109 protein-coding genes and 7 pseudogenes (1 of these 116 cut by a window edge) are annotated in these 113,891 nt (G+C 76.4%); 40 read left to right on the forward strand and 76 right to left on the reverse strand.

From position 1 onward, the window contains the following. Positions 1–48 precede the first annotated feature (48 nt). From F1641_RS08350 to F1641_RS08360, 3 genes are read right to left on the reverse strand one after another with little or no spacing between them, the layout of a single operon-like run. Positions 49–1,113, reverse strand: coding sequence for a polyprenyl synthetase family protein (locus tag F1641_RS08350; RefSeq protein WP_309225477.1), 1,065 nt, complete (start codon positions 1,111–1,113; stop codon positions 49–51). 14 nt (positions 1,114–1,127) lie between these two features. After that, the gene (locus F1641_RS08355; protein ID WP_194904384.1) at positions 1,128–2,432 is read right to left on the reverse strand and encodes a geranylgeranyl reductase family protein; all 1,305 of its coding nucleotides are present in this window, start codon (positions 2,430–2,432) and stop codon (positions 1,128–1,130) included. Then, positions 2,429–3,127 (reverse strand): demethylmenaquinone methyltransferase, encoded by a 699-nt coding sequence (locus tag F1641_RS08360; protein ID WP_194904386.1) that lies wholly within the window; start codon positions 3,125–3,127, stop codon positions 2,429–2,431. The genes F1641_RS08355 and F1641_RS08360 overlap by 4 nt, the downstream gene beginning before the upstream one ends. Before the next feature lie 96 nt (positions 3,128–3,223). Here F1641_RS08360 and F1641_RS08365 point away from each other — a divergent pair, with 96 nt between their 5' ends. Together F1641_RS08365 and F1641_RS08370 are read left to right on the forward strand one after the other, a co-directional pair. Further along, entirely contained in the window at positions 3,224–4,534 is a 1,311-nt protein-coding gene (locus tag F1641_RS08365; RefSeq protein WP_194904388.1) for an aldehyde dehydrogenase family protein, read from the forward strand. A gap of 102 nt (positions 4,535–4,636) precedes the next feature. Continuing rightward, the gene (locus tag F1641_RS08370) at positions 4,637–6,037 is read left to right on the forward strand and encodes an isochorismate synthase MenF (protein ID WP_194904390.1); all 1,401 of its coding nucleotides are present in this window, start codon (positions 4,637–4,639) and stop codon (positions 6,035–6,037) included. Between the two features lie 38 nt (positions 6,038–6,075). Here the strand turns inward: F1641_RS08370 and menD are convergent, their stop codons facing one another. Next, complete coding sequence (gene menD, locus F1641_RS08375) at positions 6,076–7,812, reverse strand: 2-succinyl-5-enolpyruvyl-6-hydroxy-3-cyclohexene-1-carboxylic-acid synthase (RefSeq protein ID WP_206690775.1); 1,737 nt, start codon at positions 7,810–7,812, stop codon at positions 6,076–6,078. A gap of 59 nt (positions 7,813–7,871) precedes the next feature. Next, on the reverse strand, positions 7,872–8,987 hold the full coding sequence (locus F1641_RS08380) for an o-succinylbenzoate synthase (RefSeq protein WP_194904392.1): 1,116 nt from the start codon (positions 8,985–8,987) through the stop codon (positions 7,872–7,874). 103 nt (positions 8,988–9,090) lie between these two features. Here F1641_RS08380 and F1641_RS08385 point away from each other — a divergent pair, with 103 nt between their 5' ends. Next, positions 9,091–9,816: a DUF6518 family protein gene (locus tag F1641_RS08385; RefSeq protein WP_194904394.1), complete on the forward strand. Its 726-nt coding sequence runs from the start codon at positions 9,091–9,093 to the stop codon at positions 9,814–9,816. A gap of 28 nt (positions 9,817–9,844) precedes the next feature. On the opposite strand, the gene F1641_RS08390 is transcribed toward F1641_RS08385, so the two are convergent. Then, on the reverse strand, positions 9,845–10,717 hold the full coding sequence (locus tag F1641_RS08390; RefSeq protein ID WP_194904395.1) for an SDR family NAD(P)-dependent oxidoreductase: 873 nt from the start codon (positions 10,715–10,717) through the stop codon (positions 9,845–9,847). A gap of 57 nt (positions 10,718–10,774) precedes the next feature. Here F1641_RS08390 and F1641_RS08395 point away from each other — a divergent pair, with 57 nt between their 5' ends. From F1641_RS08395 to F1641_RS08435, 9 genes and pseudogenes are all read left to right on the forward strand, one after another. Further along, positions 10,775–11,869, forward strand: coding sequence for an AbrB family transcriptional regulator (locus tag F1641_RS08395; protein WP_206690776.1), 1,095 nt, complete (start codon positions 10,775–10,777; stop codon positions 11,867–11,869). A 143-nt stretch (positions 11,870–12,012) separates the two neighbouring features. Beyond that, positions 12,013–12,396: pseudogene (locus tag F1641_RS08400) on the forward strand (DUF6264 family protein); the annotation flags it as partial. A 28-nt stretch (positions 12,397–12,424) separates the two neighbouring features. Further along, positions 12,425–13,393 carry a 1,4-dihydroxy-2-naphthoyl-CoA synthase gene (locus F1641_RS08405; RefSeq protein WP_194904399.1) on the forward strand — a complete coding sequence of 323 codons (969 nt, stop codon included), beginning with the start codon at positions 12,425–12,427 and terminating at the stop codon, positions 13,391–13,393. A gap of 7 nt (positions 13,394–13,400) precedes the next feature. Further along, the gene (locus F1641_RS08410) at positions 13,401–14,369 is read left to right on the forward strand and encodes an acyl-CoA dehydrogenase family protein (protein ID WP_194904401.1); all 969 of its coding nucleotides are present in this window, start codon (positions 13,401–13,403) and stop codon (positions 14,367–14,369) included. 230 nt (positions 14,370–14,599) lie between these two features. After that, positions 14,600–15,334: a hemolysin III family protein gene (locus F1641_RS08415; RefSeq protein WP_194904402.1), complete on the forward strand. Its 735-nt coding sequence runs from the start codon at positions 14,600–14,602 to the stop codon at positions 15,332–15,334. A 132-nt stretch (positions 15,335–15,466) separates the two neighbouring features. Further along, positions 15,467–16,147 carry a hemolysin III family protein gene (locus F1641_RS08420; protein WP_206690777.1) on the forward strand — a complete coding sequence of 227 codons (681 nt, stop codon included), beginning with the start codon at positions 15,467–15,469 and terminating at the stop codon, positions 16,145–16,147. 131 nt (positions 16,148–16,278) lie between these two features. Then, positions 16,279–18,476, forward strand: a pseudogene (locus F1641_RS08425) (carbon starvation CstA family protein). Further along, complete coding sequence (locus tag F1641_RS08430; protein ID WP_194904404.1) at positions 18,473–18,661, forward strand: YbdD/YjiX family protein; 189 nt, start codon at positions 18,473–18,475, stop codon at positions 18,659–18,661. The pseudogene F1641_RS08425 and the gene F1641_RS08430 overlap by 4 nt, the downstream one beginning before the upstream one ends. Positions 18,662–18,851: 190 nt before the next feature. Beyond that, positions 18,852–19,631, forward strand: a complete 780-nt coding sequence (locus F1641_RS08435; protein ID WP_194904406.1) for an NAD(P)-dependent oxidoreductase — start codon at positions 18,852–18,854, stop codon at positions 19,629–19,631. A 19-nt stretch (positions 19,632–19,650) separates the two neighbouring features. Here the strand turns inward: F1641_RS08435 and F1641_RS23785 are convergent. The 3 genes and pseudogenes from F1641_RS23785 to F1641_RS08450 form a co-directional block, all read right to left on the reverse strand. Then, a pseudogene (locus F1641_RS23785) lies at positions 19,651–20,768 on the reverse strand (sulfate/molybdate ABC transporter ATP-binding protein). Beyond that, positions 20,765–21,569: pseudogene (locus F1641_RS23065) on the reverse strand (ABC transporter permease). Before F1641_RS23065 ends, F1641_RS23785 begins: the two co-directional pseudogenes overlap by 4 nt. Before the next feature lie 25 nt (positions 21,570–21,594). Continuing rightward, positions 21,595–22,020, reverse strand: coding sequence for a helix-turn-helix transcriptional regulator (locus F1641_RS08450; protein ID WP_309225480.1), 426 nt, complete (start codon positions 22,018–22,020; stop codon positions 21,595–21,597). A gap of 172 nt (positions 22,021–22,192) precedes the next feature. Between F1641_RS08450 and F1641_RS08455 the strand changes: the two genes are divergently transcribed. Then, positions 22,193–22,675 carry a MarR family winged helix-turn-helix transcriptional regulator gene (locus F1641_RS08455; RefSeq protein ID WP_194904410.1) on the forward strand — a complete coding sequence of 161 codons (483 nt, stop codon included), beginning with the start codon at positions 22,193–22,195 and terminating at the stop codon, positions 22,673–22,675. Next, a complete protein-coding gene (locus F1641_RS08460) occupies positions 22,672–24,447 on the forward strand; it encodes an MDR family MFS transporter (protein WP_206690778.1) in 1,776 nt (591 codons plus the stop codon). The genes F1641_RS08455 and F1641_RS08460 overlap by 4 nt, the downstream gene beginning before the upstream one ends. Before the next feature lie 112 nt (positions 24,448–24,559). On the opposite strand, the gene F1641_RS08465 is transcribed toward F1641_RS08460, so the two are convergent. The 3 genes from F1641_RS08465 to F1641_RS08475 are packed head-to-tail and all read right to left on the reverse strand — an operon-like array spanning position 24,560 to position 25,889. Continuing rightward, a complete protein-coding gene (locus tag F1641_RS08465; RefSeq protein WP_194904413.1) occupies positions 24,560–24,709 on the reverse strand; it encodes a hypothetical protein in 150 nt (49 codons plus the stop codon). Beyond that, positions 24,706–24,987: a hypothetical protein gene (locus F1641_RS08470; protein ID WP_194904415.1), complete on the reverse strand. Its 282-nt coding sequence runs from the start codon at positions 24,985–24,987 to the stop codon at positions 24,706–24,708. The genes F1641_RS08465 and F1641_RS08470 overlap by 4 nt, the downstream gene beginning before the upstream one ends. Beyond that, on the reverse strand, positions 24,984–25,889 hold the full coding sequence (locus F1641_RS08475) for a class II glutamine amidotransferase (protein WP_194904417.1): 906 nt from the start codon (positions 25,887–25,889) through the stop codon (positions 24,984–24,986). Before F1641_RS08475 ends, F1641_RS08470 begins: the two co-directional genes overlap by 4 nt. An 87-nt stretch (positions 25,890–25,976) precedes the next feature. Here F1641_RS08475 and F1641_RS08480 point away from each other — a divergent pair, with 87 nt between their 5' ends. Then, the gene (locus F1641_RS08480) at positions 25,977–26,450 is read left to right on the forward strand and encodes a VOC family protein (RefSeq protein ID WP_206690779.1); all 474 of its coding nucleotides are present in this window, start codon (positions 25,977–25,979) and stop codon (positions 26,448–26,450) included. 84 nt (positions 26,451–26,534) lie between these two features. On the opposite strand, the gene F1641_RS23070 is transcribed toward F1641_RS08480, so the two are convergent. The 5 genes from F1641_RS23070 to F1641_RS08505 form a co-directional block, all read right to left on the reverse strand. Further along, on the reverse strand, positions 26,535–28,283 hold the full coding sequence (locus F1641_RS23070) for a glycoside hydrolase family 13 protein (RefSeq protein ID WP_194904419.1): 1,749 nt from the start codon (positions 28,281–28,283) through the stop codon (positions 26,535–26,537). A gap of 118 nt (positions 28,284–28,401) precedes the next feature. Next, positions 28,402–29,436: a LacI family DNA-binding transcriptional regulator gene (locus tag F1641_RS08490; RefSeq protein ID WP_194904421.1), complete on the reverse strand. Its 1,035-nt coding sequence runs from the start codon at positions 29,434–29,436 to the stop codon at positions 28,402–28,404. 60 nt (positions 29,437–29,496) lie between these two features. Next, entirely contained in the window at positions 29,497–29,994 is a 498-nt protein-coding gene (locus F1641_RS08495; protein ID WP_194904423.1) for a DUF1992 domain-containing protein, read from the reverse strand. A gap of 23 nt (positions 29,995–30,017) precedes the next feature. After that, positions 30,018–30,299: a DUF6343 family protein gene (locus F1641_RS23075; RefSeq protein ID WP_194904425.1), complete on the reverse strand. Its 282-nt coding sequence runs from the start codon at positions 30,297–30,299 to the stop codon at positions 30,018–30,020. Between the two features lie 80 nt (positions 30,300–30,379). After that, positions 30,380–30,799, reverse strand: coding sequence for a hypothetical protein (locus tag F1641_RS08505; RefSeq protein ID WP_194904427.1), 420 nt, complete (start codon positions 30,797–30,799; stop codon positions 30,380–30,382). A gap of 122 nt (positions 30,800–30,921) precedes the next feature. On the opposite strand from F1641_RS08505, the gene F1641_RS08510 reads away from it, so the two are divergent. Continuing rightward, complete coding sequence (locus F1641_RS08510; RefSeq protein ID WP_194904430.1) at positions 30,922–31,884, forward strand: exopolyphosphatase; 963 nt, start codon at positions 30,922–30,924, stop codon at positions 31,882–31,884. Here the strand turns inward: F1641_RS08510 and F1641_RS08515 are convergent. Continuing rightward, positions 31,861–32,805 (reverse strand): DMT family transporter, encoded by a 945-nt coding sequence (locus F1641_RS08515; RefSeq protein ID WP_194904432.1) that lies wholly within the window; start codon positions 32,803–32,805, stop codon positions 31,861–31,863. The two genes, F1641_RS08510 and F1641_RS08515, sit on opposite strands and share 24 nt — an antisense overlap. A gap of 74 nt (positions 32,806–32,879) precedes the next feature. Here F1641_RS08515 and menE point away from each other — a divergent pair, with 74 nt between their 5' ends. From menE to F1641_RS08530, 3 genes are all read left to right on the forward strand, one after another. Then, positions 32,880–34,058 carry an o-succinylbenzoate--CoA ligase gene (gene menE, locus F1641_RS08520; RefSeq protein WP_206690935.1) on the forward strand — a complete coding sequence of 393 codons (1,179 nt, stop codon included), beginning with the start codon at positions 32,880–32,882 and terminating at the stop codon, positions 34,056–34,058. A 311-nt stretch (positions 34,059–34,369) separates the two neighbouring features. Further along, the gene (locus F1641_RS08525; RefSeq protein WP_206690780.1) at positions 34,370–35,131 is read left to right on the forward strand and encodes a class I SAM-dependent methyltransferase; all 762 of its coding nucleotides are present in this window, start codon (positions 34,370–34,372) and stop codon (positions 35,129–35,131) included. Positions 35,132–35,147: 16 nt separating this feature from the next. Then, the gene (locus F1641_RS08530) at positions 35,148–36,029 is read left to right on the forward strand and encodes a 1,4-dihydroxy-2-naphthoate polyprenyltransferase (RefSeq protein ID WP_194904434.1); all 882 of its coding nucleotides are present in this window, start codon (positions 35,148–35,150) and stop codon (positions 36,027–36,029) included. 30 nt (positions 36,030–36,059) lie between these two features. On the opposite strand, the gene F1641_RS08535 is transcribed toward F1641_RS08530, so the two are convergent. Further along, the gene (locus tag F1641_RS08535) at positions 36,060–36,368 is read right to left on the reverse strand and encodes a DUF4229 domain-containing protein (protein WP_194904436.1); all 309 of its coding nucleotides are present in this window, start codon (positions 36,366–36,368) and stop codon (positions 36,060–36,062) included. A gap of 46 nt (positions 36,369–36,414) precedes the next feature. On the opposite strand from F1641_RS08535, the gene F1641_RS08540 reads away from it, so the two are divergent. Beyond that, complete coding sequence (locus F1641_RS08540) at positions 36,415–36,693, forward strand: PLD nuclease N-terminal domain-containing protein (RefSeq protein WP_194905024.1); 279 nt, start codon at positions 36,415–36,417, stop codon at positions 36,691–36,693. Positions 36,694–36,732: 39 nt separating this feature from the next. On the opposite strand, the gene ccsB is transcribed toward F1641_RS08540, so the two are convergent. The 7 genes and pseudogenes from ccsB to hemL all read right to left on the reverse strand — a co-directional run bounded on the left by ccsB (position 36,733) and on the right by hemL (position 43,999). Next, complete coding sequence (gene ccsB / locus F1641_RS08545) at positions 36,733–37,755, reverse strand: c-type cytochrome biogenesis protein CcsB (protein WP_309225482.1); 1,023 nt, start codon at positions 37,753–37,755, stop codon at positions 36,733–36,735. Then, positions 37,752–39,456 (reverse strand): annotated as a pseudogene (locus F1641_RS08550) (cytochrome c biogenesis protein ResB). Before F1641_RS08550 ends, ccsB begins: the two are co-directional and overlap by 4 nt. 1 nt (position 39,457) lies before the next feature. Further along, positions 39,458–40,194, reverse strand: a pseudogene (locus F1641_RS08555) (cytochrome c biogenesis CcdA family protein). An 11-nt stretch (positions 40,195–40,205) separates the two neighbouring features. Further along, positions 40,206–40,364 carry a hypothetical protein gene (locus tag F1641_RS19780; protein ID WP_206690782.1) on the reverse strand — a complete coding sequence of 53 codons (159 nt, stop codon included), beginning with the start codon at positions 40,362–40,364 and terminating at the stop codon, positions 40,206–40,208. Positions 40,365–40,818: 454 nt separating this feature from the next. Continuing rightward, positions 40,819–41,466, reverse strand: coding sequence for a histidine phosphatase family protein (locus F1641_RS08565; protein ID WP_194904439.1), 648 nt, complete (start codon positions 41,464–41,466; stop codon positions 40,819–40,821). Between the two features lie 98 nt (positions 41,467–41,564). Next, entirely contained in the window at positions 41,565–42,470 is a 906-nt protein-coding gene (locus F1641_RS08570; protein ID WP_194904441.1) for a transglutaminase family protein, read from the reverse strand. Beyond that, positions 42,470–43,999, reverse strand: a complete 1,530-nt coding sequence (hemL, locus tag F1641_RS08575; RefSeq protein ID WP_194904443.1) for a glutamate-1-semialdehyde 2,1-aminomutase — start codon at positions 43,997–43,999, stop codon at positions 42,470–42,472. Before hemL ends, F1641_RS08570 begins: the two co-directional genes overlap by 1 nt. A 91-nt stretch (positions 44,000–44,090) precedes the next feature. On the opposite strand from hemL, the gene F1641_RS08580 reads away from it, so the two are divergent. Then, positions 44,091–44,795: a hypothetical protein gene (locus F1641_RS08580; RefSeq protein WP_194904445.1), complete on the forward strand. Its 705-nt coding sequence runs from the start codon at positions 44,091–44,093 to the stop codon at positions 44,793–44,795. Positions 44,796–44,815: 20 nt separating this feature from the next. Here the strand turns inward: F1641_RS08580 and F1641_RS08585 are convergent, their stop codons facing one another. The 4 genes and pseudogenes from F1641_RS08585 to F1641_RS23085 all read right to left on the reverse strand — a co-directional run. Further along, the gene (locus F1641_RS08585; RefSeq protein WP_194904447.1) at positions 44,816–45,244 is read right to left on the reverse strand and encodes a hypothetical protein; all 429 of its coding nucleotides are present in this window, start codon (positions 45,242–45,244) and stop codon (positions 44,816–44,818) included. Positions 45,245–45,282: 38 nt separating this feature from the next. Continuing rightward, positions 45,283–46,356, reverse strand: coding sequence for an SDR family oxidoreductase (locus F1641_RS08590; protein ID WP_194904449.1), 1,074 nt, complete (start codon positions 46,354–46,356; stop codon positions 45,283–45,285). A 65-nt stretch (positions 46,357–46,421) separates the two neighbouring features. Continuing rightward, positions 46,422–47,429 (reverse strand): methyl-accepting chemotaxis protein, encoded by a 1,008-nt coding sequence (locus tag F1641_RS08595; RefSeq protein WP_309225483.1) that lies wholly within the window; start codon positions 47,427–47,429, stop codon positions 46,422–46,424. 145 nt (positions 47,430–47,574) lie between these two features. After that, a pseudogene (locus tag F1641_RS23085) lies at positions 47,575–48,036 on the reverse strand (GAF domain-containing protein); the annotation flags it as partial. A gap of 103 nt (positions 48,037–48,139) precedes the next feature. Between F1641_RS23085 and F1641_RS08605 the strand changes: the two are divergent. Next, positions 48,140–49,252: a VIT1/CCC1 family protein gene (locus F1641_RS08605; protein WP_206690783.1), complete on the forward strand. Its 1,113-nt coding sequence runs from the start codon at positions 48,140–48,142 to the stop codon at positions 49,250–49,252. An 80-nt stretch (positions 49,253–49,332) separates the two neighbouring features. On the opposite strand, the gene F1641_RS23090 is transcribed toward F1641_RS08605, so the two are convergent. Next, positions 49,333–49,860: a MarR family transcriptional regulator gene (locus tag F1641_RS23090; protein ID WP_206690784.1), complete on the reverse strand. Its 528-nt coding sequence runs from the start codon at positions 49,858–49,860 to the stop codon at positions 49,333–49,335. A gap of 40 nt (positions 49,861–49,900) precedes the next feature. On the opposite strand from F1641_RS23090, the gene F1641_RS08615 reads away from it, so the two are divergent. After that, positions 49,901–50,452, forward strand: a complete 552-nt coding sequence (locus F1641_RS08615; protein ID WP_194904455.1) for a YceI family protein — start codon at positions 49,901–49,903, stop codon at positions 50,450–50,452. Between the two features lie 107 nt (positions 50,453–50,559). Here the strand turns inward: F1641_RS08615 and F1641_RS08620 are convergent, their stop codons facing one another. Further along, positions 50,560–51,057: a nitroreductase/quinone reductase family protein gene (locus tag F1641_RS08620; protein WP_194904457.1), complete on the reverse strand. Its 498-nt coding sequence runs from the start codon at positions 51,055–51,057 to the stop codon at positions 50,560–50,562. 90 nt (positions 51,058–51,147) lie between these two features. On the opposite strand from F1641_RS08620, the gene F1641_RS08625 reads away from it, so the two are divergent. Together F1641_RS08625 and F1641_RS08630 are read left to right on the forward strand one after the other, a co-directional pair. Beyond that, positions 51,148–51,846 (forward strand): TetR/AcrR family transcriptional regulator, encoded by a 699-nt coding sequence (locus F1641_RS08625; protein ID WP_194904459.1) that lies wholly within the window; start codon positions 51,148–51,150, stop codon positions 51,844–51,846. Positions 51,847–51,958: 112 nt separating this feature from the next. Next, entirely contained in the window at positions 51,959–52,798 is an 840-nt protein-coding gene (locus F1641_RS08630) for a M15 family metallopeptidase (protein ID WP_194904461.1), read from the forward strand. Between the two features lie 53 nt (positions 52,799–52,851). Here the strand turns inward: F1641_RS08630 and F1641_RS08635 are convergent, their stop codons facing one another. From F1641_RS08635 to F1641_RS08700, 14 genes are all read right to left on the reverse strand, one after another. Then, the gene (locus tag F1641_RS08635) at positions 52,852–53,322 is read right to left on the reverse strand and encodes an Hsp20/alpha crystallin family protein (RefSeq protein ID WP_194905031.1); all 471 of its coding nucleotides are present in this window, start codon (positions 53,320–53,322) and stop codon (positions 52,852–52,854) included. Positions 53,323–53,455: 133 nt separating this feature from the next. Further along, positions 53,456–54,436, reverse strand: a complete 981-nt coding sequence (hemB, locus tag F1641_RS08640; protein ID WP_194904463.1) for a porphobilinogen synthase — start codon at positions 54,434–54,436, stop codon at positions 53,456–53,458. Further along, positions 54,437–56,203, reverse strand: coding sequence for a uroporphyrinogen-III synthase (locus tag F1641_RS23095; protein ID WP_309225484.1), 1,767 nt, complete (start codon positions 56,201–56,203; stop codon positions 54,437–54,439). After that, positions 56,200–57,258, reverse strand: a complete 1,059-nt coding sequence (hemC, locus tag F1641_RS08650) for a hydroxymethylbilane synthase (RefSeq protein ID WP_309225485.1) — start codon at positions 57,256–57,258, stop codon at positions 56,200–56,202. The genes F1641_RS23095 and hemC overlap by 4 nt, the downstream gene beginning before the upstream one ends. Beyond that, a complete protein-coding gene (locus F1641_RS08655) occupies positions 57,255–58,763 on the reverse strand; it encodes a glutamyl-tRNA reductase (protein WP_194904465.1) in 1,509 nt (502 codons plus the stop codon). Before F1641_RS08655 ends, hemC begins: the two co-directional genes overlap by 4 nt. Further along, a complete protein-coding gene (locus tag F1641_RS08660) occupies positions 58,760–59,497 on the reverse strand; it encodes a redox-sensing transcriptional repressor Rex (protein WP_309225486.1) in 738 nt (245 codons plus the stop codon). The genes F1641_RS08655 and F1641_RS08660 overlap by 4 nt, the downstream gene beginning before the upstream one ends. Before the next feature lie 154 nt (positions 59,498–59,651). After that, a complete protein-coding gene (locus F1641_RS08665; RefSeq protein WP_194905038.1) occupies positions 59,652–59,894 on the reverse strand; it encodes a glutaredoxin family protein in 243 nt (80 codons plus the stop codon). A gap of 91 nt (positions 59,895–59,985) precedes the next feature. Continuing rightward, positions 59,986–60,084, reverse strand: a complete 99-nt coding sequence (locus F1641_RS08670; RefSeq protein ID WP_003792170.1) for a 30S ribosomal protein bS22 — start codon at positions 60,082–60,084, stop codon at positions 59,986–59,988. Between the two features lie 104 nt (positions 60,085–60,188). Continuing rightward, positions 60,189–60,395, reverse strand: a complete 207-nt coding sequence (locus tag F1641_RS08675) for a helix-turn-helix domain-containing protein (RefSeq protein ID WP_139710215.1) — start codon at positions 60,393–60,395, stop codon at positions 60,189–60,191. 269 nt (positions 60,396–60,664) lie between these two features. Continuing rightward, positions 60,665–61,846: an acetoin utilization protein AcuC gene (locus F1641_RS08680; RefSeq protein WP_309225487.1), complete on the reverse strand. Its 1,182-nt coding sequence runs from the start codon at positions 61,844–61,846 to the stop codon at positions 60,665–60,667. Between the two features lie 27 nt (positions 61,847–61,873). Further along, a complete protein-coding gene (locus tag F1641_RS08685) occupies positions 61,874–62,665 on the reverse strand; it encodes a sugar phosphate isomerase/epimerase (protein WP_309225488.1) in 792 nt (263 codons plus the stop codon). Positions 62,666–62,899: 234 nt separating this feature from the next. Further along, a complete protein-coding gene (gene araA / locus F1641_RS08690) occupies positions 62,900–64,429 on the reverse strand; it encodes an L-arabinose isomerase (protein WP_194904467.1) in 1,530 nt (509 codons plus the stop codon). Between the two features lie 59 nt (positions 64,430–64,488). Continuing rightward, a complete protein-coding gene (locus tag F1641_RS08695; protein ID WP_194904469.1) occupies positions 64,489–65,184 on the reverse strand; it encodes an L-ribulose-5-phosphate 4-epimerase in 696 nt (231 codons plus the stop codon). A 129-nt stretch (positions 65,185–65,313) separates the two neighbouring features. Then, positions 65,314–66,543, reverse strand: coding sequence for a LacI family DNA-binding transcriptional regulator (locus tag F1641_RS08700; RefSeq protein WP_219729519.1), 1,230 nt, complete (start codon positions 66,541–66,543; stop codon positions 65,314–65,316). On the opposite strand from F1641_RS08700, the gene F1641_RS08705 reads away from it, so the two are divergent. From F1641_RS08705 to F1641_RS08720, 4 genes are all read left to right on the forward strand, one after another. After that, positions 66,542–66,922, forward strand: a complete 381-nt coding sequence (locus F1641_RS08705; RefSeq protein WP_194904470.1) for a hypothetical protein — start codon at positions 66,542–66,544, stop codon at positions 66,920–66,922. The genes F1641_RS08700 and F1641_RS08705 overlap by 2 nt on opposite strands. Positions 66,923–67,018: 96 nt before the next feature. Beyond that, positions 67,019–68,452, forward strand: a complete 1,434-nt coding sequence (radA, locus tag F1641_RS08710) for a DNA repair protein RadA (protein ID WP_309225489.1) — start codon at positions 67,019–67,021, stop codon at positions 68,450–68,452. Between the two features lie 94 nt (positions 68,453–68,546). Continuing rightward, entirely contained in the window at positions 68,547–69,638 is a 1,092-nt protein-coding gene (disA, locus tag F1641_RS08715) for a DNA integrity scanning diadenylate cyclase DisA (RefSeq protein ID WP_309225490.1), read from the forward strand. 61 nt (positions 69,639–69,699) lie between these two features. Then, complete coding sequence (locus tag F1641_RS08720; protein ID WP_206690786.1) at positions 69,700–71,529, forward strand: alkaline phosphatase D family protein; 1,830 nt, start codon at positions 69,700–69,702, stop codon at positions 71,527–71,529. A gap of 88 nt (positions 71,530–71,617) precedes the next feature. Here the strand turns inward: F1641_RS08720 and mmsB are convergent, their stop codons facing one another. From mmsB to chvE, 3 genes are all read right to left on the reverse strand, one after another. After that, positions 71,618–72,838, reverse strand: coding sequence for a multiple monosaccharide ABC transporter permease (gene mmsB / locus F1641_RS08725; RefSeq protein ID WP_194904475.1), 1,221 nt, complete (start codon positions 72,836–72,838; stop codon positions 71,618–71,620). After that, entirely contained in the window at positions 72,835–74,478 is a 1,644-nt protein-coding gene (gene mmsA / locus F1641_RS08730; RefSeq protein WP_194905049.1) for a multiple monosaccharide ABC transporter ATP-binding protein, read from the reverse strand. The genes mmsB and mmsA overlap by 4 nt, the downstream gene beginning before the upstream one ends. Positions 74,479–74,662: 184 nt before the next feature. Next, positions 74,663–75,814: a multiple monosaccharide ABC transporter substrate-binding protein gene (gene chvE, locus F1641_RS08735; protein WP_194904477.1), complete on the reverse strand. Its 1,152-nt coding sequence runs from the start codon at positions 75,812–75,814 to the stop codon at positions 74,663–74,665. Positions 75,815–76,153: 339 nt separating this feature from the next. Here chvE and F1641_RS08740 point away from each other — a divergent pair, with 339 nt between their 5' ends. Next, positions 76,154–77,083, forward strand: a complete 930-nt coding sequence (locus F1641_RS08740) for an A/G-specific adenine glycosylase (RefSeq protein ID WP_309225492.1) — start codon at positions 76,154–76,156, stop codon at positions 77,081–77,083. A 4-nt stretch (positions 77,084–77,087) separates the two neighbouring features. On the opposite strand, the gene F1641_RS08745 is transcribed toward F1641_RS08740, so the two are convergent. The 7 genes from F1641_RS08745 to F1641_RS08775 form a co-directional block, all read right to left on the reverse strand. Further along, positions 77,088–77,624, reverse strand: coding sequence for an amino-acid N-acetyltransferase (locus F1641_RS08745; protein ID WP_194904478.1), 537 nt, complete (start codon positions 77,622–77,624; stop codon positions 77,088–77,090). Between the two features lie 105 nt (positions 77,625–77,729). Further along, positions 77,730–80,279, reverse strand: coding sequence for an ATP-dependent Clp protease ATP-binding subunit (locus F1641_RS08750; RefSeq protein WP_194904480.1), 2,550 nt, complete (start codon positions 80,277–80,279; stop codon positions 77,730–77,732). A gap of 255 nt (positions 80,280–80,534) precedes the next feature. Continuing rightward, complete coding sequence (locus F1641_RS08755) at positions 80,535–80,849, reverse strand: Lsr2 family protein (protein ID WP_194904481.1); 315 nt, start codon at positions 80,847–80,849, stop codon at positions 80,535–80,537. Beyond that, complete coding sequence (locus F1641_RS08760) at positions 80,849–81,025, reverse strand: hypothetical protein (protein ID WP_194905145.1); 177 nt, start codon at positions 81,023–81,025, stop codon at positions 80,849–80,851. The genes F1641_RS08755 and F1641_RS08760 overlap by 1 nt, the downstream gene beginning before the upstream one ends. Before the next feature lie 40 nt (positions 81,026–81,065). Continuing rightward, complete coding sequence (lysS, locus tag F1641_RS08765; RefSeq protein WP_194905053.1) at positions 81,066–82,565, reverse strand: lysine--tRNA ligase; 1,500 nt, start codon at positions 82,563–82,565, stop codon at positions 81,066–81,068. A 52-nt stretch (positions 82,566–82,617) separates the two neighbouring features. Further along, positions 82,618–83,496 carry a pantoate--beta-alanine ligase gene (panC, locus tag F1641_RS08770; protein WP_194904483.1) on the reverse strand — a complete coding sequence of 293 codons (879 nt, stop codon included), beginning with the start codon at positions 83,494–83,496 and terminating at the stop codon, positions 82,618–82,620. After that, positions 83,493–84,482, reverse strand: a complete 990-nt coding sequence (locus F1641_RS08775; protein ID WP_309225494.1) for a DUF2520 domain-containing protein — start codon at positions 84,480–84,482, stop codon at positions 83,493–83,495. The genes panC and F1641_RS08775 overlap by 4 nt, the downstream gene beginning before the upstream one ends. A gap of 67 nt (positions 84,483–84,549) precedes the next feature. Here F1641_RS08775 and F1641_RS08780 point away from each other — a divergent pair, with 67 nt between their 5' ends. Then, on the forward strand, positions 84,550–85,296 hold the full coding sequence (locus F1641_RS08780) for a methyltransferase domain-containing protein (RefSeq protein ID WP_194904484.1): 747 nt from the start codon (positions 84,550–84,552) through the stop codon (positions 85,294–85,296). 10 nt (positions 85,297–85,306) lie between these two features. Here the strand turns inward: F1641_RS08780 and F1641_RS08785 are convergent, their stop codons facing one another. From F1641_RS08785 to F1641_RS08810, 6 genes are all read right to left on the reverse strand, one after another. Further along, positions 85,307–86,770, reverse strand: a complete 1,464-nt coding sequence (locus F1641_RS08785) for a PH domain-containing protein (RefSeq protein WP_194904486.1) — start codon at positions 86,768–86,770, stop codon at positions 85,307–85,309. Next, positions 86,767–87,252, reverse strand: coding sequence for a PH domain-containing protein (locus tag F1641_RS23100; RefSeq protein WP_309225495.1), 486 nt, complete (start codon positions 87,250–87,252; stop codon positions 86,767–86,769). The genes F1641_RS08785 and F1641_RS23100 overlap by 4 nt, the downstream gene beginning before the upstream one ends. A 131-nt stretch (positions 87,253–87,383) precedes the next feature. Then, positions 87,384–88,070 (reverse strand): hypothetical protein, encoded by a 687-nt coding sequence (locus F1641_RS08795; protein WP_194904489.1) that lies wholly within the window; start codon positions 88,068–88,070, stop codon positions 87,384–87,386. Between the two features lie 246 nt (positions 88,071–88,316). Next, the gene (locus F1641_RS08800; protein WP_194905059.1) at positions 88,317–89,282 is read right to left on the reverse strand and encodes an ABC transporter substrate-binding protein; all 966 of its coding nucleotides are present in this window, start codon (positions 89,280–89,282) and stop codon (positions 88,317–88,319) included. Between the two features lie 146 nt (positions 89,283–89,428). Beyond that, on the reverse strand, positions 89,429–90,181 hold the full coding sequence (locus F1641_RS08805) for an ABC transporter permease (RefSeq protein WP_194904491.1): 753 nt from the start codon (positions 90,179–90,181) through the stop codon (positions 89,429–89,431). Positions 90,182–90,194: 13 nt separating this feature from the next. Beyond that, positions 90,195–90,872: an ABC transporter permease gene (locus tag F1641_RS08810; RefSeq protein ID WP_206690788.1), complete on the reverse strand. Its 678-nt coding sequence runs from the start codon at positions 90,870–90,872 to the stop codon at positions 90,195–90,197. Positions 90,873–90,935: 63 nt separating this feature from the next. Between F1641_RS08810 and F1641_RS08815 the strand changes: the two genes are divergently transcribed. Then, entirely contained in the window at positions 90,936–92,069 is a 1,134-nt protein-coding gene (locus tag F1641_RS08815; RefSeq protein WP_194904493.1) for an ATP-binding cassette domain-containing protein, read from the forward strand. Here F1641_RS08815 and F1641_RS08820 read toward each other — a convergent pair. The 9 genes from F1641_RS08820 to dacB form a co-directional block, all read right to left on the reverse strand. Further along, positions 92,015–92,527 (reverse strand): DUF3180 domain-containing protein, encoded by a 513-nt coding sequence (locus F1641_RS08820; RefSeq protein ID WP_194904495.1) that lies wholly within the window; start codon positions 92,525–92,527, stop codon positions 92,015–92,017. The genes F1641_RS08815 and F1641_RS08820 overlap by 55 nt on opposite strands. Then, a complete protein-coding gene (gene folK, locus F1641_RS08825) occupies positions 92,524–93,543 on the reverse strand; it encodes a 2-amino-4-hydroxy-6-hydroxymethyldihydropteridine diphosphokinase (protein WP_194904498.1) in 1,020 nt (339 codons plus the stop codon). Before folK ends, F1641_RS08820 begins: the two co-directional genes overlap by 4 nt. Beyond that, a complete protein-coding gene (gene folP, locus F1641_RS08830) occupies positions 93,540–94,346 on the reverse strand; it encodes a dihydropteroate synthase (RefSeq protein ID WP_309225497.1) in 807 nt (268 codons plus the stop codon). The genes folK and folP overlap by 4 nt, the downstream gene beginning before the upstream one ends. A 17-nt stretch (positions 94,347–94,363) precedes the next feature. After that, on the reverse strand, positions 94,364–94,990 hold the full coding sequence (folE, locus tag F1641_RS08835; RefSeq protein WP_309225498.1) for a GTP cyclohydrolase I FolE: 627 nt from the start codon (positions 94,988–94,990) through the stop codon (positions 94,364–94,366). Positions 94,991–94,992: 2 nt separating this feature from the next. Further along, the gene (gene ftsH / locus F1641_RS08840; RefSeq protein ID WP_194904500.1) at positions 94,993–97,050 is read right to left on the reverse strand and encodes an ATP-dependent zinc metalloprotease FtsH; all 2,058 of its coding nucleotides are present in this window, start codon (positions 97,048–97,050) and stop codon (positions 94,993–94,995) included. 177 nt (positions 97,051–97,227) lie between these two features. Beyond that, on the reverse strand, positions 97,228–97,782 hold the full coding sequence (hpt, locus tag F1641_RS08845; protein WP_194904502.1) for a hypoxanthine phosphoribosyltransferase: 555 nt from the start codon (positions 97,780–97,782) through the stop codon (positions 97,228–97,230). Further along, complete coding sequence (gene tilS, locus F1641_RS08850) at positions 97,772–98,872, reverse strand: tRNA lysidine(34) synthetase TilS (RefSeq protein WP_194904505.1); 1,101 nt, start codon at positions 98,870–98,872, stop codon at positions 97,772–97,774. The genes hpt and tilS overlap by 11 nt, the downstream gene beginning before the upstream one ends. A 19-nt stretch (positions 98,873–98,891) precedes the next feature. Further along, complete coding sequence (locus F1641_RS08855) at positions 98,892–99,995, reverse strand: zinc-dependent metalloprotease (protein ID WP_206690789.1); 1,104 nt, start codon at positions 99,993–99,995, stop codon at positions 98,892–98,894. Positions 99,996–100,090: 95 nt separating this feature from the next. Beyond that, positions 100,091–101,674 (reverse strand): D-alanyl-D-alanine carboxypeptidase/D-alanyl-D-alanine-endopeptidase, encoded by a 1,584-nt coding sequence (dacB, locus tag F1641_RS08860; RefSeq protein ID WP_206690790.1) that lies wholly within the window; start codon positions 101,672–101,674, stop codon positions 100,091–100,093. A gap of 131 nt (positions 101,675–101,805) precedes the next feature. Here dacB and F1641_RS08865 point away from each other — a divergent pair, with 131 nt between their 5' ends. Further along, complete coding sequence (locus F1641_RS08865; RefSeq protein ID WP_194904507.1) at positions 101,806–102,354, forward strand: inorganic diphosphatase; 549 nt, start codon at positions 101,806–101,808, stop codon at positions 102,352–102,354. Positions 102,355–102,384: 30 nt separating this feature from the next. On the opposite strand, the gene F1641_RS08870 is transcribed toward F1641_RS08865, so the two are convergent. The 3 genes from F1641_RS08870 to F1641_RS08880 form a co-directional block, all read right to left on the reverse strand. Beyond that, complete coding sequence (locus tag F1641_RS08870; protein WP_206690791.1) at positions 102,385–103,092, reverse strand: HAD family phosphatase; 708 nt, start codon at positions 103,090–103,092, stop codon at positions 102,385–102,387. Positions 103,093–103,127: 35 nt separating this feature from the next. Beyond that, complete coding sequence (locus F1641_RS23105) at positions 103,128–104,519, reverse strand: C40 family peptidase (RefSeq protein WP_194904509.1); 1,392 nt, start codon at positions 104,517–104,519, stop codon at positions 103,128–103,130. A 93-nt stretch (positions 104,520–104,612) separates the two neighbouring features. After that, entirely contained in the window at positions 104,613–105,089 is a 477-nt protein-coding gene (locus F1641_RS08880) for a MarR family winged helix-turn-helix transcriptional regulator (protein ID WP_194904511.1), read from the reverse strand. Positions 105,090–105,152: 63 nt separating this feature from the next. Between F1641_RS08880 and F1641_RS08885 the strand changes: the two genes are divergently transcribed. Both F1641_RS08885 and F1641_RS23110 read left to right on the forward strand, forming a co-directional pair. Beyond that, positions 105,153–106,676, forward strand: a complete 1,524-nt coding sequence (locus tag F1641_RS08885) for a YcaO-like family protein (protein WP_194904513.1) — start codon at positions 105,153–105,155, stop codon at positions 106,674–106,676. A 72-nt stretch (positions 106,677–106,748) separates the two neighbouring features. Then, on the forward strand, positions 106,749–107,705 hold the full coding sequence (locus tag F1641_RS23110; protein WP_194904514.1) for a siderophore-interacting protein: 957 nt from the start codon (positions 106,749–106,751) through the stop codon (positions 107,703–107,705). A 42-nt stretch (positions 107,706–107,747) separates the two neighbouring features. Here F1641_RS23110 and F1641_RS08895 read toward each other — a convergent pair whose 3' ends face one another. After that, a complete protein-coding gene (locus F1641_RS08895) occupies positions 107,748–108,674 on the reverse strand; it encodes an NAD(P)-dependent oxidoreductase (RefSeq protein ID WP_194904516.1) in 927 nt (308 codons plus the stop codon). Then, positions 108,671–109,609, reverse strand: coding sequence for a sugar phosphate isomerase/epimerase (locus F1641_RS08900; RefSeq protein ID WP_194904519.1), 939 nt, complete (start codon positions 109,607–109,609; stop codon positions 108,671–108,673). Before F1641_RS08900 ends, F1641_RS08895 begins: the two co-directional genes overlap by 4 nt. A 214-nt stretch (positions 109,610–109,823) precedes the next feature. Between F1641_RS08900 and F1641_RS08905 the strand changes: the two genes are divergently transcribed. The 5 genes in view from F1641_RS08905 to F1641_RS08920 are tightly spaced (each overlapping or abutting the next) and all read left to right on the forward strand, a layout consistent with a single transcriptional unit that may run on beyond the window. After that, positions 109,824–110,825: an SMP-30/gluconolactonase/LRE family protein gene (locus tag F1641_RS08905; protein WP_309225499.1), complete on the forward strand. Its 1,002-nt coding sequence runs from the start codon at positions 109,824–109,826 to the stop codon at positions 110,823–110,825. Beyond that, on the forward strand, positions 110,822–111,625 hold the full coding sequence (locus tag F1641_RS08910; RefSeq protein ID WP_194904521.1) for an IclR family transcriptional regulator: 804 nt from the start codon (positions 110,822–110,824) through the stop codon (positions 111,623–111,625). Before F1641_RS08905 ends, F1641_RS08910 begins: the two co-directional genes overlap by 4 nt. Next, on the forward strand, positions 111,622–112,593 hold the full coding sequence (locus F1641_RS19785; protein WP_206690792.1) for an ATP-binding cassette domain-containing protein: 972 nt from the start codon (positions 111,622–111,624) through the stop codon (positions 112,591–112,593). The genes F1641_RS08910 and F1641_RS19785 overlap by 4 nt, the downstream gene beginning before the upstream one ends. After that, complete coding sequence (locus tag F1641_RS19790; RefSeq protein ID WP_206690793.1) at positions 112,590–113,123, forward strand: ATP-binding cassette domain-containing protein; 534 nt, start codon at positions 112,590–112,592, stop codon at positions 113,121–113,123. The genes F1641_RS19785 and F1641_RS19790 overlap by 4 nt, the downstream gene beginning before the upstream one ends. After that, on the forward strand, positions 113,120–113,891 hold the 5' portion of the coding sequence (locus F1641_RS08920) for an ABC transporter permease (RefSeq protein WP_194904523.1). 401 nt of this gene lie beyond the right edge of the window; 772 of the gene's 1,173 nt are visible here — the first part of the coding sequence; the start codon lies at positions 113,120–113,122; the stop codon falls past the right edge of the window. Before F1641_RS19790 ends, F1641_RS08920 begins: the two co-directional genes overlap by 4 nt.

A 113,891-nucleotide genomic window follows, 5' to 3' on the forward strand; every position in this document is an offset into this window, starting at 1 on the left:
CTCCCCTACCCCCTCAGCAGGGCGTCACCCCGCGGGGGACGCCGGGCGTCAGCGGTCGCGCTCGGTGGTGCTGCGCGCGAACGCCGCGAGGGCGTCGCGCACGTGCCCGGCGGGCAGGCCGTCGAGCACCTCGACGGCGGACGCGGCCCACTCGCGGGCGCTCTCGCGGGCCGTCGCCGCGTACGGGGAGGCCGCGAGGGCGTCGACGGCGGTGGCGAGGGCCTCGTCACCGGAGAGGTCGGCGTCGAGCAGCTCGACCAGGGCGGCGGCCTCGGCGTCGCCTCCGGCGGAGGCGCGGCGGGCGAGCAGCACCGGGAGCGTGGGGACGCCCTCGCGCAGGTCGGTGCCGGCGGCCTTGCCGGTGCGGGCGACGGCGTCCTCGCCGGAGCGGGAGAGGTCGAGCACGTCGTCGGCGAGCTGGAAGGCGACGCCGACGCGCTCGCCGTACAGCCGCATGACCTCGACGACGTCGGCCGGGGCGCCGGAGAACTGCGCGCCGAACTGGCCGGCGAGCGCGATCAGCGAGCCGGTCTTGTCGGAGAGGACCTGCAGGTGGTGCGCCACCGGGTCCTCGTCGGGGCGGGGCCCGACGGTCTCGTGCATCTGGCCGAGGCACAGGCGCTCGAAGGTCTCGGCCTGCAGCCGCACCGCGAGGGGCCCGAGCTCGGCCACCAGGCGGGAGGCGCGGGCGAAGAGGAGGTCACCGGTGAGGATGGCGACGTCGTTGCCCCACTTGGCCTGCGCCGACGGGGCGCCGCGGCGCAGCGGGGCGTCGTCCATGACGTCGTCGTGGTAGAGGCTCGCGAGGTGCACCAGCTCGACGGCGACGGCGGCGGTCAGCACGCCCGGGTCGTCGGGGTCGCCCAGGTGGGCGGCGAGCAGCGCGAGCATCGGGCGCACCCGCTTGCCGCCGGCCTCCACCAGGTGCCGGGAGGCGGCGTCGGCGAGGGCGTCGGTGTGCCTCACGGCCTCGCGCAGCTGGGCCTCGACGCCGTCCAGACCGTCGAGGACGCGGGCGGTCAGCGCCTCGTCGACGTCGGGGACGGCGGCGGTGCCGCGCGCCCGGGGGCTCGCAGGCCCCGGGGGCGCGGGGACGAGCGCTCCCGTGACCACGGGGCCAGCGTAGGTCACCGCCCGACCGGGGCCAGGCGCGACAGCAGGGTGACCACGCGGTCGGCCGCATCACCGCCGGTCGGCTCCGCCAGGTTCGCGAGGAGCTTGACCACGAGGTGCATCGCTCGGCGGCGCGGCAGGCCCAGGCGCACGGCCGCCGACAGCACCTGCGGGTGGGCGATGAGCTTGGCGAAGGTGCGGCCCAGGGTGAAGTACCCGCCGAGCTCGGCGTAGAGGGCGCGCGGGTACGCCTCGAGGGCCGCCGCGCGGGCGGCGTCACCGCGGTCGCGGCCCTGCTGCAGGGCGGTGACCACGACGTCGGCGGCGAGGCGCCCGGAGTGCAGCGCGTACTCGATGCCCTCGCCGTTGAAGGGGTTGACCATGCCGCCGGCGTCGCCCAGCAGGAGCACGCCGTGCTTCGCGTGGGGCGTGCGGTTGAAGCCCATGGGCAGCGCGGCGCTCTTCACCGGCCCCTCCTGGTGGGCCTCGTCGAGGGTCCACTCCGCGGGGGTGGTGGCGAGCCACTGGCGCAGCACGGCCTTGAGGTCGACCGGCTGGCTGGCGTCGATGACGCCCAGCCCGACGTTGGCGCGGCCGTCACCGAGGCCGAAGATCCAGCCGTAGCCGGGCAGCAGCGGCGAGCGGCGGGGCTCGCCCGACCACAGCTCCAGCCAGCTCTCCATCCACGGCTCGTGGCTGCGGGGCGTGCGGAAGTAGGCCCGCGCGGCGACGCCGAGGGGCCGGTCGGTGCGGCGCTCGACGCCGAGGGCCACCGCGGTGCGGCTGGAGACGCCGTCGGCGGCGAGCACCACGGGAGCGCTGTGCACCACCTCGGGCCCGGTCGCCCGGCCGCGCTCGTCGACGGGCCTGGCGCGCACCCCGGTGACCAGGCCGGTGGTCCCGTCGAGCACGGGGGCGACGGCGGCCGTGCGCTCCAGCAGGCGCGCCCCGGCGGCGCCGGCCCGGCGGGCGAGCAGCTCGTCGAAGTCGCCGCGGGTGCGCACCAGCCCGTGGTCGGGGAAGGAGGCGAGCCGGGGCCAGGGGATGTCGTAGCTGCGGCCGCCGCCGACCAGGCGCAGGCCGCGGGTGCGCGCCCAGCCGTCCTGCTCGGCGTCGGTCAGGCCGAGGTGGGCGAGCTCGCGGACCGCGCGGGGCGTCAGCCCGTCGCCGCAGACCTTGTCGCGGGGGAACGACGACCTCTCCAGCAGCACGACGTCGAGCCCGGCGGCCGCCAGGTGCGCCGCGGCCGAGCTGCCGGCCGGGCCGGCGCCCACGACGACGACGTCGGCGCGCTCCCCGCCGCCCGCGCTCGTGCTCACGAGGTGGGGCGGACGGCGCGGTGCAGCGCCACGATGCCGCCGGTGAGGTCCTTCCAGGCGGTGCCGGTCCACCCGGCGTCCTGGACCCAGCGGGCCAGGCCGGCCTGGTCGGGCCAGGCGCGGATCGACTCGGCGAGGTAGACGTACGCCTCGGGGTTGGAGGCGGTGCGCCGCGCTACCGCGGGCAGCGCGCGCATCAGGTACTCGGTGTAGACCGTGCGGAACGGCGCCCACGTCGGGTGGGAGAACTCGCACACCACCAGGCGTCCGCCCGGGCGGGTCACCCGGAGCACCTCCGCGAGCGCCGCCTGCGGCTCCACCACGTTGCGCAGGCCGAAGCTGATGGTCACCGCGTCGAAGGCGGCGTCCGCGAAGGGCAGGCGGGTGGCGTCACCGGCGACGAAGGGCAGGTCGGGGCGGCGGCGGGCGCCGACGGCGAGCATGCCGCGGGAGAAGTCGCACGCGACGGCGCGGGCGCCGAGGTCGGCGAACGGCTCGGTGGAGGTGCCGGTGCCGGCGGCGAGGTCGAGGACCTTCTCGCCGGGGCGCAGGTCGAGGGCGCGGACCACCGCGCGCCGCCACCCGCGGTCCTGGCGGAGGCTGAGGATGGTGTTGGTGCGGTCGTAGCGGCTGGCGACGCCGTCGAACATGGCGGCGACCTGCTGGGGTGCCTTGGCGAGGTCGGCGCGAGTCACCCGACCATGGTCCCCCATCGGCTCCCGTGCGGCGCCCCACCCGCCTCCCGGCCGTGATCACCGCCGCGGGAGGGCGGCGTCGTAGGCTCTGGCGCCGTGAGCAGCGCCACGTCGTCCTCCAGCTCCACCGCCGCCGCCGCTGTGCGGGAGGCCGCGCAGCGCGCCGCCGGAGCCGCCGCCGCGCTGCGGATGGCCCCGGACTCCCAGGTGAGCGAGGCGCTGGCCGCCGCGGCCGAGCGCGTGGCCGTCGCGGCCGACGCGGTGCTCGCGGCCAACGCCGACGACGTGGCCGCCGCCGAGGCGTCGGGGACGAGCGCGGGGCTGCTCGACAGGCTCCGCCTCGACCCGGCCCGCCTGGAGGCCGCGGCCCAGCAGCTGCGGGAGATCGCCGCGCTGCCCGCGCAGCCGCGCATGGTGTTCGTCCGCGACCTGCCGGGCGAGGGCGTCCACGGCGGCCAGGTGTGGGAGCGCCGCGTGCCGGTCGGTGTCATCGGCGCCACCTACGAGGCGCGGCCCGCGGTGACCGTCGACGTCGCCGGGCAGGTGCTGCGCGCCCGCAGCGCCGCCGTGCTGCGCACCGGGTCGGCGGCCCTGCGCACGTCCAGCGTGCTGGTCGACGAGGTGCTCGCCCCGGCGCTCGCCGCCGCGGGGCTGCCCGACGGCTCCGTGCAGCTGGTCCGCCAGCCCGGCCACGACGCCGCCGAGGCGCTGGTGGCCCAGCCCGACCTGGTCCCCCTCGTCATCGTGCGCGGCTCCGGGGAGACCACCCGCCACCTGTCGCGCCTCGGCGCCGCGGCCGGGACGCGGGTGCTCGCCCACGCCGACGGCGGCGGGGTGCTCTACGCCGACCTCGCGGCCGACCTCGACAGGTTCCGCGACCTGCTGCGCGCCGGCGTCGACAGGCTCGGGGTCTGCAACCGGCTGAACCTGCTGCTCGTGCACGCCGCCCGCTGGGAGGAGCTGAGCCAGGTGGCCGTAGAGGTGCTCTCCGAGGCGGGCGTCGAGGCGCAGCTGCCCCCGCACGCCCAGCGGCTCGGGCACGAGTGGGCCCTGGACTCCGGCAACGAGGCCCGCGTGACCGTGGCGCCGGTGGCCGGCGCCGTCGAGGCCGCCGGGCTCGCTGGCGCGCAGACCAGCGGCATCGCCGCCACCGTCGTCACCGAGGACGCCGGCACGGCCGCGGAGTTCCTCGGCTCGTGGGGCGGCACCGGCGGCTTCTGGAACACCACCACCCGCCTGCTCGACGGCTACAAGCTGCTCGGCGTCCCCGAGACGGGCATCAGCGTCGACTCCGTGCCCGGGCCCCGCGGCCCGGTCACCGGGGCCGACCTGGTGCTGCGGCAGTTCGTGGTGCTCCCCGCGGGCACCGCGGAGGCCGACGGCGTCGAGGCCTCCCTGCGCGGGTGACCCGCCGCTGACGGACCGCCGGTGCGCCGTGTGGTGGACGTCATCACGTCCGGCGCCCGCTGCGGGGGTCGCTCCGCCGGGAGGCGCCTAGCCTGGACGGCGATGACCACGACCGTCGGCCGCCCCGGCCGCCCGCCCGCGCCGCGCCCCTCCGGGCCGGCCGCCGAGCGCGCCCTCTCCGCGGGTGCGCGGCTGCGCTGGCGGACCACCCGCCTGAGCGACCCGGGCCCGCTCCTGGAGCTGCTCACCCGGACCGCCCCCGCGAGCACCGGCCCCGGCGGGCCGCTGGCGTGGGTGCGGCGGGGCGAGGGCATCGTCGGGTGGGGCGAGGCGGCACGCGTCGAGGCCTCTGGCGAGCACCGCTTCGCGACGGCGGGCGCCGCCTGGCGCGACCTGCTGCTGGGCGCTCCCGTGGTCGACGAGGTGCGCCAGCCGGGCACGGGCCCGGTGGCCTTCACCTCCCTGTCCTTCGACGGCGGCTCCGCGGCGGGCGGGGTGCTCGTCGTGCCCGAGGTGCTGGTCGGGCGCCGGGGCTGCACCTGGTGGGTCACCACCGCGACCCCGGTGGACGAGCCCGCGGCGGCGCCCGCGGACGTGCTCGCCTCCGCCCTCGGCGGGGCCGCCGACGAGCACGACGCCCTCAGCGGCCTGGGCGGCCCCGGTGCCGTCCGCTACTCCGACGGCGCGCTGAGCGGCCCGGCGTGGGCCACCGCGGTCGCCCGGGCGGTGGAGCGCATCCAGGCCGGTGAGCTCGAGAAGGTCGTGCTCGCGCGCGACCTGGTCGCCGAGACCGAGCACGCCGTCGACCCGCGCTGGCTGCTCGGCAGGCTCGCCGAGGCCTACCCCTCGTGCTGGTCGTTCGCCGTCGACGGCCTGGTCGGCGCCACCCCCGAGCTGCTGGTGCGCCGCGAGCGCGGCCTGGTGCACTCCCGGGTGCTGGCCGGCACCATCCGCCGCACGGGCGACGAGGAGCGCGACGCGGCGCTCGCGGGCTCGCTGGCGCGCTCGGGCAAGGACCTGGAGGAGCACGAGTACGCCGTGCGCTCGGTGGTCTCGGCGCTGGCACCCCACTGCCGGACGACGACGGCGCCCGACGCGCCGTTCGTGCTCCACCTGCCGAACGTGATGCACCTGGCCTCGGACGTCACCGGCGTCCTCGACGACGGCCGCCCCGGCGGCGCCCCCGGGGTGCTCGAGCTCGCGGCGGCGCTGCACCCGACGGCGGCGGTGTGCGGCACCCCCACCCCCGCCGCGGCGGCGCTGATCGCCGAGCTGGAGCAGATGGACCGCGACCGGTACTCCGGCCCCGTGGGCTGGGTGGACGCCGACGGCGACGGCGAGGTGGGCCTCGCGCTGCGCTGCGCCCGGATCGACCCCGACGACAGCCGCCGCGTGCGGCTGTTCGCCGGGTGCGGGGTGGTCGCCGGGTCCGACCCGGTGGCCGAGCTGGCGGAGTCCGACGCGAAGCTCGTGCCGGTCCGCGACGCCCTCGGCAGCGCCTGAGGCCCGGCCCCCAGGCGGTTCCAGGCGTTCCAGGCGGTTCAGCCGCTCCGGCGCACGGCCTCCGACACGGCTCCGCGGACCCGGGCGTGGAGCGCGCGCAGGTCCGCGCGGTCGGCGCGCACCACGAGCACCTCGCGGCCCCGCACCGGCGCCGCCAGGGCCGCGCGGAGGTCGTCGAGGCCCTCGACCCGGCGCGCGCTGACGCCCAGGGCGGCGGCGAGGGCCACCAGGTCGCGGCCGTGGGGCGTCCCGAAGAGGCGCTCGAAGACGGCGGCCCGGTCGGGAGCGCCCGGGTCGCCGTGCTCCAGGCCGGTGAAGATGCCGCCGCCGTCGTCGTCCACGACCACCACGCGCAGGTCGGGCTCCGGCTCCCCGGGGGGCAGCAGCAGGCCGTTGGCGTCGTGCAGCAGCGCCAGGTCGCCGACCAGCACCGTCGCGGGCGCCCCCGCCGCGAGCGCGGCTCCGGTGGCCGTGGACAGCGTGCCGTCGATGCCGGACAGGCCGCGGCCGGCGAGCACCCGCGGGCCCCCCGGGGTGCCGGTCCAGGGGGCGGCGGCGAGGTCGAGGTCGCGGACGGCGTTGGAGGCGGCCGTCACGAGCAGCTCTCCCGGGCGCCGTCCCAGCGCGGCGGCGACCTCGCGCGCGACGAGCGGGCCGGTCAGCCGTCCGGAGCCCGCTGCGGCGTCGAGCTCGGCGTCGAGGGCCTCCTGGGCCGCGGCTCCGGCGCGCTGCCAGGCGGTGAGGCAGGCGGCGTCACCCCGGCTGCCGGTCAGGAGCTGCTCGGTGCCGGCCGTCGGTGGCACGACCACCCGGCGTGCGCCCCGGGTGGGGTCGGGGCCGGGGTCGTCCGCGTGGGCGACGAGGTGCACCAGCGCGACGTCGCCGCGCGCGAGGAGCGCCGTGACGGGGCGGCTGAGGGTGGGGCGCCCGACGGCGACGACCCTCTCGACAGCGCCGCCGAGGTCCGGCTCGCCGAGCAGCAGGCGGTAGGGGCCGACGGCGTTCGGGCCGCCGCGGGCGCCGGAGCTCGGCTCGGCCAGCAGGGGCCAGCCCCGGCGCTCGGCGAGGGCGCGCGCGAGAGCACCCAGGTGGGCGGGTGCGTCGCCCACGACGACGACCGTGCGCGCCTCCCCCTCCACCGCACCCTCCGCGGAGGGTGCGGAAGGGGCGGAGGGAGCGCGAGGACCGGGGGCGGGGTCCCAGGGGGCGTCGGGGACCAGGGGGTCGGCGAGCGCCAGGTCGCCCTGCACGGGGCCGGGACGCGCGTCGCGGTCGCCGCGGGCCGTGGCCACCAGGTCGGCCACGCCCGCGCGCCAGGTGGCCTCGACGCGGGCCAGCAGCTCGCCCTCGCGGGGCACCGGCAGGTCGAGGGCCAGCCGCGCCGCGGCGCCGAACAGGCCCGCCTGCAGGGCCGTGGTCTGGTTGGCCCACGTGCCGCGCACCGCGTGGGGCCGGTCGGCCGAGAGCACCACCAGGGGCACGCCCGACTCCGCCGCCTCGAGCACCGCCGGGTGGAGGTTCGCGACCGCCGTCCCCGAGGTGGTGACGACGGCGGCCGGAGCGCCCCCGCCGCGGGACAGGCCCAGGGCGGTGAAGCCCGCGGCCCGCTCGTCGTGGCGCACGTGGAGGCGGACCAGGCCCGCGGCGTCGGCGGCGTGGAGCGCGTACGCCAGCGGCGCCGACCGGGAGCCGGGGCAGAGCACCACCTCCCGGACCCCCGACGCCGCGAGCTGCTGGACCACCGCGCGCGCGAGCGCCGTCGACGGGTTCACCACCGGCCCATCATGGGCGGCCGACCGCCCGCCGACACCACCGCCGGAGGGGAGGGGACGGCTCAGGGCAGGAGGGCGTGGCAGCGCCGCAGGCGGTCCAGCCACCACCGGCGGCGCTCGGGCGGAGCGGCGTGGCGGTCCAGCAGCTCGGGGTCGGGCTCCACCGCGCCCACCGGCAGCGACCCGTCCTCCAGCGGCCGGGGCGCGGCGACGTCGACGGCGAGGAGCGACCCGGTGCCGAGCCCCGCGGCGAGCGGCTCCCCCGCCCCCGGCCACCCCGAGGGCAGCGCGGAGGTCGGAGCAGCGGGGAGGGCAGCGGGGAGGGCAGCGGCGGCGGCGAGCCCGGCGCCGATGCCGACGGCGGTGTCGAGGGCGCTCGAGAGGACCACCGGCACGCCGTGCTCCTCGCGCAGCTGCGCCGCCAGCGCCAGGACGGCGCGGACCCCGCCCATCGGCGGGACCTTGAGGACGGCGACGTCGGCGGCGCCGGCCCGCACCACCGCGAGGGGGTCCTCGGCGCGGCGGATGCTCTCGTCGGCGGCCACCGGCACCTCCACCCCGGCGGCGCGCAGGCGGCGGCGCAGCTCGACGAGCTCGGGCACCGAGGCGCAGGGCTGCTCGGCGTACTGCAGCGGCCCGCCGGCCGCGAGGGCCTCCAGCGCGGCGGCGGCCTCGTCGACGGACCAGCCGCCGTTGGCGTCGACGCGCACCGCGGTGCCCGTCCCGGTGCCGGCCCCCCGGGCCGCGAGGACCTCGCGGACGGCGGCGACGCGGGCGACGTCGTCGCGGAGCTGCTGACCGGGCTCGGCGACCTTGACCTTGGCGGTGGTGCAGCCCGGGAAGCGCGCGAGCACCTCGGGCACCCGCTCGGCGGGGACGGCGGGGACCGTCGCGTTGACGGCGACCCGGGGCCGCAGCGGCGCGGGCCAGCCGCGCCACGCCGCCTCGACGCCGGCCGCCAGCCACGTCGCGGCGACGGCGTCGTCGTACTCGGCGAAGGGCGAGAACTCCCCCCACCCGGCGGGGCCGCGCAGCAGGAGGGCCTCGCGCACGTCGAGCCCCCGGAACCTCACGCGCAGCGGGAGGGCCACCACGGCGACGCCGTCGAGGAGCTCGTCGAGGGCCGGAGCGCCGTCGCACGGGTGCCGGTCCGAGCGCCGTTCGGCGGAGGCGTCCACCCCCGGAACGCTCGCAGACTCATCCCCCGGGCTGACGGGCGGGGCACCAGGTCGGTGCGCCGGGCTGACGACGCCCGACCCGCGGCGCCGTCACGCTCTCGTCATGAGCGCGGTGGCAGCCCCGAACCCCTCGGCCCGGACCGCAGGGGCGCCGTCGTCCCGCGGGGACCGGCCCGCACCGGGTCGGGCGGCGCGGTCCGGGGTCGCGGTGGCGGCGGTCGTCGCGGCGGGCGCAGCCGCCCTGCTGCTGGGCGCCGCCACCGAGGTGGGCCAGGGCGTGCTGCCCACGGCGTGGGGACCGCTGGCCGGCTCGGTGGCGGCCTGGGCGGTGATCCCCGCACTGCTGGCCGGGGTGGTGGTCTCCGCCACCGGGTGGCGCGGCCGGCGCGCGGAGGGCCTCGGGGCGGTCAGCGGGCTGGTCGCGACCGAGGCCCTGGTGGCGGGCTACTACGGGTGGGCCGCCCTCGTGAGCGGCACCCCGCACGCGGTGGCGTCGGTGGCCGTGTGGGCGGGGGCGGGCGTGGTGAGCGGCGCGCTGGTGGGGGCTTGCGCCGCGGCGGTGGCCGCCGGCAGCGGGCACGTCCGCGGCGCGGCGCTGGGGCTGCTGGGCGCGCTGGTGCTCGCCGACGGCCTGCGCTCGGTGCTCCTGTTCCCCTGGCAGGCCGCGGGCGGGTGGCTGTTCGTGGTCTCGGGGGTGCTGGTCGCGACGCTGCTGCCGCGACGCGGCGAGCGGACGGCGGCCGGGCTGGTGCTCGTCTGCTCCCTCGCCCTGGGCGCCGGCGGCTACGCCGTCCTCGATGCGGTGGTGACGCTGGCCGGCTCGCGCTGAGCGCCGGCCCGGGCCCCGTCGCAGCGCCTCAGGCGGGCACGCCGACCATCGCCGCGGAGCGCTCCCACAGGCCCCGCGCGAGCTCGACGTCGTCGGCCTGCCGGCTCGGGCGGCCGATGACGAACCTGTCGAGGTAGGCGCCGTCGACGGTCTCCGGGTCGGGCCGGGTGGCGAGCGCCAGCAGCGGCGCGGCGCCCTCCTCGGAGGTGATGGTCAGCAGGCGGCTCAGCGGGGGCCGGTAGAGCACCCGCACCACGGGCGTGTCGGCGCCGAAGGCGGTCCCCACCACACCGGGGTGGAAGCACGACGCCGTGGCCGTGCCCTCCAGGCGCCGCGACAGCTCGCGGGTGAACAGGACGTTCATCAGCTTCGTGGTGCCGTAGACCCGGAAGCCCCGGTAGCGGCCGACAGCGCTGTCGAGGTCGCCGAGGTCCACCCTCCCGAAGGAGTTCGCGCGGCTCGACGTCGTGATGACCCGCGCGCCCGGCGTCGCCTCGACGCGCTCGCGCAGCAGGGCCGTGAGCAGGAACGTCGACAGGTGGTTCACCTGGAGCGTCTTCTCGTGGCCGTCCTCGGTGACCACCCGGTCGGGGAAGGTGCCGCCGGCGTTGTTGGCCAGCACGTCGATGCGGTCGCAGCGCTCGAGCACCTCGGCGGCGGCGCGGCGGACGTCGGCGAAGCTGGTGAAGTCGGCCAGGACGGGCTCCACGCCGAGCTCGGCCGCCAGCGCCCCGGTGCGCCGCGGGTCGCGGCCGAGCGGGACGACGGTGGCCCCCGCCGCGGCGAACCGGCGGGCGGCGGCGGCGCCGATGCCCGAGCTGGCGCCGGAGACGACGACGGTCCGCCCCTCCAGGCGGGGCAGCGCGGAGGCGTGGCCGGGGGTCTGCGGGGCGCTCGTCATGACCCCAGCATCGGTGCGCCGGCCACCGGAGGCGACCCGCCCGCCTAGCCTGGAGCGGTGGGGTGGCTGGTGGTCGCCGTGGCGACCGCCGCGCTCGCAGCGGGGATGGCGCGCCTCGGCGTGCCGTCGGCGGCCCTGTTCGCCGCGGTGCTCGCCGGGCTCGTGGTCGCTCTCGCCGGCTGGCCGCGCACGCGGCTGCGGCGGGGGGAGCGCCTGGAGCTGCCCGCGCCGGCCTCGAAGGGCGGGCAGGCGGTGCTCGGCGTGCTGTCCGGCGCCCTGCTGCAGCCGGCGACGCTCGCCGAGCTGGCCGGGGCGTGGGCGCCCGTCCTCGCAGCCGTGGTGGCGACCCTGCTGGTCAGCGTGCTCGCGGGACTGCTGCTGGGGCTGTGCCGCGACGTCGACGCCGCCACGGGCTCCTTCGCCATGGTGGCCGGGGGCGCGTCGGGGCTGACGGCCATCGCCGGGGAGCTGGGAGCGGACCAGCGCGTCGTCGCGGTGGTCCAGTACCTGCGGGTGCTGCTCATCCTGCTGGCCATGCCGGTCGTCGCGGTGCTGCTGGGCGGGGGTCCAGGAGGAACCGGCGCGGCGACCGCAGGGGGCGGAGTCGCCCTGACGGCGAGCGCGGCGCCGTGGTGGGCCGACGTCCTCTTCACCGGCGCCGTCGCCGCCGCGGGGATCTGGCTGGCGCGGCTGGCGAGGCTGCCCGCCGGGCCGCTGCTCGGGCCGATGGTCCTGGCGGCCGCAGCCTCCGCCACCGGCCTGACGCAGGGCGCCACGGTGCCCGCTCCGGTGCTGCAGGTGGCGTTCGCGCTGATCGGCCTGCAGGTGGGCCTGTCCTTCACGCGGTCCAACCTCCGCACCGTCGGGCGGGTGCTGCCGACGGCGCTGGTGCTGATCGTGCTGGTCATCGCGGCGACGGCGGCCGTGGGCGTGCCGCTGCTGCGCCTGGCCGGCGCCTCGACCCTGGACGCCTACCTGGCCACCACGCCGGGCGGGCTCTACGCGGTGGTGGCGACCTCGGCGGACAGCGGCGGTGACACCACGCTGGTGCTGGCCGTCCAGGTGCTGCGCCTGCTCGTGATGCTGCTGCTGGCTCCGCTGATCGGCGCGGCGCTGGGACGGCGGGGCCGGGGAGGACGGCGCGGCACCTGACCCCCGCACGGGGGCGCGCACCGGGCGCGCCACCGGGTGCGCCACGGGGTGCGCCACGGGGTGCGCCACGGGGTGCGCCACGGGGTGCGCCACGGGGTGCGCCACGGGGTGCGCGGCGCTGACGGACGGCGCCCCGGGAGCCCTACCCTGCGGGCATGGCGATCTCCGCGGAGCCGCAGCGGCAGCAGCAGCGCTCGACGCCGGACCTCGTGGTCACCGTGCTGCTGCTCCTCGTCGGCGCGCTCGCGGCGGCGGCCGCCGTCCCCCTGGGCGCGGTGCTCACGACGGCCGCCGGCGGGTGCGGGGTGCAGGGACCCTGCAGCACCCTCGGGCTGACGGCGGGGGTCGGCCTCGCGGCGCTCGGGCCGAGCGCCGGCGTCCTCGGGTTCGGCGCCTGGGCGGTGGTGCGGCTGGTCCGCGGGCGGCGCGCCTGGTGGGTGGCGCTGGTGGCCCTCCTGTCCGCGCCCGCCCTGTGGTTCCTGGGCGCCTTCGTCCTCTGGGTGGGCGTGGGCGGCCTCTCGGCCTGATGCCGGGCGGTGCTGCTAGGGTGGGCCGGTGAGCGCGCTGCCCGGGGTGTCCGAGACCTTCGACCCCGCCGCGTGGCGCGAGGTCCCCGGGTTCGAGGGCCTCACCGACGTCACCTACCACCGCTGCGTGCTGCCGGGGGCCGCCGGCGGCACCGTGCGGATCGCCTTCGACAGGCCGCAGGTGCGCAACGCCTTCCGCCCGCACACCGTCGACGAGCTGCACCGCGCCCTCGACCACGCCCGCCGCACCGCCGACGTCGGCTGCGTGCTGCTGACCGGCAACGGGCCCAGCGCCAAGGACGGCGGGTGGGCGTTCTGCTCCGGCGGCGACCAGCGCATCCGCGGGCGCTCGGGGTACCAGTACGCGGCCGGCGGAGACGGGGGCGGCCCGACGGCCGACGAGACGGCGGCCGGCGTCGACGCGCGGCGCACCGCCGCCGAGGGCGGTCGCCTGCACGTGCTCGAGGTGCAGCGGCTGATCCGCACCATGCCCAAGGTGGTCGTCGCCGTCGTCCCCGGGTGGGCGGCCGGCGGGGGGCACAGCCTGCACGTGGTGTGCGACCTCACGGTGGCCAGCCGCGAGCACGCGCGCTTCAAGCAGACCGACGCCGACGTCGGCAGCTTCGACGCCGGGTACGGCTCCGCCTACCTGGCCCGGATGGTCGGGCAGAAGCGGGCGCGCGAGATCTTCTTCCTCGGCCGGGAGTACTCGGCGCAGGACATGGCCGACATGGGCGCGGTGAACGTCGTCGCCGACCACGCCGACCTCGAGTGCGAGGCGCTGCGGGTGGCCGCCGAGGTGTGCGGCAAGAGCCCCACGGCCCAGCGGATGCTGAAGTTCGCCTTCAACCTGGTGGACGACGGCCTCATGGGGCAGCAGGTGTTCGCCGGCGAGGCGACGCGCCTGGCGTACATGACCGACGAGGCCGTGGAGGGCCGCGACTCCTTCCTGGAGAAGCGCGAGCCCGACTGGTCGCCCTTCCCCTACTACTTCTGAGGTCCCCGTGAGCAGCACCCAGACCGCACGACGGGTGGCCGAGGAGCTGCTCGCGCCGCAGGCCGCCAGCACGGAGGCCGCGGGAGCGGTGCCGCGGTCGCACCTCGACGCGCTCGCGGCGGCCGGACTGGGGCGGACCGGGGGCGCGGACGCGCTCGCCGTGCTCGAGGAGCTGGCCGCGGGAGACCTGGCCACGGCCTTCGTGTGGGTCCAGCGGATCGGGGTGGTCCGGTGGCTGGAGCAGGCGGGCCCGGCGTGGGCGAGCACCCTGGAGGACCTGCGCGCCGGCCGCCTGCACGCGGGCATCGCCCTGCAGGCGGCGCTGCGCCCCGGGCCCGCCGCCGTCGTGGCGCGCCGGGACGACGACGGCGCGTTCGTGCTCGACGGCACCGTCCCCTGGGTCACCGGGTGGGGGCTGCTCGACGCCGTCCTGCTCACGGCCCGCGACGGCGAGGACGTCTTCTTCCTCCTGCTCGACGCGCGCCCCGACCAGGAGGGACCGACGCTGCGCGGGGAGCCCCTCGACCTCGTCGGCGTCCCCGCCAGCCGCACCGTCGAGCTGCACCTGGCCGGGCACCGGGTGCCCGCGGACCGGCTCGTGGCCACCGGCCGGCACGCCGCGCTGCTCGCCGGCGACGCCGCGGGGCTGCGCACCAACGGCTCCCTCGCGCTCGGGCTGGTGCTGCGGTGCGTGCGGGCGCTGGAGGGCTCCCCCGCGGCGGACGCGCTGGGGGCCCAGCTCGACGCGGCCCGCGAGCGCCTCGACGCCGCGGGGCCGGCGGAGCTGCCGGCGGCGCGCGCCGCGGCGGTGGAGCTGGCGTGGAGGGCCGCGGGGGCGCTCGCGACCGCGACGGGGAGCAGCGCCGTCATCGCGGGCGGGCTGGCGGAGCGAACGGTGCGGGAGGCGCTCTTCCTGCTGGTCTTCGGGTCGCGGCCGGCCATCAAGGCAGCGCTGGTGGCCTTCCTCGCCCGCTGAGCCCCCCTCCTCGCCCAGCCCCACCGCAGCCGAGCGCCTCGTTGCGGTTCCCACCCCCTCCAGAACCGCAGCCGAGCGCCTGACTGCGGTTCCCACCCCCTCCAGAACCGCAGCCGAGCGCCTGGCTGCGGGTCGGGTGGCCGAGGGGCACCGACCTCTCGCGGGGAGGTCACCCGGCGTCCACCTCGGCGTCGTCAGGGGGGCGGCTGGCGCCGGTAGACCGGAGCCTCGTGAGCACGACCACCACGGCTGCCGCGCCCCTGCCCCGCCAGCGCGCCCGCGCCCGCGCCCGCCGCGGCGACGTCCTGGAGCTGGTGCCCGCTCCGGCCGCCAGGCCGGCGCTGAGGGGGTGGCTGCACGCCGGGTTCGCGCCCGTCGTCGCCGTCGCCGGCCTGGTGCTGCTGGACCGCGCCGACACCCGGCTGGAGGCGGGGGCGGTCGGCGTCTACGCCGCGGTGAGCCTCGTGCTCTTCACCACCAGCGCGCTGTACCACCGGCGCGCGTGGGGCGAGGCGGGGCTGCGCCGCATGAAGCAGCTCGACCACGGCAACATCCCGCTGGTGGTCGCCGCGAGCGCGACCCCGCTGCTGCTGCTCGGGGTGCCCGGCGGCCTCGGGGTCGTGCTGCTGGCGGCGCTGTGGACCGCTGCGCTGATGCTGGCGGCGTCGCGGTGGGTGTGGCCGGACTGCCCCCGGCGCCTGCACACCGCGGCGACGGCGGCGCTCGGCTGGGCGGTGGTGCCGGTGCTGCCGCTGCTGCTCGCCAGCGGGGCGGTGGTGGACGCCGGGCTCGTGGTCGCGCTCGTGGCGGCGAGCGGTGCGCTGCTGACAGCGGGCGCCGTCGTCTACGCGACGCGGTGGCCGGAGCCGTGGCCGCGCCTGGCGGGCCACCACGAGGTCTTCCACGCCCTGACGGTGGCGGCGTGGCCGCTGCACGCGGCGGCCGTCTGGCTGCTCTGCGCCTGACCACCCGGCCGACCACCCGGCCGACCACCCGGCCGACCACCCAGGCCCTTGCCAGCCCCGTCGGGTAGCACGGAGCATGGCGGAGGTGACGACGTCGGACCCCGCAGGTGACGACAGGACGGAGGTGGCGCGGTGAGCGCGACCCAGCCGGTGCCCTCGAGGGTGCAGCTGCCCTCCCCGGCGGTGCTGAAGCCCCTGATGCGCGGCTGGCTCCACGCCGGAGCCGTGCCGCTGGTGCTGGCGGCCGGCATCGTCCTCGTGTGCCTGGCGCGCGGCGCCACCGCGGTCACGGGCGTGGCGATCTTCGCGGGCACGAGCACGCTGCTCTTCGCCACCAGCGCCGTCTACCACCGGTTCCGGTGGTCGGACCGGGCGCGGCTGTGGCTGATGCGCGCCGACCACGGCAACATCCCGCTGGTCATCGCCGGCTCGATGACGCCCGTGGCGCTGCTGGGACTCACCGGCGGCTGGCGCGTCGGGGTGCTCGCCACCGTGTGGACGGCGGCGCTGATGGCCGTGGCGTTCCGCTGGCTGTGGCCGCGGTGCCCCCGCGCGCTGCACACGAGCATCTCGCTGGTGCTCGGCTGGGCGCTGCTGCCGGCGCTGCCGGTGCTGCTCGACCACGGCGGCGTCGCGGTGTTCGCGCTCGTGCTCGCGGGCGGCGCCCTCTACACGGTGGGCGGTGTCGTCTACGGGCTGAAGCGCCCGGACCCGTGGCCGCGGACGTTCGGCTTCCACGAGGTCTTCCACGCGCTGACGCTGCTGGCGTGGCCCGCGCACTACGTCGCGATCAGCCTGCTCGCCTACCGCTGACACGCCCGGGAGGGCCCCCGCGCGGGCGTCCTCCGCCCGAGCGACGTAGCCTCCTCAGCGATCTCTCAGGCGACCGCGAGGAGGCGGCTGTGGCCACCACGACGACGACGTCAGGGCCGGGTGGGAGCGAGCTGCCCCAGACCGCCCCACCCCGCTCCAGGGCGGGCCAGGTGGCGCTGTGGACGGGCGTGTCCCTGGTCGGCGCGGCCTGCTGGACGGTGCTCGCGCTCTCGCGCGGGGAGTCCGTCAGCGCGCTGTGGATCCTCTTCGCGGCGCTGTGCTCGTACGCCATCGCCTACCGCTTCTACTCGCGCTTCATCACCTACCGGGTGCTGCGCGCCGACGACCGCCGCGCCACCCCCGCGGAGCGGCTCGAGAACGGCACCGACTACGAGGTCACCGACCGGCGGGTGCTCTTCGGGCACCACTTCGCCGCCATCGCGGGGGCAGGGCCGCTGGTCGGGCCGGTGCTCGCGGCGCAGATGGGGTACCTGCCGGGGACCATCTGGATCGTCGTCGGCGTGATCTTCGCCGGAGCGGTGCAGGACCTGGTGGTCCTGTTCTTCTCGATGCGGCGCAACGGCAAGAGCCTCGGGCAGATGGTCCGGGACGAGATCGGCGTGGTCGGCGGGATCGCGGCGCTCGTCGCCGTCTTCGCCATCATGATCATCATCCTGGCGGTGCTGGCGCTGATCGTGGTGAACGCGCTGGCGGAGTCTCCGTGGGGTGTCTTCTCCATCGCGCTGACCGTGCCGATCGCCCTGTTCATGGGCGTCTACCTGCGCTTCCTGCGACCCGGGCGGGTGCTGGAGACCACCGCCATCGGCGTCGTCCTGCTGCTCGCGGCCATCATCGGCGGCGGCTACGTGGAGCAGCTCGGCCTGGCGGAGTCGCTGACGCTGAGCAAGGAGACCCTGGTCGTCGCGCTGGTGGTCTACGGCTTCGTGGCGTCGGTCCTGCCGGTGTGGCTGCTGCTGACCCCGCGCGACTACCTGTCGACGTTCATGAAGGTCGGCGTCATCGTGCTGCTGGCCGCGGCGCTGCTGCTGGCGCGGCCGGTGCTCGAGAACGACGCCGTCACCAGCTTCGCCCGGGAGGGGAACGGGCCCGTCTTCGCCGGGTCGCTGTTCCCGTTCGTGTTCATCACCATCGCCTGCGGCGCGCTGTCGGGCTTCCACGCCCTCATCTCCTCGGGCACCACGCCCAAGATGGTGGCCAAGGAGCGGCAGGTCCGCTTCATCGGGTACGGCGGCATGCTGATGGAGAGCTTCGTCGCCATCAGCGCGCTCATCGCCGCGTCGGTGATCGACCAGGGGCTGTACTACGCCATGAACGCGCCCGCGGGCGCCACGGGCGGCTCGCCGGAGACGGCCGCGGCGTACGTGAGCGGGCTGGGCTTCGCCACCTCGCCCGACGCGCTGGCGGGTGCTGCGGCCGCCATCCAGGAGCCGAGCATCATCAGCCGCACCGGCGGGGCGCCGACGCTGGCGATGGGCATCTCGCAGATCTTCCACGAGGCGTTCGGTGGCAACCTGCAGGCGTTCTGGTACCACTTCGCGATCATGTTCGAGGCGCTGTTCATCCTCACCGCCGTCGACGCCGGCACCCGTGTGGGCCGGTTCATGCTGCAGGACACGATCGGCAACGTCTGGCCGAGGTTCGGCGACCTCACGTGGCGCACCGGGACGTACCTCGCGAGCGCCGTCGTCGTCGGCGCGTGGGGTACTTCCTCTACACCGGCGTCACCGACCCGCTCGGCGGCATCAACCAGCTGTTCCCGCTGTTCGGCATCGCCAACCAGCTGCTCGCGGCCATCGCGCTGACGCTGTGCACCACGCTGCTCATCAAGCACGGCAGGGCGAGGTACGCGTGGGTGACCGGCGTGCCGCTGGCGTGGGACCTCGTGGTGACGATGGCCGCCAGCTGGCAGAAGGTCTTCTCCTCCAACCCGGCCATCGGCTACTTCGCGCAGGCGTCTCGCTACCGGGAGGCGCTGGCCGCCGGGGAGGTGCTGGCGCCCGCCAAGGACGCCGCCCAGATGCAGCAGGTGGTCACCAACTCCACGACCAACGGCGTGCTGCAGTCGCTGTTCGCGGTGCTCGTGCTCGTGGTGGCGGCCAACGCGGCGCTGGTGGTGGTCCGGGCGCTCAGGGCCGGGTCGCTGCCCACCACCGAGGTCCCCTTCGAGGAGTCGCGGCTGGTCGAGCCCGCGGGGATGCTCGCGACGCCCGCCGAGAAGGAGGCGCTGCGCCAGCACGCAGCGGCCGGCGGACGGGCCTCCGGCGGTCACGGTGGCCGCGGGAGCGCGCACGGCGGCGGGCACGGGTGAGCACGGGGCTCGGGTCGCTGGTCTCCGGGGTGCGCTGGTACCTGCGGGAGATCGGCGGCACCGCCCGCTGGGAGGCCTACCTGGAGCACTGCCGCGAGCACGGCCACGAGCCGCTGAGCCGCGGGGCGTTCGAGCGGGCCCGCACCGACGCCAAGGCCGCCACGCCCGGCGCCCGCTGCTGCTGACCGCACGACCCGCTGCCCCCCCGGATCGCAACCAGGCGCTCGACTGCGACTCCCGCGGGGTGGGAACCGCAACCAGGCGCTCGACTGCGACTCCCACGGGGGTGGGAACCACAACCAGGCGCTCGACTGCGACTCCCGTGGGGGTGGGGCGGGCAGGGCGACGACGACGGGTGCTCGCTAGCGTCGGCGGATGCCCTCATCGCGCGTGGACGGTCCCCTCGTCGTCGTCACGGGGGCCGCGGGACGCATCGGACGCACCACGGCCCCGCTCCTCCCGGCGTCGTGGCGGCTGCGCTTGACGGACCTGCGCGCGGGCGAGCTGCCGGGCAGCGGCCTGCCGGTGGCGGCCCTGGACGTCACCGACGAGGGGGCGTGCCGGGCGGCGTTCGAGGGTGCTGACGCCGTCGTCCACCTCGCCGGGGTGCCCGACCCGCACGCCACCTGGGACCAGCTGCTGCCCGCCAACGTGGTCGGCACGCACGCGGTCGCGGCGGCCGCAGCTGCGGCGGGCGTGCGGAGGCTGGTGGTGGCGAGCAGCCTGCAGGCGGTCTCGGCCCCTCCGTCCGAGCACCAGGTGCGCAGCGAGGACCCCCCGCGGCCCGCCAACCTCTACGGCGCCACCAAGGGGTGGGCCGAGCTGGTCGGCTCGTGGGTCGCGGCCACGAGCTCGACGTCGGTCGTGGCGCTGCGCATCGGCTTCTTCCAGGAGCAGGGCCCGCCGTGGGAGGGCGCGACCCCCCGCGACAAGGCGGCGTGGCTGTCGGTGCGCGACGCCGCCGAGCTGCTGCGCGCGTCCGTGGAGGCGGAGCTGCGCGAGGTCGACGGCGCTCCGGTGGGCCACGGGGCGGGCTTCGTGGTGGCCAACGGCACGTCAGCCGGCCGGTACCGCAAGGCCGACCCCTCCACCACGCAGCGCGTGCTCGGCTACCGCCCGCTCGACGACGCCTGGGCTGGCGAGCCGCTCCCCTGACCCGGCGGGTGGTCGCCGGTCACGCCCCGGCGGAGCGCCGGGCGGGGTGGACGGCCACCTCGGCGGCCTTGACCGCGAACCAGACCCGCGCGCCGGGCACGAGGTCGAGGTCGGCGGCGGAGGCGGCGGTGACGTCCGCCGCGAGCGCGGGGCCACCGGCGGCCGGCGCCTCGGCGCGCACCCTCACGAGCGGACCCCGCGGCTCGACGGCGGCGACGACGACGGGCAGGGCCACCCGGGGGCTGCTGCGGCCCGCGGCCGGGGGCTCGCGGTGCACCGCGACGGCGGCCGGGGAGAAGACCGCGACCGCGGGGGCACCCGGGACGCAGGCGGGGTCGAGCACGCCGGCGAGCAGCGACCCGTCGGTCGTGCGCAGGCCACCCGGGTCGGCGGTGCCGCCGACGAGGTCGAGCCCGGCGAGCCGGGCCGCGAAGGCGCTGCGGGGGCTGGCGAGCACCTCGCGGACCGGACCCTCCTCGACCACGCGGCCCGCCTCCAGGACGACGGCGCGGTCGGCGAGGGCGAGCGCGTCGAGCGGGTCGTGCGTGACGAGCAGGGCCGGCGGGGAGCCCGGCGCGGCCAGGACGCGGCGCAGCAGCTGGCGCACCTCGGGGGCCGCGGTGACGTCGAGCGCGGCCATCGGCTCGTCGAGCAGCAGGGCCCGGGGGGAGGTCGCGAGGGCTCGCGCCACGGCCACCCGCTGGGCCTGGCCGCCGCTGAGCTGCGCGGGGCGGCGGTCGGCGAGGTGCGCCGCGTCGGCCCGCTCCAGCCACCCAGCGCCGCCGTCCGCGCCGCACGCCGTCCGCCCCCGGCGGCCCGCACACCGAAGGCGACGTTCTCCGCGGCGGTGAGGTGCGGGAAGAGCAGGGGCTCCTGCGCCAGCAGCGCCGTGCCCCGCCGGTGGGGCGCGACGTCGGCGTCGGGCTCGTCCGCACCGGCGCCCGCGCTCAGGAGCACCGCGCCGTCGAGCTCGACCCTGCCGCGGTCGGGGCGCAGCAGTCCGGCGGCGACCGCGAGCAGCGTCGACTTGCCCGCGCCGTTGGGGCCGAGCAGGGCCACGACCTCCCCGGGTGCCACCCTGACCTCGGCGTCCAGGCCCCGCGCGTCGACGGTCGCCCGCACCAGCAGGCCGGTCACGGGGCGTCCCCGGAGGTGGTGCGACCGCGGGCGACCACGATGACGACGACGGCGACCACCACCAGCACGAGCGAGAGCGCCACCGCGGCGCGGGCGTCGGACTCGCGCTGGAGGTAGACCTCCAGCGGCAGGGTGCGGGTGACGCCCTGCAGGCTGCCGGCGAAGGTGAGCGTGGCCCCGAACTCCCCCAGCGCCCGGGGCGAACGACAGCACCGCGCCGGAGACCAGCCCCGGCAGCACCAGCGGCAGGGTGACGCGGCGCAGCACGGTCGACGGGGCGGCGCCCAGGGTGGCCGCGACCTGCTCGTACCGGGTGCCGCGGGCGCGCAGCGCCCCCTCGAGGGAGAGCACGAGGAAGGGCATCGCCACGAACGTCTGGGCGATGACGACGGCGGCGGTGGAGAACGCGAGCCGCAGGCCGAGCACCTCGAGCGAGGAGCCCAGCAGCCCCTGGCGCCCGAAGGTGTAGAGCAGGGCGATGCCCCCGACCACGGGCGGGAGAACGAGCGGCACCAGCACCAGCGAGCGCAGCAGCCGCAGCCCCGGGAACGAGCACCGGGCCAGGACCAGGGCCAGCGGCACCCCGAGCAGCAGGCACAGGGCGGTGCTGGCGGAGGCGGTCAGCAGCGACAGGCGCAGCGCGGCGAGCGACGCCTCGGAGGTGACCAGCGACCCGAAGGACGGCCAGTCGACGCGCGCCACGACGGCCACCAGGGGCAGGACGACGAAGGCCGCGCCGAGGGCCGCGGGGGCGAAGGCCCACGCGGGCAGGCCGGTCCGACCCGAGCGGTGTCGCCTCACGCGGCTCGGCGGTGCGCCGCGGCGGTCACGAGGCGCCGGCGGGGGTCTCGACGATGACCGTGGTCGCCTTGACCACCGCGACGGCCATCCGGCCGGGCTCCAGCCCGAGCTCGCGGGCCGCCTCGGAGCTCATGAGCGAGGTGACCCGGTGCGGCCCGCACTGGAGCTCCACCTGGGCCATGACGCCGTCGGCCACCACGGAGGTCACCAGGCCGACGAAGCGGTTGCGGGCTGAGCGCGCGACGCCGGAGGGGTCGCCGGCGGGGCGTCCCGCGTGGGTGCGCGCGAAGGCGGCGAGCTCCGCACCGGGCACCGCGAGGCGACCCGCCGGACCGCGGTGGGCGGGCAGGGCGCCCGAGTCGACCCAGCGGCGCACGGTGTCGTCGCTGACACCGAGCAGCTCGGCGGCCTCGCGGGCCGAGTAGGTAGGGGGCTCGGCCGCTGGGCTCACGGGCACACCGTACGCCGCACGTGCGGCACCGACCGTCGCTCTGCGCCGCGGCTGCGGCATCCCGCCGAGAGATCCCCGAGCGGCGCATGCACCACCGCCGACGGGGAATGAAGTTGCCTGCTGCAAGCATTACACCTACGGTTGCTTCAACGAACTTGTAGAGGAGGTTCCCGTGGCCAGTCCCCACGCCTGCGCAGCGCTGGTCGACCAGTTCCCGCACCTGGCGCGCAGCAAGCGGGCGCTCGTCGGGTCGCACCCCGGCGCCGCCACGGCCACCCTGGCCACCGTCGTCGCCGTCGGCCCCGCCCGCGTCAGCGAGGTGGCCGAGCACATGGGCCTGGACCTGTCCACGGTCAGCCGCCAGGTGGCGCACCTGCGCCGCGACGGGCTCGTCGAGGCCACCCCCGACGCCTCCGACGGCCGCTCGCAGCGCCTCTCGGCCACCCCCGCCGGCATCGCCCTGCTCCGCGCCGAGCGCCGCCGCCTGGTCGACGCCGTCGCCACGCGGCTCACGGCGTGGGACGACGACGACCTGGGCGCCCTCACCCGCCTGCTGGACCGCCTGGCCGAGGACCTCGCCCGGACGTCCCCCCACACCGCACAGACCGCCCCCGCACAGCCCGCCCCCGCGACGCAGACCCCGAGGTACGCATGACCACCACCGCTCCGCGCCCCGCGGCAGCAGCGCTGCCCGAAGCCACCCACCCCGCCATGACGCACCGGCAGATCCTCGAGGCCCTGTCGGGGCTGCTGCTGGGCATGTTCGTGGCGATCCTCAGCTCGACCGTCGTGTCCAACGCGCTGCCGGTGATCATCCCGGCGCTCGGCGGCGGTGAGTCGGGCTACACCTGGGTGGTGGTGGCCGCCCTGCTGGCCACGACGGTCTCGACCCCGATCTGGGGCAAGCTGGCCGACACCTTCTCCAAGAAGGTGCTGGTCCAGAGCTCGCTGGTCATCTTCGTCATCGCCTCGGTCGTCGCCGGGCTCTCCGTCAACGTGCCGATGCTCATCGCCGCCCGCGTGGGCCAGGGCCTGGGCGCCGGCGGCCTCACCGCGCTGGCGCAGATCGTGCTGGCCACGATGATCGCCCCCCGCGAGCGCGGCCGGTACTCCGGCTACCTCGGGGCGACCTTCGCCCTGGCGACGGTCGGCGGCCCGCTGATCGGCGGCGTCATCACCGAGCACCTGTCGTGGCACTACACGTTCTTCGTGGGCGTGCCGTTCGCCGTCGCCGCGTTCGTCGTCATCCAGAAGACGCTCGACCTGCCGGTGGTCAAGCGGAAGGTCCACATCGACTACTGGGGCGCCACGCTCCTGACCGCCGGCGTCTCGTCGCTGCTGATCTGGGTCTCGCTGGCGGGCAAGAACTTCGACTGGATGTCGTGGCAGACGTTCGCTCTGGTGGGCGGCGGCATCGCGCTGCTGGTCGCGCTGGTGCTCGTGGAGCGCCGCGCTCGGGACGCCATCATCCCGCTGCACCTGTTCCGCTCCTCGACCACGGTGCTCGCCTCGGTCGCGAGCCTCTTCGTCGGCATCGCGATGTTCGGCGCCACGATCTTCCTGGCGCAGTACTTCCAGCTGGCCCGCGGCGACTCCCCCACGGTCGCCGGCCTGCGCACCCTGCCGATGATCGCCGGCCTGTTCCTCTCCTCCACCGTCATCGGCCAGCTGGTCACCCGCACCGGCCGGTGGAAGCGGTGGATCGTCACCGGCGGCGTGCTGCTGACCGCGGGCCTCGGCCTCATGGGGACCGTCGCCTGGAACACCGACTACTGGGTGGTCGGCATCTACATGGCGCTGGTCGGCCTGGGCGTCGGCATGATGATGCAGAACCTCGTGCTCGCCGTGCAGAACGTCACCGCCCCGCAGGACATGGGCACGGCCAGCTCGTTCGTGGCCTTCACCCGCTCCCTCGGCGGCTCCATCGGCGTCTCGGTGCTGGGCGCGGTGCTCGGCCACCGGGTCACGGCCTACCTGACCTCCAGCCTCACCGAGGCGGGTGTCGACCCCTCGCAGCTCGGCTCGGCCGCCGGCGGCGGCGTGCCGGTGCTGGCGGAGATCCCCGAGCCGGTGCGCTCGCTGGTCCAGGCCGCCTACGGCGACGGGATCGCCGACATCTTCTTGGTGGCCGCGCCGTTCGCCCTGCTGTCGCTGCTGTTCGTGCTGTTCTTCAAGGAGACGGCGCTGCGGACGAGCAACGACGCCCCCGCCAGCACCGGCGCGCAGGCCGCCTCCCCGGTCGGCGCTGCGGTCATCGGGACGGACGCCCCGGTGCAGGACGCCGCTGACGACGCGCAGGCGGTGGAGGACGACGGCGACGCCGTCCACCACGGCCGGCACGCGGCGCCGGTGGAGCCGGCCACCGGTGACGCCGACCACCTCGGGCGGCACACCGACCGGCGGGTCGCCCAGGACGCCCACCGCTGACCCGCTCCCGAGACGCCGCTGGACCGCACCCTCCGCGGAGGGTGCGGTCCAGCGGCGTCTCAGGAGCCCACTCTGCAGGGAGCAGGCGCTCGAGAGTGGGCTCGAGGAGGGGTCAGGCGCGCGGGTCGGTGGGGTCCGAGGGCTCGGCGCGGAGCACGTCGGCGATCTCGTCCTCGGGGCGGGGCGGCACCGTCTCGTCGTCCTCCAGGACCTGCAGCTCGGGCTCGGGGCTGCCGGGCAGGTCGTCGTGCGGCGCGCTCACCGGGAGCCGCCCGGGGTGTCGTAGGAGGAGTGGGGGCGGGCGCCGGGGTTCTCCGGGCCCGTGTCGCCGGGGACGGCCTGCGCGGCGTCGTCCTCGCTGATGGTGACGCCCGCCAGCGGGTCGCCCGCGGCGGTGCCGTCGGCGTCGCCCTCGCCGCGCTGGTCCATGACCGGCGGCGGGACGGAGGCGCCGGTGGCCCGGGCGGTGCCGTTGCTGCGGTCGGCGATGGCCGACTGCGTCTCCGGGTTGTCCGCCGGGGCGATCTCGTTCTCGCTCATGTCCTGACCATGGCGCGATCGGCCCGGTCGTGCGACTCGTGGCGCTCCTGGCCGGGCGGGGTCGCGGGGAGCGGCGCGGACCGCGGCGCGGGGGCCGCGGCCCCGGCCGTGACGGGCACGACGCGCTCGGCGAGCGTGCGCAGGTCGACGGCGACGACGGTGCCCGGCGCGAGGGGCTCCCACCCGTCGGTGCGCAGCCCCGAGGAGGAGAACACGACGGTGCCGTCGGGCGAGCGCCGCCGCCACAGCTGGTAGTAGCCCGTGCGGTGGCCGGTGGGCAGCTCGTGCTCGGCCAGGCCGCTGGCGTCGAAGTCCTCGTGCGGCACGCGGGCCCCGGCGCTGGCCTGGACGACCACCAGCTCGCGGGGGGTCAGCAGCACGGCGTTGAGGCTCGAGCTCGGGAACAGGGGCGCCAGCTGCGCCACCACGGAGGCGGCTCCGGCGGCGAGGTCGCCCAGCTGGACCGCGCGGTGGCGCACCAGCGCGGCGTAGCGCTCGCTGTCGGTGCTGCCGCGCAGGCGGTGCCGCGCCGCGTCGGGGAGCAGTCCCTCCAGCAGCGCGACGGGCTTGACGGCGCCGTTGTGCGCGAAGGCCGTCCCCGCGTCGAGGAAGGGGTGGGTGTTCTCGGGGGCCACCGGCATGCCGGAGCTGGCCAGGCGCAGGTGCACCAGGCCCGCGCGCGCGGGGGTCGCGGTGGTCAGCGCCGCCAGCGCCGGGTCCTCGTAGCCGCTGCGGGGACTGCGCTGGGTGCGGACCGGCGCGCCGCCCCCGGTGGTCCAGGCGGCGCCCCACCCGTCGTCGTGCAGCCGCGCCATGGCGCAGAAGGTGGCCATCTGGACCGCGCCGACGGCGTCGGCCAGGGAGCGCGCGTCCGGAGCGGCGAACCCGAGGAGCCTGCACATCCCGACCACGGTAGGCAGTACCACGACCGTTCCGGGTGCGACACGGCGGACCACCGATGAGTCCGGTCCCCCCGCGCCGTCCTCCCCGTGACGGACCCGGCTCACGGGCCGCTCGACCAGCAGACCCCGGAGGACCTCGTGGCCCACACCCTGAACCCGTACCTGAACTTCCGCGGCACGGCCCGCGAGGCCATGGAGTTCTACGCCTCCACCTTCGGCGGGGAGCTGGTGCTGACCACCTTCGAGCAGGGCGGCATGCCGATCGAGGGCGAGGAGGCCGGCTGGGTGATGCACGGCCAGCTGACCCTGCCGAACGGCATGGTGCTCATGGGCTCGGACACCCCCACCTCGATGCCGTTCGACGAGGTCAAGGGCTTCGCGGTGGCGCTCACCGGCGACGACGGGGAGCTGCTGCTGGGCTGGTACCGGGCGCTGGCCGCCACCGGCCACGAGGACGTGCCGCTCGCCGAGGCGCCGTGGGGTGACTGGTTCGGCCAGTGCAAGGACCGCTGGGGCACCCCGTGGATGGTCAACGCCGCCCCCTCCGCACCCACCCCCTGACCGTGATCATGGACTTCCGGAACAGTGCCTGGAGCACTGTTCCACAAGTCCACGATCACGCCGGGGTCGGGGTCGGGGGCGGGGTCAGCGGCGCAGCCAGACCGCCGTGTCGGTGGGCAGCAGCCGGTCGCCGTCGCCGTCGTCCAGGGGGCCGCTGGCCAGCAGCACCTCGGCACCGGCGGGCAGCGCCACCGGCTGCGTGGAGAGGTTGACCCAGCAGGCGAAGCCCGGCTCGCGGGTGAGCGCGAGCACGCCGTCGCCGCCGTCCACCCACTCCATCGCGCCGTCGCCCAGGGCCTCCAGCGAGCGGCGCAGCGACAGCGCCGAGCGGTAGAGCTCGAGCGTCGAGGTCGGGTCGCCGTCCTGGTCGGCCACGGTCAGGCCCGCGAAGGACGCCGGCTGCGGCAGCCACGGCTGCCCCGTCGGCGCCGCGCCGTCGGGGCGCTCGCTGAAGCCGAAGGGCGCCTCGGCGCCCGACCAGGGCAGCGGCACGCGGCAGCCGTCGCGGCCCCGGCGCTGGCCGCCGGACTGGAACCACACCGGGTCCTGCAGGGACTCCTCGGGCAGGTCCTCCACCTCGGGCAGGCCGAGCTCGGCGCCCTGGTAGACGTACGCGCCACCGGGCAGCGCCAGCATGAGCAGCGCCGCGGCGCGGGCGCGACGGAGGCCCACCTCGAGGTCGGCGGGACGGCCGGTGAAGTCCTCCTCGCCGCCCAGCTGCGGACGGTCCTGCTCGCGGGCGTACCGGGAGACCTCGCGGTAGACGTCGTGGTTGCTCAGCACCCAGGTGGGCGGGGCGCCGACGGCGCGGTGCGCGGCGAGCGTCCTGTCGATGACGTCGCGCAGCTCCGGCTCGCGCCACGCCGAGACGAGGAAGTCGAAGTTGAACGCCGTGTGCAGCTCGTCGGGGCGCAGGTACAGGCCCAGGCGCACCGGGTCGCCGGTCCACGCCTCGGCCACGAAGACCTTGGGGTCGTCGTAGGAGTCGGCGATGGCGCGCCAGCGGCGGTAGACCTCGTGGACGTCGTCGCGGTCGAGGAACGGGTGGTCACCGGCACCGAAGGGGCGGTGGGGGTTCGCGATCTCGCCGGTGTCGGGCAGGTCGGCGTGCTTGGTGAGGCCGTGGGCCACGTCGATGCGGAACCCGTCGACCCCGCGGTCGAACCAGAACCGCAGGACGTCGTCGTACTCCGCCCGGACGTCCTCGCTGGTCCAGTCGACGTCGGGCTGCTTGGTGTTGAACAGGTGCAGGTACCACTGGCCGGGCTGCCCGGCGGGGTGGGCGTCGTCACCGACGGCCTCGACCGCGCGCGTCCAGGCGGGGCCGCCGAAGTGGCTGGTCCAGTCGTTGGGGGGCAGCTCTCCGGCCTCGCCGCGGCCGTCGCGGAAGATGAAGCGGGCGCGCTCCGGGGAGCCCGGGGCGCTGGCGAGGGCCGCCTGGAACCACACGTGCTCGTCGGAGAGGTGGTTCGGGACGACGTCGAGGATGACGCGCATCCCGAGGCCGTGCGCCTCGGCGATCATCGCCGTGGCCTGCTCGAGGTCTCCGAACAGCGGCTCGACGGCGCGGTAGTCGGCAACGTCGTAGCCGGAGTCGGCCAGGGGCGAGGGGTACCAGGGGTTGATCCAGATCGCGTCGACGCCGAGGGAGGCCAGGTGGGGCAGGCGCGCGCGCAGGCCGGTGACGTCGCCGGTGCCGTCACCGTCGCCGTCGGCGAAGGAGCGGATGTAGACCTGGTAGACGACGGCCTCGCGCCACCAGGGCGTGGCGAGGCGGGACGCGGCGCGCTGCGCGCCGGTGGTCGCGGTCGGGGTGGTGGCCGTGAGGGTCACGGGGTGCTCCGGGAGTGACGTGGGTGTGCGGGGCCGGGGTCTGGCGGGGTCTGGCGGGTGCCGGTGAGCGGGTCGCCGGGTGCTGCGCCGCCGATGCTAGATCGATCCACCACGCGTGTCACGCGCATCCGCACGACTGCCGCACCACGAGCCGCGGCGGCACCGCCAGCTCCAGCGCTGCTTCGCCCCCGGACGGCTCCCGCAGCCGGTGGACCAGCCCCTCCGCGGCGGTGCGGCCCAGCTGCTCGCCGTGGGTGGAGACCGTCGTCAGCGGCGGCTCGTAGAGGGCGGCGGCGGGGATGTCGTCGTACCCGGTCACCGGCAGCGCGCCAGGCCGGCCCGCCTCGCGCAGCGCCCTCAGCAGGCCCGTCGCGTGGACGTCGCTGAAGCAGACGGCGCCGTCGGGGGCGCGGCCCCCGTCGTCGTCCTGGGACAGCGGGCCGGCCAGCGCCTCCCGGCCGAGGCGCAGGCCCGTCGGGTCGTCATGGAGCCACCCCAGCGCCGCGACGACCTGCGCCCCCTGCACACCCGCGACGGCGTCGTGGACGCCGGCCTCGCGCAGCCGGGCGCTGGCGACGTCGTGCGACGCCCCGACCAGCACCAGCCGCCGGCACCCGTGGACCTCCAGCAGGTGCTCGGCGGCCAGCCGGCCCCCGAGCCGGTCGTCGGGGGCGACGGTCCACGTGCGGGCCCCGTCGACGGGCTGGGTGAGCAGCACGTGCTCGAGGCCCCAGGCCCGCAGCTCGTCGACCAGCGAGGCCGGTGTGCCCGCGACCGGCGCGAGCACGAGGCCGGCCACGCGGTGCTCGCGCAGCAGCCCGAGCAGCTCGGCCTGCTGGGCCAGGTCGTGCGCGGCGTTCGCGAGCAGCGGCAGGTACCCCTCCTCGCGCAGCGCCGCCTGCACACCGACGAGGGCCTGCGCGAAGAAGGGGTTGGTGATGTCGCTGACCACCACGCCCACCACCGGCGCGTGCTGGGAGCGCATGGCGGCGGCCACGCGGTCGTAGACGTAGCCCAGCTCGGCCATGGCGGCGTGCACGCGCTCGCGCGTGGCGTCCGCGATCCGCCCCTCGCCGCGCAGCACGAGGGACGCGGTGGCCCGCGAGACGCCGGCGCGCGCGGCGACGTCGGACAGGGTCACCCGAGCGCTCACGCGCTCGATGATGCCCTGGGCCGCGCCCGCGGGCCGCCGGCGGAGCACGGCCGGCAGGGGTCAGACGGACCGTCGACGGGAACGGGCCCGGGCCCACCACGGGCGCTGCGCTGCGGCCGCCTGCGGCGGCGCCTCGGGCGCGACGGGCTCCCGGGGGTGCACCTCGCGCCACCGCGCGAGCTGCCGCTCGACGTCCACGAAGGCCAGCGCCACCGGCGGCACCTCCTGCGGGCGGCGGTAGGCCGCGTCGAGGCGCTCGTTGAAGTGCTCGACCGCCGCGCGCACGGCCTCCTCGGTGGGCTTGCCGGGCACGGCGTCGACCAGCTCCTGGCGCTCGCGCCGCAGGGCCAGCGCCGGGGGGAGGGCCGCCGTCATGTCGGCGCCCTCGCGGCGCGCCCACTCCACGGCCCACTCCCCCGCGGTCTGGGTGAGCAGGGCCGGGTCGAGGGGCTTGCCGGCGGCGCTCAGCCCCTCGAAGGCGCCGCGCTCGGCGGCCTCGCGCACCTGGCGGTCGACCCACGACTCGTAGCTGACGCCCGGCGGCTTGCGAGGACCCACCCGTCCATGGTCGCCCGGGGAGCTCACCCCGGCTCGCCGCGGCGCTTGCGCCGCGCGACCACCACCAGGTCGACGGCGAACCCGACCGCCGCGAACGCCGTGAGGAGGAGCAGCCAGGTGGGTCCGCCGGCCGCAGCGACCCACAGGGACGCCCCGCCCCACAGCAGCAGCCCGAAGGCCGCCAGCACCAGCCGCAGGGTCAGGGCGCTGCGCACCGGGGGTCCGCCGTGCTGCTCGCTCCACGAGGGGCCGCCCCGGCCCCACCACCCGGGACCCTGCCCGGCGCTGCCTCGTCGTCGTTCCACACGCCTCCCCTACCCGGACGGCGGGGTCCTGCTCAGCCAGCGGCTCAGACGGCGGCTCAGACGGCGGCTCAGACGGCGGCTCAGACGGCGGCCAGCCGGCGGTGCCGGGAGACCTCGGCGAGGCGGGCGGCGACGCGGGCGGCCCTGCGCGCGGCCTCGACCCGGGCGGCGGCACCAGCGGACCGCTGGTGGTCGTCCAGGCCGCGCCGGACGGCCTCGCGCACGCGGGCGGCCTCCTCGTGGCGGCCCAGCGCGTCGAGGAGCGCGGCGGCGTCGGGCTCGGTGCCGGCGCGCGCCGCGCTGGTGGCGGCGACGTCGCACAGGTCGGCGAGCAGTCCGTCGGCGGTCGCGGCACCCAGCGCCCACACCCGCACGAGCAGGGCGCGGGCGGCGGCGGGGTCGGCCGCGGTCGCGACGAGCTGGTCGCAGGCGGCCTGCAGGTCGTGGACGCCGGAGCCGGGCGGGGTGGCTCGGACGCTCCTCGACAGCTCGCTGCTCACGGGAGTGTCATCGGCAGGGGCTGTAGCCCACCCGGGTGGCCCGCTCCGCGGGCGCGCCGTCACCCGGGGGTGGGACGCCCCGAGGGGTCCAGGTGTCCAGGACACCTGCCGAGACCCAGGACATGCCGTCTGCCGCTCGCCACCGCCTCGTCACCCGCTCCGACTTCGACGGGCTCGTCTGCGCCGTGCTGCTGAAGCACCTCGACCTCATCGACGACATCACCTTCGTGCACCCGAAGGACGTGCAGGACGGCGCCGTGGAGATCACCGGCCGCGACCTGCTCACCAACCTGCCGTACGACCCGCGGGCGCACACGGTCTTCGACCACCACCACAGCGAGGCCCTGCGCAACGGGACGCCCGCGCCGGGCGCGGCCGCGCACGTCATCGTCGAGCACGCGCCGTCGGCGGCGCGCGTGGTCTACGACCACTTCGGCGGTGCCGCGGCCTTCCCGCAGGTGCCCGAGTCGCTGATGACGGCCGTCGACCAGGCCGACTCCGCGCAGTACTCGCTGGAGGAGGTGCTGCGCCCCACCGGCTGGGCGCTGCTCAACTTCCTCATGGACTCCCGCACCGGCCTGGGCCGCTTCCGGGAGTTCCGGATCTCCAACTACGACCTGATGATGCAGATGATCGACCACTGCACCCAGCACGCCGACGCCGAGGAGATCCTCGCGCTGCCCGACGTCGCCGAGCGCGTGGCCCTCTACGAGGCGCAGGCCGAGCAGTTCGCCGCCCAGCTGCTGCGCGTGAGCACGCTCCACGACGACGTCGTGGTGGTCGACCTGCGCGACGAGGACGTCATCCACGCGGGCAACCGGTTCCTGGTCTACGCGCTCTTCCCCGCCGCGCGCGTCTCCGTGCACGTCATCTGGGGCCGCGGCAGGCAGAACACCGTCCTGGCGATGGGCCGCTCCATCCTCGACAGGACCTCCACCGCCGACATCGGCGCCGTCGCCCTGCGGCACGGCGGAGGCGGCCACGAGGCGGCCGGCACCTGCCAGGTGCCCCACGAGGACTCCGAGCGCGTGCTCGCCGAGGTCATCACCTCGCTGTCGGGCTCACGCCACCCCGTCCCGGCCTGACACCCCCGGCGGGAGGCCCTCGGGGTCTCCCACCTCCGCCGCCGCGTCCGCCGCCACGCCCCCGGCGCGGCGGCGGACCGGCAGGGCCGTCGCCACGAGGTTGGCGACGACGACGAGCGCGGCACCCACCACCTCGTGCAGCGCCACGCCCTCGCGGAGCACCAGCGCGCCCGCGAGGAAGGCCCACACGGGGTTGGCGCTCGCCAGCGTCGAGTACACCGACGCCGGCAGCATCCGCAGCGCGGGCAGGTCCAGCGCGTAGGGCAGCGCGGAGGACAGCAGGCCGCAGGCCGCCGCGAGGGCCAGCGCCTCCAGCGGCGGGCGGGCGAGCAGCACGACCACCAGCACCGGCAGCGCCCACGCACCGGCGAGGACCGTCGCCGCGGCGGCGGCGCCCTGCACGCCGGGCACCCGGGCCGCCACGGCGCGGCTGAGCAGGATGTAGCCGGCCCACGCGGCCGCGGCGGCCAGGGCCAGCGCGATGCCCAGCAGGTCGCTCGAGGGCCCCGGCGCGACCAGCACGAGCACGCCGACGGCGGCCGCGGCGGCGGCCAGCACGTCGAGCAGGCGGCGCGAGGTGGCCACCGCCACGCCCAGCGGGCCGAGGAACTCGATGGTGACCGCGAGGCCCAGGCCGATCCTGTCGACGGCCAGGTAGATGGTGAGGTTCATCAGGCCCATCACCGCGGCGAGGACGGCGACCAGCCCCCACGTGCGCCGGTCCAGCGACCTCGGCGACCAGCGCACGACGGCGTTGAGGACGAGCGCGGCCACGACCTGGCGGACGGCGACGACGCCGGGCACGCCCAGCCCGTCGAAGGCCAGGGCGCCCACCGCGGCGCCCGTCTGGCTGGAGGCGCTCGACCCGAGGGCGAGCGCGGTGCCCGCCGCGCGCCGGTCGTCCAGCGGAGCAGCAGCCACGGCCCCATCCTCGCTGCACCGCCCGGCCGGGCCGCGCCTACCGTGGCCGGGTGGACGTGTCCGGGCCGCGGAGCCTGCGCGAGGTCGTCGTCGCCCCGGGCGGTGGCGCAGCACCGGTCGCAGGGCTGCTGGACGCCCTGCGCGACGCGCTCGCGGGCTCCGGCCCCGCGCTGCTGCCCCTCCCCGCGGACCCGGCAGCCGCCGACCGGCTGCGCGCCGCCGCCCGCGTCGAGGAGCCGGTCGACGCCGGGACCGCCCTCGTGCTGGCCACCTCCGGCTCCACCGGGGAGGCCAAGGCGGTGGAGCTCGCCGGCGCCGCGCTGACCGCCTCCGCGCGGGCCACCGCGGCGCGCCTCGGCGGACACGGTCGCTGGCTGCTGGCCCTGCCGCTGGAGCACGTCGCCGCGTGGCAGGTGCTCGTGCGCAGCGCGGTGGCGGGCACCGAGCCCGTCGTCGTCCCGCCCGGCGACCCCGAGGCGCTCGCGGCGGGGGTCGCGGCGCTGCACGACGGCGGGGAGCGCGGTCGCCAGTACGCCTCGCTCGTGCCGACGCAGCTGGCCCGGGCCCTCGAGGTGCCCGCAGCGGCCGCTGCACTGGCGCACCTCGACGCCGTGCTGCTCGGAGGGGCCGCCGCGCCCGCCCCCCTGCTGGCGCGGGCCGCGGGGGCCGGGGTGCGCGTCGTGCGGACCTACGGCTCCACGGAGACCTCGGGCGGCTGCGTGTACGACGGCGTCGCCCTCGACGGGGTGGACGTCGCGCTGGACGACGACGGCCGGGTGCTGCTCACCGGTCCCGTGCTCGCCACCGGCTACCGGGGCCGTCCGGACCTGACCGCCGAGACCTTCGTGCAGCGCGGTGGGCGGCGCTGGTACGCCACGAGCGACCTGGGCGCCGTCGACGCCGAGGGGCGCCTGTCGGTGCTGGGCCGCCTGGACGACGTCCTCGTCACCGGGGGCCGCAAGGTGGCGCCGCTCGCGGTGGAGCGGGTGCTGGCCGGCCTGCCCGGGGTGGCCGACGCACTGGTGGTGGGCGTGCCCGACCCGGAGTGGGGGCAGCGGGTCGTGGCGCTCGTGGTGCCGGGCGCCGGTGGTGCGCCGTCCCTGGAGGAGGTGCGCGCCGCCGTCCGCGAGGAGCTGGGAGCGGCGTCGGCCCCGCGCGACGTGCTCGCGGTGGAGGCGGTGCCCGTGCGCGGGATCGGCAAGCCAGACCGCCGCGCCGCGGCCGACCTGGCCGCCCGCCTCCTGGGTACCTGACCCCCTCCCCGGGACGATCACGCACCTCAGCGCCACGACCCCGCCGACCACCAGCGCACCTGGCGCTCACGCGCATGATCGTCGCGGAGGGAGCGGAAGCGACGACGACGGGTGAGGGCGTGCCCACTGGGTGGACCCGTGCCCGGGAAGAGCTCCCCGACCCGGGCACCAAGACACCCACCGGGCACCACCCTCCCCACCACGCCCCCCTCCCCGCGACGATCACGCACCTCAGCGCCACGACCCCGCCGACCGCCAGCGCACCTGGCGCTCACGCGCATGATCGTCGCGAGGGGGTGCAGGGTGGAGGCGTGGTGACACCCGACCCCTCGCACGCCCTGTCCTTCGGCGCCGGCGCCGCCGGCTACGCCGCGGTGCGCCCGACCTACCCCGCACAGGCCGTCGACTGGCTGCTGGAGGGCCTCACCGGGTCCTTCGGTGAGCGGCGGCTGCGGGCGGCCGACGTCGGCGCGGGCGCCGGAGCGCTCACGGCGCGGCTGGTGGAGCGGGGTCTGGAGGTGGTCGCCGTCGACCCCGACGCCCAGATGCTCGCGCAGCTGCACGCCGACGTGCCCGGGGTGCCGACGTTCGTGGGCACCGGGGAGCAGCTCCCGCTCCCCGACGCGTCGCTGGACCTCGTGGTGCTCGCGCAGGCCTGGCACTGGGTCGACCCCGAGCGGGCCAGCACCGAGGTGGGTCGGGTGCTCGCGCCCGGCGGCCGGCTGGGCCTGCTGTGGAACCGCCGCGACGAGAGCGAGCCGTGGGTGGCGGCCCTCGGCGACCTGCTCGCCCCCGCCCCGCACATGGCGCAGCGCTCCGAGGAGCCGCAGATCGGTGCTCCCCTGGTCGACGCCGAGCGCCTGACCACCGACCGGTGGACCCACGACCTGTCCCCCGAGGACGTCGTCGGGCTGGCGGCGAGCCGCAGCTACGTGATGACGGCCGAGCCGGCGGAGCGCCGGCGGGTGCTCGACGAGGTCCGCCAGCTGCTCGCCACGCACCCCGACACGGCGGGGCGGGAGACCGTCCCGGTGCCGTACACGACCACCTGCTGGCGCGCCCGCCGCGCGTGACACCTACGCTCCCCCGGTGGCGAGCGCAGGGCAGTGGGTCGCCGGTGCCCGTCCCCGGACCCTCCCGGCGGCGCTGTCACCGGTGCTGGTGGGCACCGGAGCGGCGGCGGCCCTGGGCGCGGCGCACGCCGGGCGGGCCCTGCTCGCCGCGGTCGTGGCCCTCGCGCTCCAGGTGGGCGTCAACTACGCCAACGACTACTCCGACGGCGTCCGCGGCACGGACGCCGACCGCGTCGGCCCGCTGCGCCTGACCGGCTCGGGCGCGGCCCCGCCGCGGCAGGTGCTCCGCGCGGCGCTGCTCTCCTTCGGCGTCGCGGCGGTCGCCGGGGTGGCCCTGGTGGCCCTCAGCGGCGCGTGGTGGCTGCTGGTGGTCGGGGCGCTCGCCGTCGTCGCCGCCTGGACCTACACCGGTGGCCCCCGCCCCTACGGGTACGCGGGCCTGGGCGAGGTGTTCGTCTTCCTCTTCTTCGGGCTGGTCGCGGTGCTCGGCACCACGTACACCCAGGCCGGGCGGCTCTCGGGAGACGCCCTCGTCGGCGCCGTGGCCGTCGGGTCGCTCGCGTGCGCCATCCTCGTGGCCAACAACCTGCGCGACGTGCCCACCGACGCCGTCGCCGGCAAGCGCACCCTCGCCGTGCGCCTGGGCGAGGCCCGCACCCGCACCCTCTACACGGCGCTGCTGGTGCTGCCGTACCTGCTGCTGTCCGTGCCGGCGCGGACGACGCCGTTCGCGCTGCTCCCCCTGCTCACCGTCCCGCTGGCCGTGGCTGCGGTGCGCGTGGTGCGCGGCGGGGCCACCGGCCGCGACCTCGTGCCGGTGCTGGGCGGCACGGGCCAGCTGGAGCTGGCCTACGCCCTGCTGCTGGCCGTCGCCCTGGGGCTCGCGACGCTGCTCTGACGGGCCCGGCCGGCGGGCGCGCCAGCCGGCTCAGCCGCGGCGGGAGTCGTCGTCGGCGTCCTCGGCGGCGTTGTCCTCGTCACTGCGGCTCCGCTTGCCGGACGCCGCGCGCTGCTCCTGGCGCTCGACCGCGCGCTCGTGCCGACGGGCGGTGCGCTGCTGCAGCTTCTCGACCAGCGCCTGGCGCGGGCCGCCGAGCAGCAGGTAGGACAGCACGGCGGAGACCACCAGCGCGAAGACGATGAGCAGGAACTCCCGCATCCCGACCGCGTACCCGATGAACAGGACGACGGCGAAGAGGAGGATCCGCAGGATCGCGTAGCGGGCGTAGGGCGACACGACGACGAGCGTAGGTGGACGACGTGCTTACCATCGACGGGTGCCGATGCTGGTAGCCCTCGCAGCCCTCCTGCTGGGCATCTACGCGCTGGTCGACTGCCTGCGCACCACCGGGTCAGAGGTCCGCGGGCTGCCCGTCCCGGTGTGGGTGGCGGTCATCGTGCTGCTGCCCGTCGTCGGGCCGCTGGCGTGGCTCGTGGCCGGGCGGTCGCACCGCCGCTCCGGTCCCGCGCAGCCCTCGTCGCGCGGCAGCGCCCCGAAGGGCCCCGACGACGACGAGGACTTCCTGCGCTCGCTGGACCGCAAGGACCTCGGCGACCTCTGAGGCCGCGCGCCGAGGCCCCGCTCCGCGGAGCGCCTCCGGTCAGCTGAGGCCGGAGTAGGAGTGGTTGCCGGGGAAGAAGACGTTCACGACGCCGTAGTTGACCATCAGGCAGGCGAAGCCGGCGATGGACAGGTACGCCGCGCGGCGCCCGCCCCAGCCACCGGTGGCGCGGGCGTGGAGGTAGGCGGCGTAGACCACCCAGATGATGAAGGTCCACACCTCCTTGGGGTCCCAGTTCCAGTACCGGCCCCAGGCCACCTCGGCCCAGATGGCGCCCGCCACCAGCGTGAACGCCCACAGCGGGAACGAGATGGCGATCAGCCGGTAGCTGAGCCGCTCGAGGTCGGCCGAGGGCGGCAGCGCCTCCATGAACCGCCCGGCCCCCGTGGGGCGCCCCTGAGCCCGCTGGACCTCGCGGCGCTCCTGCACCAGCTGGAGCACCGTGGTGGAGAAGGCGAGCACGAACAGCGCTGAGCTCACGAACGCGATCGAGACGTGGATGATCAGCCAGAAGCTCTGCAGCGCCGGCACGAGCGGCGCGGAGTCGGTGTAGAGCACCGCGACCGCGAGCCCGAGGCTCAGCAGCACCGGCGCGAGCACGAACGTCGAGAGCCAGCGGATGTCGCGCCGCGACAGCACGGCCAGGTAGACCAGCACGACGACGGCGGTGCCCGTCACGGAGAACTCGTACATGTTGCCCCAGGGCGCGCGGTGCGCCGAGAGGCCGCGGGTGACCACGCCGCCCAGGTGCAGCAGGAGGGCCAGCACCGTGAGCGAGGTCGCGATGCCGGCGGCCTTGCGGGGCGTGCCGTCCTCGGCCAGCGGTGCCGGGCCCGTGGGCGCCGTCGTGCGGCCCACCGTGATGGTGCCGACACCGGCGGCCTGCGGCACGAGCTCCTCGCGGCGCGCCGCCGACCGGCTCGCGGCACGGCGCTTGGCGCCGACCTTCTCGCCCAGGGTGGCGAGGTCGAAGGCGCTCGCCCCCAGCGCCACGGCGTAGACGGCCATCGCCGAGTACACGAGGGAGTTGCTGGTCGAGGCCAGCGTCGTGTCGACGCTCACGGGGCGCTCTCCTCAGGTCGGTGCTGCTGCGGGGGCTGCTGGGGGTGCTCGGGCTGGCGTGCTGGCTGCTCGTCGAGGCGGGCCAGGACGGCGGCCAGGACGGCGTCGGCCTCACCGGCCAGGCCGTGGTCCTCGCTGCGGGCCAGGGCCCCCACCTCGACCAGGGTACGTCCGGACTCCGACGACGGGCCGCCGTCGGGCGCGCCCGCGGCGACGGCACCGGCCCTCAGCCAGAGCCGGCGGCGGGGCACGAAGAGCGAAGCCGTCAGCCCCGCGATCGCCAGCAGGGAGAAGACGAGCGCGGCGCCGCGCGCCGGGTCGTGGCGGACGGTGAAGCCGGCGTAGCGGTCGAGGGAGTCGAAGGTCACCGAGCCGAGGCCGTCGGGCAGCTGCGCGGTCTGCCCGGGCTCGAGCCGCAGGCGCACGGGGATGCCGTCGCCGGTGGTGATCAGCGTCATCTTCGAGGTGTCGAGCTCGTAGACGTTCTGGGGCACGCCGTCGTCGAGGCCCAGGTCGCCGGTCCACACGGTGAGGTAGAGCACCGGGTCGCGGGCGTCCGGGAAGGACGACGCCGGCATCCCGTCGGTGCCCAGCGCGGCGGTCGGCAGGAAGATCCCCTGCAGGCCCACCTGGCCCGTCGGGGAGTCGGGCACCTTGATGACGCCCGTCGACGAGTAGTTCGCGTCCTGCACGAGGAACGGCGTCGGCTGGCTGAAGACGGGGTTCCCGTCACCGTCGCGGACGGTCAGGACGGGCGCGTAGCCGTTGCCCGCGAGGTAGACGGACGCGCCGGCCGCCCGCAGCGGCTCGTTGACCCGGATGGTGCGCTCGACGGGCGCCGCGCCCGGGGTCTCGGTCAGGGTCGTGTCGGCCGAGAAGCTGCGCGGAGCGCCGTACTGGCTGCTGCCCTCGTCGTCGTCGAAGGAGACGTGCAGGGCGTCGAGGCTGAAGCTGAACGGCGGCAGCGAGTCACCGCTGACGAGGGCGCCCGGGTCCCACGTGTCGAGGTTGGTGGTCTGGTTCACGTAGGAGCCGCCCACCGGCACGATGACCTGCGCCCGGTAGCCCCACAGGCCGCCGACGGCGACGGCGACGAGCACGCCCACGAGCGCCAGGTGGAAGAGCAGGTTGCCGGTCTCGCGCAGCTCTCCGCGCTGGCCGGCGAGCGAGGGCCCTCCGGGTCCGGCGTGCTCGGCGGTGCGGTACCTGCGCTCGCGCAGCACAGCGCGCGCGGCGTCGAGCACCTGCTCGGGGCTCGACGCCACCTCGACGCTGCGGTGCTCGGGCAGCCGGGACAGGGCGGGCCGGGGTCCGCGGCGGCGGCTGGCGCAGGTTGGCCAGGTGCACCCTGGTGCGCGGCAGCACGCAGCCCACGAGGCTGATGAACAGCAGCAGGTAGACCGCCGAGAACCACGGCGAGGAGTAGACGTCGAACAGGCTCAGCCGGTCGAGCCACGGCGCAAGGTCGGGGTGCTGCTCGAAGTAGTCGGCCACGCGGACCTGGTCGATGTTGCGCTGCGGGAAGAGCGACCCCGGCACTGCCAGCACCGCCAGCAGCATGAGCAGCAGCAGCGCGGTGCGCATGCTCGTCAGCTGCCGCCAGGTCCAGCGGGCCCAGCCGAGCAGCCCCAGGCCCACGGGCGCCGGGTCGAGCTCGGGCGGGTCGGGCACCGGGGCGCGGCGCTCCTGCGTCGTCGTCATGTCAGACCACCGTCTCGTAGCTCGCGAGGACGCCCCGCACGTCGCCCATCCAGGCGCTCCACAGGCCCGTCACCAGCAGCACCCCGAAGACCACGAGCGCGACGCCGCCGAGGCGCGACAGCAGCACGTGGTGGCGGCGCAGCAGGCCGAGGACCCGCTGGGAGCGGCCGAGCCCGATCGCCACCAGCACGAAGGGCAGCCCGAGGCCCAGGCAGTAGGCGAAGGTGAGCAGGGCGCCCCGGGAGGCCGTGCCGGCGTCGGTGGCCAGCGTCAGCACCACGGCGAGGGTCGGGCCGATGCACGGCGTCCAGCCCAGCCCGAAGACCACGCCGAGCAGCGGGGCGCCGGCCAGGCCGGCGGCGGGCCGCCAGCGCACCCGCGCCTCACCGCGGGCTCCGGGCACGACGCCGAGGAAGACGAGCCCCATGGCGATGACGACGACGCCCAGCCAGCGGGACAGCGACACCTCGTTGGCCTGGAGCAGCGCTCCGAACGACCCGAAGAGCGAGCCCAGCGCGACGAAGACCGCCGTGAACCCGAGCACGAAGAGCACGGCCCGAGCACCACCCGGCTGCGGCGCTGCTGCTCCAGCTCGACGCCGCGCAGCCCGGTGACGTACCCGAGGTAGCCCGGCACGAGCGGCAGGACGCACGGGGAGGCGAAGCTCACCGCCCCCGCCACCGCGGCGACCAGCACCGCGAGGAGCAGCGGCCCGCTGGCCGCCGTCCCCTGGAACAGCTCGGCAGCGCTCACGCGGAGCCGCCCGACGCCTTCACGTCGGCGATCAGACCGCGCAGCACGTCCTTCGCCGCCTTGCCGACGATGCGCGCCGCGGGGCGGCCCTCGGCGTCGAGGATGACGGTCGAGGGCACCGCCTGCGGCGGGATGGTCCCCCGCAGGGCCAGCACCGCCTGGCCGCTGTCGGCGTCGAGCAGGCTGGGGTAGGGGATCTTGAACTTCTCCTCGAAGGAGCGGGCCCGGTCCTGGCGGTCCTCGGTGTTGATGCCGAGGAACTGGACGTCCGGAGACTCCCCCGCGATGGCGGCGAGGTCGGGGCCTCGGTGCGGCAGGGGGCGCAGTCGGCGTACCAGACGTTGAGGACCACGACCTGACCGCGCCAGGAGGCGATGTCGACGGTGTCGCCGTGGGTGGTCTCCCCGCTGAGGGCCACCGGGTCTCCGCGCTCCTCGGGAGCGACGACCCGGAAGGCGCCGTCGCCACCGACGAAGCCCTGCTGGTTGCCGGTGTCGGGGCCGGTCGCCCCGAGCTCGGGGGTGCAGGCCGCGAGCACCGCGACGGGCAGCAGCCCGGCGCCGGCCAGGAGGGCGCGCCGGCTGAGGGGGCTGCGGGGGTCCACCGGGCTCACGCGGCGCCCGCGGTGTCGACCGCGCCCGGCAGCAGCGAGGCGGCGGGCTCGCGGTAGTCCACCCCCACCAGGGCCGTGCCGTCGAAGCGGAGGGTGGTGAGGCTGGCCAGGGTGCACTCGCGCTTGCGCGGGTCGTGCCAGAGGCGGCGGCCCTCGGCGCGGCGGCGGGCGCTGTAGATGGGCAGCTGGTGGGCCACGAGCACCGTCTCGTGGCCGGCGTTGCGGGCGGCGGCCTCGCGGGCCACGGCGAGCACGCGCTCGGCCTGCTCGGCGTACGGCTCGCCCCCACGAGGGGCGCAGCGGGTTGCGCAGCGACCACCAGTGCTGGGGCCGGGCCAGCGAGCCCGCCCCGACGCGAAGGTGAGGCCCTCGAAGTGGTTGTCGGCCTCGATGAGCCGCTCGTCGGTGCCGACCTGGAGCCCGAAGGCCGCGCCCACGGGGGCCGCGGTCTCCTGGGCGCGCTGCAGCGGCGAGGCGACGACCTCCACCACGTCGGCGCCCTCGGCGGCGAGGGTGTCGGCGACCAGGCGCGCCATCGCGTGACCGCGCTCGGACAGGTGGTAGCCCGGCAGGCGCCCGTAGAGCACGCGCGCGGGGTTGTGCACCTCGCCGTGGCGCAGCAGGTGGACGGCGGTCAGGGCCATGCCGCCAGCATCCCACCCGCACCTGGGTGCCGGTGCGACCCGCGGCGGGGCTGCGCCCGACGTCACACCCGGCGTCACACCCGACGTCACACCCGGCGTCACACCGAGAGGCTGACGACCCCCAGGTCGCGGGTGGAGGTCAGCGTCCCCCGGACGCCGGGGCCGCTGAAGCTGCCCGAGGTGGGTGCGACGTCGGTGTAGTCGCGGCCCACGGCGACGGTCAGGTGACCGGCGCCGGCGCGCTTGTCGTTGCAGGGGTCGAAGGCGACCGCGACGGCGCCCAGGCCGCCGTCGGCGCGGTTGCCCGGGACCACGACGTCGACCCAGGCGTGCGTGCCGCCCTGGCCGATGAGGTGCCCCGAGACGTAGCGCGTGGGGATCCCGAGGTGGCGCATCACGGCGATCATCACGTGCGCGTAGTCCTGGCAGACCCCGACGCCGCCCGCCGAGCGCCTCGGCGGCGGTGGTGCGGGTCGTCGTCGTCCCGTTGCGGTAGGTGAAGCGGCGTGGACGGCGGAGCAGACGCGCTCGGCGGTCTCGAGGGGGTTCTCGGGGCGGCGCAGCGACTCGGCCAGCTCGACGATGGCGGCGTCGGGGGCGGTCAGCGGCGTGGCGGTGAGCAGGCGGGCGTCGCGCAGGCGGGCCCAGGGCAGCTCGACGGCGCCGGAGCCGACGACGCGCTCGAGCACGGCGGCGAGGCGGAACTCGACGTGGTCGGTGACGCGGGGGGCGTGGACGTCGGTGGTCTCGTTGCCCCAGCGGTCGCGGCGGTCGGTGCGGCGGTGGCGGCGCGCGGGCACGCCGGAGACGGTGAGGGTGGCGAGGCGGCGGTGGACGTCGCCGTGGCGGGCCGGCGGCATGACGACGAGGCGGTGGCGCAGGTCGTCCACGGGCGCGTCGTAGGAGTACCGGAAGGTCTGCTCCAGCCGGTAGGTGACCTTCGCGGCCGCGTCGAGCTCGGCGGTGCGAGCGGCGAGCAGGGGGGCGCTGAGCGCGTCGAGCATCACAGGAGGGCTCCCTCAGCAGCGCTGCCGGAGACCCGTCGCACGGTGACGAGCGGGTTCATGGACAGATGCTGCACGTCTGGCGTTTCCGCGGTGTTGCGCCGGGCCGCCCGGCACGTTGCACATCGGCGGACCGGCCCCCCTGCTTGAGCCGGACGGGTGAACGACGCCGAGTCGTCAGCGCCCCTGGGCTGCGCCGCCGCCCGCGCCGCGAGGGGCAGGGCGTCCAGGACGACGCCGACGGCCTCGGCGTCGTGGCTCGCGGAGCAGAACCACGACTCGTAGCACGACGGCGGCAGGTGCACCCCGGCGTCGAGCATCGCGTGGAAGAAGGCGGCGAACGCGCCGGCGTCCTGGGTCCGGGCGGTGTCGTAGTCGACGACGTCCACGTCGGTGAAGAAGACGCTGAACATGCTGCCGGCCACGCCCAGGGTGTGGGGCACGCCCTCGGCCGCGAGCGCCGCGGACGCCGCGTCCCGGATGGTGGCGGCGACGGCGTCGACGCGGTAGTAGACCTCCGGCGTGCACAGCTGCAGCGTGGTCAGGCCGGCGGCGGCGGCGACGGGGTTCCCCGAGAGGGTGCCCGCCTGGTAGACGGGACCGGCCGGGGCGAGGTGGGCCATGACGTCGGCGCGGCCGCCGAACGCGGCGACGGGGAAGCCGCCGCCCATGACCTTGCCGAAGGTGAACAGGTCGGGCGAGCGCCGCTCACCGTCGACGTCCTGCGCGCCCTCGAGGCCGTACCAGCCTGCGCGGGAGAGCCGGAAGCCGGTCATGACCTCGTCGCTGATGAGCAGCGCGCCGGCGCGGCGGGTCTCGCGCAGCAGCGCGGCGGTCCACCCCGGAGCGGGCGGCACGACGCCCATGTTGCCGGCGGCGGCCTCGGTGATGACGCAGGCGATGCGGTCGCCGTGGGCGGCGAACGCCTCCTCCAGGGCCGCGACGTCGTTGAAGGGCAGCACGAGGGTCTCGGCGGCGCTCTCGCGGGTGACGCCGGGGGTGTCCGGCAGGGCGAAGGTGGCGAGCCCGGAGCCCGCCGAGGCCAGGAGGGCGTCGACGTGGCCGTGGTAGCAGCCGGCGAACTTCACCACGAGGGGGCGGCCGGTGAAGCCGCGGGCCAGGCGGATGGCGCTCATGGTGGCCTCGGTGCCGGAGCTGACCAGGCGCACCTGCTCCAGCGGCTCCACGCGCGCCACCAGCTCCTCGGCGAGCGCAACCTCGCCCTCGCTGGGCGTGCCGTAGGAGAAGCCCCGGGCCGCGGCCCCGCGGACTGCGTCGAGCACGGCGGGGTGGGTGTGGCCCAGGATCATCGGCCCCCACGAGCCCACGAGGTCGACGCGGCGCACGCCGTCGGCGTCGGTGAGCCACGGGCCCTGCGCCGACGCGGTGAAGCGGGGCGTGCCGCCCACCGCGCGGAACGCGCGCACCGGCGAGTTCACCCCGCCGGGCAGGACGGCGCTGGCGCGCTCGAACAGCGCCGCGGAGGCGGGAGCGGGGGTGAGGTCGGTGGGGCGCTCGGTCGTGCTCACCGGCCCATCCTCGCCGCTGGCCGCGGGAGCCACCCGTCCGGCACCCGCCCGCCGTCCCGCCGGTGGGGCCCGCCTCCCCTAGCGTGGCCCCGTGGGCCTGCTCGTCGCTGCGCTCGGCCTGGGCCTCGCGGGGCTCGACCCCGCCGGGGCGCTCATCGCGGCCGCCGCCCTGGCCGCGGGCACCCGGGCCCGCCCGGTGGTGGCCTTCGGCGTCCTCGTCGTGGTCCTCACGGCGCTCCTGGGGACGGCGCTGTCCCTGACCGCCGGCGCCGGCCTGGCCGACGTCGACTGGGGCGCCGCCGTGCCCGGGGGCCCGGTCACGGCCGTGCTCGAGGCGCTCGCCGGCCTCGCGGCGCTGGCGTGGGCGGTGGTGCGCCTGCGCCGCCCTCCGGCCGACCCGGCCGACGAGGCGCCCCGGCGCCGCACCCCCAGCACCCGCAGCGGCGCGGGGCTGCTGGGCGTCGGCGCGCTCTTCACCGCCGGCGCCGTGCTCGACCCCTCCTACGTCGGGCTCGTGGTGCTGGCGGGGCGCGGCGAGCCGTGGTGGGAGGTGCTGGCGGCCCACACCACCTGGTCGGTGGTCAGCCAGGCCCCGCTGGTGGTGCTGGTGGTCGCCGTGGCCCGGGGCGGTCACGAGCGCGCCGTCGCCCTGTTCACCCGCTGGTGGGGCCGCGCCCGCCCCCTCGTGCGGCACCTCGTCACGGGCGCGCTGGCGCTCGTGGGGCTCGGCCTGCTGCTGGACGCCGGGTGGTACGCCGCCACCGGCGCGTTCCTGGTGCTCGACCCCGGCGCCTGACCGCGGTCGTGCACGAGGGGTCAGAGGCGGGGTGCGCCCGGCAGCAGGGGGTGGACGACGCGCGCGAGGCGGTCGCTCCACACCGTCGCCGGTCCGTCGGGCGGGGGGCTCCGCCGGGCGGCGGCGCGGGTCAGGAGCGACCAGGTGCCGGCGACGCCCGCGTCCAGGAGCGCCAGGCGGGCCCGGGGGCGGTCGCTCGCAGCGAGCCCGACGGCCGTGAGGGCGTGGACGCCGTCGACCCACGCGCCGTCGGCGAGCACCGCCCGGGTCGGAGCGAGGCCCGTGACGAGGGCCTGCACGAGGTGGCGGCCTCCCAGGACCCGGGTGACGACGACGGTGCGCCGGTCGGGGGCGCGCTCGCCGACCGCGGCCAGCACCCGGCGGGGCGCGACCAGCAGGGCCAGGCCCCAGGCGCCGCGCGCCAGCTCGAGCGGGCGGGTCCTCGCCACCCCGCGCCAGGGGCTCTTCCCCCGGTCCGCGGCGGGGCTCACCGGCGCCGGGCCAGGGCCCGCACGCCCGCCACGGCGCCCGCGGCGGCGCCGGCCGCCAGGGCGACGGTGCCGGCGACGTCGACGGTGCGGCGGCGCTGCTGCAGCCACACCTGCGGGCTGGTGCTCCACGCCTGCTCGTCGAACTCGCCGTGGGCGCCGAGGTCGCCGGGCACGGGCTCGTCGAGGTAGTCGCCGGCCATCGTCGAGGCGGGCTGGTCGGTCTGCTGCCCGGGGATCCCGGTGCGCGCCAGGTACCTGTCGACGAACCACGGCGCCAGCCAGCTGCCGAGCACCGTGTAGACGGTCGACTCCCCCACCCAGGTGCGCGCCCGCGGGTGGTCGAGGACGTGCCCGACCACGGCGGCGCAGGCCTCGGGCTGGTAGATCGGCGCGACGGGCTGTGGGTGCTTCGGCATCGTCGTGCGCACCCACGTGAACTGCGTGGTGTTCATCCCGGGCATGTGGACCACGGAGACCTTCACGCGACTGCCCTCGGCCCGCAGCTCGGTCATCACCGAGTCGGTGAAGCCGGCGACGGCGTGCTTCGCTCCGCAGTAGGCGGCCTGCAGCGGGATGCCGCGGTAGGCCAGGGCCGAGCCGACCTGCAGCACGTGGCCCCGGTCGCGGGGGCGCATCAGCCGCAGGGCCGCGCGGGTGCCGTGCACCTGGCCGAGGTAGGTGACGGCGGTGGCGCGCTCGAAGTCGGCGGGGTCGGTGTCGACGAAGGGGGCGAAGACGCTGGCCATGGCGTTGTTGACCCAGACCTCGACGGGGCCGAGCTCGGCCTCGACGCGGTCGGCGGCGGCCTCGACCTGCTCGCGGTCGGCGACGTCGCAGACCACGCCGAGCCCGCGGCGCCCCGCCTCGGCGACCTCGCGGACGGTGCCGGCCAGCTGCTCGGGGTCGCGGGCGAGGACGGCCACGTCCCAGCCGCGGGCGGCGAGGTCGCGCACGACCGCCCGCCCCAGCCCCGCGGAGCCGCCGGTGACGACAGCGGTGCCGCGCCGGGAGGGCGCGGCGCGGTCGTCGAGGAGCTGGTGGTCGGAGCCCGGCGCGCTGGAGCTGGTCATGCCCCGATCCTCACCGCGACGGGCCCGGGGCGCCCGCCAGGAGCGCCCCGGGCCCGTCGGGCTCGTCAGGCGAGGATCGCCTTGGTCACGGCGACCTGCTCGGTGAGGACGCCGCTGATGATGCCCTGGGTCTCGTTGATCTCCTCGACGGCGCGGGTGATCTCGTGCAGCGCCGTCGTCACGGCCTCCACCTGCGACTGGATCGCGCCCACCTGGGCGTCGACGTCCGCGGTGGCGCGGGCGGTCTCGCTGGCCAGCTCCTTGACCTCGTGGGCCACCACGGCGAAGCCGCGGCCGGCCTCGCCGGCGCGGGCGGCCTCGATCGTGGCGTTCAGCGCCAGCAGGTTGGTCTGGGAGGCGATGCCCGAGATCAGGGCGACCACCTTGGAGATCGCCTCCGACGACTGCGCCAGCCCGGCCGCGTGCTCGTCGGCGGCCGCGGCCACGGCGGCCCCCCGCTGGGCGACGCCGGTGGCGGCGACGACGTTGCGCTCCACCTCCTCGATGGAGATGCCCAGGTCGCGCCCGGCCTCGGCCAGGCGGTCGGAGGCGGCGATGCGGTCCAGCCCCTGCGCGAGGAGGAAGGCCGCGTTGCGCAGGGCCTCCCGGCGGCCGTCGCTCAGGGCGCGGTCGGAGGTGGTGAAGAAGTCGAGGGTGCCGACGACCTCCTGGCCGACGACGACGGGCAGGCAGACGCCCGCCCTGACGCCGGCGCGGGCGGCGGCGGGAGCGCGCACGCAGTCGGTGACCTGGGCCAGGTCGGGCACGAAGACGAGGTCGCGCGCGGCCCAGGCGCGGCCGGCCAGGCCGGTGCCCTCCACGAAGGTGGCGCCGGCCGTGACGCGGCGGAACTCCTCACCGGCGCTGCCGGACTCCTGCGCGAAGCGCAGCAGGGCCCGGGGGCCGGTCCGGTCGACCGCCCAGTAGGAGCCGTAGCTCCAGCCGAAGCCCTCGCGGATGGTGTCCAGCACCCGGCTGAGCACCTGCTCGACGCTGCTGGCCCCGCTCATGGCGCGCAGGACGGCGCTGGAGGCCGCGACGTCCTTGGCCGTCTCGGCGACGTCCTCGAGCACGGCGAGGCGCTCGACGGCCTGCGAGACCAGGGTGGAGACGGCCCGGAGGCGCGTCGAGGCGGTGGGGCGACATGACCAGGAGGTCGGTGGTGAAGAAGTCCATGGTCCCGATGACCCGGTCACCGGCCCTGACGGGGAGGCAGGTGGCGGAGCGCACCCCCGCGCGCTGCGCGACGGGGGCCCGCACGCAGTCGGTGACCTCGCCGAGGTCGGGGACGAACACGACGTCCTCACCCGCCCAGGCGCGGCCGCACAGCCCGGTGCCCCGGGTGAAGCTGGCCTCCGCGGTCACCTTCCGGAACTCGTCGCCGACGGCGCCCGACTCCTGGGCGAAGCGCAGCACCGGCTCGCGACCGCTGGTGTCGACCCGCCAGTAGGAGCCGTAGGCCCAGCCGAAGCGGTCGCGGACGACGGCGAGCGCGCTGTCGACCGCCGTCGTGACCGACGTGGCGCGGGACAGCGCCTGGACCACCGCGGTGACGGCGGCCACGTCGGCGCGCGCCTGCTGGACCTCCGACACGTCGTCGGCGGTGGCACGGGGGCGGCGGAGCGCCATGGTCCTCCTGGTCGAGCAGCGGGGGGAGATCATTTCCGTTGCCCATGACATCGGCTCCCCCGCCCGCGACTTGAGCCGATCACGGCACCGGCCCGGGGAGCGGCACGGCCGGCCGTACTGTGAGCGCGCCCGCAGCGCACCACCCGGAGGACCCGTGGCCGACGCACCCCGCCCGCCCGCCACCTCCGCGCAGGTGCGGCGCTGGCGGCGCCACCTCGCCGACGAGCTCTACGAGGCCCGCGTGTACCGCCGGCTCGCAGCGCGCCGCTCCGGGGAGGAGCGCGAGGTGCTGCTCGCGCTGGCCGAGGCGGAGGGCCGCCACGCCGCGCACTGGGCCGCGCTCCTCGAGGAGCGGACGGGTGCCCCGGCGCGCCCCAGCCGGCCCGGGCTGGGGCTTCGGCTCCTGGCGCTGCTGGCCCTGCGGATCGGATCGGTCTTCGTGCTGGCCCTCGCCCAGCAGGCCGAGGCGCGCTCGACCTACGGGCGAGAGCCCGACGCGACCGAGGCGATGGCCGCGGACGAGGCGGTGCACGGCGAGGTGGTCCGCGGGCTGGCCGCCCGGGGCCGCGCCCGCGTCTCGGGCACCTTCCGCGCCGCCGTCTTCGGCGCCAACGACGGCCTCGTGTCGAACCTGGCGCTGGTGCTGGGGGTCGCCGGTGCGGGGGTGGGCAGCGGCGCCGTCCTGCTGACGGGCGTGTCCGGCCTGCTCGCCGGGGCGCTGTCGATGGGCGCCGGGGAGTACGTGTCGGTCCGCTCCCAGCGCGAGCTGATCGCCGCGTCCGCTCCGGCGGCGCACGCGCCGTCGGTGGTGCGCGCGCTCGACGTCGACGCGAACGAGCTGGCGCTGGTCTACCGGGCGCGGGGCATGGCCCCCCAGGAGGCCCAGCGGCACGCCGACGAGCAGCTGGCCGGCCTCCCCGCCGACGCGACCGGCCGGGCGGGGTCCGCAGCCGGGGGCGGCGCGGGTCCCGACGACGGCGACGACGTGGTCGGCAGCGCGTGGTCCGCGGCGTCGTCGTCGTTCTGCTTCTTCGCCAGCGGCGCGCTCGTGCCGGTGCTGCCCTTCCTCCTGGGCCTCACCGAGTGGGCGGCGCTGGGCGTGGCCCTCGTGCTGGTGTCGCTGGCGCTGCTGGCCACCGGGGCCGTGGTGGGCGTGCTGTCGGGCGCCCCGCTGCTCCCCCGTGCCCTGCGCCAGCTGGCCATCGGGCTCGGCGCCGCGGCGGCCACCTACCTGCTGGGGCTGCTGTTCGGGACGACCGTCGGCTGACCCGCTGACCCGCTGACCCGCTGACCCGCTGACCCGCTGACCCGCTGACCCGCTGACCCGCTGGCCGGCGCGCCGGCGCCTCAGCGCAGGTGCTCGGCCAGGCGGCCGCAGATGCGGCCCAGGGCCGCGACGTCCCCGGCGGGCAGCTGGTCGAACAGGTGCTCACGCACCCCCGCGACGTGCAGGGGCGCCGCGGCCTCCAGGGCGTCGAAGCCCGCCTGCGTCATGACGGCCAGCACGCCGCGCCGGTCCTCCGGGCAGGAGCGCCGCTGGACCAGGCCGCGCTGCTCCAGCCGGGAGATGGCGTGGGTGAGCCGGCTGCGGGAGTGCACGAGGTCGTCCGCGAGGTCGGACATGCGCAGCGACCAGTCCGGGGCCTCGGAGAGGCGGACCAGGAGCTCGTACTCGGCCATCGACAGGTCGTGCTCGGACTCGTCGAGCTCGCTGCCCAGGCGCCGGACCAGGAGCTGGGTGGCCTCGAGGTACAGGCGCCAGACCCGCTGCTCGTCGGCGTCCAGCCAGCGCGTGGTGGGGGCGCGGGCTCGGCTGCGGACACGGTCACCACTCCTCGGGGGAACAATGTTGAATGTTGAACCATTATGCGTCACAGTGGGGGCGCACCGCATCCCGCACCACCCTGGAGGAACCATGACCACCACGCTCCCCGCCGGTCTCGTCGCCGGCACCTACACCGTCGACCCCTCCCACTCCGAGGTCGGCTTCACCGCCCGCCACGCGATGGTCACCAAGGTGCGCGGCAGCTTCTCCGACGTCTCGGGCACCGTCGTCCTCGACGACGACGCGAGCCTCATCTCCGTGACGGCCGAGATCGCCGTCGCCAGCGTCGACACCCGCAGCGCCGACCGCGACGGCCACCTGCGCAGCGCCGACTTCTTCGACGTCGAGCAGTTCCCCACCATGACCTTCCGCTCCACCTCGGTGGCCCCGACCGGTGACGGCTGGACCGTCGACGGCGAGCTCTCCCTGCACGGCGTGACCAAGCCGGTGACCCTGGACGTCACCGCCGAGGGCGTGGCCACCGACCCGTTCGGCAACTCCCGCGCCGGCTTCTCCGCCGAGACCGAGATCAACCGCAAGGACTTCGGCCTCACCTGGAACGCCGCCCTCGAGACCGGTGGCGTGCTCGTGAGCGAGAAGATCAAGATCTCCCTCGACATCTCGGCCATCAAGCAGGCCTGAGCCCCACCCCGCCCGAGCCGGCGCGCGCCGGCGCACCAGGAGGCCCGCCCCCGACCCCGGGGGCGGGCCTCCTGCGCTCCCGCCGCAGCGCCACCGCGCCTCGCGGCTCAGGCCACGCCGACGAGCCGGAAGACCGGGTGCTTCGGCGCCGCCGCGAGCAGCTCCTCGTCGGAGGCGCCGGCACCGACGCCGTCGAAGAAGGCGCCCACCTCCCACGCCCAGCGGCGCAGGTAGGCGCGGAGCACCGGCACCGCCTCCGCGGCCGGGAGCTCGACCGCGCCGAACGCCTCGCTGCGCCGCCCGGACCGCAGCTCACCCCTCCCGGCGACGCGGAGGTTGCGCACCCACTGCGTGGTGCCGCGCGGCGCCACGAGGTACCGCTCGCCGCCGAGGTCGAGGGGGTTGACCGGCGTCGTGCGCCACTCGCCGCTGGTGCGGCCGCGCACCGCCAGCACCCGCGAGCCGGCCAGCGGCAGCCCCCACCGCGTCATCCGCGCCACCACGGGGTTGAGGAGGTGCGCCGTGACCCACCCCGGCGCGACGTACCGCAGGCGCCCCTCGCCGCCGTGAGCACCGGACTCGTTCGAGAGCGCTGATCTCGCCATGGGTCGAGCATCGCACCGCGGGCAGGTTCGCACAAGAGCACTGCTCTCGTTGCGGTCTGGCGCTCTTGCGCGTGCGACCATGGACGGACCATGAGCACCGCGTCCGCCACCACCACCGCGCGCGAGCGCGCCCGCCGCGAGCTGACCGCCGAGATCCTCTCCGCGGCGCGCCGCCAGCTGGCCGAGGTCGGGGCCGCCGCCCTGTCCGTGCGCGCCGTGGCCCGCGAGCTCGGCCTGGCCTCCTCTGCCGTGTACCGGTACTTCGCCACGCGCGACGACCTGCTCACGGCCCTCATCGTCGAGGCCTACGACAGCGCCGGCGCCGCCGTCGAGGCGGCGGCGCGGCCGACGGCGCCCGGGCGCACGCCGCGCGAGCGGTTCACGGCGGCCTGCACCGCGCTGCGCTCGTGGGCGCTGGAGCACCCGCACGAGTACGCCCTGGTCCACGGCTCGCCCGTGCCGGGGTACCGGGGCGACAGCCGCACCACCGCCGCCGGGTCCCGGGCGCCGCTGGCGCTCCTGCACGTGCTCGCGGACGCGGACCCGGCACCCCGCCGTCCGGTCTCCGCCGCCCTGGCGGAGCAGGCCGCCCGCGTCACGGCCGCCGCCGGCGACGGCCCGGCCGGCCGGGCGGCGCCGGAGGTGGTGGTCGCGGGGGCGCGCGCGTGGACGGCGCTGCTCGGCCTCGTGAGCAGCGAGGTCTTCGGCCAGCTGGCGAACACCTTCGACCCGGCGGACGCCTTCGCGGCCGCCACCGTCGAAGCCCTCGCCGACGACCTCGGCCTGTGACGGCACCCCGCGTCGGGTGCGCGGGGGACGCGCAGAGCCCGCCTCACCTACCCTCGGAGGGGCAGCTCCAGCACCGGGGTGCCGCTGTGAGCGTCCCGGAGGGGGTCCGACCGTGAGCCGGCACCGCGCCCCCTCCCCCGTCACGCGGCGCGGAGCGCTGGTCGCCGGCGCCGCCTGGGTCGCCGGGGCGCTCGCCGCCACCTCCGGCGCCGGCCTGCGGCTGCCCTCCAGCACCGCTCCGCAGGCGGAGGCGCTCATGGCCGCGAGGCTGCCCAGCAGCGCGCCGTCGGCGGCGTCCCCGGCGGCGCCGTCACCGGCTCCGTCGACGCCTGCGGCCAGCACCCCCGCGCCGACGCCGACCTTCGACCGGTCGGCGCACTCCACCACCGACGCCACGAGCCCCTGGGTGGTGGTCAACAAGACCCACCCCATCACCCCCGCCGACTACGCCCCGGCGCAGCTGACGAAGGTCGCCGGCGAGGTCGTGAGCGCGGCCGCCGCCCCCGACCTGGAGGCCCTGCTCGCCCGGAGCCGCGACGACGGCGTCTCGCTCACCCTCGTCAGCGGCTTCCGCAGCCGCGACTACCAGGAGGACGTGCACCGGCGCTCCGTGAGCCGCAACGGCCAGGCGGGCGCCGACCGGTACAGCGCCCGCGCCGGGTACAGCGAGCACCAGACGGGGCTCGCCGTCGACTTCTCCTCCGTGGCGGGGAACGCCACGCTGAGCCCGAGCTTCGGCCAGACCGACGAGGGCCTGTGGCTCGCCGAGCACGCCGGTCGGCACGGCTGGCTGCTGCGCTACACCGAGGCCGACCAGGCCGTCACCGGCTACAACCCCGAGCCGTGGCACTTCCGCTGGGTCGGCGTCGAGCTGGTCGCCGCCATGACAGCGGCGGGCGCCGCGACGCTGGAGGAGTTCTTCGGCGTGACCGGCGGCCCCGACTACGCCTGACGGCGTGGCTCGCGCTCGGTCGTCAGGCGCAGCCGGGACCGGGCCTCAGCCCGTCACGAGGCGCTGACGGCCTCGCGGCCCTGCTCCGCCCCGGTGGCCGCCTCGTGGTGGTCACCGCGGTCGGAGCGAGACACCTGGACGCGCCGCGGCTGGGCCGAGGGCGCCACGGGGACCAGCAGGTGCAGCACGCCGTCGCGGTAGTCGGCGCTCACGCCGCTGGCGTCGAGGCCGTCACCGATCTGGAGCTGGCGCACGAACGACCCGTGCGGCCGCTCCGCGACGAGCACCTCCCGCGAGCCGGCGGCGCGCGTGGAGCGCTCGGCGCGGACGGTGATGGCGCTGCGCTCGGTGGTCACGTCGACGCTGCTCGGGTCGACGCCGGGCAGGTCGAGCTCGACGTGGTAGCCGGCCTCGTCCTTCCAGACGTCCATCGGCATGCGCAGGGGCGTGCGGGCGCCGCTGACCAGCTGCTGAGCCATCCGGTCGAGCTGGCGGAAGGGGTCGCCGAAGGGGTCGAACTGCATGACGGTCACGGGATCCTCCTCACCGGGGACGCAGGCCGCTGCGGCCTGCGGGCACCACCTGCGGTGCCGTCCCGGTGGTACCCGTGGCGGGAGTGCGTCAAACCCGAGTTGAGCGGCTTCCGCTCAACTCGGGTCAGCCCCGGCGGAGCAGGTCTGCGACCTCCGTGGCCCAGTAGGTGAGGGTGGCCATCGCGCCCGCCCGCTGGATGGCCGTCAGGGACTCGAGCACGGCCCGCTCCCTGTCGATCATCCCCGCGGCCGCCGCGGCCTCGACCATCGCGTACTCGCCGGACACCTGGTAGGCCCACACGGGCACGTCGACCGACGCCACCACGTCGCTGAGCACGTCGAGGTAGGGCAGCGCCGGCTTGACCATCACCACGTCGGCGCCCTCGGCCACGTCGAGGCGGACCTCGCGCAGCGCCTCGCGGCGGTTGCCCGGGTCCATCTGGTACGAGCGCCGGTCTCCCTGGAGCGTCGACTCGACGGCCTCGCGGAAGGGTCCGTAGAACGCCGACGCGTACTTCGCGGCGTACGCCAGCAGCACGACGTCGGAGCGGCCGGCGGCGTCGAGCGCCGCGCGGACGACGCCGGTCTGCCCGTCCATCATCCCGCTGAGGCCCAGCAGGGCGGCCCCGGCCTCGGCCTGCGCCAGCGCCATCGCGGCGTAGCGCTCCAGCGTCGCGTCGTTGTCGACGCGGCCCGCGGCGTCGAGCACGCCGCAGTGCCCGTGGTCGGTGAACTCGTCGAGGCAGAGGTCGGCCATGACCACGCAGCGCTCGCCGACGGCCCCGTCGAGCGCCCGCAGCGCGGTGTTGAGGATGCCGTCGGGGTCGTCGGCGCCCGAGCCGCGCGCGTCGCGCACCTGCGGGACGCCGAAGACCATGATCCCGCCGACGCCCGCCTCGACGGCCTCGTGGGCCGCCTCCACCAGCGAGCCGAGCGAGTGCTGGACCACACCCGGCATCGACTGCATGGGGGACGGCGCGCTCAGCCCCTCCTTGACGAACACCGGGAGCACCAGGCGCTGCGGCGCGAGGTGCTCCTGGGCGGTCAGCGACCGCAGCGCCGGCGTCGAGCGCAGGCGCCGCGGCCGCTCAGCCGGGAACGGCACTCAGCGCCGCCTGCGGGCGCCGCCGCGGCGCTCGCTGGGACGCAGCACCGGCTCGCCGGCCTCCTCCGCCTGGGTGCGCAGCTGCGCGCCGTAGGCGGCGAGGGCGTCGACCAGGGCGGCCGTGCTGGCGTGCTCGGCCTGCACGTCGACGCGCAGGCCCAGCTCGGTGGCCGTGGCACAGGTCGCCGGGCCGATGCAGGCCACCACCGTGCTCGGGTGCGGCTTGCCGGCGATGCCGACGAGGTTGCGCACCGTCGAGGAGGACGTGAAGACGACGGCGTCGAACGCGCCGGTCTTGATGGCGTCGCGCACCGGCGCGGGCGGCGGGGCGGCCCGGACGGTGCGGTAGGCCGTGACGTCGTCGACCTGCCACCCCGCCTGCTGCAGGCCCTCGACCAGGGTGTCGGTGGCGATGTCGGCGCGGGGCAGGAAGACGCGGTCGATCGGGTCGAGGACCTCGTCGTAGGGGGGCCACTCGGCCAGCAGGCCGGCAGCGGACTGCTCGCCCTCCGGCACCAGGTCGGGCTCGATGCCCCAGGCGCGCAGCTCGGCCGCGGTGACGCCGCCGACCGCGGCGACCTTCAGCCCGGAGAACGCGCGGGCGTCCAGGCCGTACTCGGCGAACTTGTCCTTGACGGCGCGCACGGCGTTGACGGAGGTGAAGCCGACCCACTCGTAGCGGCCGGTGACCAGGCCGCGGACGGCCTTCTCCATCTGGTGGGGGCTGCGGGGCGGCTCGACGGCGATGGTCGGGACGACCTCGCTGACGGCGCCCGCGGCGGCCAGCCGCTCGACGGTGGTGCTGGACTGCGCCTGCGTGCGCGGCACCAGCACCCGCCAGCCGAACAGCGGCCGCGACTCGAACCAGGCCAGCTTGTCGCGCTTGGACGTGCCCGGGCCCAGCACCGCGACCAGCGGCTCGGGCAGGTGCTCGCCCTCGGCGGCCAGGACGTCGGGCAGGGAGGTCAGCGTCGCGCCCACGGTGCGCTGGGACGTGGTGGTCCCCCCGGAGGTGACGGCCACCTCCAGGGAGCCGGAGCGGCCGGCGGCCACGAGCGCCTTGGCGGCGCCGACGACCTCCTCGGCGGTACCGGTGATGACCACGGTGCCGGGCACGGAGCTGACGGCGTCGACGGCCGCCTCGCCCAGGGCCGCGTCGAGCACGTGCACGTCGCTGCAGCGGGCGGTGGCGGTCGCGATGCCCGCGTACAGCGGCACGGCGGTGGCCACCGAGACGCCCGGGACGACCTCGACGGCCGCACCCGCGCGGCGGGCGGCGGCGAGCTCGTCGGCGAGCTGGGGCGAGCTGGCGGCGTCGCCGGAGAACAGGCGCACGACCCGGCGCCCGGCGCGGGCGGGGGCCAGGGCCAGCTTGGCCCGGGCGGCACCGGTCAGGGGGGCGCCGCCGTCGGCGGGGGCGGTCTCGACGAGGTCGACGTCCGCGCGGCAGTGGCGCTGGACGGCGGCGAGCGCGGCCGCGTCGGAGGCGCCCGTGGCGCTGGCCTCGGCCCCGCGGTCGACGACGACCACGTCGGCGGCGGCCAGCAGCTCGGCGGCGCGCAGGGTCAGCAGGCCCGGGTCACCGGGACCGGCGCCCACGAAGGCCACCGACGGCGCGGCGGGCTGCGAGGGGGTCGGGGCGGGCGCGGAGGGGGTCGCAGCGGCGGGGACAGCGGCGGGAGCGGTCGTCGCGGCGACGTCCGGCGCGGTGGTCACCGCGTCGGAGGAGGCCCCTGCGAGTGCAGGAGCGGCGGTGGGCGGGGTCACGGGTGCACCCTCTCCGGCGGCACGGGGGCCGCCGTCTCGTGAGCGATCGGGGGGTGGGCGGGGTCGAGGGGTGGGGCGGGGCTGGCGTCAGGGCTGGCGTCAGGGGTGTCGTGGGGGGTGGGGCCGGAGGTGGCCAGGGGGCCGAGGGCGGGCGAGCCCGAGGCCAGGAGGTCGGCCGCCACGCGGCGTCCGGTCTCGGCGGCCGCCGCCAGCGGGCCCCGCCCGGACCGCTCCGCGGTGGCGGAGCCGTCGAGGGAGGCCACCAGCGCGCGCAGCTGCAGCTCGCCACCGGCGTCGACGAGGGCGAGCGCGCCGAGCGGGGCGGCGCAGCCCGCCTCGAGGGCCGCCAGCAGCGAGCGCTCGGCCTCGACGGCCGCGCGGGTGGGCGCGTCGTCCAGGAGGGCGCAGGCGCTGCGGACGGCGTCGTCGTCGGCCCGGCACTCGACCGCCAGGGCGCCCTGCCCGGGGGCGGGCAGCATGGTGCCGGGCTCGAGCACCTCGGTCACCTCGTCGGCGCGGCCGAGGCGGACCAGGCCGGCGCGGGCCAGGACCACGGCGTCGACCTCGCCGTCGGAGACCAGGCGCAGGCGGGTGTCGACGTTGCCGCGCACGTCCACGACCTGCAGGTCGGGGCGGGCGGCCCGCAGCTGCGCAGCGCGGCGCGGTGAGCCGGTGCCCACGCGCGCCCCCTCGGGCAGCTCGGACAGGCGCAGGCCGTCACGGGCCACGAGCACGTCGCGCGGGTCCTCCCGGGGCGGCACGGCGGCCACGACCAAGCCCTCGGCCGGGGCCGTGGGCAGGTCCTTGAGGGAGTGGACGGCGAGGTCGACGCGCCCCTCGAGCAGCGCGTCGCGCAGCGCGGAGACGAAGACGCCGGTGCCCGCGGCGGCCATGGCCGTCAGCGGCACCCGGGAGACGTCGCCGTGGGTCGTGACCTCGACCAGCTCGACCTCGCGCCCGGTGCGCTCGCGCAGCGCGGCGGCCACGTGCTCGGACTGGGTGCGCGCCAGCAGGCTGCGCCGGGTGCCCAGCCGCAGGGCGGGGGCGCCGCTCACAGCTCGCTCCGCTCGTGGGAGGCCCCGGCACCGGCGCGCAGGACGTCGGCCACGCTGCCCACACCGGTGGTCGCGGTCGACGCGGTGGCCACCGGCAGCGCCACGCTGCCGCCGTCGAGGGCCTCCGGCGCGGCGTCGGCGGGACCGCCCAGGTCGAACAGCGCGCGCAGCGCCGCGGCGTACCCGTCGCCGTGGGCGCCGTCGGCGGCCAGCGCCTTCACGCGCACGGTCGGGGTGTGCAGCAGCTTCTCGGTGACGCGGTGGACCGCCAGCTCGGCCTCGGCCACCAGCCGGGGGTCGGCGTCCGGGCCGAGGCGGCCGCGCAGGCGCGCGACCTCGCTCTCGACGACCTCGCGGGCCAGGGAGCGCAGCGCCGCGACCGTGGGGGCCACCGACGCCGCGCGCTGCTCGGCGAGGTAGCCGGAGACCTCCCCGGCCACCACCGCGCGCGCGGCGCGCAGGCTCACCGCGACGCCGGCCAGTCCGTCCGCGCCAGCCGCCGGAGCCGCCGGGATCACCGGGGCCTCGGCCTCCGGGACCTCGGCGGCGGGGGCGAGGCGGCGGCGCAGCGCGTCCAGGCCCACCAGCTCGACGCCCGGCAGCTCGCCGGCGGCCGGGTCGACGTCGTGGGGCAGGGCGAGGTCGACCACCAGCTGCGGCGCCGCCCCCAGGGGGCCGGGCCAGGTGGCGGCGCGGTCGCCGCGGGCGGCCGACAGCAGCTCGGCGTCGACCACGGCGCCAACCGCGCCGGTGCACGAGACGACGACGTCGGCCTCGGCGAGGGCCGCGCGCAGCGCGCCCGGCTCCTCCAGGCCCAGCCACGTGCCGCCGACGGCGCCGGCGAGGCGCTCGGCGCGGGCGGGGGTGCGGTTGGCGACGGCGATGGAGCCCAGGCCGAGGCGGTGCAGGGTCGTGGCGGCCAGGGCGCTCATCGAGCCGGCCCCGATGACCAGCGCACGGGCCTGCGCCAGCGGCCCGACGACCTGCTCGGCGCCGTCGAGGGCGGCCTCGACCAGCGACCGGCCGGCGCGGTCGAGCCCGGTCTCGCTGTGGACGCGCTTGCCCACGCGCAGGGCGCGCTGGACCAGCGGGTCCAGGACGCGGCCGACCGTGCCGTCCTCCTGGCCGCGGCGCAGGGCGGCGCGGACCTGGCCGAGCACCTGGGACTCGCCCAGCGCCATCGACTGCAGGCCGGAGGCCACCGAGAAGAGGTGCTCGACGGCGCGGTCGCCGAAGGCGAAGACGAGCGACTCGCCCAGGTCGGCCAGGGGCAGGCCCATCCGGTCGGCCAGCGCGGCAGAGAGGTCGTGCACCCCGGTGTGGAAGGCGCTCACCTCGGCGTAGACCTCGACCCGGTTGCAGGTGGCCAGCACGGCGGCCTCCTCCACGGCGCCCCCGCACAGCTCGCGGGCCAGCTCGCGGGCGCCGTCGGCGTCCAGCGCGGCCCGCTCCAGCAGGGCGATGGGGGCGGTGCGGTGCGACAGGCCCACCACGAGCAGGCTCACCGGGACGCCCCCGCCCGCTCGGGCGCGGCGACCTCGAGCACCGGCGGCCCCTCGGCCCCGGCCGCAGCGCGGCGGCGCTCGCGGAAGGCGAGGATCGCCAGCTCGGTGGAGAGGTCGACGCTGCGCAGCTCGACGCCCGCGGGGACGTGCAGCTCCACCGGGGCGAACGACAGCACGCTGGTGATCCCGGCGGCCACGACGGCGTCGCAGGCGCTCTGCGCTGCACGGGCGGGGACCGCGAGCACCGCGATGCGCACGCCGTGCTCGGCGACGACGGCTCCGACGCTGTCGGCGGGGAGCACCTCGAGCCCGGCCACCCGCTCGCCGACCACGGCCGGGTCGGCGTCGAGCAGGGCCACCACGCGGGTGCCGCGCGGGGCGAACCCGCTGAAGTTGGCCAGCGCGTGGCCCAGGCTGCCGACGCCGACGATGACCACGGGCCACTCCTCGGCCAGGCCGAGGCAGCGGCCGACGTGCTGGACCAGGGTGGCCACGTCGTACCCGACGCCGCGGACCCCGTAGCTGCCCAGGTGGGACAGGTCCTTGCGGAGGGTCGCCGAGCCGACGCCGGCGAGCAGCGCCAGCTCCTCGCTCGAGACGGTGGCGACGCCGCGCTCACCCATCCCGGTCAGCACCCGCAGGTAGACGGGGAGCCGTGCCACGGTGGCGTCGGGGACGCCCCGGGTGCCGTCGCGCTGGGTGCGCAGCGGCGGAGCGGCGTGCGGGGTGGTCACGGTGTGGCAGGGCTCCTGCTGGCGGCGGCGGCGGTGCTGGTACTACTGGTGCGTCCTGTGCGCTGAACCGTCTGCGGACCCGACGCACCAGTGGCAGCCCGTGCGCGGTGGCGCGGACAGCCCAGCCTAGGCACTTGTGAACGGCAGAACAAAGTCAGCGCGCGTCGAGCGCTGCCCGCAGCTCCGCCTCGTCGATGCGCCAGTGGGCGTGGTGGCGCCCGTCCACGGTGACCACGGGGACCAGGTCGCTGTAGCGGGCCACGAGCTCGGGGTCGGCGTCGACGTCCTGCTCGCGCCACGAGGCGCCGGCGGCGGCGCACGCCCGCCGGACCTGCTCCCGGGCGACCTCGCACAGGTGGCACCCCACCCGGCCGTACAGCACCACGCGCTCCTGCATCACCCGGAGAGGCTAGTCGCCGGCGCGGCCGCGCCCGGACAGCACGAGACCCGCACCGCGAGCTCGCGGTGCGGGTCTGCAGCTGGGGCGCCTACTTCTTGTTGCGGCGCTGGTGACGCGTCTTGCGCAGCAGCTTGCGGTGCTTCTTCTTGGCCATCCGCTTGCGGCGCTTCTTGATGACAGAACCCATCGTCCCTCAGATCCCTCGGGGCAGCGGTGCGCGCTGCCGGCTGGTGCTCCTGGCGCCCAGACTACCGACCACCGGCCGGGTGAGCACCCACCGCCGGCAGGGGGTCACATCGCCTCGGTCTCCACGAAGGAGTGGGCCAGGTACTGGTCGACGGCCGTCTCCGGGACCCGGAACGAGCGGCCCACGCGCACGGCGGGCATCTCCCCCGAGTGCACGAGGCGGTACACCGTCATCTTCGACACGCGCATCATCGTGGCCACCTCGGCCACGGTGAGGAAGCGCACACCGCTGAAGTCGCGGTCCATCGCCATCGTTCCTCCTGGTCTGGCGGTGGCCCTCTGCGGGCCCCTGCACACTGACAGTAGTGGCACGTGTGACGGTTGGGGAAGTCGTTGCGCGAGTTACAACCGTGTGAGATGCCCGAGCGGCTCTCGCGGGGCCTCCCCGGGCTCCCACTGTGACCCCGCCGGAGCACCCGCGCAGGGACTCCGCTGCAGGTGGGAGCCGTGTCGCGGCGTGTCTCGGCGGCGCGCCGGACGGCCCCCGGGCCGACCGCGACCCAGCGGCCGGCGGGTGGGGCTCAGTCGAACCAGGGGTCCAGGCCGTGGTTCGGGAAGACCGCCCGCCGGGTGGCCAGCACCGCGCGGTCGAGGGGGTCGGAGGGGTCGGCCCCGGCCTCCCACGGGGTGTACCAGGCGTCGGCGCCGTCGGTCATGGACAGCGGGGCGTCCCAGCCCTGCGCCTCCACGTGCTCCCGCCACGAGGCCGGCACCGGCGTCGCCGGGGGCACGGGGGCGTGGGCGGCGATGCCCAGCAGGTGCGACCAGACCCGCGGTACGACGTCGACGACGTCGTAGCCGCCACCACCGGTCGCGACCCAGCGCCCCCCGCAGACCTCGTGGGCGAGCTCGTGCAGCGACCGCGCCGCGGCGCGCTGCGCGTCCACGCTCACCGAGAGGTTGGCCAGCGGGTCCTGGGCGTGGGCGTCGGCGCCGTGCTGGGTCACGATGACGTCGGGCCGGAAGCTGCGCACCAGGGGGTGCGCCACGGCGTGGAGCGCCCGCAGCCACCCGGCGTCGGCCGTCCCGGCGGGCAGGGCGACGTTGACGGCGCTGCCCTCGGCGCCGGGGCCCCCGGTCTCCTCCGGCCACCCGGTGCCCGGGAAGAGCGTGCGCCCCGACTCGTGCAGCGAGATGGTCATGACGCGCGGGTCGTCCCAGAACGCCACCTCCACGCCGTCGCCGTGGTGGACGTCGAGGTCGATGTAGACCACGCGCTGGGCCCCGCGGGCGAGCAGGTGGCGGATGGCGACGACGAGGTCGTTGTAGATGCAGAACCCCGCGGCGCGGTCGGGCATCGCGTGGTGCATGCCGCCGCTGACGTTGACGGCGTGCTCGGCCTCGCCGGACCACACCGCCTCGGCGCAGTCGGTGCTCGCGGCCGCGAAGCGCGCCGAGGTCTCGTGCATGCCGGCGAAGACCGGGTCGTCGTCGGTGCCGAGGCCGTGGGCGAGGTCGACCCGGCGCGGGTCGGCCGAGACCCGCCGCACGGCGGCGACGTAGGCCGGGTCGTGGGCCGTGAGCAGCAGCTCGTCCGGTGCCACGCGCGACCCGACGACGCGCACGCCGGGCGCCGACAGCAGGCCGAGGTCGCGGGCGAGGCGCGCCGTCAGGTCGAGCCGGAGGGGCGCCATGGGGTGGCCGGGGCCGAAGTCGTGCGCCGAGAGCGCGTCGTCCCACACCACGAACGCGCCACCGGTCACTCCTGCACGCTAGCGGCGCCCCGGCGGTCAGGCGGGCGCGGGGACCTCGAGGTGCCGGCGGGCGAAGGCCAGGGCGCTCGCGAGCGCCGCGCGGCGCTCGTCGGGACCGCGGCTGGTGCGGGTGGTGACCTCGACGCACGCGTCGCCCTGCCACCCCGTGGCGGCGAGGTGGGCGAGCAGCTCGGCGACCGGCTGCGACCCCTCGCCGGGGAGCAGGTGCTCGTCCTTCGGGGAGCCGTTGCCGTCGGTGAGGTGCAGGTGCCTCAGGCGGTCGCCCATGCGCTGCGCCATCTCGAGGCAGCTGGTCCCGGCCGTGGCGGCGTGGGAGACGTCGAGCAGCAGCGCGTCGTAGTCGCGGTCGCACGGGTCCCAGCTGGGGAGGTAGGCGGCGAACTCCCGCCCGCCGGCGCGCCACGGGTACATGTTCTCGACCACAAGGGTCACGTCCTCGGCCTGGGCGATGCGCCGCACCCCGGCCTCGAAGCCGGTGGCGTACTCCTTCTGCCACCGGAAGGGCGGGTGGACGACGACGGTGCCGGCCCCCAGCCCCTTCGCCATGCGCGCGGCGCGCTCGACCTTGGCCCAGGGGTCGCGGCCCCACACGCGCTGGGTGAGCAGCAGGGTGGGTGCGTGGACCGAGGTGACCGGCACGCCGAAGTGGTCGGAGAGCTCGGCGATCGCGTCCTCGTCCTGGCTGACCGGGTCGGTCCAGACCATGACCTCGACGCCGTCGTACCCGAGGCGGGCGGCCATCTCGAACGCGTCGGCAGCCCCCTGGGGGTACACCGAGGCCGTCGAGAGGGTCACGGCGACAGGCACGCGATCACCCTACGGTCGGGGCGCGCACCCCACCCGGTGGACCGGCCCCGGCGCCGGTGACGGGCTCCCGAGGAGCGATCACGGACTTCCGGTGCCGTCGCCCCAGGAGCTGTCGCTGGAGCCCCGTGATCGACGAGCGCCCGCGCCCGGACGTGGGGGCGCACCGGTCCCCGCCCGGGTCGACGGGCGGGGACCGGTGCGCGGTCTGGTGCGGCCCGGTGGGCCGCGGGCGGGTCAGACGCCGCGCTGAAGGACGCGGTAGGCGCTCTCCCAGCGCAGCTCGCGCTTGAAGGAGCGCGTCGTCGTCCCGCGGCCGATGATCGCCAGCTCGGTGCCGACGACGTCGGCCAGGTCCTCGAGGACCTCCAGGCCGAACTGCGTGGACATCACCGTGTGGTGCGGGCCGCCGGCCTCGAGCCAGCACTCGGTGGAGGTGCGCCAGTCGGGCAGGGGCTCCCAGACGGCGCGGGCCACGGGCAGGTTGGGCAGGTCCTGCGGCGGGGTCACCACGCGCACCTCGTTGGCCACCAGGCGGAAGCGCTCGCCGAGGTCGGACCAGCCGACGATGACGGCGTCGCCCGGGTCGGCGGTGTGCACCATGCGGACCGGGTCCTCGCGGTCGCCGATCCCGAGCGGGTGCACCTCGATGCGCGGCGTGGAGGTGGTGATGGTCGGGCAGACCTCGAGCATGTGGGCGCCGAGGATGCGCTGCGGCTGACCCGGCGCGAGGTCGTAGGTGTAGTCCTCCATGAACGCCGTGCCACCGGGCAGGCCGGCGCCGGCCGCCTTGAGCACGCGCGTCAGGGCCGCGGTCTTCCAGTCGCCCTCGCCGGCGAAGCCGTAGCCGTCGCCCAGGAGGCGCTGCACGGCCAGGCCGGGCAGCTGGCGCAGGGTGCCGAGGTCCTCGAAGTTGGTGGTGAACGCCTCGGCGCCGTTGGCCTCGAGCACGCGGCGCAGCGCCACCTCGATCTTGGCGCCGTAGTGCAGGGAGTCGGCGCGCTCGGCGCCGGGCAGCAGCTCGGGGGCCACCTCGTAGCGGTCGGCGTACTCAGCCACCAGCGCGTCGGCCTCGGCGTCGGAGACCTGCAGGACGACGTCGGCCAGGGCGTTGACGCCCAGGGCCTCGACGTCGACGCCCCAGCGGATCTGGGCCTCGACCTTGTCGCCCTCGGTCACGGCGACGTTGCGCATGGTGTCGCCGAAGCGGACCAGCTTCAGCGAGCGCGCCACGGACGCGGCGACGGCCGCGCGGGCCCACTCCCCCACGCGCTGCTGCACGCCGGCGTCACCGGCGTAGCCGGCCACCGTGGTGCGGCTGGAGCGCAGGCGCGACAGGACGTAGCCGAACTCCCGGTCGCCGTGGGCGGCCTGGTTGAGGTTCATGAAGTCCATGTCGATGGTCGCCCACGGCAGCGCCGGGTCGGCCTGGGTGTGCAGGTGCAGCAGCGGCTTGGACAGCACCGACAGGCCGGCGATCCACATCCGGGCCGGGCTGAAGGTGTGCATCCAGGTGATGACGCCGGCCACCGAGTCGTCGGCGCTGGCCTCGAGCATGACGCGGCGGATGGCGTCGGAGCTCTTCACCACGGGCTTCCAGACGACCTTCACGGGGACGACGTCCGCGCCGTCGAGCAGCGCCACCACGCGCTGGCTCTGCTCGGCCACCTGGGCGAGGGTCTCCTCGCCGTACAGGTCCTGGCTGCCGGTGAGGAACCAGACCTCGCGGGGGGAGAACGGGTCGAGCAGGGGTGACGTGTGGCTCATGGGTGCGTGGTCAGCCTTCCGTGGGGTGTCGCGCTCGTGCTGGGGCCGCGTCGTCGCGGTCAGCGCTGGCCGTAGACGTTCTGGTAGCGGTTGAAGAGCCTGTCGACGGCGTCCTGCGGGAGGGGCAGGGGCTCGCCGTGCTGGCGGGAGAGGTGGACCGTGCGCGCGACGTCCTCCGTCATGACGGCGGCCTTGACCGCCGAGCGCGCGTCCTTCCCGATGGTGAAGACGCCGTGGTTCTGCATCAGGACGGCGGGGCTGCGCGAGCCCTCGAGCGTCGCGACGACGCCGCGGCCGATGGAGTCGTCGCCGATGATCGCGAACGGGCCCACGGGGATCGGGCCGCCGAACTCGTCGGCCATGGCCGTGAGCACGCACGGGATGGACTCCCCGCGCGCCGCCCACGCCGTGGCGTAGGGGCTGTGCGTGTGCACCTGGCCGCCGACGTCGGACCGGGAGCGGTAGACGAAGGCGTGGGCGGCGGTGTCGGAGCTGGGGCCGTGCTCGCCGTCGACCAGGTTGCCGTCGAGGTCGCACACGACGACGCCGCGCCAGTCGAGGGTCTCGTAGTCGACGCCGGAGGCCTTGATGACGAACAGGTCCTCACCGGGGACGCGCGCCGAGACGTTGCCGGCGGTCCAGGTGACCAGCTGGTAGCGGACCAGGTGGCCGTGCAGGGCGGCCACCTCCTCGCGCAGGCGGCGGTGGGTGCCGCGCTCGCCGCGGGCCGGGACGCCGGGGGCGGTGGTGCTCATCGGTCTCCTCCTGGGGGCGGCCCGCACGGAGGACACCGGCGGCCGCAGCCAGTGTGAGCGCTCACACGGAACGGGGTCAACCCGCCCCGCCCCCGATCAGCGGTCGGTCAGCCGTCGGTCAGCGCCCGGTCAGCGGCGCGGCGGCGGGCCCGTGCTGAGGCGCACCACGAGCGACGGCTCGACGCGCTGCACGTCGGGCTCCTCGCCGCGCAGCCGTGCGAGCAGCACGTCCAGGCAGCGGCGGCCCAGCGCGTCGAAGTCCTGGCGCACGGTCGTCAGCGGCGGGACCAGGTACGGCGCCTCCGGGACGTCGTCGAACCCCACCACGCTGACGTCGCCGGGCACCGCGAGGCCCCGCTGCCAGAGCGCGCCCAGGAGGCCGATGGCGGCCTGGTCGTTGCCCGTGAGGACGGCCGTCGCGCCGTCGTCGACCAGCTGCTGCGCGGCGCGGTGGCCCGACGAGGCGGACCAGTCGCCCGGCACCGGCTCGGGCACGCGCGCACCGGACTCCTCGAGCTCGGCGCGCCAGCCCGCCTCCCGCGAGCGCGCCTCCAGCCAGTCGCTGGGGCCGGTCAGGTGGTGCACCGTCTCGTGCCCCAGGTCGAGCAGGTGGCGCACGGCCAGGCGCGCCCCCCGCTCCTGGTCGACGCTCGCCGAGGGCAGCGCCCCGCCGACCGCGGCGTCCAGCGGGGCCTCGAGGGTCACCACGGGCACCGACGCCTCGAGCGCCTCGAGGGCGGCGACGGCGGCGTCGTCGGGGGCGATGACGACGAGGCCGTCGACGCCCAGGTCGCGCAGGTTGTCGACGGCGGCCCGCACCGCGGCGCGGTCGACGTCGGGCAGGAGCACCACGGAGGTGGCGTACCCGGCGGCCCGCGCCGCGGCCTCCAGGCCGTGCAGCGCGCTCGTGGGGCCGAACTCCGCGGTGCTGACGCCCACGACGCCCACCGTGCGGCTCGACCGGGTCACCAGGGCGCGCGCCGCCGTGTTGACGCGGTAGCCCAGGTCGGCGATGGCCGCCTCGACGCGCTCTCGGGTGTCGGAGCGCACGGCGTGGTGGCCGTTGACCACGCGCGAGACGGTCTGCAGCGACACCCCCGCGCGCGCGGCGACGTCGGCCATGACCGGCGGCCTCGCCGACTCGTGCACCGCCACCTCCGCGCGTCCGCCGCCGCGGGAGCGCGGCGGCCGCCCCGCCGGGGCTCGGAGCCCGATCGTAGGCGCGCCGGCGGCGCCGGCACGCCCCTCGCGGCGCGGTCCACCCGAGCGGCCCCGGGGCGCGGCGGCGCGCCCCGGCCCGGCGGGCGCCGAGCGTGGGGGCTGGCGCCGGGAGGCGCCGACGAGCACAGTGTGCGCCATGACCAGCACGTCGCCGCGCGCCACCGAGCGCCACAGCCCACCCGACCGCGGCCCCATCCGCAAGGTCGTGCTCAACCCCGCGTCCGTCGCCCTGTTCCTGCTCTTCCTGGGCGGCACGGTGCTCGCCACCGTCGTCCCGGCCACCATCGCGCCCCCCGGTGACATCGACGGCGCCACGCTCGACGCCGCCTGGCAGGCCTTCGGCATCTCCGTCGCGGGGCTGCTGATCATGGCCGTCGCGTCGGGCTTCCTGTACGCGCGCACCAAGGAGATCGCGATGCTCATCCTCGCGATCGCCCCGACCACGGCCGGCTTCGTCGGCGCCGTGGTGCTGCTCGCCATGCACGGCTTCGCCGCGGCGTACCCCGAGGCGCGCTGACGCCCTCGCACCGCCCGCTCGACGCCCCGTCCCGCCGCTGCGCCCTCCCGGCGCAGGTGGGGCGGGGCGTCGGTGCTCCCGCCTAGCGTCGTCCCCGTGAGCACCAGGTCCTCCTCCCGCGCCGCCCGCACCGAGCACCGGTGCACCGAGTGCGGGTGGTCCACCCCCCGGTGGGTCGGCCGCTGCGGGCAGTGCCAGGCCTGGGGCTCCCTCACCGAGGCGGCCGCGGGCGGGCCCGCCGCCACCGCGCACCGCTCCCTGGGCGTGCCGGCGCCCGCCGCTCCGCTGCGGCCGGCCCGCCGGGCCAGCGAGGTCGTCACCGGCGGCACCGTGCGCCGCACCCCCACGGGGCTGGCCGAGGTCGACAGGGTGGTCGGCGGGGGGCTCGTGCCGGGCCAGGTGCTGCTGCTCGCCGGGGAGCCCGGCGCCGGCAAGAGCACGCTGCTGCTGGCCGTCGCCGACGCCGTGGCCGCGGCGGCCGGTCCCGGCGCCGTCGTCCTCTACGTCTCCGCGGAGGAGTCCGTGGAGCAGATCGCCGTGCGCGCCCGACGGACCGGGGCGCGCTCCGAGGCGCTGCTGCTCGCCGACGACACCGACCTCGGCGCCGTCCTGGGCCACGTGGAGCAGCTGCGCACGTCGGGCGAGCACCTGGCGCTGCTGGTGGTCGACTCGGTCCAGACCGTCTCCTCGGCGGAGGTGGAGGGCCGTCCCGGCGGGGTGTCCCAGGTGATGGCGGTCGCCAGCGCCCTGACGCGCCTGGCCAAGGAGCGGAGCCTCCCGGTGTGCCTCGTCGGGCAGGTCACCAAGGAGACGACGGTGGCCGGGCCCCGCTCGCTGGAGCACCTCGTCGACACGACCCTCACCCTCGAGGGAGACCGGCACAGCACCCTGCGGCTCCTGCGGGCGGTCAAGAACCGCTACGGGCCGGCCGACGAGGTCGCCTGCTTCGAGCAGACCGACACGGGCCTGCGCGAGGTGCCCGACCCGAGCGCCCTGTTCCGCGGCACGCGCGACGCCCCCGTCCCCGGCACGTGCACCACGGTCACCGTCGAGGGGCGGCGCGCGCTGCTGGCCGAGGTGCAGGCCCTCGTCTCGCCGACGCAGGCGCCCGTGCCGCGCCGCGCCGTGTCCGGGCTCGACACGGCGCGCACGGCGATGCTCACGGCGGTCACCGAGCGGCACGCCGGCGTCAAGCTGCACCAGCAGGAGCTCTACGCCGCGACCGTCGGCGGGATGCGCATCAACGACCCGGGCGCCGACCTCGCCGTCTGCCTGTCCATCGCCTCCGCGGCGCGCCAGGTGCCGATGCCCGCCGACGTCGCCGCCGTCGGCGAGGTGACGCTCTCCGGCGACGTGCGCCCGGTGCCGGCGCTCGCCGCCCGCATCGCCGAGGCGGTGCGGCTCGGGCACACGCGCCTGCTGGTGCCCACCGGCACCGCCGAGCGGCTCGACGCGCGCACCCGCGCCGCGGCGCAGCTGGAGGAGGTCTCCTCCTTGAGCGAGGCCGCCGTCCGGGTGCTCCCGGCCTGACCGCGCGCCCCCGAGCTCCCCCAGGCACCCCCAGGCAGCCCCGGGCGCCACCCGCGGCCGGACCCACCCCCCGGGCCACCCCTAGACTCACCCCGTGCTGGACGAGCGCGAGGAAGAGGCCCTCCTGAGGGCCACGCTCGCCGTGGTGGCGCCCGGCACCGCCCTGCGCGACGGCCTGGAGCGCATCCTGCGGGGCCGCACCGGGGCCCTGGTGGTGCTCGGGTACGACGAGACGGTGGAGCACCTGGCCACCGGCGGCTTCGAGCTCGACGTCGACTTCTCCGCCACCCGCCTGCGCGAGCTGGCCAAGATGGACGGCGCCATCGTGTGCGACCGGGCCGTCACCCGCATCGTGCGCGCCGCGGTGCAGCTCGTCCCCGACCCGTCGATCGAGACCAGCGAGTCGGGCACCCGCCACCGCACCGCCGAGCGCACCGCCAAGCAGACCGGTCTGCCCGTGGTCTCCGTGAGCGCGTCGATGAACATCGTGGCGCTGTACGTGGGCTCCCGGCGGCACGTCGTCGAGGGGTCGGACTCGATCCTCGCCCGCGCCAACCAGGCGCTCGCCACGCTGGAGCGGTACCGCTCCCGCCTCGACGAGGTCACCGGCACCCTCTCGGCGCTGGAGATCGAGGACCTCGTCACCCTGCGCGACGTGGCCAGCGTGCTGCAGCGCCTGGAGATGGTGCGCCGGATCTCCGAGGAGATCTCCGGGTACGTGGTCGAGCTCGGGGCCGACGGCCGCCTGCTGTCCCTGCAGCTCGACGAGCTGGTCAGCGGCATCGGGGGCGACCGCGAGCTCGTGGTGCGCGACTACCTCACCGCGGAGACGACGAGCCGCACCGGGCGCACCGTCGCCGCCGTCCTGCAGGACCTGTCCGCCCTCACCGACTCGCGCCTGGTCGACCTGGAGGCGCTGGCCCGGGTGCTGGGCCTGCTCATCGACGGCGACACGCTCGACTCGCCCGCCTCCCCGCGCGGGTACCGGCTGCTCAGCAAGGTGCCGCGCCTGCCCACCGTCGTCGTCGACCGGCTGGTCACGCACTACGACGGGCTGCAGAAGCTGCTGGCGGCCAGCACCGACGACCTCATGACCGTCGGCGGCGTCGGTGAGCACCGCGCCCGCGCCGTGCGCGAGGGCCTCTCGCGCCTGGCCGAGTCGAGCATCCTCGAGCGCTACGTCTGACCTTCGGGGGCCGGGGCCCCTGCGGGAGGTGCCCGGCGCCGCGGGGGCGCAGGATGGCCCCGTGATCGCCGACCGGACCGACGACCGGACCGCCGACCAGGACGTCCGGGAGGGGCCCGAGCTGCTGCTCGGGCCGGTGCTGCGCCACGTCGCCGCGACCAGCGCCACCCTGTGGGTGGAGACCAGCGCGCCGTGCGCGGTGCGGGTCGAGGTGGGCGGCGGCGTGCTGGACGCGCCGGTCGCGGCGTCCACGGACACGTGGGGCGTCCACGGGCACCACTACGCGATCCTCGTCGTGCGCGGCCTGCCGGAGGCCGCCGAGCTGCCCTACGAGGTCTGGCTCGACACCGAGGGCTCGCAGCGGCGGGTGTGGCCGCCGTCGGCCGAGCGGTCCCCGGAGCTGGCGGCCTACCCCCCGTCGCTGGTGCGGACCGCCCACGACGACGGCCGCCTGCGCCTGGCCTTCGGCTCGTGCCGCCGCTCGGAGCCGCTGGACGCCGAGGGCGTGGCCCAGGTGGGACCCGACGCCCTGGTCGAGCTGGCCAACCGGATCGCCTTCGGCGCGCCGGACCCCGACAGCGGGCGGGCCGGGGCACCGGCGCCCCACCGCCCCGACGTGCTGCTCATGCTCGGCGACCAGCTCTACGCCGACGAGCCCTCCCGGGCCGTCTGCGAGCGGCTGGAGAGCGCCCGCCGCGACCCCGACGTCGCCGAGCACCCCGAGGTGGCGCAGGAGATCTGCACCTTCGAGGAGTACACCTGGCTCTACACCGAGAGCTGGAGCCAGCCGCCGGTGCGCTGGCTGCTCTCGACGGTCCCGACCTGCATGCTCCTCGACGACCACGACCTGCGCGACGACTGGAACACGTCGCTGGCCTGGCGCGAGGAGATGCGCCGCAAGCCGTGGTTCGACGACCGGGTGCGGGGCGCCCTGGGCAGCTACTGGGTCTACCAGCACCTGGGCAACCTCTCCCCCGAGGCCCTCGAGGCCGAGGAGCTGCTGGCGGCCATCCAGGCCGCTGACGACGACGACACGCGGACGAAGCTGCTGGACGTCCACGCGGAGCGCGCCGACAACGAGCCGGACAGCGCCCGCTGGAGCTACGTACGGGACTTCGGCGACACCCGCGGCGGGTCCGGGGGCACCGGGCACCGCGTGCGGCTGGTGGCCGTCGACTGCCGCTGCTCGCGCAGGCTGCAGCCCGACGACCGCGCCATCCTCGACGAGGCCGAGTGGGCCTGGGTGCAGCAGCAGGCGCTGGGCTCCCCCGACGACGGTCCGGTGGAGCACCTGCTGCTGGCTAGCACCCTGCCGGTGCTGATGGTCCCGGCGTTCTCCGACGTCGAGGGCTGGAACGAGGCCGTCGTCGCCGGGCGGTGGGGGCGGCGCCTGTCCGGGGTGGGCGAGAAGATCCGGCAGGCGGTCGACCTGGAGCACTGGGCGGCGTTCGGGACGTCCCTGGACGACCTGCTGCGCCTGCTGGCCCGCGTGGCCTCCGGGCCGGAGCCGCCGGCCAGCATCCTGCTGCTCTCGGGCGACGTGCACTGCAGCTACACCGCGCGGGCCGAGCTCGACGGGGTGGTCGGCAGCCGCACCGCGGTGCACCAGCTGGTGATGTCGCCCTTCCGCAACCCCCTCAAGCCGGCGCTGCGGGTGGCCAACCGCCTGGCCGGCGTCCGGCCGGTGCGGGCGGCGGCGGCGCTGCTGGCCCGGACAGCGGGCGTGCGGCGGCCCCCGGCGCGCTGGGAGGTCGAGGAGGGCCCGTGGTTCGAGAACGGGGTGATGACGGTGGTGGTCGACGGCGCCACCGCGCGCCTCGAGGTCGACCACGTCCGGGCCACCCGCGACGGGTCCTGGGAGCGTCGCACGCTGCACCGCGACCTCACCTGAGCCCCCGCCCGCCCACCCGCCCCGCACGGCGACGTCCGCCCGCCCCCGGTGACCGGGGGCGGGCGGACGTCGTGGTGGAGGCGGAGCGTCAGCGGGTGCCGGAGCGCCGCTTGTTGTAGACGTCGAAGGCGACGGCCAGCAGCAGCACCATGCCGCGGATGATGAACTGCCACTCCTGGCCGAGACCGAGGATGATCATGCCGTTGTTGATGACGGCGACCAGCAGGCCACCGACCATGGCGCCGACGATCGTGCCGACGCCGCCGGTGACCGCAGCACCGCCGATGAAGGCAGCGGCGATGGCGTCGAGCTCGGCGCCGGTGCCGGCGGCCGGCTGGGCGCCGTTGGTGTACGCCGAGAAGATGACGCCGGCGATGCCCGCCAGGAAGCCCATGTTGACGAAGATCCAGAAGTTGACCTTCCGGACGTTCACGCCCGAGAGCATCGCGGCGGACAGGTTGCCGCCGATGGCGTAGACCTGGCGGCCGAAGACCGTCGACTTGGTGATCACCGCGTACGCGAGGATCAGCACGGCGAGCAGGATCAGCACGATCGGCAGGCCGCGGGCGGTGGCGAGCTGGTAGGCGAACCACATGACGACGGCCGCGACGATGACGATCTTCAGGAGCAGGACCGGCAGCGCCTCGACCGTCTGCTGGTACTTCACCCGGGCCCGACGGGTGCGGAGCTGCTGCACCACGAAGCCGACCACGGCGAGCGCGCCGATGAGCAGCGTGAAGGCGTCGTACCCGTAGCCGCCCATGAGGCCGTTGAGGTAGCCGGTGGCGATCTTGGAGTACGCCGGCGGGAAGCCCGACAGGGAGATGTTCTCCAGGACGAGGTAGTCCAGGCCGCGGAAGAGCAGCATGCCCGCCAGCGTCACGATGAAGGCCGGGACGCCCACGTAGGCCACCCAGAAGCCCTGCCAGGCGCCGATGACGATCCCGACGGCCAGGGCCGCGAGCGCCGCGACCCACCACGGCTGCTCGTAGGTGATGGCGAGGCGGGCCGCCACGGCGCCGACCACCGCCAGCACCGAGCCGACGGACAGGTCGATGTGCCCGGCGACGATGACGATCAGCATGCCGATCGCCAGGACCAGCACGTAGGCGTACTGCGTGACGATGGTCGAGACGTTGGCCGCGGCCAGGCTCCGGCCGTCGGTGAGCACCGCGAACAGCGCCACCACCAGCACGAAGGCGATGTAGATGCCGCTCTGGCGCAGGTTGGCCGTGAGGGCGACCAGGGGGTTGGCGCTCCCGGTCTTGGGCTCGGGCGCCTTGGCGGGCGCGGTGGTGCTCGTGCTCATGCGAGGTCCTCGGGCTTCTGGCTGGAGATGGGCGAGCGAGACTGCTCGGACTGCTGGGGCGCGCCGGGGACGGCGGGGGCCTCGCTCGAGGTGCCCACCGTGACGCCACCGGAGGCGCCCGAGCGCGCGGTGACGCGCTCGAGGGTCATGAGCTCCATGAGGCGCTCGGGGGTGGCCTCGCCGATGGGGACGTCACCGGTGATCCGGCCCTGCGACAGCGTGTAGACGCGGTCGCAGATGCCGAGCAGCTCGGGCAGCTCGGAGGAGATGACGATGACGGCCTTGCCGGCGGCGACCAGCTTGTTGATGATCACGTAGATCTCGTACTTGGCGCCCACGTCGATGCCGCGCGTCGGCTCGTCCAGGATGAGGACGTCGGGGTCCGTGAAGATCCACTTCGACAGGACGACCTTCTGCTGGTTGCCGCCCGAGAGCTTGCCGGTCACGGACATCACGGTCGGCGCCTTGATGTTCATGTCCTTGCGCGAGCGCTCGGCGACGGCGATCTCCTCGTTGGAGTTCACCAGCCCGCCGCCGCCGGCGAGCTTCTCGAGCGCCGCCGCCGAGACGTTGCGCTTGATGTCGTCGATGAGGTTGAGGCCGTACTTCTTGCGGTCCTCGGTGGCGTAGGCCAGGCCGTGCTTGATCGCCTCGCGGACGTTCCTCGCCTGGATCTCCTGGCCGCGCTTGTACAGGCGCCCACCGCGGTAGCGGCCGTAGGAGCGTCCGAAGATGCTCATGGCCAGCTCGGTCCGGCCGGCCCCCATCAGGCCGGCGATGCCGATGACCTCGCCGGCGCGCACGGAGAGGCTGGCGCCCTCGACCACGTTGCGGTCCTGCGTGGGGTGGCCGACCGTCCAGTCCTCCACGCGCAGCACCTCCTCGCCGGGGTGGCTCTCGCGCTCGGGGTAGCGGCTCTCGAGGTCGCGGCCGACCATGCCGCGGATGATGCGGTCCTGCGTGACCTCGCCGGCGGCGATGTCGAGGGTCTCGATGGTGCGGCCGTCGCGGATGATCGTCGTCGACTGGGCGATCGAGATGATCTCGTTCAGCTTGTGGCTGATGATGATGCAGGTGATGCCCTCGGCCTGCAGCTGGCGCAGCAGCCCCAGCAGGTGCTCGGAGTCGTTGTCGTTCAGCGCGGCGGTGGGCTCGTCGAGGATGAGCAGCTTCACGTCCTTGGTGAGCGCCTTGGCGATCTCGACCAGCTGCTGCTTGCCCACGCCCAGCTGACCGACCGGCGTGGTGGGGTTCTCCTTCAGGCCGACGCGGCGCAGCAGCTTGCCAGCCTCGCCGTTCGCGCGGTTCCAGTCGATGAGACCGCCGCGGCCCTTGACCTCGTTGCCCAGGAAGATGTTCTCCGCGATGGACAGGTAGGGCACCAGCGCGAGCTCCTGGTGGATGATCACGATGCCGGCGTGCTCGGACTCGTTGATGTTCGCGAACCGGGCCACCTGGCCCTCGAAGACGATGTCGCCGTCGTACGTGCCGTGCGGGTAGACGCCCGAGAGCACCTTCATCAGCGTCGACTTGCCGGCGCCGTTCTCGCCGCAGATGGCGTGCACCTCGCCGCGACGCACCTTGATGGTCACGTCGGAGAGGGCCTTGACGCCCGGGAACGTCTTGGTGATGGAGCGCATCTCCAGGATGTCGTCCGGGCCCGTCTGCGGCCGCCCGCCGCCCGGGGTGCTGCTGGTCGCTGTCACTGTGCCGCCCGCCTGGTCGTCTGTGGTGCTTGCTTCACGCATGGGCCCACCCTCGCGACTGCCGGCCGCCCCGCACCCCGAGCAGGGGTGCGGAACGGCCGGCAGCGTGGGGACGTGGTTACTTCTGGCCCTTGTCGACCTGCTCCTGCGTGTAGTAGCCGGAGTCGATCAGCACGGACTTGATGTTGTCCTTGGTGACGACCGTCGACTCGAGGAGGTACGACGGCACGACCTTGTTGCCGTTGTTGTAGTCGGTCGTGTTGTTCGCCTCCGGCTCCTTGCCGGACAGGTAGTCACCGGTGACCTTGATGGCCTCGTCGGCGAGCTTGCGCGTGTCCTTGAAGATCGTGGAGTACTGCTGGCCGTCGTTGATGAGCTTGACGTTGTCGATGTCGGCGTCCTGGCCGGTCACGATCGGGAACGCCTTGCCGCCGGAGCCGTAGCCGTCGTTCGCCAGCGCGGTGATGATGCCGCGGCTGATGATGTCGGCCGGGGCCAGCACGCCGTTCAGCGTGACGCCGGAGTCCGAAGACGTCAGCAGCGTCTCCATGCGCTTCTGCGCGACGTCGGTCTTCCACTGCTGGGTGGCGATCTGCGAGATGTCCGTCTGGCCGGACGGGATCTTGATGACGCCCTTGTCGATGTAGGGCTTCAGCGTGTCCATCGCGCCGTTGTAGAAGAACGTCGCGTTGTTGTCGTCCAGCGAGCCGGCGAAGAGCTCGACGTTGAACGGGCCGGTGGCGGAGGCGTTCTCCGAGCCGTCGGCGTTGAGGATGCCCAGGCCGGTGAGCAGGGACTGGCCCTGCTGGACGCCGACCTTGTAGTTGTCGAACGAGACGTAGAAGTCGACGTTCTCGGTGCCGCGGATCAGGCGGTCGTAGGAGATAATCTTGATGCCGGCGGCGGCGGCGTCGGCGAGCTGGCTGCTCAGCGCGGTGCCGTCGATCGAGGCGATGATGAGGACCTTGTCCCCGTTGTTGATCATCGTGGAGATCTGCGACGCCTGGGTGGGGATGTCGTCGTTGGCGTACTGCAGGTCGACCTTGTAGCCCAGGCCCTCGAGGCCGGCCTTTACGTTGTTGCCGTCGTCGATCCAGCGCTGCGAGGTCTGGGTGGGCATGGCGACGCCGACCGTGACGTCGCCCGCGGCGACGCTGGTCGCGCTCCCGTCACCACCGGCAGGGGTGGAGCCGGCGCCGCCACCACCGCAGGCGGACAGGCCCAGGGCCAGTGCTGCTCCGACGGACACGATCGCGAAACGCTTGTTCACAGAGGTACCTCTCCTGCTGAGCGGCCCGGCCGGGCTCCAGCGCCCGGACCGTGGCCACCGCACCGCGGGGTCCCCCAGGTGCGGCGGCTGGAGGCCCGGGCCGTCGGCGTCTTTGCTCCACCTGACCCGGTCCTCCTGTGCGGGGTCGATTGTGAACGTTCTCAACCACGTCCGGTCAAGCCCTCTCGGCCACCGGTGTGGTCACGATCCGGTCACGCGACTCCCCCCGGCCCTGACCTGGGACGACGTGGTGACCGCCGTCACCCCGTCGCGCTGCCGGCGGGCGGCCGGGGGACCCCGGGGAGACACTCACCGACCCCTCGTGGGTGAGGATGGGTCGTGCCCGACGCTCCCGAGCTCCTCGCTCCCGGCAGCGGCACGGCGGCCGAGCTGCGCACCCGGGTCCTCGGCTGGTACGCCGCGAGCGCCCGCGACCTGCCCTGGCGGCGCCCGGGGCGGCCCGACGACGTCGCCTGGCCGGTGCTCGTCAGCGAGGTGATGCTCCAGCAGACGCCGGTCGCCCGCGTGGAGCCGGTGTGGCGGGCCTGGCTGGAGCGCTGGCCCACCCCGGCGGCACTGGCCGCCGAGCCCGCAGGAGAGGCCGTGAGGGCCTGGGGTCGGCTGGGCTACCCCCGGCGCGCCCTGCGCCTGCACGCGGCCGCCACGGCCGTCGTGGAGCGCCACGGCGGGCGGGTGCCGTCCGACCCGGTGGCCCTGCGGGCGCTCCCCGGCGTCGGCGAGTACACCGCCGCCGCCGTGGGGGCGTTCGCCTTCGGCGCGCGGGTGGCCGTGGTCGACACCAACGTCCGCCGGGTGCTCGCCCGCGCCGTCCAGGGGCTCGCGCAGCCGGCCCCGGCCCTCACGGCCGCGGAGACGGCGCTGGCGCGCGCCGTCCTGCCCGAGGCTCCCGCCGACGACCCGCTGCTGCCCCCGCGGTGGTCGGTGGCCGTCATGGAGCTCGGGGCGCTGGTCTGCACCGCCCGCGCGCCGCGCTGCGGGGCGTGCCCGGTGCTCGACCTGTGCGCCTGGCAGCGCGCGGGCGCCCCGCCCGACGAGGGGCCGGCGCGCCGGGGCCAGGCGTGGCACGGCACCGACCGCCAGGTGCGCGGCCGCCTGCTCGCGCTGCTGCGCGAGGCCCCCGGGGCGCTGGACGCCGCGGCGCTGGCCGCCGCCTGGGACGACGACGCCCAGCGGAGCCGGTGCCTGGCCTCGCTGGTCGAGGACGGCCTCGTCGTCCCCGCCGACGGCGGCTGGTCGCTCCCCGCCTGACCCGTCAGGCCAGGTGCAGGAGCATCCGGGTGTTGCCGAGGGTGTTGGGCTTCACGCGCGCGAGGTCGAGGAACTCCGCCACGCCGTCGTCGTGCGAGCGCAGCAGCTCGGCGTAGACCTCGGGCTCCACCGGGGTGCCCTCGATCTCCTCGAAGCCGAGGCGGGCGAAGAACGGCACCTCGAAGGTCAGGCAGAACACCCGGGAGATGCTCGCGGTGCGGGCGTCGTCGAGCAGGGCCCTGACGATGGCGGAGCCGACGCCGAGGCCGCGGGCGCCGTCGTCGACGGCGAGGGTCCGCACCTCGGCGAGGTCCTCCCACATGACGTGGAGGGCCCCGCAGCCGACGACCTCGCCGTCGAGCTCGGCCACGCGCATCTCCGGGACGCTCTCGTAGCTGGCGACGGGGTGCTTGGACACGAGCACCCCCCGGGCCGCCAGGGGCTCGGTGAGCCGGCGCACGGCGCGCACGTCGCTCGCGCGGGCTCGCCGCACCACCACGCGCCCGCGGGCGGCGGCGGCGGAGGGGGTGCCGGGGTCCACGGGTCCATCGTGCCCGACGGGCCCGGAGGCGCGAGGAGCCCCCAGCCGGTGCGGCTGGGGGCTCCTCGTCGGTGCCGACCGCCCTCGCGGGCGGTCAGGGGTGCGTCAGGACGCGTCGTCCGCCGTCAGGCTGGGCGGGCTCGACGGGGGCACCGCACCGGCGCTCGAGGCGGCGCCGACGGCGGCCACCTCGGGGAGCTCGGTCTTGCGGGTGCCCTTGAAGGTGAAGCGCGCGGTGGCGCCCTCGCCCTCGACGTCGGTCAGGACGATCTCGCCGGCCGTCAGCTCGCCGTAGAGGATCTTCTCGCTCAGCGCGTCCTCGATCTCGCGCTGGATGGTGCGGCGCAGGGGGCGCGCACCGAGCACGGGGTCGTAGCCGCGGGCGGCGAGGAGGTCCTTGGCGGGCTGCGTGAGCTCGAGGCCCATGTCGCGGTCCTTCATGCGCTGGTCGACCTTCGCCACCATGAGGTCGACGATCTGGATGATCTCGTCCTTGGTGAGCTGCGGGAAGACCACCACGTCGTCGACGCGGTTGAGGAACTCGGGGCGGAAGTGCGTCTTGAGCTCCTCGTTGACCTTGATCTTCATGCGGTCGTACGAGGTGGACAGGTCGCCGCCGGCCTGGAAGCCCATCTGCTGGCCCTTGGCGATGTCCCTCGTGCCGAGGTTCGTCGTCATGATGATCACGGTGTTCTTGAAGTCGACCGTGCGGCCCTGGGAGTCGGTGAGCCGGCCGTCCTCGAGGATCTGCAGCAGCGAGTTGAAGATGTCGGCGTGGGCCTTCTCCACCTCGTCGAACAGGACCACCGAGAACGGGCGCCGCCGCACCTTCTCCGTGAGCTGGCCGCCCTCCTCGTACCCGACGTAGCCGGGGGGCGAGCCGAACAGCCGCGACACGGTGTGCTTCTCGGAGAACTCGCTCATGTCGAGCTGGATGAGCGCGTCCTCCTCGCCGAAGAGGAACTCGGCCAGGGCCTTGGCCAGCTCGGTCTTGCCGACGCCGGTGGGGCCGGCGAAGATGAACGAGCCGCCGGGGCGCTTGGGGTCCTTCAGCCCGGCGCGGGTGCGCCGGATCGCCTGGGACAGCGCCTTGATGGCGTCGTTCTGGCCGATGACGCGCTTGTGGAGCTCGGCCTCCATGTTGAGCAGGCGGCTGGACTCCTCCTCGGTCAGGCGGACCAGCGGGATGCCGGTGGCCGTGGCGAGGACCTCGGCGATCAGCTCCTCGTCGACCTCGGCGACCACGTCCATGTCGCCGGCCTTCCACTGCTTCTCGCGCTCGGCCTTGGCCGCGAGCAGCTTCTTCTCGGAGTCGCGCAGCGAGGCGGCCTTCTCGAAGTCCTGCGCGTCGATCGCGCTCTCCTTCTCGCGGCGCACGTCGGCGATCTTCTCGTCGAACTCGCGCAGGTCCGGCGGAGCCGTCATGCGGCGGATGCGCAAGCGCGCGCCCGCCTCGTCGATGAGGTCGATCGCCTTGTCCGGCAGGTACCGGTCGTTCACGTACCGGTCGGCCAGGGTGGCGGCGGCCACGAGGGCGCCGTCGGTGATGGACACCCGGTGGTGCGCCTCGTACCGGTCGCGCAGGCCCTTGAGGATCTCGATGGCGTGGGCCAGGTTCGGCTCGGCCACGAGGATCGGCTGGAAGCGGCGCTCGAGCGCCGGGTCCTTCTCGATGTGCTTGCGGTACTCGTCGAGCGTGGTGGCGCCGATGGTCTGGAGCTCACCGCGGGCCAGCATCGGCTTGAGGATGCTGGCGGCGTCGATCGCGCCCTCGGCCGCGCCCGCACCGACGAGGGTGTGGATCTCGTCGATGAACAGGATGATGTCGCCGCGGGTGCGGATCTCCTTGAGCACCTTCTTGAGGCGCTCCTCGAAGTCACCGCGGTAGCGGCTGCCGGCCACGAGCGCGCCGAGGTCGAGGGTGTAGAGCTGCTTGTCCTTCAGCGTCTCGGGCACCTCGCCGCGGACGACGGACTGCGCCAGGCCCTCGACGACGGCGGTCTTGCCGACGCCGGGCTCGCCGATGAGGACGGGGTTGTTCTTGGTGCGGCGGGAGAGCACCTGCATGACGCGCTCCACCTCCTTGCCGCGACCGATCACCGGGTCGAGCTTGCCCTCGCGGGCGGCCTGGGTGAGGTTGCGGCCGAACTGGTCGAGCACGAGGGAGCCCGACGGGGTGCCCTCCTGGGGGCCGCCGGCGGTGGCGGGCTCCTTGCCCTGGTAGCCGCTCAGCAGCTGCAGCACCTGCTGGCGGACGCGGTTGAGGTCGGCGCCCAGCTTCACGAGCACCTGGGCGGCGACGCCCTCGCCCTCGCGGATGAGCCCCAGCAGGATGTGCTCGGTGCCGATGTAGTTGTGGCCGAGCTGCAGCGCCTCGCGCAGGGACAGCTCGAGCACCTTCTTGGCGCGCGGGGTGAAGGGGATGTGGCCGGACGGGGCCTGCTGGCCCTGGCCGATGATCTCCTGGACCTGCTCGCGCACGGAGTCGAGGGAGATGCCGAGGGACTCCATCGCCTTGGCGGCGACGCCCTCGCCCTCGTGGATCAGGCCGAGCAGGATGTGCTCGGTCCCGATGTAGTTGTGGTTGAGCATCCTGGCCTCTTCCTGAGCCAGGACGACGACGCGGCGGGCGCGGTCGGTGAACCTCTCGAACATGCTGCGCTCCTCGCGAGCGTGGGCGGTGCGGACGAGGGCCTGGCCACCAGCTGCTGCCGGCGGGGGACCTGCCTCACTGACCCTGACGATGCTATCCCCGGGGCCCGACGACGGGGGTGCGCTCGTGCACCCCCGGACGACCGGTCCGGGCGGGGAGGTCGGGGTGGCCTCCCGTCACGATGAGCAACGCTGCCTGGTCAGGGAGGTGTTCCGCCCGCGGACGCTCCGGCTGTTCGCTGGTGGCGGACGAGCCGCTCAGGAGCCGGTGGCCGCCCGGTAGGCGCCCACGACGGCAGCCGGGACCCTGCCCCGCTCGTTGACCGTGTGGCCGTTCCGCCGCGCCCAGGCCCGCACCGCGGCCTGGTCCACCCCGCCGGCGGAGCCCCGCGGGGCCGGCTGGCGGCGCCGCGCGCGCCCCACCCACGGGGCCAGGTCGCCGCGCAGCTGCGCGGCGCGGGCGTCGGACAGGTCGATCTCGTAGTCGACCCCGTCGAGGGAGAACTGCACCGTCTGGTCCGCGGCGCCGCCGTCGACGTCGTCGACCAGCACCACCTGGAGCTTCTGGGCCATCAGGCGCCGGCGCCGCGCTCGCCGGAGGCCCTCGCCGCGCGCTCCGCCTCGGCCCTGTCGAGGGCCGCCATCGCCTCGCGCTCGTTGCGGTCGGCGCGCAGGACGGCGCGCATCACGAACCAGAACAGCAGCGCCACGCCGATCGGGGGCGTGAGCGCGGCGACGACGGCCATCACGGGTCGAACGGTACGCCAGGTCGCTGGGGGTCGGCCGGGCTCAGGCCTCGGGCTTGACCAGCGGGAAGAGGATGGTCTCGCGGATCCCGAGGCCGGTGAGGGCCATGAGCAGCCTGTCGATGCCCATGCCCACGCCGCCGGCCGGCGGCATGCCGACCTCCATCGCGCGCAGGAAGTCCTCGTCGACGGGCATGGCCTCGTCGTCGCCGGCGGCGCCGAGGCGCGCCTGGGCCTCCAGCCGCTCGCGCTGGACCACCGGGTCGTTCAGCTCGGAGTAGCCCGTGGCCAGCTCGAAGCCGCGCACGTAGAGGTCCCACTTCTCCACCACGCCGTCGACCGAGCGGTGCGACTTGGTGAGCGGGGAGGTCTCGAGCGGGAAGTCGCGCACGAAGGTCGGGGCCACGAGGTGGTCGCCCACGAGGTGCTCCCACAGCTCCTCGACCAGCTTGCCGGCGCTGGCGGTCGGCTTGACGCCGAGCCCGAGCCGCTCGGCGTGGCCCACCAGGTCGGCGCGGGGCGTGGCCGGGGTGACCTCGGTGCCGAGGGCCTCCGACAGCGACGGGTACATGGACAGCGAGGTCCACTCCCCCGACAGGTCGTACTCGGAGCCGTCGGCCAGGACCGCTACCTCGGCGCCCTCGGCGCAGCCCAGCGCGTCGCGCGCAGCGGCCTGGACGAGCCCCCGCGTGCGGGCGGCCATCACGTCGTAGTCGGCGTAGGCCTCGTAGAACTCCAGCATCGCGAACTCCGGCGAGTGCGAGGAGTCGGCGCCCTCGTTGCGGAAGTTGCGGTTGATCTCGAAGGCGCGGTCGAGGCCCCCGACCACGGCGCGCTTGAGGAACAGCTCCGGCGCGATGCGCAGGTACAGCTCGATGTCGAAGGCGTTGGAGTGCGTGGCGAACGGCCGGGCGGCCGCCCCGCCGTGCAGCGTCTGGAGCATCGGCGTCTCGAGCTCGAGGTAGCCGAGCGCGTCGAAGGAGGTCCGCAGCGACCTGACGACGGCGGCGCGGGTGCGGACCACCGCGCGGGCCTCGGGCCTGACGATGAGGTCGACGTAGCGCTGGCGCACCCGCGTCTCCTCGCTGGTCTCCTTGTGGAGCACCGGCAGCGGCCGCAGCGACTTGGTGGCCATCTGCCAGGCGCTGGCGAGCACGGACAGCTCGTCGCGCTTGGACTGGATGACGCGCCCGGTGGCCGAGACGATGTCGCCCAGGTCGACGTCGGCCTTCCACGCCGCGAGCGCGTCGGCGCCGACCTCGGCGAGGGAGAGCATCACCTGCAGGCGGGTGCCGTCGCCGTCCTGCAGCGTGGCGAACGCCAGCTTGCCGGTGACCCGCTGGAAGACGACCCGCCCGGCGACGGAGACGACGTCGTCGGTCTCCTCCCCGGCGGCCAGGCCGGCGTGCCGCTCGCGGACCTCCGCCAGCGACGCGGTGCGCGGCACCGAGACGGGGTAGGGGTCGGTGCCGCCGTCGAGGAGGCGGGCGCGCTTGTCGCGGCGGACCCGCAGCTGCTCGGGCAGGTCGTCGACGGGAGGCACCTCGGTCACGAGCAGGCAGGTTAGTCGAGGTCGGCCGGCGCCCGGGCGCGCCTCAGCGCCGGGCGCCGACCACCACGGGCAGGTTGTCGATCAGACGGGTCGGCCCCACGTGCGCCGCGACGGCCAGGGTGGCCGGCCCGCGGAAGTGCTCGGGCACGTCGGCGAGGGACTCCGGGTCGACCAGGGCGAGGTAGTCGACGCGCGCCAGGGGCTCGCGCTGCAGCACGTCGCGGGCGGCCCGGCGGACGGCGCTGGCGCCCTCGGGGGCGGCGGCCCCCCCGGCGCGCAGGGCCCGCGACAGCACCAGGGCCACCTCGCGGTCGAGCGGGGAGAGGTGGGCGTTGCGGCTCGACAGCGCCAGCCCGTCGGGGTCGCGCTCGGTGGGCACGGCCACCACCTCCACGCCCAGGTCGAGGTCGCGCACCATGCGGCGCACGAGCAGCAGCTGCTGGGCGTCCTTCTGGCCGAAGAGCGCCACGTCGGGGCGGACCAGGTGCATCAGCTTGGCCACCACGGTGAGCACGCCGTCGAAGTGCCCCGGGCGCGAGGCCCCCTCCAGCACCTCGCCCAGCGCGCCGGCGGTGACCCGCACGCCCGGGTCGCCGTCGGGGTAGACGACGTCGGGCGAGGGGGCGAAGACCAGGTCGGCCGCGGGGCCGCCGCCGGCGCCCGAGAGCAGCTCGAGGTCGGCGTCGAGGGTGCGCGGGTAGCGGGCCAGGTCGGCGCCGGCGGTGAACTGCAGCGGGTTGAGGAAGATCGTGACGACGACGCTCGCGGCGCGGCGGCGGGCCTCGGCCACGAGCGCGGCGTGGCCGGCGTGCAGGGCGCCCATGGTCATGACCACGGCGACGGGCCCGGGCAGCTCGGCGCGGGCGGCGGCGAGGTCGGCGCGGGTGCGCACCAGCCGGGGGGCGCTGGGGGTGGTGCTCACGCGGTGTCTCCGGTCTCGGGGCGGTCGGTGCCCGGCGGGCCGGGCTCGGGGGTGGTGGCGCCGTCGGCCAGGGCGGCGTCGACGGCGTCCGCGGCCGCCGCGCCCAGGCGCCCCTGGGCGCGCGCCCGCCGGGCGGTGGCCCGGGCCAGGGCGAGGTGGGCGGCGGGCAGGTCGTCGCCGACGGCGCCGTCGGCGGCCGCCGCGGACAGCACCGCGCGGTGAGCGGCCAGCGTCCCGGCGTCGCCGCGGGCGACCGGCCCGGTGAGGGCGTCGTCGCCGGCGCGCAGGGCGCTGTCGAGGGCGGCGTGCAGCAGCGGCCCGAGCACCCTGCCGGTCTGCTCCAGGCCCGCGGCGCGCAGCGCCTCCGCGGCCTGCGCGACCAGGGTGACCAGGTGGTTGCTGCCGTGCGAGAGGGCCGCGTGGTACAGCGCGCGGTCGGCCTCGGCGACGACGACGGGCTCGGCCCCCACCTCCACCACCAGCGCCTGGGCCACGGGCAGCACCGGCGCGGCGGCGGTGACGCCGATGACCGCGTCGCGCACGCGCAGCAGGTCGAGGCTCGTGCCGGTGAAGGTCATCGCGGGGTGCAGCGCCAGGGGGATCGCGCCCGCGGCGCGCGCCGGCTCCAGCACAGCCGTGCCGTGGCGCCCGCTCGCGTGCACCACCAGCTGGCCCGCCTGCCAGCGCCCCGTGGCGGCCAGGCCGGCGACGAGGTCGGGCAGCACGTCGTCGGGGACGGCGAGCAGCACCAGCTCGGCGCGCTCCACGACGTCGGGCACCGGCAGCACCGGCACCCCCGGCAGCAGGGTCGCGGCGCGCTCCAGGCTCGCCTCCGACACCGCCGACACCCCGACCACCGCGTGCCCCGCGGCCCGCAGGGCGGCGCCCAGCACGGCTCCCACGCGACCGGCGCCGACCACGCCGACGCCCAGGCGCCCGGGCGCGGGGCGGCGCGGCGGGTGGGCGCTCGCGGGCTCGTCCAGCACCCCGGGAGCCTACGGGCCGGTCCGGACGGCCCCGGGCGGCAGCGGGGCCCTGGGTAGCGTGGACCGGGTGGGACGCCATGAGCGGGTGGCCGAGCTGGCCCAGCTGGACGCCGAGGGCCTCGTCGTCGCCGACGTGGGCTGCGGCAGCGGCCGCACGGTGCGGGCGCTGCTCGCGGCCGGGGCCGGCGGGGGGTGCGCCCCGGCGGTGGTGCACGCGCTCGACCACGTCTCGGCCCTCGACGACGACCTCCTCGCCGACCCGCGCGTGCGCAGCCGCATCGCCGACCTCGACTCACCGCTGCCCTGGGGCGACGGCGAGCTCGACAGGGTGGTCTCCCTCAACGCCGCGGAGCACCTCACCGACCCGGTGGCGCACCTGGCCGAAGTGCACCGGGTGCTGCGCCCCGGGGGGCTGTGCGTGCTGGCCCACTCCGACTGGGACACGGCCCTGTTCACGTCCACCGACGACGTGCTCACCCGCCAGCTGGTCGACGGCTTCACCGCCGCCAACCCCGGCCCGGGCCCCTCGGACGGCTTCATGGGCCGCAAGCTGCTGGCCCTCGCCGCCACCGGCGCCGAGCGCGGCGCGCCCTGGGAGGTGGTGACCGCGACGTCGTGGGCCGACCCCCACCGGCGCTTCGACGACGGGTCGCTCGCCTGGAAGGTGGCCACCGGCGTCCTGGCCGCCGCCCAGCACGACCCGGCGCTCCTCGCGCGCGCGGCCGGCTGGATGGAGGAGCTGCGCGCGCTGGCCGCCGCGGGGCAGTTCCTGTTCGCGGTGACGGACGTCGCCGTCGTCCTGCGCCGGGCCTGACCCCGGCCCCTCAGAGGACCGGCGGGACCGGCTGCTCCATCCAGCGCTCCGGACCGGCGGCGGCGCGGGCCGCGCGGGCGCGGGCGGCCTGCTCCTCCAGCAGCGCCGTGGCGTCGGGGAGGGCGAGGTGCTCGGCGCGGGGGCTGACCGGCCCGGACGTGGAGTGCAGCGCCAGGCTGGCCAGGCCGAGCCGCCGCTGCAGCGGTCCCTGGGCGACCAGCAGCGACTGGGTGCGCTCGTGCGGCACCACGTCGAGCTCGCGGCGCAGCCGGCCCCGGCGCACGAGCAGGGCGCCGTCGGTGACGAGGGCGCCGCGGCGGCGCCAGGAGACCGGGTCGACCCAGCGGGCGGACCGGGGGGCCACCAGCCAGCCGCCCTCGGGCGAGGTGCCGCTGAGCCCGGTGGCCAGGCCGGCGGGCCCCTGCGAGGCGGCGAGGTCGGCCTCGAGGGCGGGCAGCACCAGCGACAGCACCGCCGAGGCCTCGGCGGCGCTGGCCACCGGCAGCAGCGTGGAGGCGCTCTGCGCCTCGTTCCCCTCCCCGGCGAACCCCGCCACGTTGACCTGCACCCGCCACCAGCCGAACAGCCGCCACAGCAGCGGCTGCGAGAGGCGGACGGCCTGCACGCGGCCCGGCGGCACGGTCTGCGTGCGGCTCTCCAGCAGCCCCGAGCGCAGGCGCAGGCCGTCGGGCGAGGCGGCCACGCGCCAGTTGGCCCCCTTCGACAGCGCCGTCCACAGGCCGCCGAGGAGCCCCACCAGGGGCGCCGCGGCCCCGAAGAGCACGCCCACCTCGCGGGTCACCACCACGGAGACGACGACGCCGGCGAGCACCACCAGCAGCGCGACCATCGCCCCCGAGAGCGCCACCGAGGCCGCCACGCGCCCGAAGGGCACCTCCACCAGCTGCTCCTCGGGAGCCTCGGGGGCTGCGTCGCCCTCGAAGGCGAGCCCCGCCGAGCGGGCGAGGAGCAGGTTGCGCAGGCGCTGCGCGTCGGCCTCCCTCAGGTACGCCAGCTTGACCTGCGACCCCGCTCCTCCCGCAACCTCCACCCTCAGCTCGGCGAACCCCAGCAGCCGCGCCACCAGCGGCTGCACCACGTCGACCGCCTGCAGCCTGTCGAGGCGCGCCACCCGCTGCCGCTTGGCGACCACCCCGCTGTTCAGGCGCACCGCCTCGTCGTCGACGGTGAACCGCGTCGCCCGCCACGACAGCGCCGACAGGGCGACGGCCACCACGACGCACCCCACCAGGGCCGCCGCCGCGATGACGATCTCCAGGTGCCCCGGCAGGTCCTGCCCGCTGGCGGCGCTGCGCCCGCGCTCCTGGCCGTAGAGCACGAGCAGCACCACCAGCACCCGCCAGCTCCGGAGCACCGGCGTCACCGGGTGCAGCCGCTCCCACCGGGGCTCCCCCGGCAGCGCGGCCCCCTGCGGCGGAGGTGCCGGTGCCTGGGCGACGGGCCCGTCGCTCACAGGCCCGCCAGCCGCGACTCGCCGCGGCGCGAGAGGCGGTCGCGCAGGCGCGACGCCTCCTCCGGGACCAGCCCGGGGATCGTGGCGTCGGTGCTGGCCGAGGCGGTGTGCAGCTGGACGGTCGCGATGCCCAGCCAGCGCTCGAGGGGCCCCGCGGAGACGTCGACGTACTGCATCCGCCCGTAGGGCACCACCGACAGCGACCGGAAGAGGATCCCGCGGCGCACCAGCAGGTCGTCCTCCCGCTCGGCGTAGCCGATGGCGCGCACCTGCCGGCCCGCGAGCCACAGCTGCCAGGCGAGCAGCGCCACCCAGGCCGCTGCGCCGAGGAGCCACCAGGCCGAGGGCAGCAGCACGGCCGCACCGGCGCCCAGCACCCCCAGGACGAGCACCCCGACCCCGCTGACGATCCTGCGCGCGGTGACGAGCCGGCCCGAGACGGGGGTCCAGCGCACGTCGGGGAGGTCGAACGGGCTGTCCACGGCCTCAGCGTCCTCCTGTCGCGGACGGGCGCCAGGCGGCACCCCCTCGGGCGGGTGCGCGGGAGGACCGTCCGTGGTCCTCCGCGCGCTGCACCGCCCGGCGGTCGGGCCTCCCGCCGGTGACCCCCGGGTCAGGCGGCCGGGGCCGCCACGCGCAGCGAGCCCGTGTCCGGGCCGGTGCCCGCGGCCCACAGCCGGTTGAGCTGCGCGATCTCGGCGGCGCGCTGCTGCGGGGCCACCAGGGAGGCCTCGGCGGCCTCCACCTGCACGACGACGTCGGCGGCGTCGGCGCCGAGGCGGAGCACGACCTCCGAGCGGGCGGGCTCCACGACCTCGACGGGCTCGGACGCGCCGCGCGGCGCGGGGATCGCCAGCACGACGGCCTCGGCGGTCTCCGCCGCGACGGCCCGAGCGCGGGTCTCGGCGCCGGCGACGGGCACGAGCGACAGCGCGCGGAACGCGGCCGGGGAGGGCTCGGCCGGGTCGACGGCCGAGTCGAGGCGCACGACGACGGCGTCGCGGCTGTCGGTGGCGCTCTCGGCGGAGGGCCAGACCTGCTCGAGGCCGGCGACGTGGCGGCCGCGGGTGCGGCCGTTCCTGCGGGCCGAGCGGCGCGCGCGGACCTCGCGGAGCGTGAGCGGCACGCCGGCGGCGGCGAGCCCGGCGATGCCCAGGCCGGGGTTCTGGGCGGAGGCGGCGACGGCGGCGACGACGCAGCCGGCGAGAGCACCCACGGGGACCGTGGTGGCGGTGATGAGGCTGCGCGCGGCCCAGGTCAGGGGGGCGGTGGCGGCGCGGTGGCGGGCGGAGGAGGCCATGCGTGAAACATAGGGCGCACGCGTCCCGGTGGGCTCACGACACGCCGTGTGCAACTTCTTTCTCATGAGTCACATCCGCCACGCGGTCGGGCGTGGCGCCCGATTCGGTCACGCAGCGTCGCCCCCTGGGGCTCGGTCGCGCGCCGCAGGTGGTGGCGGCGGCCGGGCTCCTCGCCCTCAGGACGGCGGAGGGCCGCCCCGCACCACGAGGACTGGTGCGGGGCGGCCCTGCGCCCGGAGGGCGGGTCAGCCCTGGATGAGGCCCTTGTCCTGCAGGTACGCCTTCGCGACGTCCTCGGGGAGCTGGCGCTCGCCGTCGACCTGGCCGTTCAGCGCGGTGAGGTCAGCGGTGGTGAGCACGCTCGCCAGCTTGTTCAGCGCCTCGGCGATCTTCGGGTCGCTGGCGGAGGCGGTGTTCACGGCCGGGACGAGGTTGTCGGCCAGCTGGAGCTTCTTGTCGTCCTGCAGCACCACGAGGCCGAACTGGCCGAGGGTGCCGTCGGTGGAGCCGACCAGGCCCAGCTGGGCCTGGCCGCTCTGCACGGCCTGCTTGGTGGCCGGGGAGCCGTAGCCCAGGGGCAGGAGCGAGCCGACCTGGATGCTGTAGGTGTTCTCCAGGCCCGGCTGGCAGAAGGGCCGCTGCGGGCACTCCTCCGTGGCCGCCAGGGTGACGGGCTGGCCGAGGGCGCCCAGGTCGGACAGCGTCTTCAGGTTGTTCTGCGTGGCGTAGTCCTGCGTCACGGCGAAGGCGTTCTGGCTGGCGGCCTCGGCCGGGTCGAGCAGGGTGACGCCCTGGGCCTCGGCGAGGGGCTGCGCGGCGGCGACCGTGGCGGCGGCGTCGTTGGTGGCGATGAGAGCCGCCTCCTTGCCGTTGGCCTGCTGGTTCAGGTACTCCGCGAGCGTGGCGGCGTACTCGGGCACGACGTCGATGCCGCCGGAGGCGAGCTCGCCGAAGTAGACCTCGCGGTTGTCCACGGCCTTGATCTCGGTGGTGAAGCCGGCGTCCTGCAGGAGCAGCGCGTACATGTTCTCCATGACGGCGGCCTCGGTGAAGTTCGGGCCGCCGACCACGACGGTCTCGCCCGAGCCGCTGGAGGTGGCCGCGGAGGAGGCCTCCGTGCCACCGGACTCGACGTCCTGCGCGGCGCAGGAGCTGAGGGCCAGGACGGCGCTGGCGAGGCCGGCCATCAGGAGGGAGGTGCGGGTGCGCATCACGAGGTGACCGCCTTCTGTGTCCCGCGGCCGGGTGGGGCCGCGCGTGTCGGGCGGGCGTCTCGTTCTCGACCCCCGCGGCCCGCGTCGCGTGCGGGTCACCGCATGCAACCCCACGCAGGCCCCTCGTGCGCGACCGGAGGCGGTCACGATGTCGTAACGGACGCCTCCCGGTCCCCCGCGGCGCGGTCGCCGCGGAGCGCCGACGAGCGGCGCTCGGCGCTGCGGCGGGCCCTCGCCACCGGGTCGGCGCGCCGGCCCACGGCGGCCAGCCCGTACTCCACGACCAGGGCGAACGCCGCGATGAGCAGCGTCCCGGCCAGCGCGGCGGTGAGGTCGATGCCGGCGCTGCCGGTGGCGCGCGTGATGATCCGCCCGAGCCCGCCGAAGGCGAACAGCGCCGCGATGGAGACGGTCGCGACCACCTGGACGGCCGACTGGCGCACCCCGTTCATGATGAGCGGCGTCGCGAGCGGCAGCTCCACCTTGCGGAGCACCTCGCCGCCCGACATCCCCATCCCCCGGGCCGCGTCGACGGCGCCGCGGTCGACCTCGCGCAGCCCCGTGTAGGCGTTGGTGAGCACCGGCGGGACGGCGAAGAGCGTCAGGCAGAGCACGAGCGTCCACCAGGTGCGCCCGAAGCCGGGCACCAGCAGCAGGATGCCCAGGAGCGCGAGCACGGGGACGGCGCGCCCGGCGTTGGAGACCTGCTGCGCGAGCACGCCACCGCGCCCGGTGTGCCCCAGCCAGACCCCGACGGGCAGGCCCACCAGGCAGGCCAGGCCCAGCGCGGCGGCCGAGTAGCCGAGGTGCTGCACGAACAGCGCGGGCACGCCGGTGTCGCCGCGCCAGTTGGCGGGGTCGGCGAACCACCCCGGGATGTCGGTGAGCCAGTCCATCAGGAGCGTCCCCTCACGAGCGCCGCCACGGCGTGGCCAGGCGCTGCGCGCCCAGCAGGAGCAGGTCGAAGGCGACCGCCAGCACCACGCACAGCACCGACGCCGTCAGCACCTGGGCGTTGAAGTTGGCCTGGTAGCCGGAGGTGATGAGGTTGCCGAGCCCCCCGTAGCCGATGATCGCGCCGACCGTGGCGAGCGCCACGGTCGAGACCGCCGCCACGCGCAGGCCCGCCATCGCCGAGGGCAGGGCCAGCGGCGCCTCCACGCGCCACAGGGTGCGCCAGGGCGACAGGCCCATGCCGGTGGCCGCGTCGCGCACCTCCGGGTCGACGCCGTCGAGGCCCACCAGGATGTTGCGGACCAGGATCGTCAGCGAGTACAGCGCCAGCGCGATGACCACCGTGGTCGCCGAGAGGCCCACGAACGGCAGCAGCAGGATGAACATGGCCAGCGACGGGATCGTGTAGAGCACCGTGGTCACCCCGAGGGTGAGGCCGCGCGCCCGGCGGACCCGGTGGGCCAGCACCGCCAGGGGGACGGCGAGCAGCGCTCCCACCGCGAGGGACACCAGCACCAGGTACAGGTGCTGGCCGAGCGCCTCCAGCAGCACCGAGGAGCGGGTCTCCACGTAGAGCGGGCAGATCCAGTCGTTGCGCACCAGGCAGTTCTCGGGGATGGTCGCTGCGTGCACAGCGTCGACTCCCACCGCGACGGCTCCGCTGGTCAGCACCAGGGGGACGCTACCCGCGAGGCGATGATCCGTCTCGACGGCGTCGAGAAGCGCTACCCCGACGGCACCCTGGCGGTCGAGAGCCTCGACCTGCTGGTCCACCCGGGTGAGCTGATCGCGCTCGTCGGCCCGTCCGGCTGCGGCAAGTCGACCACGCTGCGGATGGTCAACCGCCTCATCGAGCCGACCGCCGGGCGCATCGAGATCGACGGGCGCGACGTCACCCACGTCGACCCGGTGAGGCTGCGCCGCGAGATCGGGTACGTCATCCAGCGCGTGGGCCTGTTCCCCCACCTGACGGTGGCGGCGAACGTGGCGACCGTGCCCCAGCTGCTCGGCTGGGACCGCAAGCGCACCAGCGCCCGCGTCGAGGAGATGCTCGAGCTGGTCGGCCTGCCGGCGTCGCAGTACGCCGACCGCTACCCGCACGAGCTCTCCGGCGGCCAGCAGCAGCGCATCGGGGTGGCCCGCGGCCTGGCGGCCGACCCGCCCGTGCTGCTCATGGACGAGCCGTTCGGCGCCGTCGACCCGATCGCCCGCGACCGCCTGCAGGGCGAGTTCCGCCGCATCCAGGCCGAGCTCGGCAAGACGGTGCTCTTCGTCACCCACGACATCGACGAGGCCGTGCGCCTGGCCGACCGGATCGCCGTGTTCAGCCAGGGCGGCAGGCTGGAGCAGATCGCCGACCCGGCCACCGTGCTCGGGGCCCCCGCCAACGACTTCGTGGCCGACTTCGCCGGCTCCGACCGCGGCCTGCGGCGCCTCGCCGTGACCCCGGTCGAGGCCCAGGACCTCTCCCACCCGGCCACCGTGCTGGTCGACGACGACCTGGCCACGGCGCGCGCCGCCGTCGAGGGGGGCGCCGAGCCCTACGCCGTCGTCCTGGACCGCGCCGGCGACCTGCGCGGCTGGGTCTCCGCCCGGCAGCTGGGCGGCGGAGCGCCCGGCGACACCGCCGGCACGAGGGCGCGGCGCTTCGACGAGACCATCAGCGTCGGCGACAGCCTGCGCAAGGGCCTGTCGGAGATCGTCCAGCACGACGCGGGCTGGCTGCCGGTCCTCGACGGCGACCGGTACGTGGGCGTCCTGACGCCCGACGGCGTCTACTCGGCGCTGCGCCGCACGTCGCCGTCGCGCGAGGAGCCCGTCCCCCTCTGACGGCCGGCCTGGCCGTCGCGGTCCTCGGGGGGCAGGCGGCACCACCGCTCGACCACCACGCCCGCCACGAGCAGCAGCAGCGAGGCGGCCAGCGCGGCCAGGCCGAGCAGCAGCCGGTCGAGGCGCACCTCGATCTGCACCATCGGCACCAGCAGCGCGACGAGGCCGCCGTACGCCCCCGCCAGCGCGGCGCCCGTGACACCGGCGGCCTGGGCGACCACCACGGTGCGGGCGGCGCGCAGCGCGTCGAGCGGGCGGTCGCGGTGGCCCTGGTTCCAGCGCCGCACCGGGCGGCCCACCGAGAGCACCGCGCCTGCGAGCACCACGAGGAGCACCGGCACGGTCCAGGGCAGGGGCACCGAGACGGCCGTCGGGTCGACGACGTCGAGCACCACCCACGTGAGCACGCCCGAGATGACGGCCACGGCGAGCAGGACGCGGGTCCGCAGGGGGCTCACGGCAGGTCGTCCGGGCCGGGGAGGCGGACGTCGGGGCGGGGGCGCACGCCGGCGGCAGCGCCCGGGTCAGCGACGAGCAGGGCGTCGAGCGCCTCGCCCACCCGACCGGCACCGGGGAGCCGGTCGTCGGGGGCCAGCCGGGCCCACGGGACCAGCACGAACGCCCGCTCCGCGGCGCGCGGGTGGGGCACCGTCAGGGGCTGCGGCGAGCCCGCAGGGGCCGGCGGTGCGCCGGCGGGCTCGTCGGAGGCCACGAGCACCCCGTAGGCCAGGACGTCGACGTCGAGGGCGCGCGCCCCCCAGCGGGGCTCCGCCGCCCGGACCGCGGCGTCGCGGCCGTGGGCGGCCTCCACCGCCCGGCAGGCCAGGAGCAGCTGCCGGGGCGACAGCGCGCACCGGAGCCGGACGACGGCGTTGAGGTAGTCGGGCTGCGGGGCGGAGCCCGGGAGCCCCACCGCGTCGGTCTCCACCACCTCGGAGCAGGAGACGACCTCGAGCCCGTCCACCGCGCCCAGCGCCCGCACGGCCGAGGCCAGCGCGGCGGCCCGGTCGCCCAGGTTGGCGCCGAGGGCCACGACGGCGTCGACCGGGCGGGCCGGGACGGTGTCGAGCAGCTGGCCGCGCCGGCGCACGACCCGGACCACCACGTCGTCGAAGGGCACCGCCACCGGGGCCTGCGGCTTGTGGACGGCGACGGCGACGGCCTGCACGCCCGCGTGCGCCAGGCACGCCTCGGCGACGCGGCCCACCAGCACCTCCAGCAGGTCGACCGGCTCCCCCGCGAGCACCGCGACGACGTCGAGCGCCACGCGGGAGTAGTCGACGGCGTCGGCGAGCTCGTCGGTGGCGCCGGCGGTGCGCGTGTCGAGGACGAGGTCGACGTCGGCGGAGAACACCTGGCCCAGCACGCGCTCGGCGACGAGCACGCCGTGGCGGCCCCGGGCGCTCAGGCCCCGCAGCGAGACGACGTCGCCGTCGGGCAGCCCCGGCAGGCCGAGCGGGCCGGTGGGGCTCATGCGGCGCTCCAGCGCTCGGCCACGCGCACCGCGTCGGCGCTGCCGCGCACGGCGTGCACGCGCACGCCCCACGCCCCCGCGGCCGCGGCCAGCGCGGTCACGGCGGTGGTGGCGTCGTCGCGCTCGCCGGGGGGCCGGGTCCGGTCGCCGTCGGCGAGCAGCGCGCCGAGGAAGCGCTTGCGGGACGCGCCCACGAGCACGCGGCCGAACGCCCCGACCAGCTCGGGCAGGGCGGCCAGCAGGGCCCAGTCGTGCTCGGCGCGCTTGGCGAAGCCCAGGCCCGGGTCGGCCACGAGCTGGCCGCGGGAGGCACCGGCGGCCTCGAACGCCGCCAGCCGGGCCCCCAGCTCGGAGCGCACCTCCGCGACGACGTCGTCGTAGCCGGCGAGCGCGTCCATGCCGGCGGAGTGCCCCCTCCAGTGACCCACGACGCAGGTGGCGCCGGTGCGGGCCACCAGGGGGGCCATGTCCGGGTCGGCGAGGCCCCCGCTGACGTCGTTCACGACGCTCGCGCCGGCGGCCAGCGCCGCGGCGGCCACCTCGGCGCGCATCGTGTCGATGCTGACGACCGCCCCGTGGCGGGCGAGGGCCTCCACCACGGGCAGCACGCGGGCGAGCTCCTCGGCGGGCTCGACGCGCTGCGCCCCGGGACGCGTCGACTCGCCCCCCACGTCGACGGCGTCGGCGCCCTCGGCGAGCAGGGCCAGCCCGTGCTCGACGGCCCGGTCGGGGTCGAGGTGGCGACCGCCGTCGCTGAAGGAGTCGGGCGTGGTGTTCACCACGCCCCACACGAGCGTCCTCACCGCTGTGCCACCGCCCCTCAGCGCCCGAGCACGAGGGAGAGCGCCTCGGCCCGGGTGGTGGCGTCGCGCATGCCGCCGCGGACCGCCGAGGTGGTGGTGCGCGCACCGGACGCGCGCACGCCGCGCACCGACATGCACAGGTGCTCGCAGTCGACGACGACGAGCACGCCGCGGGCCTGCAGGTGCTCGACCAGGGCGTCGGCGACCTGCGTGGTCAGGCGCTCCTGCACCTGGGGGCGCCGTGCGTACACGTCGACCAGGCGTGCGAGCTTGGACAGGCCGGTGATGCGGCCGTCGGCGCTGGGCACGTAGGCGACGTGCGCGACGCCCGTGAAGGGCAGCAGGTGGTGCTCGCAGACGGAGGAGACGGGGATGTCGCGGACCGCGACGATCTCGTCGTGGCCGATGTCGAACGACGTGGCCAGCACCTCGGCCGGGTCGGCGCGCAGCCCCGCGTACATCTCGACGGCGGCGCGGGCGACGCGGTCGGGCGTCTCCTGCAGGCCCTCGCGGTCGGGGTCCTCACCGATGGCGAGGAGCAGCTCGCGCACCGCGGCGCGCGCCCGGTCGAGGTCGACCGGGGGCGCGACGCGGGGCTCGGAGCGGGCCCTGCCGGCGGCGCTCCGAGCGTCGGCGGCCGCCACGCTCAGGCCTGCGGGCCCAGCGGGCCGCCGGGCCGGCTGCCGGGCTGCGCCTCGGACTCGAGCGTCCGGGCGCCGCCGGCCGGCTGGCCCTCCCCGGCGGCCGCGGCCTCGTCCTGCGGGGCCATGCGCTGGGGGAGCCCGTCGGTGCCGACGGCTGCGGCGGCGAGCTCCTTGGGGCTGACCACCGGGGGGCGCTGGTCGACGTGGCGGCGCTCGCTCGAGAGCCACACCGGGCGCAGCGGGCGCTTCTCCACGGGGGCGAAGACCTCCGCGAGCTGCTCGCGGTTCAGGGTCTCCTCCTCGAGCAGGCGCACCACGAGGGTGTCGAGCACCTGGCGGTGCTCCATGAGGATCTCCCACGCCTCGTCGTGCGCGTTCTCGATGAGGCGGCGGACCTCCTCGTCGACGACGGCGGCGACGCCCTCGGAGTAGTCGCGCTCGTGGCCCATGTCGCGGCCCATGAAGACCTCGCCGCTGCCGCTGCCCAGCTTGATCGCGCCGACGCGCTCGCTCATGCCGTACTGCGTGACCATCTTGCGGGCCATGTCCGTGGCCTTCTCGATGTCGTTGCTGGCGCCGGTGGTCGGGTCGTGGAAGACCAGCTCCTCCGCGACGCGGCCGCCCAGGGCGTACGCCAGCTGGTCGAGGATCTCGTTGCGGGTGGTCGAGTACTTGTCGTCGACCGGCATGACCATCGTGTAGCCGAGGGCCCGGCCGCGCGGGAGGATCGTCACCTTGGTCACCGGGTCGGTGTGCCGCAGCGCCGCCGCCACCAGGGCGTGGCCGCCCTCGTGGTACGCGGTGATCTTCCGCTCCTTCTCGTTCATCAGCCGGGTCCGCTTCTGCGGGCCGGCGATGACGCGGTCGATCGCCTCGTCGAGCTCGGCGTCGCCGATGACGTCGCCGTTGCTGCGGGCGGTCAGCAGGGCCGCCTCGTTGAGGACGTTGGCGAGGTCGGCGCCCGAGAAGCCCGGGGTGCGGCGCGCGACGGCGAGCAGGTCGACGCCCGGGGCGACGGGCTTGCCCTTGGCGTGCACCTGCAGGATCTGGTGGCGCCCGTTCATGTCGGGCGCCTCGACGGCGATCTGGCGGTCGAAGCGGCCCGGGCGCAGCAGCGCCGGGTCGAGGATGTCGGGCCGGTTGGTGGCCGCGATGAGGATGACGTTGGTCTTGACGTCGAAGCCGTCCATCTCCACCAGGAGCTGGTTCAGCGTCTGCTCGCGCTCGTCGTGGCCGCCGCCCATGCCGGCGCCGCGGTGGCGGCCGACGGCGTCGATCTCGTCGACGAAGATGATCGCGGGCGCGTTGTTCTTGGCCTGCTCGAACAGGTCGCGCACGCGGGAGGCGCCGACGCCGACGAACATCTCGACGAAGTCGGAGCCGGAGATCGAGTAGAACGGCACGCCCGCCTCGCCCGCGACGGCGCGGGCCAGCAGGGTCTTGCCGGTGCCGGGCTGGCCGTAGAGCAGCACGCCCTTGGGGATCTTGGCGCCGACCGCCTGGAACTTGGCGGGCTCGGCGAGGAACTCCTTGATCTCGTGGAGCTCCTCGACGGCCTCCTCGGCGCCGGCGACGTCGGCGAAGGTGACCTTGGGGGCCTCCTTGGAGACCAGCTTCGCCTTCGACTTGCCGAACTGCATGACGCGGCTGCCGCCGCCCTGCATGTTGGCGAAGAGGAACCAGAACAGGAGCAGGAAGAGCAGGATCGGCAGGACGGTGATGAGGATCGAGCCCAGCACCGAGCCCTGGGGCACCTCGTCGGTCCAGTCGGTGGTGTTCTGCGCCACCGACTGCGCCACCTCGGAGGCGCGGGCGCTGACGTAGTCGAACTCGACGTCCGTGCTGCCGTCGAGCGGCTCGCGCAGCACCAGCTTGACCTGCTGGTCGCCGTCGACGACCTCTGCCGAGGCGACGTTGCCGCTCGCGAGCTGCTCGAGGCCGACCCGGGTGTCGACGTGCGTGGTGCGGTCACCGGTGAAGAGCTGGCTGGCGAGGACGAGGAGCAGCAGCGCCCCGAGGATCCAGACCGTGGGGCCGCGGAAGAATCGCCTGGCGTTCATGCGTGGATGAGGGCCGTGGCCCATCCCTCCTGCTCGGGAAGTCGGCGCCGACCGTACACCGGCGGCAGCCGCACCCCGGCACCGCGCACGGGGGCTCACCAGCCCAACGGTCGAACGCCGCGGCTGTGTTCCGCCCGTTCGCCGTGAGCGGACGCGCCGGCGCGGGCCGGGCGGGCGTCAGCTGGAGTAGACGTGCTCCGCCAGGGTGCCCACCACGCGGAGGTTGCGGTAGCGCTCGTCGAAGTCGAGGCCGTACCCGACGACGAAGGCGTTGGGGATGTCGAACCCGACGTGCCTCACGTCGACGGCCACCTTGGCGGCCTCGGGCTTGCGCAGCAGCGCCATGACCTCGACGGAGGCCGCACCGCGCGAGCGGAGGTTGGCGACCAGCCACGACAGGGTCAGGCCCGAGTCGATGATGTCCTCGACGATGAGCACGTGGCGGCCCAGGACGTCGCGGTCCAGGTCCTTGAGGATCCGCACCACGCCGGACGACTTGGTGCCCGAGCCGTAGCTCGACACGGCCATCCAGTCCATCTCGGCCGGGCCGCGCAGCGCGCGGGCGAAGTCGGCCATGACCATCACGGCGCCCTTGAGGACGCCCACGAGGAGCAGGTCCTTCCCGGCGTACTCCTCGTCGACCTGCGCGGCGATCTCGGCGAGGCGGGCGCGGATGGCCTCCTCGCTGATCAGCACGTCGGCGAGGTCGCGCCCCATGTCGTCAGCGTCCACCAGGCGTCGCTCGCTCTCTCGTCACGCGGTTGAAGACGACCGAGAGCCTGCCACAGCCCCCGTCCACCGAGCGGGAGGCCTCCACCCGACCGGGCAGGTGCAGGGGTCCCTGGCCCCGCCAGGCGGTCAGGAGCGCGTCGACCGCGAGCACGTGGGAGCGCGCGAGGTCGCCGGCGGGGCACCCCGCGGCGAGGGCCGCGGCCCGCAGCGCGCGGCGGCGCACGGCGGCCGGGGCCGCCTGCAGCCGCACCGCGTCGAGGACGACGACGCCGTCCCCGCCGCCGTCGTCGTCCTCGCCCGGTGCGCCGCCGGGGAGCCGGGCCGCGGCCAGCAGCTCGGCGGCGAGGGCCTCCAGCGCGTCGGCGTCCTCGCGCAGCTGGTCGGCGGTGCGGGCGAGGGCCCCGGCGACCCCCGGGCCCAGCTCGGCCTCCAGCGCCGGCAGCAGCCGGGTGCGGACCCGTGACCTGGTGAACGACGGGTCGGCGTTGGTGGGGTCCTCCCACGGGGTGAGCCCCAGCGCGGCGCAGGCCTCCCGCACGACGTCGCGGCCGGTGCCGAGCAGCGGCCGCCGCCACGGGCCGCGGCGCGCGGGCATGCCGGCCAGCGAGCGCGCGCCGGAGCCGCGGGCCAGGCCGAGCAGCACCTGCTCGGCCTGGTCGTCGAGGGTGTGGCCGAGCAGCACCGCCGCGGCCCCCAGGCGCTGCGCGGTGCCCCCGAGGGCCGCGTAGCGCGCGTCGCGGGCGGCGGCCTCGGGCCCCGGGCCACCCGGGGCGGCGAGCGCCGCGGGGCCGGCGGTGACCACCTCGACGGGGTCCAGACCGAGCTCGCGGCAGCACGCGGCCGCGCGCCGGGCGACCTCGGCGGACCCCGCCTGCAGGCCGTGGTCGACGACGACGGCGCCGGCCCGCCAGCGGGCGCGCCGGCCCGGCGGGCGCGAGGCCCCGGCGAGCCAGCCCGCCGCGGCCGCCAGGGCGAGGGAGTCCGGGCCGCCGCTGCAGGCGACGAGCACCAGCGCGCCCCCGGGCAGGTCGTCGCAGCCGGCCGCCACCGCGGAGCGCAGCGCCGCGACCGCCGGGTGGGGCCCGGTCACGGGCGCGTCCGCCGGAGGCTCAGCCGTGCACCCGGCGCACCCAGGCCACGGGGTCGGCCACCTCCTCGGGGCGGGGCAGCGCCGCCGGAGAGCTCCAGACGGCGTTCAGGCCGGCGGTGCCGACCTCGCGGACCACCCCGCGCACGAAGCGCGCGCCGTCGGCGTACTGCCGGAGCTTGGCCTCCAGGCCGAGGCCGTGGCGCAGGGCGGTGTCGAGCAGCCCGCGGCTGGAGCCGCGCCGCGCGGTGAAGCGGCGCCTGATCGTGGCGACGGTGGGCACCACCGACGGGCCGACCTCGTCCATGACGACGTCGGCGTGGCCCTCCAGGAGCGCCATCACGGCGGTGACCTCGGCGAGCGCCCGGCGCTGGTCGGCCGTGGTGGCGAGGTCGAGCAGCCCGGCGCCGGAGCGCTGACCGCCACCGCCCGACACGGCCTCCCGCAGGCCGCGCACCGCAGAGGCGAGGCGCTCGCCGCTCGCGCCGGGCGAGCCGAGCAGGTCGCCGGACAGCGCCCGGGCCCGCGAGCGCAGGTGGTCGGCCAGCCAGGGGGCGGCGGCGAACTGCACGCGGTGGGTCTCCTCGTGCAGGCAGACCCAGAGGGCGAAGTCGCGCAGGTCGACGCCGAGCTCGCGCTGGACGGCCAGGACGTTGGGGGCGACGACGAGCAGGTCACCGGTGCCGGGACCCTCGCCGAGCGCGTCGTACTGGCCGAGCACGCGCGAGCTCAGCAGCCCGAGCAGCGAGCCGAGCTGCAGGCCGGTGACGCGGCGGCCGACGCCGAGCCCGCGGGCGCCGGCGGCGGAGCGGCGGGAGCGGCTCGAGCGCTGGGCCAGGGCCTCGGTCATCACCGGCGACAGGAGGCTGGCGAAGGAGGCGACGTTGGTCCGGGCCCAGGCGCCGCGCTCGACCACCCGCGCGGGCGGGCCGGCGGGCACGAGCAGCTGGCTGACGCGGGCGACGTGGGGCGGGCTCGCGGCGGCCGCCGAGCGGACCACCTCGACCACCCGGCGGGCCTCCTCGGGGCTCACCCTCGGCCCCGGGCGCGCCAGGCGCACGGCCGTCCTCGCGGCGAGGTCCCAGTCGACCAGGCCGCCGTCGTGCTCCCCCGCTGGACCCGCCACGCGCTCACCGTAAGCCGCCCGCCCGTGCCGGGCCCCCCGCCCGCACGGGGCGGGTCGACGGCGGGTCGACCGCGGGTCGACGGCGGGTCGGGTGCTCAGCCGGTGGCGGCGCGGCAGCCGCAGGCCGCCACCGCCCCCACGACGTCGTCGAGGGCGGCGCGCGCCGGGTCGGTGGCACCGGTGCCGTCGGCGAGGACGGCGAAGGCGAGCAGGCGCCCGTCGTCGTCGACCACCGTGCCGACCAGGCTGCTCACGCCGGTGAGGGACCCCGTCTTCGCCCGGACGCGTCCGGCCGCGGCGCTGGCGGCGCCGGGCTCGGTGAAGCGCTCCGCGAGGGTGCCGGACAGGCCCCCGACGGGCACGGCGGGCAGCAGCGGCGCCAGGGGCGAGCGCTCGGAGGCGGCCGCGGCCAGCAGCCCGGTGAAGACCGCGGGGGGCACGCGGGAGCCCGCGGAGAGGCCGCTGCCGTCGGCGAGCACCGCGCCGGAGGTGTCCACGCCCGCCGTGGAGACCGCCGCCAGGACGGCCTGCGCCGACTCGGCGAACCCCGCGGGGCGGCTGGCGGCGGCGCCGACGAGGCGGGCGAGCGACTCGGCGACGGTGTTGTCGCTCTCCGCGAGCGCCACGGCGACGACGTCGGCGACGGGGGCGGAGCGGACCTCGGCGAGCAGGGCTCCCGGCGCGGGGGCCGTCCCCGCGGAGGCGGTCGAGGAGGAGGCGGTCGGGGTGGGCGCCGGTGCGCTGGTGCGGGCCGCGGGCTCGTCGACGGCGGCGCCGCGCTCGACGAGCAGGTCGGTGAGGCGGTCGGCGGCGGCGAGGGCGGGGTCACCGGTGCGGGCGGCGTAGCGCCCGGGAGCGGTGCGCCCGGCGTCGACGGCCACCGAGGTCAGCGGGGCGACGTACCCGGCGGCGACGTCTCCGGAGCCCCAGCCGCTGCCCAGCTGGGGCGAACCGCCGGTGAGGGAGTCGTCGAGGAGCACGCGCACCGGGCCCGCGCCGCGCTCGCGGAGCGCGGCGGCCGCGGCGTCGGCGAGGTCGGCCAGACCGGCGCGGCCGGTGGTGGCGGTCGGGTCGCCGGCGCCCGCGCTGAGCAGCTGGTCGCCCCCGCCGACCAGCACGACGGTGCCGGGCTCGGTGCCGGCGACGACGCGCGTGGGGAGGGTGGTGTCGGGCCCCAGCACCGACAGGGCCGCCGCCGCGGTGAGCAGCTTGGCCACCGACGCGGGGGTGCGCGGCTCGGCGGCGCCGGCGTCGAGCAGCACCCGCCCGGTGGTCGCGTCGACGACGCTCGCCCTCGCGCTGCCCCGCAGGGCGGGTGCCGCGAGGAGCGAGGTGACGGCGGCGGCGAGCGCCGCGGGGTCGGGCGGGGGCGCCGAGGGGTCCAGCTGCGGCAGCGCGGTGGGCCGGGGCGGGTCGGCAGCGGCGCCGGGGGCCACCGGCAGGGCGGGCGCGACCGGCGCGGGGGCGAGGGTGAGGACCCCGGGCGCGGCGTCGGCGGCGTCAGCAGCGGCGTACCCGCCGAGCAGCAGGACCGCGACGGCGGCGGCCACCGCGGCGACCGGGCCCCTCCGCGACCGCCGCTCCCCGGGACCGGGAGGAGGACCGGCGGTGGGGCCGGTGGTGGGGTCGCTGGCGCCCACCGGGGTGCTCCCGGTCGTGCTGTCGGGTGGACCTGCCACGGGCTCCTCGTCTCACCTGTCCTGCGTGCGGGACACTAACCGGCAGCCGACCGCGACGAGCGGTCTTCTGGTGGGGCGCAGCGGCGCGCCGCACCCCACCCTGATGTGCCGGAGCCGACCAGGAGGTCACCGTGGAGTTCGACGTGACGATCGAGATCCCGCGCGGGTCGCGGAACAAGTACGAGGTCGACCACGTCACCGGGCGCATCAAGCTCGACAGGATGCTCTTCACCGCCACCCGCTACCCGGCCGACTACGGCTTCATCGAGGGGACCCTCGGCGAGGACGGCGACCCGCTCGACGCGCTCGTGCTGCTGGAGGAGCCGACCTTCCCGGGCTGCGTGGTGCGGTGCCGGGCCATCGGCATGTTCCACATGCGCGACGAGGCCGGCGGCGACGACAAGGTCATGTGCATCCCCGCGGGCGACCCGCGCATGGCGCACCTGAAGGACCTCGAGGACATCGGCGAGTTCCACCGCCTCGAGATCCAGCACTTCTTCGAGACCTACAAGGACCTCGAGCCCGGCAAGTCCGTCGAGGGCGCCCACTGGGTCGGCCGCGTCGAGGCCGAGGCGGAGATCGAGAACTCGGTCAGGCGCCTCGCCGAGCACGACGGGCACCTGACCTCGGGCCACGACGCCGGGCAGCGCCCCGACGTGCGGGCGCAGTCGGGGCACTGACCCCGCGAGCGCCCCGCGGGGCGCGATCCCTCAGGCCGCGCTCGGCCCGCTGCCCAGCAGCAGCGGCACGAGCTCGGCCAGGTCGCTGACCACGACCGCCGCCCCCGCCGCGCGCAGCGCCGCGGGGGCGGTGTGCTCCTGGTCGGGGGCGCAGTAGGCGTAGACCGCGGCCCCCGCGGCCGCCCCGGCGGTGACGCCGGCCACGGAGTCCTCCACCACGGCGGCCCGCGCCGGGTCGACGCCGAGGGTGGCGGCGGCGAGCAGGTAGACGTCGGGGGCGGGCTTGGTGCGCGGCGTCTCCTGGCCGCTGAAGACCCGGTCGCCGAAGTGCCGGCGCAGGCCCGTGATGTCCAGCTGCATCTCGGTCTTGGCGCGGTCGGCGCCGGACGCGCACGCCACCCGCTCGCCGTACCGGGCGGCGACGGCGGCCACGAGCTCGGGGGCGCCGGCCACCGGCTGCAGACCGGCACGCAGGGCGACGTCGCGGCGGGCCCGGAAGCCCGCGAGCCACGCGGCGTCGATGCGGACGCCGGTGTGCTCCTCGATGACGTCGGCCTCGTCCATGACGGCCCGCCCGACGAAGCGGCGCAGCGACTCGCGGGCGTCGAGGGTCCAGCCCATCTCGGCGAGCATCCCGCGGAGCACCTCGTTGGTGGTGGCCTCGGAGTCGGCGAGGACGCCGTCGCAGTCGAACAGGACGGCGTCGTGGGGCAGGTCGGTCGGCGGGTCGGTCAGCACGCGACGACTCTCCCCCACCGGTCCGCGCACCCCGGTCAGGGCCTCCCCGCCCAGGTCATGGAGTTCGCGTACCGGACGGCGGTGGTCCGCACGTCGAGCCCGGTGCGCGGCGCCTCGACCATCTGGCCGCCGCCGGCGTAGATCGCCACGTGGTAGACCGTCGAGGCGTCGTCGGGGTCGGAGCCGTAGAAGATGAGGTCGCCGGGGCGCATGTCGTCGTAGGAGACCTTGGCCACGGCCCGGTACTGCGCCGAGGAGGTCCGCGGCAGCGAGGCGCCGGCGGCGCGGTAGGCCGCGGAGGTCAGCCCGGAGCAGTCCCAGCTGTCGGGGCCGGTGGCCCCCCACTCGTAGGGGTCGCCGATCTGGGTGCGGGCCCACTCCAGGGCCGCCTGGCCCTGGGAGGCGCTGGCCGAGGAGCTGCCCGAGGGCGCTGACGCGCGCCCGGACGAGCCGCCCGAGGAGCCGGAGCCGGAGGAGCCCGACGAGCTCGAGCCGCCCGACGACGAGCCCGACGAGCCCGACGAAGACCTCCCCGAGGAGCTGGAGGAGCCGGAGGACGACGGCGCCGGGGCCGCCTGGCGGCGCGCGCGGTCGGCGCGGGCCTGGGCCTCGGCGCGCTCCCGGGCCTCCGCGGCGAGGCCGTCGGCGCGCTGGGCTGCCAGCGCGGTGCTGGTGCCCTGCAGCTGCGCGAGCTGCGCGACGAGGGCGCCGCGCTGCTGCTCGGTGGTGGTGACGAGGGCCGTGGCGGCGTCGGCGGCGTGCTGGGCGGCGTCGCGGGCGGCGGAGGCGGCCTCGGCGGCGGTGCGCTGGTCGGCGAGGGCGGCGTCGGACTGGGCCTGCAGGAGCGCGGCGACGGACTCCGCTGCGCGCAGCTGCTCGTAGGCGCGGTCGGTGCGCTGGCCCACGGCGTCGAGCAGGGACGCGCGGTCGAGGAGGTCCTGGGGGCCGTCGGCGGACAGGAAGGCCGAGACCCGGTCGAGGTCTCCCCCGCTGCGGTAGCTGCCCGCGGCGAGGCGGCCGACGGCGGCCCTGGCCTCGTCGGCGCGGGCCTGGGCGTCGGTGGCGGCCTCGGCCGTGGAGCGGGCGGCCTCGGTGCGCGCCGCGAGCTCCTCGGCGGCGGCGTCGTAGGCCTCGGCCGCGACGGCCGCCTGCACCTGGGCGGTGTCGAGGGCGTCGTTCGCCGCGGCGAGCTGGCCCTGCACCGCCTCCACCTGGGAGGCGCCGTCAGCGGCGGCCTGGCGCGCGGCGTCGACCTGGGCCTGGCTGGGGGTGCGCGGGTCGGCCGACGCGGGAGCCGCCGCCGGGTCGAGCCCGGGAGCGAGGACGGTGCCCGCGGTCAGCGCGAGGCAGAGGGCGAGGAGGGCGGGCCGGCGCAGGGCACCCCCCCGGGTGGGCCGCTGGCCGTGGTCCGCATCCGCTGGCTGCACCGCTCAGGCATCGGCGCCCGGGCGGGGTGCCTTGAGCACCCGGCCCGGGCGACCCGCTTTGGCGCGTCGCGCCGCGGCGCGGTCAGCGGCTGGTCAGACGGCGCGCGAGGCGCCGTCGTCGCCGTCGGAGGAGCCCTGCGCGGAGACCCGGTTGAAGCGGCCGAGGAGCCCCGCGAGGAGCTCGACGTCGTCGTCCGTCCAGCCGCTGAGCATCTCGTGCACGTGGGCGCGGCGCGCCGCGCGCACCTCCTCGACCTGGGCGGCTCCGGCGGCGGTGAGGGTCACCACGTGGGCGCGGGCGTCCTCGGCGTCGCGCGAGCGCTCGATGAGGCCGAGGCGCTCCAGGGTGGCGAGCTGCCGCGAGATCGTGGGCTTGCCGATGCCGAGGTAGGCGGCCAGGTCGGTGGCCCGGGCGCCCCCCTCCAGCGCCACGCGGAGCATCAGGCCGTAGGCCCCGGGCTCCAGCTCGGGGTGGAGCTGCCTGGCCAGCTGGCCGGACAGGCCGCGCGCGCGGCGCAGGAGCACGGCGAGCTCTCGCTCGAGGTGCTCCGCAGGTCCGTGACTCACCATGGTGAAGATCATGACAGACCCGCGGGGCGCGCGGCCCCGCACCTCCCCGGGCACAGTGGGCCCGTGAGCTCCCCCGCTGCGCCCGACGCCCTCGCCGCCGCCGCCGAGCGGTACGCGGGGGCGCTCCCGCCGGGGGCGGTGGTCGAGGTCGACGTCACCCCGTACGACCGCACCGGCGTGCCCACGGCCGCCGCCACCTGGCGCTCCGCCGGCGACCCGCGGCGCGACGGCCACGGCGTCGGGTACGGCACCTCGGCCCTCGCGGCGCGGGTGGGGGCCCTGGGCGAGCTGGCCGAGCACGCCCTGCCGCTGGAGCCCGACCGGCGCCCGGAGCCCGTGACCGGCTCGTACGCGGAGCTGGTGCGGCGGCGCGGGGCCGACCGGGTCGCCGACCCCCGCTCGCTCGTGCTGCCCGCGGGGAGCGACGCCGACCCGCGCCACCCGCTGCTGGAGCGCCCGCTGCTGTGGCTGCCGATGACGCGCTGGAGCACCGGCGAGGAGGTGCTGGTCCCGGCCGAGGTCGCAGCCCCGAGCGGGGCCGCGGGAGGCGCGCCGCCGTCGGGCGCCTGGCTGACGACGCCGATCTCGAACGGCATGGGCGCCGGGGAGACCCTCGAGCGGGCGCTCGGGCACGCCCTGGGCGAGCTGGTGCAGCGCGACGGCGACACCGTCGACTTCCGCGCGCTCGACACCGGGGTGGTCGTCGACGAGGCGGGGATCACCGACCCCGCGACCCTTGCGCTGCTGGAGCGGCTGCGCGGGCTGGGCATCGACCCGGTCGTGAAGCTGGACAGCACCGAGCTCGCCGTCGTCGTGCACGTGGCCGGGCGCGACGACAGGGCCGGTGGGGCCGCGGTGCCGGGCATCGCGGTCAGCGCCGTCGGCGAGGCGGCGCACCCCGACCGGGAGGAGGCCGTCCGCAAGGCGGTCCTGGAGTTCTGCTCCTCGCGGGCTCGCCGGGCGTTCGCGTTCGGCCCGCTGGAGGAGGTCCGCCGGCGCGACCCGGAGCACCTCGCGGCCGAGCTGGCGGTCCCGCTGCCCGAGCAGGAGGCCCGGGCCCTGGAGGAGATGACGGCCTGGACGGCGCGCACGGGGCCCGACCTCGCGCAGCTGCTGGCGCCCGCGCTGCTCGGACGGCGGACCTCGGTGCCCTTCACCGACCTCCCGACCAGCCCGCGCGCGGCGTGGGAGACGCCCCAGGCGCTGCTGGAGACCTGGCTGGAGCGGCTGCGCGGCTTCGACGTCCTGTCCCTGGCGTGGACGCGCACCACCCCCGACGGGGCGCCGGTGCACGCCGTCAAGGCCGTGGTGCCGGGCCTGGAGGTGGAGACCCTGTCGTACCTGCGCATCGGCGAGCGGGTGCTGCGCCGCCTGCTCGACCGCGGGAGCGACCTGGTGGGCCTCGGCGCACCGACGACGGCGGACCAGCTGCCGGTCGTACTGACCCCCGAGGCGACCGAGCGCGTCGGCGGACCCGCCTGGCTCGACCGCGCCGCCGTGGAGCGGACCGTGGGCGAGCTGTACCCGCTCTACCGGGAGCCGACGCGGCACGCGCCGCAGCGGCTGGCGGCTGGTCTGGGCGGGTGACGGGCAGGTCCTCGGGGCCGTTCCGGACGAGGGGGTGGCCCGCACCGCCGGACTGAGGTTAGCCTTCCCTGCGTGGAGAGCCCCGGGTACCGCACCTTCGCCGTGGAGGTCAGCCGCGTCCAGCGCCTGTGCCCGAGCTTCACCCGCATCACCTTCAGCGGTGACGACCTGCTCGGCTTCGGCGCCTGCGGCGCCGACCAGCGCATCAAGGTCGTGCTGCCCGCGCCGGGCCGCACCGCGGCCGACCTCGTGGCCACCTGCCGCGCGTGGGGTGAGGACTGGTACCCGCAGTGGCTCGCCGCCCCCGGCGACCAGCGGCCCCTGCTGCGCACCTACACCGTCCGGGGGGCGCGCCCCTGCCTGGGCGAGGTCGACGTCGACTTCGTGCTCCACGGCGCCGCCCCCGGTGACCACGCCGCCGCCGGCCCGGCCTCCCGCTGGGCGATGACGGCCCGCCCCGGCGACCAGCTCGTGGTCGTCGGCCCGGACCGCCCCGGCACCGGACGCGCCTGGGGCCGCGAGTGGGCGCCCCCGGAGGGCGGTCGGCTGCTGCTGGCCGGCGACGAGACCGCCGTCCCCGCCGTCTGCGCCGTGCTGGAGGCCCTGGAGCCCGAGGCCGCCCGCCGCACGGTGGCGCTGCTCGAGGTCCCCTGCGCCGAGGACGCGCTGCAGCCCGTCGCCTCCGGCGGCGCCGCGGTGCGCTGGCTGCCGCGCCAGGGCCCCGCCGGTCACGCCGCCCACGGGTCGCTGCTGGTCGACGCGGTGCGCTCGCTCCTCGACGGCGGCGGGCTGGTCGCCCCCGCGCCGCGCCGGCCGGCCGAGGCGGGCTCGACCTGCGACCCGGACGCCGACCTCGACGTGCTCTGGGACGTCCCGGAGGCCGTGGGCAGCGGCGACCTGTACGCGTGGGTCGCCGGCGAGGCCTCCGTGGTCCGCGACCTGCGCCGCCTCGTGCGCGGCGCGGGCCTGCCGAAGACGTCGCTGGCCGCGATGGGCTACTGGAAGGCCGGCCGCTCCGAGGCCGCCTGACGCCACCTGACGCCGCCGGCCGGTCGCCCGACCGGCAGGCGGTCAGAAGCCGCCCGGCTCGATGACCGCCACCAGCGGCTCCCCGGCGCCGAAGCGCCGCACGTTCTCCTCCACCCGTCCCGCGAGGGTGGGCCAGTAGGCGTCGTCGGGGTTGGCCGAGTGCGGGGTGACGAGGACCCGGGGGTGCGTCCACAGGGGGTGGCCCGGAGGCAGCGGCTCGGGGTCGGTGACGTCGAGGGCGGCCCCCGCGACCACGCCGGCGTCGAGGGCGTCCAGGAGGTCGTCCGTGACGACGAGGTCGCCGCGGGCGACGTTGACCAGCCAGGCGGTCGGCTTCATGAGGGCCAGCTCGGCGGCCCCGACCATGCCGCGCGTCTGTGCCGTGGACGGTGCGGTGAGCACCACGTGGTCGGCCTCGCCGAGCACGTCCCGGTACGACGCCCGCGGCACCGTCCGCTCCGCCCCCGGGAAGGGCCCGGAGTCGCTGACCGCCAGGAGGCGGCACCCGAGCGGCTCCAGCAGCGCGGCCAGCGACCTGGCGATCCCGCCCGCGCCGACGAGCGCCACCGTCGAGCGGGCCAGGGAGCGGGTCCGCTTCGGCTCCCACGAGGTGGCGCGGGCCGCCGCGGGGAGGTCCCTGGCGGCGGCGAGGAGGAGGGCGAGGGCGTGCTCGGCCACCTGCAGCGAGTAGGCGCCGGCGGCGCTGGTCCACACCGGCTCGCGGGTCACCAGGTCGTTGGCCGTCCACCGCTCGACGCCCGCGTGGCACAGCTGCACCCAGCGGATGCCGGGGTGGAGCATGGCGACGACCTCCCCGGGCTCGTCGCTGCCCCGGTAGACCAGACCCGACGCCTCCGAGAGGGGCACGACGCGCCCACCGCCCGCGCGGACGGCCTCCTCGAGCAGCGGCTCGTGGTTGGGGCCGACGTGCACCCCCGGTCCCCGCTCGGACCCTCCGACAGCGCTCACAGCACGCCCTCCTCGGCGAGGTCGTCGAGCAGCCGCTCCAGGTAGCGCCGCCCCAGCTCCTGCACCCACACGGCGTCGCCGCCGTAGTGCTCCACGACCAGCGGGCCCCGGTAGCCGCCGGCGACCGCCTCGGTGACGGCCAGCCGGTAGTCGAGCTGCCCCTGGCCGAGGGGGGTGGGGACGACGGCGGGCGGCCCGCCGTCGACGTGCGCGCGGACGCAGTCCTTGAGGTGCCAGTAGTCCATGTGCGGAGCGACGGCCCGCACCGTCTCGAGCCAGTGCTCGCGCTCGGGACGCGCCGTCCGGTGCAGGTTGCCCAGGTCGGGGTTGATGCCGAGGTTGGGCGCTCCGACGTCCTGCACCAGGCGCACGGCATCGGCCCCCGTCGCGGCCAGCGTGTCCTCGTACATCTCCACGCTCACCTGGACGCCCAGCTCCGCGGCCCGGGCCGCCACGCGGCGGAGCCTGTCCGCCGCGAGCGCACGGGTCTCCTCGCCGAGGTCGTCCGCCGTCGACGGGCTCTCCCAGAACACCAGCGGCCAGCCCTGGTCGGGACGCAGCCGGGGGTGGAACCCGACGCCGAGCAGGCCCCACCCGAGCTCGGCGACGACCTCCGCGGCCCGGAGCAGGCGCTCGGTGTTCTCCTCGCCCCGCTCGGGGTCGACCACGCTGCAGCGCGTCACGTTCAGGCCCCGGACGGCCAGGCCCAGCTCGTCGAGCACGGAGCCGAGGTCCTGGCGCTCAGCGGGAGACATCTCCACGACCGGCAGCCACCCGTCGGGGACGTCGAGCGCGCTGAACCCGGCGCGCCGCAGCCGCGACAGCTGCCGCCGCCAGAGGGCGGGGCCGCCCTCGCGCACGGCCCTGTCGGCCCCGGGCTGCTGCGGTGCGAGGGCCAGCGCGCTGCCGACCACCTCGAGCTGCGGACCTGCCACGTGCTGACCTCCCGAGGGGCTCGGACGGCGCCGGTGCCGTCACCAGGACCGTACGCGGCGGGGCCCCGAGGACCACGTCCCGGTCCAGCCCCCTGGACCCCGGCAGCCCTCGAAGGGGAGACCGGGCGACCCCGGTCCAGCGGGCTGGACCGTTCGTAGGTTGCAGCCGGGCTCGGTGCTCCACTCGACGCCGGCCAGTCCGAAGGAGGACCCCGTGGACGACGACGTTCCCAGCCCCACCGGTGACGACCGGGCCCCGGGGTCAGCACCGCTGCCCGGGCTGCCCGCGGGGGTGCTCCCCGGGGGCCACCGCCTCGAGCGGGTCGCCGGGGGCGGTGCGTGGCTGGAGGGCCCGTGCTGGGTCGCCGAGGAGGGCGTGCTCGTCTGGAGCGACATCCCCGCCGACCGCATCTGCTCCTGGGACCCGCGCACCGGTGCCTCCGGGACCCGCCGGTCCGCCGTGGAGTTCACCAACGGCCGGACGCCGGCCCCGGGGGGCGGCTGGTACCAGTGCAGCCACGGGCGCCGGGCCGTCGAGCTGGAGCGGGGCGACGGGGTCTCCACCGTCGTGGACTCCTACCGGGGTCACCGGCTCAACTCCCCGAACGACGTGGTGGTCGCCTCGGACGGCGCGATCTGGTTCACCGACCCCGCGTACGGCATCACGGTCGAGGCCGAGGGCCACCCCGGTCAGCGCGAGTACGGCGGCTGCTGGGTCTTCCGCCTGGACCCCGACGGCCGGCTGGACGCCGTCGCCACCGACTTCCAGCAGCCCAACGGGTTGGCCTTCAGCCCCGACGAGTCGGTGCTGTACGTCGCCGACACCGGGCTCACCAGCGACGACCCGTCCGAGCAGGCGCACCACGTGCGGGCGTTCCGCGTCGTCCGCGGTGAGGGCGACGCGCCCCGCCTGGAGGGCGGCGAGGTGGTGCACGTGTGCGAGCGCGGCGTCGTCGACGGCTTCCGGGTCGACGTCGAGGGGCGGCTCTGGTGCTCCAGCGACGACGCGGTCCTGGTGCTCGACCCGAGCGGCGCGCTGCTGGAGCGGGTGCCCGTCCCCGAGCGGGTCTCGAACGCCTGCTTCGGCGGTGACGACGGCAGCGACCTGCTCATCACCGCGTCCACCAGCGTGTACCGGCTGCGGACCGGCACCCGCGACGCCGCGGCCGCCCTCCGGGCGAGCTCCGGCGACGACCGGCGGGGAGCGCTGCGGTGACCGACCAGGCGGCGGCGCCGCACGTGGCGGTCGCCGCCCAGCTGAGCCTCGACCCCGGCCCGTCGCCGGCCGCCTACCGCGCGGCCCTGGTGCTGGAGGCGCTGGCCCGCCGCCGGGAGGCGACGACCCTGACCGAGCTCGTGGCGCTGCTGGAGCTGCCGAAGTCGTCGGTGGCGAACGTGCTGCTGAGCCTCGAGGCCGCCGCCATGGTCCGCCGCAGCGCCCGCGGCTGGCTCCTGGGCTACAAGGTGCTCGAGCTCAGCCGCTCGCTCCTCATCAGCACCGACCTCGTGGCGGAGTTCCGGCGGACCGCCGCCTCCCTGCCGGCGCTCCGCGGCGAGACCGTGCTGCTCGGGGTCCTGGAGGGGCTCGAGGTGCTCTACGTCGCCCGCAGCGAGGGCAACCAGCCGATCCGCTTCGTCAACGACATCGGGTCCCGCAACCCCGCCGTGGTCACGGGCCTGGGCAAGGCCATGATGTCGGTCCTCCCCGACGCCGACCTCCAGGCCCGGCTCGCCCTCATCGACGAGCTGCCGACCCCCACACCGCGGTCGCACCGGACGGTCGCCGCGCTCCGGGACGACCTGCTGGCCTCGCGACGCCGCGGTCACGCGGTCGACGAGGAGCAGGGGGTCCCCGGCGTCATCTGCCTGGCGGTCGCGGTCCCCGGCGCGCTGGTCCCCACCGCGGTGAGCACCACGCTCATCAGCCGCCGCGGGACACCGGAGCTGCGCGCGCAGCTGGTGCGCGACCTGCACGTGCTCGCCGACCGCCTCGGTGCGCTGGAGCGGACGTCGTGACCGCCCCCGCCCCGGCCCCCGACCTGCTGCGCGTCGAGGGCCTGAGCAAGAGCTTCTACGCCACGCGCGCCGCGCAGGACGTCAGCTTCGCCGTCGGCACGGGCGAGGTGGTCTCGCTGCTCGGCGAGAACGGCGCCGGGAAGTCCACGGTGATCAAGATGCTGGCCGGGGTCTACCGGCCGGACGCAGGGCGCGTGCTGCTGCGCGGCACCGACCTCGACGCCGGCGGCACCCGCAAGCGCATCTCCTTCGTGCACCAGAACCTCGGGCTGGTCGACTGGATGACGGTCGCGGAGAACATCGCGCAGGTGCTCGGCTACCCCCGCCGGGCGGGGTTCATCAGCCAGAGGGGCGTCCGGGCCCAGGCGGAGCGGGTCCTGGACGCCGTCGGTGGCGGCATCGACCCGGAGACCCGCATCGTCGACCTGCCGCGCACCGAGCGGAGCCTCCTCGCCATCGCCCGGGGCCTGGTCTCCGACCCGCTGCTCCTGGTCCTGGACGAGCCGACGGCCTCGCTGCCGGCGGCTGACGTCGAGCGGCTCTTCACGGTGCTGCGGCGCCTGCGCGACCGCGGCGTCGGGATGCTCTACGTCTCCCACCGCCTCGACGAGATCTACCAGATCTCCTCCCGCACGGTCGTGATGCGCAACGGCGTCGTCGTCGCCGACCGGCCCGTGGCGGGCCTGCCGCCCGCTGAGCTGGTGCAGCTGATCGTCGGCAGCGAGACGCAGCTGCCGGCTTTCGACGCCCCCGCCGACGACGTGCGGCTGGAGCTGGCCGGGGTGCGCGCCGGCGGTGCGGGGCCCGTCGACCTCAGCGTCCGCCGCGGCGAGGTGCTGGCCCTGTGCGGCCTGCGCGGCGCCGGGCAGGAGGCCGTCGGACGCGCGGTGGCCGGTGCCGTCCCCAGCGACGGGGCCATGACCATCGACGGCGCTGCCACCGACCGCGGGGCCCCGGTGACGCCGTGAGGGCCGGTGTCGGCTTCGCCACCTCCAACCGCGAGACGGAGTCCGTGGCCACCGGCCTGTCCGTGCGGGAGAACCTCTTCGTCAACCCGGCCGTCTGGGGGCGCCGCGCCTGGCGGCCCTACCGGCTGAGGACGGAGCGCAGGGCCGCGTTCGCCCAGGTCCAGCGCTTCGGGGTGCGCCCGAGCGACCCCGAGCTGGCGTGCGACACCCTCTCGGGCGGCAACCAGCAGAAGGTGGTCCTGGCCCGCTGGCTCGGCCTGGGGCGCAGCGTGCTGGTGCTCGAGGAGCCGACCATGGGCGTCGACGTCGGCGCCAAGGCCGAGATCTACGCCCTGCTGCGCGACGCCGCCCGTGACGGCACCGCGACCGTCGTGGTCTCCACCGACATGGAGGAGGTCAGCAGGATCGCCCACCGCGCCCTCGTGCTCGAGCGCGGCCGCGTGGTCGCCGAGCTGCGCGGACCGGACCTCACCATCGCCAACCTCGTCGCCGCCGCCAGCGGCCTGAGCACCTCCGGGAGCACCACATGAGCACCTCGCTGCGCTCGACGGCGCTGGAGCCCCCGCCGGGCGCTCCCTGGCACCGCAAGCTCTTCAGCGTCTACGGCATGGTCGTCCTGACCGTCGTGCTGTTCGCGGTCTTCGCCGTCGCCCGCCCGGACACCTTCGCCACGCTGCTGAACTTCCAGCTGCTGACGGCCAGCAAGTCCGTGCTGCTCATCCTCGCCCTGGCGGTCACGGTGCCGATGGTCGCGGGCAAGATCGACCTCTCCATCGGCTACGGCCTCGGGCTGTGGCAGGTCATGGCGCTGTCGTTCCAGCTGATGGGGCTCGACTACCGCGTCGCGCTGGTCCTGTGCCTGCTCGGCGGGGCGCTCGTCGGGCTCCTCAACGCCCTGCTCGTCGAGCTCGCGCAGGTCGACGCGTTCATCGCCACCCTCGCGACGGGGCAGGTCATCTACGCGGTGACGTTCTGGCACACCGGGGGCCGGCAGATCACCGACGGGGCGGGCCAGCGCGCCGCGGCCTTCGACGGGCTGGCGACGTGGTCGCTGGGTCCCGTGCCCGGCCCCTTCGTCATCGCCGTGCTGCTGGGCGTCGTGCTCTGGGTGGTGCTGGAGCACCTGCCCGCGGGGCGCTACCTGTACGCCGTCGGCGCCAACCCCCGCGCCGCCGAGCTCACCGGCGTCCCGCGCCGCCGGTACGTGGTCGGGGCGATGGTGGCCTCGGGCGTGCTCACCGCGGTCGCGGGCATCCTCGTCGCCTCCCGCGCCGGCGGTGTGGTCCAGTCGAACATCG

The organism is Quadrisphaera sp. INWT6, from assembly GCF_015390235.1.
Lineage (GTDB): Bacteria > Actinomycetota > Actinomycetes > Actinomycetales > Quadrisphaeraceae > Quadrisphaera.

Bases quoted from the DNA above. Each gene is read 5' to 3' on its own strand.
- F1641_RS08370 (WP_194904390.1), top strand. From the start codon at position 4,637: ATGACCACGACCGTCGGCCGCCCCGGCCGCCCGCCCGCGCCGCGCCCC.
- F1641_RS08385 (WP_194904394.1), top strand. From the start codon at position 9,091: ATGAGCGCGGTGGCAGCCCCGAACCCCTCGGCCCGGACCGCAGGGGCG.
- F1641_RS08390 (WP_194904395.1), bottom strand. From the start codon at position 10,717: ATGACGAGCGCCCCGCAGACCCCCGGCCACGCCTCCGCGCTGCCCCGC.
- F1641_RS08435 (WP_194904406.1), top strand. From the start codon at position 18,852: ATGCCCTCATCGCGCGTGGACGGTCCCCTCGTCGTCGTCACGGGGGCC.
- F1641_RS08460 (WP_206690778.1), top strand. From the start codon at position 22,672: ATGACCACCACCGCTCCGCGCCCCGCGGCAGCAGCGCTGCCCGAAGCC.
- F1641_RS08470 (WP_194904415.1), bottom strand. From the start codon at position 24,987: ATGAGCGAGAACGAGATCGCCCCGGCGGACAACCCGGAGACGCAGTCG.
- F1641_RS08475 (WP_194904417.1), bottom strand. From the start codon at position 25,889: ATGTGCAGGCTCCTCGGGTTCGCCGCTCCGGACGCGCGCTCCCTGGCC.
- F1641_RS08510 (WP_194904430.1), top strand. From the start codon at position 30,922: ATGCCGTCTGCCGCTCGCCACCGCCTCGTCACCCGCTCCGACTTCGAC.
- F1641_RS08540 (WP_194905024.1), top strand. From the start codon at position 36,415: ATGCTGGTAGCCCTCGCAGCCCTCCTGCTGGGCATCTACGCGCTGGTC.
- F1641_RS08565 (WP_194904439.1), bottom strand. From the start codon at position 41,466: ATGGCCCTGACCGCCGTCCACCTGCTGCGCCACGGCGAGGTGCACAAC.
- F1641_RS08570 (WP_194904441.1), bottom strand. From the start codon at position 42,470: ATGCTCGACGCGCTCAGCGCCCCCCTGCTCGCCGCTCGCACCGCCGAG.
- F1641_RS08590 (WP_194904449.1), bottom strand. From the start codon at position 46,356: ATGACCAGCTCCAGCGCGCCGGGCTCCGACCACCAGCTCCTCGACGAC.
- F1641_RS08615 (WP_194904455.1), top strand. From the start codon at position 49,901: ATGACCACCACGCTCCCCGCCGGTCTCGTCGCCGGCACCTACACCGTC.
- F1641_RS08620 (WP_194904457.1), bottom strand. From the start codon at position 51,057: ATGGCGAGATCAGCGCTCTCGAACGAGTCCGGTGCTCACGGCGGCGAG.
- F1641_RS08625 (WP_194904459.1), top strand. From the start codon at position 51,148: ATGAGCACCGCGTCCGCCACCACCACCGCGCGCGAGCGCGCCCGCCGC.
- F1641_RS08635 (WP_194905031.1), bottom strand. From the start codon at position 53,322: ATGCAGTTCGACCCCTTCGGCGACCCCTTCCGCCAGCTCGACCGGATG.
- F1641_RS08665 (WP_194905038.1), bottom strand. From the start codon at position 59,894: ATGCAGGAGCGCGTGGTGCTGTACGGCCGGGTGGGGTGCCACCTGTGC.
- F1641_RS08670 (WP_003792170.1), bottom strand. From the start codon at position 60,084: ATGGGTTCTGTCATCAAGAAGCGCCGCAAGCGGATGGCCAAGAAGAAG.
- F1641_RS08675 (WP_139710215.1), bottom strand. From the start codon at position 60,395: ATGGCGATGGACCGCGACTTCAGCGGTGTGCGCTTCCTCACCGTGGCC.
- araA (WP_194904467.1), bottom strand. From the start codon at position 64,429: ATGAGCCACACGTCACCCCTGCTCGACCCGTTCTCCCCCCGCGAGGTC.
- F1641_RS08695 (WP_194904469.1), bottom strand. From the start codon at position 65,184: ATGAGCACCACCGCCCCCGGCGTCCCGGCCCGCGGCGAGCGCGGCACC.
- F1641_RS08705 (WP_194904470.1), top strand. From the start codon at position 66,542: ATGACCAGCACGTCGCCGCGCGCCACCGAGCGCCACAGCCCACCCGAC.
- F1641_RS08700 (WP_219729519.1), bottom strand. From the start codon at position 66,543: ATGGCGCACACTGTGCTCGTCGGCGCCTCCCGGCGCCAGCCCCCACGC.
- mmsB (WP_194904475.1), bottom strand. From the start codon at position 72,838: ATGAGCACGAGCACCACCGCGCCCGCCAAGGCGCCCGAGCCCAAGACC.
- mmsA (WP_194905049.1), bottom strand. From the start codon at position 74,478: ATGCGCTCCATCACCAAGACGTTCCCGGGCGTCAAGGCCCTCTCCGAC.
- F1641_RS08750 (WP_194904480.1), bottom strand. From the start codon at position 80,279: ATGTTCGAGAGGTTCACCGACCGCGCCCGCCGCGTCGTCGTCCTGGCT.
- F1641_RS08755 (WP_194904481.1), bottom strand. From the start codon at position 80,849: ATGGCCCAGAAGCTCCAGGTGGTGCTGGTCGACGACGTCGACGGCGGC.
- F1641_RS08795 (WP_194904489.1), bottom strand. From the start codon at position 88,070: ATGGCCTCCTCCGCCCGCCACCGCGCCGCCACCGCCCCCCTGACCTGG.
- F1641_RS08800 (WP_194905059.1), bottom strand. From the start codon at position 89,282: ATGCGCACCCGCACCTCCCTCCTGATGGCCGGCCTCGCCAGCGCCGTC.
- F1641_RS08805 (WP_194904491.1), bottom strand. From the start codon at position 90,181: ATGGACTGGCTCACCGACATCCCGGGGTGGTTCGCCGACCCCGCCAAC.
- F1641_RS08815 (WP_194904493.1), top strand. From the start codon at position 90,936: ATGATCCGTCTCGACGGCGTCGAGAAGCGCTACCCCGACGGCACCCTG.
- folK (WP_194904498.1), bottom strand. From the start codon at position 93,543: ATGAGCCCCACCGGCCCGCTCGGCCTGCCGGGGCTGCCCGACGGCGAC.
- ftsH (WP_194904500.1), bottom strand. From the start codon at position 97,050: ATGAACGCCAGGCGATTCTTCCGCGGCCCCACGGTCTGGATCCTCGGG.
- F1641_RS08880 (WP_194904511.1), bottom strand. From the start codon at position 105,089: ATGGTGAGTCACGGACCTGCGGAGCACCTCGAGCGAGAGCTCGCCGTG.